Raw genomic sequence first — 93,542 nt, forward strand, 5'->3', positions numbered from 1 at the left:
CGCCGCCGGCCGCGCGCTGGCCGAGGCGGAGGCGACCCATGCCGCCGCCGCGCGGGCACTCGCCGCGGCCGAGCAGGAACTGCGCGAGGCGACGGCGCATCGGCGCGAGGCCGATGCCCGCTTCGCCGCCGCGCGCGAGGCGCAGGTCCGCACCGATGCCGCGCGGGAGACGGCGGAAGCCGCTGCGCTGTCGGTCGAGGAACGCATCCTGGAACGCCTCGGCGAAGGCCACCCGCCGCTGCCGGAGGAGGTCGCCGACCTCTCCGAGCAGGCGGAGGAGAAGGCGCGGCGCCGGATGGAGCGCCTGACGCGCGAGCGGGAGGAGATGGGCCCGGTCAACCTGCGCGCCGAGCAGGAGCTGGACGACCTCGAAGCCCGCCGCGCCCAGATCGACCGGGAGCGGGAGGAGGTGGCGACCGCCATCGCCAAGCTCCGCGGCTCCATCGGCCACCTGAACCGGGAGGGACGGGAACGGCTGCGGGTGGTCTTCGACAAGGTGGATGTGGAGTTCCGCGGCCTGTTCACGCGCCTGTTCGGCGGCGGCCGCGCGCATCTGGCCCTTGTCGGGTCCGACGACCCGCTGGAGGCGGGGCTCGAGATCTATGCCGAGCCGCCGGGCAAGAAGCTGTCCGCCCTGTCGCTGCTGTCGGGCGGCGAGCAGGCGCTGACGGCGCTGTCGCTCGTCTTCGCCGTGTTCCGCTGCAACCCCGCGCCGGTCTGCGTGCTGGACGAGGTGGACGCGCCGCTCGACGACGCCAATGTGGAACGGCTCTGCGACCTGCTGGAGATCATGGCGGCGGCCGACGAGCAGGGCCGGGGGGGCACGCGCTTCCTCATCGTCACCCACCACCCGCTGACGATGGGGCGGATGCACCGGCTCTATGGCGTGACGATGCAGGAACGCGGCGTGTCGCGGCTGCTCAGCGTGGACCTGCAGCGTGCGGTGGAACTTGCCGAGGGGCCGGTCGCGGGCTGACGCGTCCTGTCCCGGATGGCGAGACGGGAGGCGAAGTTTCCATCGCCCCGTCCCATCGGGAAAGAATCTTCACGGCATGTTCAACGATCCTTCCCCTTTTGGGGGGGAGGCCGGGACTTCGGTTCGCTCTAGATACCTCCGCGTGAACAGGTGCCGAGAGTTTGACCCTGGGCGTTCGCCGGTCGGCCGGTCCGTGTCGACCGGGCGCGAGCCGCCATGAGCGCCGCTGCCTGGCGTGCCGGGACGGTTCCGCCCCTGCCGCCGGAACCCCGTTCCGCGGACCCCGCCGGCGCGGCGCGCGGCTGGCGCCATGGCCTGCAGCTGCTGCTGGCCGGCTGCGTGCTGGTGCCGCTGCTGCTCCTGCTGCTGTGGGGCGAGAGGTCGTGGCGCGCCGAATGGGCGCGCGCCGCGGAGGTCGCGCTGCGCAATGCGGAGATGGTGCGCGAACAGGCGATCGGCGTGGTGAACACGCAGATGGCGGTGCTCGACCACGTCTCCACCCTCGCCGCGATGGCGGAGCGCGACGGCACCGGGCCGGAAGGGCTGCACCGTCAGTTGGCCGCGCTCGATGCGCGGCTCGATACCGTCCTGCGGCTTGGCGTCATCGACCGCTCGGGCCGCCTGCTGGCCGCGAGTACCGGCTACCCGGCCCAGCTGGACGTGTCGGACCGCCCCTATTTCCTCGCGGTGCGCGAAGGCGAGCCGCGGATCCAGATGGAGAGGGTGACGCTGCGGCAGGGCGGGCAGGACGTGGTGCTCATGGCGCTGCGCCGGCCCGGCGAGGGCTTCGCCGGCGCCGTCGCCTCAATCGTGCCGGTGGAGGCCTTCACCGATGCCTTCGGCCGCATCGCCGCCGACCCGCGGGCCTCCGCCTCGCTGCTCGGCGCCGACGGGACGCTGCTGGTGCGCCACCGCCCGGATGCGCAGCCGATGCTGCTGCCGCCCGATGCGCCGGCGCGGCAGGCAATCTCCCGCGCGCCGTCGGGCGTGTACGAGGCGCTGGCGCTCAGCGACGGCATCACCCGGATCTACGGCTACTCGCAGGTCGCGGACCTGCCGCTCTATGCCAATTTCGGCCTGCCGCGCAGCGCGGTGGTGGAATCCTGGCTCGGCGGCATGATGCTCGTCGGCGCGCTGCTGCTGCTGACCTCTCTCGGCGGCTGCACCGCCGTGCTCTACGCCGCGCGCCGGATGGAGGCGGAGGCCGACCGGCGGCAACTGGCCGAGGCGGAGCGCCGCGCCGACATCCAGGCGACGCTGCTGCGCGAGCTGCACCACCGCGTGAAGAACAGCCTGATGACGGTGCAGTCGCTGATCCGCATGCAGGCCGGCGTCGGCGCGCGGGCGGCGGAGACGCTGCAGCGCCGGGTCCTCGCGCTCGCGCAGGTGCATGACCTGCTGCATGTGTCGGAAATGGTGTCGCGGCTGGAGCTGTCGGGCTTCCTCCGCGCGCTCTGCGCCAACCCCGCCATCGTCCCGCCCGGCCTGCAGGTCGCGGTGGACTGCGAGGTGGAGCCGGTGGAGGTGGAGGTCGAGCAGGCCGGCCCGCTGGCGCTGGTGGTGGCGGAGCTGGTGGGCAACGCCATTGCCCATGCCTTTCCCGAAGGCCGGCCCGGCCGGGTGGTGATCGCCCTCGGCCGGCAGGGGGACCAGGGGCGGCTGTCGGTGCGGGACGACGGCGTCGGCATGCCGGACGCGCCGGAACTGCGGCGCCATTCCGGGCTCGCCCTCGCCGAACGCCTGGCCGCGCAGCTGCGCGGCAGGCTGGAGGTGCGGCGCGGCGGCGGCACCGAAGTGGTGCTGACCTTCCCGCTGAACCGCTGAACCGCTGAACCGCTGACCGCGGCGCGGGGTCAGCCGAACGGGTCGTCGAGCGTGAAGGCGAAGGCGACCGGCGCGGCGGCGTTGCCGGCCGCGTCCCAGGCGGTCACCACCACCTCATGCGCACCGTCGGCCAGCGGGCCGAACAGCCCGGCCAGGTCCAGCGCGAAGCGGCCGAGGCCGTCCACCGCCACGTCCCGCGCCGCCCCGCCATTCAGCCGGACCTGCACCGCATCCAGCCCCGCGCGGTTGTCGAAGGCGAGGCCGGACAGCACCGGCGGCGCCGCCAGCGCCCCGCCGGGCGCCCCCGCCAGCAGCAGCACGGGGTCGAAGCTGTCCGTTTCCGCCGTCAGCCGGGCATAGCCGTATTCCGCCACCTTCTCGCCGGTGGCGATGCCGTCGCGGTTGGCGAAGTCGAAATGAATGCCGGCATAGATCCGGCTTTTCCCGGCTTCGAGCGCGGCATCGACGAAGTTGTCGAAGCTGCGCGTCACGCCGGGCAGGCCGACGCTCTCGTTCTCGAAGGCGACCTCGCCCAGCATGTAGGTCAGCACGAAGGCTGACGCTGCGCTGCAGGTGGCGTGGCCCGAGAGGTAGTCCGGGTGGTTCGGCGTGGTCAGCAGCGGCCGCCAGCCCGGATCCGCCACCGTCAACGGGTTGCCGTCCGTGTCGGCCAACTGGATGGCGGTGATCGGCCGCCAGGAGCCGAAGGTGTATTTCGCGTCCCAGGCGGCGATGGCGCCATCGGCCTGGATCATGTTCAGCACGCCCATCACCCAGGCATTGGTTGCGGTGGAGGTGCCGAGATCGGCCAGCACCTCCTCCGCGATCTGCGCCCAGCGGCCGGCGGGGGTGTAGCTGCCGGCCTGGTCGCGCCAGTAGCGCGCGATCTCGGTCTGGTCCGCCGTGCGTTCGGTGGAGTCGATGGCGCCGAGGCGCTTCACCTCCTCGAAATCCGCCGCGTATTGCGCGCTGTCGAGCGCGGGCGGGCCAGCGGGGCGGAACTGGTCGCCGCTGTCGATCGCCCAGGTCTGCACGCCGCCCCAATGCGGCAGGTGGGCGGGCTGGAAGGCGGGCGGCGTCGGCCGCCACTCGCCGGGGTCGGTGCCGCCGGGGAAGGCCGCCGTCGCGTCCCAGCCATCGCCCGCTCGCATCGCCAGGATGGCGTCCGCCACGCTGCGGCCGAACTCCACCGCCGCGTCGCGCGCGCCGCCGGCCTCGTAGCGGGCGAGGTCGAGGGCGAGCCGCGCGTCGAAAGTGGCGGATTGCGCGCCATAGACCGTGGCGAGGATGCGGTGCGCGGCCGCCGCCGCGGCGGCGCCGGCCGGCGCGCCCTCCGGCGCGTCGAGCGCGACCATCAGCGTGCGCGTGCCCTCGATCGCGGCGATCGCGTCCTGCACGGCCGCGCTTTCCAGCGCGAGCACGCGGGTGGCGTAGGCGGTGACGGAGCCTGCGGTGCGGATCGCCTCCAGCGCCATGTGGTTCCAGGCCAGCACCGGGTCGTCCACCGCCACCGCGTCGCGCACCACCTCGAAGGTGCCGGTGGCGAGGTTGCCCGCCGCGTCCGTGACGAGCAGCGTCACCGCATTCGCCCCGGGAGCGAGCGCGACATCCTTCAGCAGGAAGGTGCCGTCCGCGCCGACGACGAGGCTGGTGTCGCTGCCCGCCACCCGCAGCGTCGCACCGGCTTCCGCCGTGCCGGCCAGGTCCACGAAGCCGAGCGCGGTGACGCCATCCCCGGCCGCCCCGGTGTCGGAGGAGGAGACGAGGCGCAGCGTCGGCGCCGCCGGCGCGGTGGCATCGATCGCGACCTGCAGCGGCGCCGCGCCCTCTGCCACCTGGCCGAAGCGGCCGGTGACGCGGGCGGTGTAGGTGTAGGCCCCGTCGGCCAGGCCGGCGCCACCGGCCGCATCGGTGACCGCCCAGCCGCCATCGGCGCCGGCCTGCGCCTGGCCGATGGCCACGCCGTCGCGGAACAGCTCCACCCGCGCGCCGGGCGTCGCGGTGCCGGTGATGGTGGGGGTGCGGTCGGCGGTCAGGCCATCGCCGGGGGTGCCGGTGTCCTCGACCAGGCCGAGGATCGCGACCGCGGGCGGCGTCGTGTCGGCCGAGAGGGTGGCATCGGCGAAGCGCAGCCACTCCACCCCCTCCACCGTGTCGGAGCCGTCCTGCCGGGCGGACCCGCGCAGCCCTTCGACGCGCAGCACCCCTTCGCCCAGCACGGTGATCGCGTAGTCGGCGCTGCGGCCGCGGAACAGCGCCGCATCCTCACCCGCGCCGCCCGAGAGGCGGTCATGGCCCGCCCCGCCGGCCAGCAGGTCGTCGCCCGCATCGCCGGCCAGCAGGTCGTCGCCATCGCCGCCGCGCAGGCTGTCCTCCTCCTCCCCGCCGGTCAGCGTGTCGTCGCCGTCCCCGCCGTCCAGCGTGTCCCGCCCGGAATCGCCGGCCAGCAGGTCCTCGCCGTCCTGCCCGTCGAGCCGGTCGCCATCGGCACCGCCCGAGAGGCTGTCCTGCCCGTCGCCGCCGCCGAGGGTGTCGCGCCCGGCCCCGCCGAGGAGGAGGTCCCGCCCGCTGCCACCTGCGAGGGTGTCGTCATCGGCGCCGCCGTCGATCGTGTCGTCGCCGCTGCCGCCATCGAGGTCGTCCCGCCCATCGCCGCCCGACAGGCTGTCCCGCCCCGCCCCGCCGCGCAGCCGGTCGTCGCCCTCATCGCCCGAGAGCAGGTCCGCCCCGTCGCCGCCGATGAGCGTGTCGTCCCCGCCGAAGCCCCTGATCTCGAAGGGCGATCCCGCATCCCATGGCCGCACGACGAGGCGGTCGGCCCGGGAGGAGCCGGGCAGCAGCAGTCGTGTCACGGTCGCCTCCATCGCGGCTGCGCGCAGGGGTGGCGCAGGCCGGCGGGATGCCGGACGCCCCTGGACGAGGGTGGCGAGGGTCGCCGCGGAACCCGTCCGATCTGTTAACGATACGCGGGAAAGCTGTAAAGGCGCGACACCCCTGGATTGTGCAGGCAGGGGGAATTTCCACGCAGGGGGGCGGGCGTGGGTGCCCTGGATGCGCGGTGGGGGATCACCCCCCCGGCAGCGACCGCCGTGCGGCGGTGGCGAGGGCATCGGCGCGTTCGTTCATCGGGTCGCCGGCATGGCCGCGCACCCAGCGCCAGTCGATGTCGTGCGGCTTGGCCGCCGCCAGCAGGCGCTGCCACAGCTCGTAATTCGCCACCGGCTCCCGCGCGCTGTTGCGCCAGTTGTTGCGGACCCAGCCCTTCACCCAGCGTTCCATGCCGTTGCGGACGTATTCGCTGTCGGTGTGCAGCACCACCTTGCAGGGGCGCTTCAGCGCCTCCAGCGCCGAACAGGCGGCGGTCAGCTCCATGCGGTTGTTGGTGGTGGCGGGGTCGGAGCCGGACAGCTCCTTCTCCGTCGTGCCGAAGCGCAGGATCGCGCCCCAGCCGCCGGGGCCGGGATTCGGCCGGCAGCCGCCATCGGTCCAGATCTCGACGATCGGTTCGGCCAGCTCCACCACCTTAACCCCCGATATCCCCGGGCGTCTCGGCGCGGGCGAAGAAGCGCAGCTTGCGCAGGTATTCCAGCGGGTCCTTGCGGGTGACCAGCGCGCCGGGCGGCGTGTGCGTCCAGTCGTAGAGCCGCGTCAGCAGGAAGCGGATCGCAGCCCCCCGGCACAGCACCGGCAGCGCCGCGCGTTCCGCCCCCGACAGCGGCCGCACCGCGGCATAGGCGCCGAGCAGCGCGCGCCCCTTGGTCACGTTGAAGGACCCGTCCGGCTCGAAGCACCAGGCGTTCAGGCAGACGGCGACGTCATAGGCCAGCAGGTCGGTGCAGGCGAAGTAGAAATCGATCAGGCCGGACACGCGCGGCCGCCCCGCCGCATCGGGCAGGAAGAAGACGTTGTCCGGGAACAGGTCGGCATGGATCTGCCCGACCGGAAGCGCCCCCGGCGCCGGCCAGCCGGCCAGGATGGCGCCGAGCCGCGCCTCCAGCTCCGCCACCAGGCCGGGCATCACCTCGTCCCCGCGGGCGCGGCAGCCTTCCAGCAGCGGCGTCCAGCCCGCGGGGCCGAGCGCGTTCGGCCGCAGCGTCGCGAAACCACTGCCCGCCGCGTGCAGCCGCGCCAGCGCCTCCCCCAGCGGGGCCAGGTGCTCGGGGCGGACCTTCCGCGGCCAGACGCCTTCGAGGAAGGTGCAGATCGCCGCCGGACGGCCGCAGAGATGGCGCAGCGCCGCCCCGTCGCGGCCATGCACCGGCGTCGGGCAGGGCAGGCCGCGCGCGGCCAGGTGTTCCATCAGGCCCAGGAAATAGGGCAGCTCCGCCGGCTCCACGCGCTTCTCGTAGAGCGTCAGGATGAAGTCGCCCGCCTCGGTCCGCAGCGCGTAGTTGGAATTCTCCACACCTTCCGCGATGCCGCGGAAGGCGAGCAGCCCGCCAAGGTCGTAGTCGGCGAGGAAGGCGCGCAGCGCCTCGTCCGTCACCTCGGTGTAGACCGCCATCAGCGGGCGCCGCGCCCGGCAGGCGCCGCGTCGGTGCCGGCCCTCATTCGGCCGCCAGCGCCGGCGGCAGCCGGAAGGCGATTCGTTCCTCGGCCACCACCACATCCTCGACCGTCACCTCGAAGGATTCGCGCAGCCGGTCCAGCACTTCCCGGACGAGGGATTCGGGCGCGCTCGCCCCCGCGGTCAGGCCCAGCGTCGCGCAGCCCGCCAGCGCCTCGGGGTCGAGTTCGGCACCGCGCTGCACCAGCACCGCGTCGCGCGCGCCGGCCCGGCGCGCCACCTCGGCAAGGCGGACGGAATTGCTGGAATTCGGCGCGCCGACGACGATGACGACCTCCGCGCCCCGCGCCACGATCCCCTTCACCGCGGCCTGGCGGTTGGAGGTGGCATAGCAGATGTCCTCCTTGGCGGGGCCGGCGATGCCTGGGAACCGCGCGGCGAGGATCGCCACCACCTCCGCCGTGTCGTCCACCGACAGCGTGGTCTGGCTGGTCCAGGCGAGCGGCAGGCCGGCGGGGGGCGCGACGGTCCGCGCCTCCTCCGCGTCCTGCACCAGCGTCGCCGCGCCGGGGGGAAGCTGGCCCATCGTGCCGACCACCTCCGGATGGCCGGCATGGCCGATCAGCAGGATGTGGCGGCCGCGCGCGTGGTGGCGTTCGGCCTCGCGGTGGACCTTGGTGACCAGCGGGCAGGTGGCGTCGAGGGTGAACATCCGCCGGCGCATCGCCTCGTCGGGGACGGATCGCGGCACGCCATGGGCGCTGAACACCACCGGGCGGCCATCGTCGGGGATCTCGTCCAGTTCCTCCACGAAGACGGCGCCCTGGGCGGCGAGGCCTTCCACCACGAAGCGGTTGTGCACGATCTCGTGCCGCACATAGACCGGCGCGCCGTGGCGCTTCAGCGCCTCCTCGACGATGCGGATGGCGCGGTCCACCCCCGCGCAGAAGCCGCGCGGGGCCGCGAGCAGGACGGTCAGGGCGGGCCTGGGGCCGGGCCGGCGCCGGGGTTCGGGCAACATCATGCGCTCGGGTGCGGGGGCGGGACGGGGCGGGCTTTCGGGGATGTTCGCGCGTGGCGCAGGGTGCGATAGACGCCTATGGCAGGGGGGCGCAAGCCCATCGGCCGCGGGGGCGGCTTTGCACGGGGGGCAGGGGTGATGGGACGGCATGGATGGCTGGGGGCGCTGGCCCTGCCGCTGGCGCTGGCAGGCTGCGGCGTGGGCGACCTGCTGACGGCGCGGCCCACGGGCCCGTCCACCGCGCCCTGTCCGCGCATCGCCATCCTCGGCGAAGGCGCCGACCTCACCCGCTTCCGCGACGGCGCGGGCCGCGACCTGACGGCGATGGAGGTCGATGCCGTGATCGCCGGCTTCGATGCGCGCTGCGACCATGCGGGGCGCGACCGGCGGGTGCTGGATGTCCGCGTCGCGCCGCGCTTCCGCGCCGAACGCGGCCCCGCCTTCGGGGGCCGGGCGGTGGACCTGCCCTGGTTCGTGGCCCTGTCGGATGCGAATGACAGCGCGGTGCTGGAACGCATCCCCGCCACCACGCGCATCACCTTCCCCCCCGACATCCCCGGCGCCGCCGCGACCGGCCAGGCGGTGCGGCTGGCCATCCCGGTGGCGGAAGGCCTGCGCGCGAGCGACTACGTCGTCCGCCTCTCCTTCCAGCTGACGCCGGAGGAGCTGGCCCACAACCGCCAGCGCGGGCCGCGCTGAGCCGCCTCCTCCTCGTCACCCACCCGGAGGTCGCGGTCGATCCCGCGCTGCCGGTGCCGCGCTGGCACCTGGCGCCCGCGGGGGTGGCGCGCGCGCGGCGCTTCGCGGCCTCCGGCATCCTCGACGGCGTGGGCGCGGTGTGGTCCAGCACCGAATGCAAGGCGATCGAGACGGCGGGCATCCTCGCCGGCCGTCTCGGCCTCGGCATCCGGGTGCGGGAGGACCTGGGCGAGAACGACCGCAGCGCCACCGGCTTCCTGCCGCCGGCGGAGTTCGAGGCGATGGCGGACGCCTTCTTCGCCCGCCCGGCGGAGAGCATCCGCGGCTGGGAACGCGCGGCGGACGCGCAGGCGCGCATCCTGGCGGCGGTGCGGGCGGTGGCGGCAGCGGCGGATGGCGCGGGCGACGTGCTGGTGGTCTCGCACGGGGCGGTCGGGTCGCTGCTGCGCGGGCATCTGCTGGGCCTGCCCATCTCCCGCGCGCTGGACCAGCCGCGGCAGGGCTGCTGGTTCGCGGTGGACCTGCCGGCATGGCGCCTTCCCGTGCCCGGCTGGCAGGCGATGCCGGACGCCTGACCGGCACCGAAGGTTGCGCGGGCGGCGGCGAAGGGGCATATCCGGCTTTCCCGCCACACCGCGCGGGAGAGAGGCGGCCCGCCGCGGTTCCCCCGCCGGCAGGCCGCCCGCCGAAGGCGCAACCGGCCCCCGGAAACGCTCAGGCAAAAGGGCCGCGCGGACGCCACGGGACTCTGGAAAGCCCGCGCCCCGAACGGGGTTCGGCACCGACGGAGTAAGGCCCGCCGCGGTTTCGCCACCGCGCCGCCGCCGAATCTCTCAGGTCACGGGACAGAGGGGGGCCACGGAGTGCCCGGTGCCGATCCTGGCGCCGGGATGCCTGTGGGGGCACCGTGGCCGATTCCGCCGCAGCCGAAGTGCTGCATGAGACACCGCTCGCCTCGCTCCACCGCGAACTGGGCGGGCGCATGGTGCCCTTCGCGGGCTATTCGATGCCCGTGCAGTATCCCGCCGGCATCATGCAGGAACACCTGCATTGCCGCGCCGCCGCGTCGCTGTTCGACGTGTCCCACATGGGCCAGGCGGAACTGCGGGGAGAGGGCGCGGCGGCCGCGCTGGAACGCCTGACGCCTGCCGATGTGCAGGGCCTGAAGCCCGGCCGGCAGCGTTACGGCCTGCTGATGACCGAATCGGGTGGCATCCTCGACGACTTCATGGTGGCCAACCTGGGCGACCGGCTGTTCCTGGTGGTGAATGCCAGCCGCAAGCACCTGGACCTGCCGGCCATCGCCGCGGTGCTGCCGGCCGGCGTCACGCTGGCGCCGCTGGCCGACCGCGCGCTGGTGGCGCTGCAGGGGCCGGGCGCCGTCGCCGCGCTTGCCACCCTCGCGCCCGGCATCGCCGGCCTGTCCTTCATGGGGGTGGGCGCCTTCGACATCGCGGGCGTGCCCTGCCTGGTCAGCCGCAGCGGCTACACCGGGGAGGACGGGGTGGAGATCTCCGCCCCCGCGGAGGCGGCCGAACGCCTGGCCCGCGCGCTGCTGGCGCTGCCGGGCGTGCAGCCCGCCGGGCTCGGCGCGCGCGATTCGCTGCGGCTGGAAGCCGGGCTCTGCCTCTACGGCAACGACATCGACGAGACGACGAGCCCGGTGGAGGCCAACCTCACCTGGACCATCGGCAAGCGCCGCCGCACGGCCTGGGACTTCCGCGGCGCCGACCGCGTGCGCGCCGAGCTCGATGGCGGCGCGGCGCGGCTGCGCGTCGGCATCCGGCCCGAGGGGCGGCAGCCCGCGCGCGGCCACACGCCGATCCATGCGCCGGGCGGCGAGCCGGTGGGGGAGGTCACCTCCGGCGGCTTCGGCCCCTCGCTCGGCGGCCCGATGGCCATGGGCTACGTCGCGCGCGGCCATGCCGCCGACGGCGCGCCCCTCGAACTCATGGTGCGCGGCCGGCCGCTCGCGGCCCGCGTCGCGCCGATGCCCTTCACCCCCCACCGCTACGCCCGCTGAGGAAACCGACCCAATGGCTGATCTCCGCTTCACCAAGGACCATGAGTGGATCCGGCTGGAGGGCGACGTCGCGACCGTCGGCATCACCGACCACGCGCAGACCGCGCTGGGCGACGTGGTCTTCGTGGACCTGCCCGAGGCGGGGCGCGAGGTCGCGGCCGGCGAGGCCTGCGCGGTGGTGGAGAGCGTGAAGGCCGCCTCCGACGTCTATGCCCCGATCGCCGGGCGCATCGTGGAGAGCAACGCCGCGCTGGCCGAGAACCCGGCCCTGGTGAACAGCGCACCCACCGGGGAGGGCTGGTTCTTCCGCATCGAGGGCGTGGACGCCGCCGCGGTGGCCGCGCTGATGGACGAGGCCGCCTACGCCGCCTTCGTGGAGACGCTGTCGTGAGCCACCTTGCCGAACTGACCGCGCTCGAGGACCGGGGCGAGTTCATCCGCCGCCACATCGGCCCGTCCGAGGCCGAGATCGCGGCGATGCTGCGCGAGGTGGGCGCCGATAGCCTCGATGCGCTGGCCGCCCGCACCGTCCCCGCCGCCATCCGCAGCGCCGATGCGCTGCCCCTGCCGCCCGCGGTGACCGAGGCGGAGGCGATCGCGGAGTTGCGCGCTCTGGCCGGCAGGAACCGCGCCGACATCAAGTCCCTCATCGGCATGGGCTACCACGGCACGCTGACCCCGCCCGTGGTGCTGCGGAACGTGTTGGAGAATCCGGGCTGGTACACCGCCTACACCCCCTACCAGGCGGAACTCGCCCAGGGCCGGCTTGAGGCGCTGCTGAACTTCCAGACGATGGTGACGGACCTCACCGGCCTGCCGGTTGCCAATGCCTCCCTGCTGGACGAGGCGACGGCGGCGGCGGAAGCCATGGCGCTGGCGCACAGCGCGTCGAAGGGCAGGTCGGACACGCTGGTCATGGCAGCGGACCTCCACCCGCAGACCATCGCGGTGGTGAAGGGCCGGGCGGAGCCGCTGGGTTTCGCCGTGGTGGTCGCGGCGCCGGCCGAGATCGCGGCGAAGGTCGCGGAAGCCCGGCCCTTCGCGCTGCTGCTGCAGTATCCCGGCACGACGGGGGAGGTGCGGGACCTGCGGGCGGAGATCGCGGCGGTGCAGGCGGTGGGCGGGCTCGCCATCGTGAGCGCCGATCCGCTCTCGCTCGTGCTGCTGACGCCGCCGGGGGAGATGGGGGCGGATGTCGTCGTCGGCTCCACCCAGCGCTTCGGCGTGCCGATGGGCTATGGCGGGCCGCATGCCGCCTACATGGCGGTGAAGGACGCCTACAAGCGGCTGATGCCGGGGCGGCTGGTCGGCGTCTCGGTCGACGCGGCGGGCCAGCCCGCCATGCGCCTCGCGCTCCAGACGCGCGAGCAGCACATCCGGCGCGAGAAGGCGACGTCGAACATCTGCACCGCGCAGGTGCTGCTGGCGGTGATGGCCGGCATGTATGCCGTGTGGCACGGGCCGGAGGGGCTGACGCGCATCGCGCGGCGCGTGGCGCTGCAGGCGCGCATCGTCGCGGGCGCGGCGAAGGCGGCGGGCTTCGCGCTGCGCCACGACGCCTTCCTCGACACCGTCTGCGTCGAGGCCGGCGCGCGGCAGGGCGCGCTGATCGCCGCCGCGCTGGCGCGCGGCATCAACCTGGCGCGGCACGCCGATGGCGGCGTCGGCATCGCGCTCGACGAGACGGTGACGCAGGGCGACCTCGCCGCGCTCGCCGCCGCCTTCGCCGAGGCGGGCGGCACCGCCGCCCCGGCGCTCGACGCCATCGGGCCGGCGGGCGGCGCGCCGGCGGCGCTGGCGCGGCGCAGCGCCTTCCTGACGGCGGCGGTGTTCAACAGCCACCATGCGGAGCACGCGATGCTCCGCTACATGAAGTCGCTGGAGGACAAGGACGTCGCGCTGAACCGCAGCATGATCCCGCTGGGGTCCTGCACGATGAAGCTGAACGCGACGGCGGAGATGATCCCGGTGACCTTCCCGGGCTTCGGCGCGATGCACCCCTTCGCGCCGGTGGACCAGGCGGGGGGCTACATCGAGATGATCGGGCGGCTGGCCGACTGGCTCTGCGCCGTCACCGGCTTCGCCGCCGTCTCGCTCCAGCCCAATGCGGGCAGCGCGGGCGAATATGCGGGGCTGCTGGCCATCCGGGCGTATCACCATGCGCGGGGCGAGGCGCATCGCGATGTCTGCCTCATCCCCTCCTCGGCGCATGGCACCAACCCGGCTTCCGCCGTGATGGCGGGGATGAAGGTGGTGGTGGTCGGCTGCGACCGCGACGGCAACGTGGACCTCGACGACCTCCGGGCGAAGGCCGACCAGCACGCGGACAGGCTGGCCGCGCTGATGGTGACCTATCCCAGCACGCATGGCGTCTTCGAGGAGGCGATCCGCGAGATCTGCGCCCTGGTCCATGCGAAGGGCGGGCAGGTCTACATGGACGGAGCCAACATGAACGCGCAGGTGGGCCTGACCTCGCCGGCCGCGATCGGCGCCGACGTGTGCCACCTGAACCTGCACAAGACCTTCTGCATCCCGCATGGCGGCGGCGGCCCGGGCGTCGGCCCGATCGGCGTCGCGGCGCATCTCGCGCCCTACCTGCCGGCGCACCCGATGCTGGCCGAAGCCGGGCCGGCGGCGACGTCGCACGGGCCGGTCAGCGCCGCGCCCTTCGGCAGCGCGTCCATCCTGCCGATCTCCTACGCCTATATCCGCATGATGGGGCCGGAAGGGCTGAAGCGCGCGACGGAGGTGGCGATCCTCAACGCCAACTATGTCGCGGCGAAGCTCGCGCCGCACTATCCCATCCTGTACCGCGGCACCAACGGGATGGTGGCGCATGAATGCATCCTGGACTGTCGCGGCTTCCAGCAGAATGGCGGCGCGACGGTGGAGGACATCGCCAAGCGCCTGCAGGATTTCGGCTTCCACGCCCCCACCATGTCCTGGCCGGTCGCCGGGACGCTGATGGTGGAGCCCACGGAATCCGAGACGAAGGCCGAGCTCGACCGCTTCGTGGATGCCATGGTCGCGATCCGCGGGGAGATCCGCGCGATCGAGCAGGGGCGGATGGACAAGGCCGACAACCCGCTGAAGAACGCCCCCCACACCGCGGCCGAGGTGACGGCCGAGGCCTGGGCGCATCCCTACAGCCGCCAGCAGGCCGCCTTCCCGCTGCCCTGGGTGGCGCGGCACAAATACTGGCCGCCGGTGAAGCGCGTGGACAACGTTCATGGCGACCGCAACCTGGTCTGCACCTGCGCGCCGCTCGAGGCCTATGCGCAGGCGGCGGAGTAGGGCGGGGCGCCGGGGCGGCGCATGACCGACGCGCCGCCCTGGACCGTGCTCGACAGCCGCAAGCTGGTCGAGGACCGCTGGATCAGCCTGCGGGCCGAACGGCTCCGCACGGCCGAGGGTGTGGAGATCGCGCCCTGGTACGTGCTCGACTATCCCGATTGGGTGGCGGCGGTGGTGCTGACCGCGGATGACCGCCTGGTGCTGGTGCGGCAATGGCGGCACGGCGCGCAGGCCTGGTCGCTGGAACTGCCCGGCGGCGTGATCGACCGCGAGGATGCCGACCCCGTCGCCGCCGCCATCCGCGAGACGCGGGAGGAGACCGGATACGCCGCGACCGGCTGGCGCTACCTCCAGGCCGGCTACGCCAACCCGGCGATCCAGACCAACCGCATCCACGCCGTGCTCGGCACCGGCGCGCATCCCGCGGGCGATGCGGCGCCGGAGCCGGGCGAGGCGATCCGGGTGGAGCTGGTGCCGGTGGCCGATGTGCTGGCCGGCATCGGCGCGGGGATGATCGGGCAGTCCATGCATGTCGGCGCCATCCTGGTCGGGTTGGCGGCCGCGGGGAGGATCAGGCTTTGAGCGTGAGGATCGTGGAGCCGGCCGAGCGCCATCGCGCCGACTGGGAACGGCTCTATGCCGGCTATGCCGCCTTCTACCGCGTGGAGCAGATGCCGGAGATGCGCGCCAGGGTCTGGGCCTGGATCACCGACCCCGCGCATGAGGTGAAGGCCTTCGTGGCGGAGGACGCGGCGGGGCGGGCCGTGGGCCTCGCCCATTGGCGGCCCTTCGCGCGGCCGCTCTCGGCCAGCACGGGCATCTTCCTCGACGACCTTTTCGTGGACCCCGCGATGCGCGGCCAGCGGGTGGCCGATGCGCTGATCGAGGCGGTCACCGCGCGGGCGCGGGAGAGGGGGTGGAGCGTCGTGCGCTGGATCACGGCCGACGACAACTACCGCGGCCGCGCCGTCTATGACCGGCTGGCGACGCGGACCATGTGGATCACCTACGACCGCAAGCCGGGATAGCTCCGAAGGGCGCGACGGGACGGAGGGCGTTCCCGGGCCGCCGGGAACGCGGGCCGGTCACGGGCCGGCCGTCAGGCGTCGCCGACGATCTGGCGGACCAGCCCGGTGCCCTGGCAGTCGCGGCAGTCGGCCGCGCCCTGCCGCCCGCTGCCGCCGCAGGCGGGGCAGGGGACCTCTCCGGTCTGGGTGGGGCCGGGCTCGTCGCCCGGGCGCTTCGGATCCTCGGCCATGCCGGCGCAACGCGCCGGCATGGCCCGCGGTTCGGCTACTGCCCGACGCGCACGAAGCGCAGCGGGAACCAGTTGTCCGCCAGCTGCTGCAGCTGGATGTTGTTGCGCGCCGCCCAGACCACTGTCTGCTGGTGCAGCGGGATGTGGCCGACCTCCTCGGCGTGGATGCGCTGCGCCTCCTCGATCATCGCCCGGCGGCGCTCCCGGTCGGTCTCCACCGCCATCTGGCCCACCAGCTCGTCGAAGCGGGCGTTGGACCAGCCGCCGACATTGAACATGCCACGATCGCCCTGGCGCGATGCCATCAGGTTGAAGAAGGCGTTGTGCGCGTCGTAGGTGTTGGGGGTCCAGCCGAGCATGTAGAAGCTGGTGTTGTAGCGCGGCCCCAGGATCTCGGCGAAGTAGCGCGCACGGGTCTGGGCGGCCAGGCTGACGCGGATGCCGATGCGCGCCAGCATGGACACCACCGCGGTGCAGGTCGCCTCGTCGTTCACGTAGCGGTCGTTCGGGCAGTCCATCGTCACCCCGAAGCCGTTCGGGTAGCCGGCTTCCGCCAGCAGGCGGCGCGCCATGTCGGGGTTGTAGGCCGGCACCTGGTCGAGCGCCTCGGTGTGGCCGTTGATCCCCGGGCCGATCATCAGCCCGGTGGGGCGCGCCTGGCCGCGCATGACGGTGCGCACGATGGCGGCGCGGTCGATCGCGTGGTTCACCGCGCGGCGGACGCGGACGTCCTGGAAGGGGTTGCGGCCGCGCACGTCGGACTTCAGCAGTTCCGGCCGGAGCTGGTCGAAGCCGAGATAGATGGTCCGCATCTCCGCCTGCTGGTGGATGCGGATGTTGGGCGTGCGCGACAGGCGGTCGGTGTCCTGCGGCGGCACGGTGTAGACCATGTCCACCTCGCCGCTGATCAGGGCGGCGATGCGCGTCGCGTCGTTGGAGATGACGTTGAACTCGACGCGGGTCAGGTTGTGCTCCGGCCGGTCCCACCAGCCGGCGTTGGGCGCCAGCACGGTGCGGCGGTCGGGCTCGCGGCTGACCAGGCGGAAGGGGCCGGTGCCCATGGCGTTGCGGGTGGCGAAGTTCTCCTCCCGCGTGGTCAGGTCGGCGCTGCGGGTGGCGTTGTTCGCCTCCGCCCAGCGGCGCGACATGATGCCGACGCCGGTGATCTCCTCGACGAAGATCGGGTTGGGCTGCGTCGTCTCGACATCGACGGTCAGCGGGTCCACCACCCGCGCTTCCTTCACGCTGGCGAAGTTGCCGGCGATGTTGGAGCCGGGGCCGCGCGCGCGGGCGATGGAGAAGACGACGTCATCGGCGGTCAGCGGCGTGCCGTCGGTGAAGCGCACGTCGGGGCGCAGGTGGAAGCGCCAGACGGTCGGGCTCGGCTGTTCCCAGCGCGCGGCGAGGCCGGGCTCGACCTGGAGCTGGCGGTTCCGGCGCACCAGGGGCTCGTAGATGTTGCCCATGAAGCTGAGCAGGAAGGTTTCCTGCCGGGCATAAGGGTCCATCGAGTTGACGTCGCCGTCATTGGCCCAGCGGAAGGTGTTGGCCCCGGCGGAGGAAGCTGCCGCCACGAGGGCGGTGCCGGCGAGCAAGGCCACGGCGAGGGTGCTGCGTCGCATGATGCGTCCCATGAAGTCGAGGGCGCGCAAGATGGCGCGGCGGCGCCGAAAAGGAAACGGGGACCCCTGCGGGTCGCAGGGGTGGAAAAGAAAACGCGGACCCTTTCGGGTCGCAAGGGGGCAAAAGAAAACGGGGACCCTTTCGGGTCCCCGTCCGGTGCCCGGCGCCCTGGGGCCGGCTGTCTCAGGCGGCGCGGAGCGCCCGCGGCAGGTCGGCCACCGCGCGGTCGATCAGCGCGGCGTCGGCTTCGGCGGTGACGGTCTGCGCCAGCACCTCGCGCGCGGCCGTGGCGGCGATCTCGGCCGCCGCGTGGCGGACCTCGTTCACCGCCCCGGCTTCCGCCGCGGCGATGCGGTCGAGCGCCATGCGCTCGCGCCGCTGGGCCGCGGCCTCGGCCTCGGCCGTGGCGGCGGCGGCGACGCGCGCGGCTTCGGCGCGGGCGCGGGTCAGAAGCTCCTCCGCCTCGCGCAGGGCCGCGGCGCGGTCGGCTTCGGCCTGGCGCAGCATCTGCTCCGCCTCGGCGCGCAGCCGCGCGGCCTCGTCCAGTTCCGCCCGCACGCGCGCGGCGCGCGCATCGAGCAGGGAGGCGATGACCGCCCAGCCCTTCCGCGCCGCGAAGGCGATGAAGATGACGAAGGAGACCGCGACCCAGAACTTCGGGTCGAGCCAGAAATGCGCGTATCCGTGGTGTTCGCCCATTTCCCTCTCCTCAGCCCTGCGCCGCCGCGCCGCGGGTGCGGAGCGCGTTGGCGACCGCGGCCTCCACCGCTTCCGGCCGCGCCGTCACGCCGAGCCGCGCGACGAGAGCGCCGGTGGTGTCGGCCGCCACCTGGCGGATGGCGCCCATCGCGGCGTCGCGGGCGGCGGCGATGCGGGCATCGGCCTCCTCGACCTGCCGCGCCAGGCGTGCGGCGAGTTCGTCGCTGCGGGCCTGCGCCTCGCCCTGGCTCTGCTGCAGGGCCGAAGCGATGGCCGCCTGCGCCTCGGCGCGGGCGCGGGCGGTCGCCTCGCGATGCGCCGCCATCGCCGCGTCGGCCTCCGCCTTGGCGGCGCGCGCGGCGTCGAGGTCGCCCTCGATGCGGCGGCGGCGCTCGTCGAGCACGCCTTCGACGCGCGGCAGCGCGTAGGCGGCCAGCACGTAGTACAGCAGGCCGAAGATGATCAGCAGCCAGATGATCTGGGAGATGATCAGCGGGTTGCTGAAATCGAGCTGCGGCATGGCTCTCCTCTCCTTGCTCACGCCAAGGCGCGCCGCGGTGTCCCGCGGCGCGCCTGCTCAACCCTGGGCCGACGGAACCGTCGGCGCCGGATCAGGCGAAGAGGATGAGGAAGGCGATCAGCAGCGCGAAGAGCGCAACGGCCTCGGTCAGCGCGAAGCCCAGGATGCCGATCGGGAAGACCGCGTCACGGGCCGCCGGGTTGCGCGCCACGCTGTTGATCAGCGAGGAGAAGATGTTGCCAATGCCGAGACCGACGCCGAACAGCGCGATCACGGCAATGCCGGCCCCGAGGGCCTTCGCGGCAGCGACTTCCATGGTGGTATCCTTCCGTCAGACTACTGGTGGTTGATCTGTCCGAGCCCTTGCCCGCACCCAGGTCACGTGGCTGGTCAGTGCAGGTGCACGGCGTCGTGCAGGTAGATGCTGGTCAGGATGGCAAACACGTAGGCTTGCAGCAGCGCGACCAGGATCTCGAAGCCCACGATCGCCACGTTGGTGGCGAGCGGCAGGACCGCGATGAAGGGCCCGACGGCGCCGAGGCCGCCGAGCAGCACGATGAAGGTCGCGAAGACCTTCAGCAGCACGTGCCCCGCCGTCATGTTCGCGAACAGACGGATGGAGAGGCTGACGGGCCGCGAGAGGTAGGAGATGACCTCGACCGGGATGATGATCGGCGCGAGCCAGAGCGGCGCGCCCTCGGGGAAGAAGTAGCCGAGGAACTTCCGGCCGTGCAGCGCGAAGGCGACCACCGTGATCAGCACGAAGACGATGAAGGCGAGCGCGAAGGTCACCGCGATGTGGCTGGTGAAGGTGAAGGCGTAGGGCAGCAGCCCCAGCAGGTTGCCCACCAGGATGAAGCTGAACAGCGCGAAGACGAAGGGCACGAACCGCTTGCCCTCGTGCCGGCCGACCTGGTTGCCAACCAGGTCGTCGATGAACTCGTAGATCATCTCGGCGAGCGACTGCAGGCGGCCCGGCACCACGGCGCGGCGCGCCATGCCGTACATCATCAGCGCGGTGATGATGCCCACCGCCAGCAGCATGTGCGCGTTGGACTGCGTGAAGCCGACGGATGCGCCGACCCTGCCCAGCACCGGCACCAGCTCGAACTGCCCGAGCGCGTCGATCGTCTTGCCTTCGGCGGCCACTGTGCAATCCCCCGGGCCGCGTCAGCGCGGCGGTGTTGATCCCGGCGCTTCCGGTGGCTCGCTTCGCCGCGGGCTGAACAGACGATAGACGTTCATCACCCCGGCCGCGCTGCCCAGCACGAAGAACACCAGGAAGAGCCACGGCCAGGTGCCGAGCCAGCGGTCCAGGAACCAGCCGACCCCGATACCGACGACGAGCGCCGAGACGACCTCGGTCCCCGCCCGGAACCCCAGGCCCCAGCCGCCCTGCGGCAATTGCCCGGAACCGCCCGGCTTGGGATCCATCCCTTGCCGCGCCCGAGCCTGCCGCAACCGCTTCTCGAAGCCGTCCTGTTCCGCCACGCGCCCCTCCCCGCGGTTCTCCGCCCGGAAGGCGGCCCGCTCCTACGGCGCGGGGGGGCCGGTGTCAAGGCGAGGACGGCGGTGCAGCATGCGCCGCGCAGCCCCTTTCCCGCCCGCACCGGCGCCCGCGCGCTCAACCACCCACGAAACCGCCCGACTGCATTCGCCACAGCCGGGCATAGGCGCCGTCCGCCGCCAGCAATTGGGCATGGGTGCCGGATTCCGCCACCCGCCCGTCCTCCAGCACCACCAGCCGGTCCATCCTTTGCAGGGTGGACAGGCGATGCGCCACCGCGATCACCGTCTTGCCGGCCATCAGGCGTTCCAGGCTTTCCTGGATCGCCGCCTCCACCTCCGAATCGAGCGCGCTCGTCGCCTCGTCCAGCACCAGGATGGGTGCGTCCTTCAGCAGCACGCGGGCGATGGCGATGCGCTGGCGCTGGCCGCCGGACAGCTTCACCCCGCGTTCGCCCACATGCGCGTCGTAGCCGCCGCGGCCGCGCCAGTCCGACAGCGCCGTGATGAAGCCATGCGCTTCCGCCCGGCGGGCGGCGTCCTCCACCTCGGCCTCGGTCGCGTCGGGGCGGCCGTAGCGGATGTTGTCGCGGATCGACCGGTGCAGCAGGGCGGTGTCCTGCGTCACCACCCCGATCGCGCCGCGCAGGCTCTCGGCCGTCGCGGCCGCGATGTCCTGGCCGTCGATCAGGATGCGCCCGGCCTCGGGGTCGAAGAAGCGCAGCAGCAGGTTGATGGCGGTGGTCTTGCCCGCGCCGGAATGGCCGACCAGCCCCACCCTCTCGCCCGGCGCGACGGACAGGTCGAAGCCGTCCAGCACGCCGGCCTTGCGGCCATAGGCGAAGCGGACATGCTCGAAGCGTATCGCGCCGCGGGTGACGGCCAGGGGCTTCGCCCCCGGCGGGTCGGGCGCGGTCGGGGGCACGGCGATGCTGCCCATCGCCTCCTGCACCACGCCGATGTTCTCGAAGATGCCGGCGACGTTGAAGGCGACCCAGCCCGCGATGTTCACGATCTGCCAGGCCATCGGCAGGGCGGCCGCCACCATCGCCAGCGGGATCTCGCCCCGCGACCACAGCCAGATCGCAAGCGCGGCGTTGGCCACCAGCAGGCAGGCGTTCAGCGTGGACAGCAGCAGTCCGTTCAGCGTCACCAGCCGGGTCTGGGCGGCGAAGTCCCTCGTCAGCCGCTCCATCCCCTCGCGCACATGCGCGTCCTCCTGCTCGGCGCGGGCGAAGAGCTTGACGGTGACGATGTTGGTGTAGCTGTCCACCACGCGGCCGGTGAGCTGGCTGCGCGCCTCGCTCGCCTTGCGCGCGCGGTCGCGCATGCGCGGCACCATGACGCGCAGCAGCGTCGCGTAAAGCACGAACCAGACCAGCATCGGCACCGCTAGGCGCAGGTCGGTCGAGGCCAGCAGCACCACCGCCCCGGTGCCGTAGACCAGGATGTACCAGACGGCGTTGACGGACTGCACCACGCTCTCGCGCAGCGCCGGGCCGGCCTGCATCACGCGGGTGGCGATGCGGCCGGCGAAGTCCTCCTGGAAGAAGGACCAGCCCTGGCGGATGACGTGCCAGTGGCTCTGCCAGCGGATCATCGCGGTGACGGCGGGGATGATCGCCTGCTGCGTCACCAGGTTCTGGCACAGGATCGCCAGCGGCCGGCCCAGCAGCAGCACGGCGGCCATCGCCGCCAGCGCGCCGCCGGCTTCCGCCCAGACCGCCGCCGGCCCGTGCGCCTCCAGCAGCCCGACCACGCGGCCGATGAAGACGGGGATGGTGAGGTCGAGCAGCGCGACCGCCAGCCCGGCCAGGAACAGCAGCGCGAAGACCGCGCGCGACTGCCGCGCGAAGTGCCAGTAGAAGCCCAGCAGGCCGGCCGGCGGCGGCGCCTCCGGCACCGGCACGCCAAGCCAGCGCGCCGCGGGGGTGCCGGGCGGCGCGACCGGGTCGATCGCGGTCTCGAACAGGCGGAAGGGCGACATGCGGCGCAGGACGCGCCGCGCGGCGCCCGGCGTCAACCGCGGGACGTCGCGGCGGCCGGCGCCGCGACGTCCCGCGGGGCGACGCGCAGCACCGCGTATCCGGCCAGCCCCGCCAGCAGCGAGCCCACCAGGATGCCGATCTTCGCCTGGTCCTGCAGCGCCTCGGCCCCCGGGAAGGCCAGCAGGGCGATGAACAGGCTCATCGTGAAGCCGATCCCGCAGAGCAGCGACACGCCCAGCAGCTGCCCCCACCCCGCCCCCATCGGCAGGTCCGCGAGGCCCGCGCGGATGGTCAGCGCCGCCGCCCCGAACACGCCCACCAGCTTGCCGAGGAACAGCCCCGCCGCGACGCCGATCGTGACCGGCTGCGCCAGCGCCGCGGCGCCGAGGCCGAGCACGGAGACGCCGGCATTGGCGAAGCCGAAGACCGGCACGACGAGGAAGGCGACCGGCCGGTGCAGCGCATGTTCCAGGATGTGCAGCGGCGAGGTCGCGTCGTCCGGCCGCCCCGGCGCGGGCCGCAGCGGGATGGTCAGCGCCAGCACCACGCCCGCGATGGTCGCGTGCACGCCCGACCGCAGCACCAGCACCCACAGCACGAGCCCGAGCAGCAGGTAGGACGCGAGCCGCATCACCCCGAGCCGGTTCATCGCCGCCAGCACCGCCGCCACCGCCGCCGCGCCGGCCAGGTCCGGGCCCGAGATCCCGGCCGTGTAGAACACCGCGATGATCACCACCGCGCCGAGGTCGTCGAGGATGGCGAGCGCGGTCAGGAACACCTTGAGCGAGACCGGCACCCGCGGCCCGAGCAGCGACAGCACGCCGAGCGCGAAGGCGATGTCCGTCGCGCTCGGGATCGCCCAGCCCGCCGCCGCCCGCGGGTCGCCGAGGTTGAAGGCGAGGTAGATCGCCGCCGGCACCGCCATGCCGCCGGCCGCCGCGATGCCCGGCAGCGCCCGGCGCGACCAGGTGGAGAGCTGCCCGTCCAGCACCTCGCGCTTGATCTCGAGACCGACGAGCAGGAAGAAGACCGCCATCAGCCCGTCATTGATCCAGTGGCCGAGGCTGAGCGGGCCGATATAGGCCTTGAGCGCGCCGAAATAGGCGGGCGCGAGCGGCGAGTTCGCCACCGCCAGCGCCAGCGCGGCCGCCCCCATCAGCACCAGCCCGCCGGAGGCCTCGTTGTCCAGGAAGGCGCGCATCGCCGAGGTCGGGCGGCGGGTCGCAAGCGGCTCGGCCATGTCGGGGTCCCGGTGCGGAGAGGGGGTGCCGTGTCGGCGCCGGACAGATGGCGGCCTGCCGGCCCGCCTGCAACGGCCGCGGCGCCGGCGGGATGCGAGTTCCCGAAGGTGTCGTCCGGCCCCGCCGGGCGGCTCAGCGCGCCCGCTTCGCGCCCTTGCCGAGCGCACGCATGTTGGCGGCCACCCGCCGCTGCGCCGGGCGCAGCGCGGCAGCCGCCACCAGGTCCGGCCGGGCGCCCTGCATCGCGGCGAGGCCGGCCGCGACGGCGCCCTGCGCGAAGGCCTTCTGCTTCTCCGCCGCCATCTCGGCCAGCGTGGCGGCGGCGGTGGCGGGTTCCGCCCAGAGCTGCGCGCTGCGCAGGGTGAAGACCCAGCCGGCCTGCCAGGCGAACAGGGCGTAGGCGGCGGGGTTCTTCACGATGCGGCTGCTCCGGTCATGCGCCGGTGCCGCCGGCGCTCGCTCGGGGCGCAAGCGCGCGAGGCGCGCGCCCGCCCCCCGGACGCGGCATCACAGCGCGGCGAGCACGGCCTCGGCCTTCGAGACCTCGAAGGCGCCCGGCGCCTCGACCGCCACATGCGTCACCACGCCGTCCTTCGCGACCAGCGCGAAACGCTGGCAACGCAGGCCGAGGCCGCGCGCCGTCAGGTCGAGCTCGAGCCCGAGGGCCTTCGTCAGCGCGGCGGAGCCGTCGCCCAGCAGCGCCACCTGGTCGGTGATGCCCTGGTCCTTGCCCCAGGCGCCCATGACGAAGGCGTCGTTCACCGCCATGCAGGCGACCAGGTCGACGCCCTTGGCCTTCAGCGCCGCGGCATGGGTGACGAAGCCCGGCAGGTGCTTGGCGGAGCAGGTGGGCGTGAAGGCGCCGGGGACGCCGAACAGCACGGCGGTGCGGCCGGCAAACAGCTCGTCCAGCGCGACCTCCTTCGGGCCCTCGGCGGTGGCCTGCATGACCTTCACGGACGGGATGCGGTCGCCAACCTTGATCGTCACGATGGTCTTCCCCCTGGTTTCCTGGAAGGGTCGCGTCTAACGCGGAACGGCCGCCGGCGTCCATGCGTCCCGAGGGGTTGTTTTCGCCGCGCGCAACCGCGGCGCGCTTGCGGCGTCTCCCCACCGCCTCCATCTTGCAGGGCGCCATGGGTCGTCACGCCTCGCCATCCTTCGCCGCATCGGGCCCCGCCGGGGAAGGCTACCTGGCGGGCCAGCTGCTGGTGGCCATGCCGGCCATGCAGGACCCGCGCTTCGCGCGCAGCGTGATCTGCCTCTGCGCCCATTCGGCGGACGGGGCGATGGGCATCGTGCTCAACAAGCCGCTGTCGGGGCTGAGCTTCGACGAGCTGCTGAAGCAGCTCAACCTCGACCCCGTACCGCCGCAGCGCCGCATCCGGCTGCTGGCCGGCGGCCCGGTGGAGGGCGGGCGCGGCTTCGTGCTGCACACCGCCGACTGGGAGACGGAAGGCAGCCTGCGCGTGAACCCCGACATCGCGCTGACCGCCAGCATCGACATCCTGAAGGCGATTGCCGGCGGCGGCGGCCCGCGGGAAGGGCTGCTCGCGCTCGGCTATGCCGGATGGGGGCCGGGGCAGCTGGAGAGCGAGATCCAGCAGAATGCCTGGCTGAACGTCACGCCCGACGAATCGCTGCTGTTCGCGCGCCAGCCGGACCAGCTGTGGCGCCAGGCGCTGGCCAAGCTGCATGTGGACCCGGCACTGCTGAGCGACACCGCCGGCCACGCCTGACCCGCCCGGGCTGGACGGGCGCGCGCCGGCTGCCATGCTGGGCGGCATGTCCCGCGTGCTGCAGGGCGTGCTGCTGCAACTCGCGGCGCTCGCCTTCTTCGTCACCATGGATGCGCTGCTGAAGGTGCTGGTGGCGTCCCACCCGGTGCCGCAGCTGATGTTCGTCCGCTTCTGCTTCCACGTCCTGCTGGTGGCGGTGGCGGTGCGGCTGATCACCGGGGGGCTGCCCTTCCGGTCCCGCGCGCCGGTGCTCCAGACGCTGCGCAGCCTGTCGCTGGCGGCGGCGAATGCGGCGCTGAGCGTGGCGCTGATCCACATCCCGCTGGCGGATGCCACGGCGGTGTCCTTCGCCGCGCCGGTGCTGACCGTCGCGCTGGCCGCGCTCTGGCTGGGGGAGAGCGTGTCGCCGCGGCGCTGGGTGGGGGTGGCGCTGGGGCTGGCCGGGGTGATGGTGGCGCTGCGCCCCCCCTTCCTGACCGGGGAGCCGCTGCACTGGGCCATGCTGCTGCCACTGGTCACCGCCGCGATGAACACGGTCTACCAGCTGCTGACGCGCCGGCTTTCGGCGATCGACGACCCGCGCACCACCTTCCTGCACACCGGCATCGCCGCGGCGGCGGTGACGGGGCTGGCCCAGCCCTTCGTCTGGCAGCCGGTCGCCGCCTGGGACTGGCCGCTCTTCGCCGCGCTCGGCCTGCTGGGCGGGCTCGGCCACTGCCTGCTTGTTCTGGCCTTCGCCCGGGCCCCGGCCTCGGTGCTGGCGCCGATGTCGTATACGCAGCTGGTCTGGGCGGGGCTGGCGGGGGTGCTGGTCTTCGGCGACTGGCCGGATGGCTGGACCCTGCTCGGCGCGGCGATCATCGCGGCGGGCGGGATCCTGGTGGCGGTCCCGGGGCGGCGGTCCGGGGCGGGGCAGGCGGGGGACCCGGCATCGTGAAACCCGCGGCGCAACGCCATTGTCAGGAACCGGCTTGCGCGGCAACCCCATAAGGGACTAGCCCTGCCCCCGACCCCGGGCCGCAGGCATGAACATCCGAACCAACACCCCCGACCGCGACCACCCCCGCGCCGTGCTCGACGCCGACAGCGTCCGCGATGCATACCGGCGCTGGGCGGGAGTCTATGACGCGGTGTTCGGCGGCGTCTCCGCCTTCGGCCGCCGCCGCGCCGTGGCGGAGGTGAACCGCCTGCCCGGCACCCGCGTGCTGGAAGTGGGGGTGGGCACCGGCCTCGCCCTGCCGCGCTACCGCGGCGACAAGCGCGTGGTCGGCATCGACCTCTCGCGCGAGATGCTGGAGAAGGCGGCCGAACGCGTGCGGGAGGAAAGGCTGGGCCATGTCGTCGGCCTGGCCGAGATGGACGCGGAGAAGATGGCCTTCGCCGACGGCGCCTTCGACATCGCGGTGGCGATGTTCACCGCCTCCGTCGTGCCGAATGCCCGGACGCTCTACGCCGAGATGTCGCGGGTGGTGCGCCCTGGCGGGCACCTGCTGTTCGTGAACCACTTCGCGGCCGAGGACGGGCCCCGCTGGTGGGTGGAACGCGCCATGGCGCCGCTGTCGCGCCTGCTGGGCTGGCACCCGGATTTCGCGATGCGCGACCTGCTCGACCCCGCGGTGGAGCAGGTGGAGGCGATCGAGCCCTGCCAGCCGGCCGGGCTGTTCACCCTGGTGCGGGTGCGGAACCAGCCGCTGGGCGCCCTCGCGGCAGCTGCCTGAACAGGGCCGCCGCCGCCACCACCAGCCCGCCCAGCGTGCCGATCACCCCTGCCGCGTTCAGCGACAGGTCGAGCCCGAGTGCGGCCGGCACCGGCCCGGCCAGCGCGTAGCCCACCGCGCCGATCGCCGCGCCCAGCGCCGCGCCGCCCAGCACCTGCGTGCCGTAGCGGTCCGTCATCAGCCGCAGCGCCGCCGCCGGGCAGACCAGCATCGCCACCACCAGGATCGAGCCCACCGCCTCGAACGCCGCCACCGCCGCGGCGGCGACCAGCAGCGCCAGCGCCAGTTCCAGCGCGCGGGACGGCAGGCCGAGCGCCGCGGCATAGCCGGGGTCGAAGCAGATCAGCTTCAGCGGCCGCCACAGCGCGGCGACAGTTGCCGCCACCACCGCCCCCACCCCCGCCAGCAAGCCGAGCTGGCGCGGCAGTTCCGCCAGCGCCGCCGGGTCGGCCAGCGCGGCGGGGGATGTGCCGGCGGTCCAGACCAGCGTTTCCAGCTGGCCGAACAGCACGCAGTCGAGGTCGAGATCGACGCTGCGCGCGCCCGTCACCTCCAGCAGCACCAGGCCGACCGCGAAGAAGGTGGTGAAGACCGCGCCGATCGCGGCGCCGGGGTCGAGCCGGGCAGCACGCTGCACCAGCACGATCAGCACCACCGCCAGCAGCCCCGCCGCCAGCGCGCCCGCCAGCATCGGCAACCCGCTGCGCGCGCCCGTCACCGCGAAACCCAGCACGATGCCCGGCAGCACCGCATGGGACAGCGCATCCCCGATCAGCGATTCGCGCCGCAGCACGAGGAAGGAGCCGAGCAGCCCGCAGGTCGCCCCGGCCATCAGCGCGGCCAGCAGGGGCGGCAGGTCGAGGGTGAGGAAATCCTGGACGGTCATGGCCCCTTCCTTCCCACCGCATGCGGGCTGGCCGGCAGGGCGGAGGGTTCCGGCAGCAGCCGCGCCGCCATCTCGGGCGGCAGCCCGTGCTCCACCAGGTCCGCCATCCGGTCGGCCGAGGCGATGTCGGCCGCGCCGGCCGCCAGCAGGTGGTGCTCCACCGCGCGATGGGCGCGAACCGCGCGGCGGGCGGCGCCGGCGCCGCGGGGGGTGAGGTGGACATGCCCCTCGGCCCGCGCCACCAGGCCGCGCCGCGCCAGCCAGAAGGCCAGCCGCCGCGCCTTGGCCGGGCGCCAGCCGCGCGCCGCGGCCACCGCCTCGATGCTCGCCCAGCGGTCGCCCGCGGTGCCCGGGCCGGCGCCCGCGGCTTCCTGCGCTTCCCAGGCGGCGCGGAGGAAATGCTCGGTGTCGGCCGAAAGCCGTCGGCGGAGATGCAGCCAGGCCCGCGCCAGAAGCCCACGTTCCGGCGCCAGCAGCAGCGCCAGCGTGAAGGCCGCGGCGCCGGCCAGCACCACCGCCGCCCCGGTCGGCACCTCGGGCCGGATCGCGGAAACCCAGGCGCCGCCCGCCCCGCAGGCCGCGCCGATCGCCGCCGAGAGCAGCAGCATCCGCGGCAGCCGGTGCGTCAGCAGCCGCGCGGTGGCCGCCGGCAGCACCAGCAGCGCCACCACCAGGATCAGGCCCACCGCCTGCAGCCCCGCGACGCAGACGGTCACCATCAGCCCGAGCAGCAGCAGGTCCACCCGCTGCACGGCCAGGCCCTGGACGCGGGCGAAGTCGGCATCGAAGCAGGCGGCGCGCAGGCGCTGGAAGGCGGCCAGCACCACCACGAGGCAGGCGCCCGCCACCGCCGCCGCGATCAGCGCATCCTCCGCGCGCATGGCCGCGGCCTGGCCCAGGATGAACTTCGACAGCCCCGCCTGCGCCGCCCCCGGCATCGTCTGCAGCCAGGACAGCAGCGCGACCCCGAGCGCGTAGAAGGACGACAGCACGATGGCGATCGCCGCATCCTCCCGGATGCGGCGCGTGCGGGCCAGCGCCTGCACCGCCAGCACGCCCGCGACCCCCGCCGCGGCGGCGCCCGCCAGCAGCGGCGGCAGCGCGCGCGGGTCGCCGCCCACCGCCGCGACCAGCAGCGCCGCCAGCGCAACCCCCGGCAGCGCCGCATGCCCCACCGCATCCGCCACCAGCGCCCGCCCCCGCAGCAGGGAGAAGGCGCCGACCGTGCCGGCCGCGATGCCGAGCATGGCGCAGCCCAGCAGGACGACGGCGGTGTTGTAGGGGATCATGTGCCCCCCGCCGCGGCCCCGATGCTCGCCTGTTCCAGCAGGGCGAGCCGCGCGCCGTAGGTCGCGCCGATGGCGGCGGGCGTGAAGGCCTCGGCCACCCGGCCCGCGGCGAAGACCCGCGCGTTCAGCAGCAGCACGCTCTCGAAATACTCGGGCACGGTGCCGAGGTCGTGATGCACCGCCACGACATGCCGCCCCCGCTGCGCCAGGTCGCGCAGCACCGCGACGATCGCCTGTTCGGTCGCGGCATCCACCGCGGCGAAGGGTTCGTCCATCAGCACCAGGTCGGCATCCTGCGCCAGGGCGCGGGCGAGAAAGACGCGCTGCTGCTGCCCGCCCGAAAGGCGGCCGATCTGCCGCCCCGCGAACTCCGCCATCCCCACCTGGTCGAGCGTGGCGCGCGCCGCATCCCGGTGGCGCCGCGGCACCGGGCCCCACCACCGCATCCGGGGGTAGCGGGCCATGCAGACCACGTCGAGCGCGGTGGCCGGGAAGTCCCAGTCCACGCTGGCGCGCTGCGGCAGGTAGCCGACGCGGTCGCGCACCTCGTCGAGCGGGCGGCCGAAGAAGCGCACCTCGCCCGACAGCGCGGGCACCAGGCCGAGCGCCGCCTTCAGGAGCGTGGACTTGCCCGCGCCGTTCGGCCCGACGATGGCCGTCAGCCCCGGCGGCGCCGCCCAGGTGACGTCCCAGACCGCCGGCCTCTCCCCGTAAGCAACGGTGAGGTGGGAGACCGAGAGCGGCGCCGGCCGGCTCATGCCCCGAGCCGCCCGTTCAGGCCCCGCGGCGGCACGCGGCCGCCGAGCGCGCGGGCGATGGTGGTGACGTTGTGGTCGATCATCCCCTCGTAGCTGCCCTCATAGGTGCCGGGACGGCCCATCGCGTCGGAGAAGAGGTTGCCGCCGAGCGCGACGCGGTGGCCGCGCGCGCCCGCGCCCTCGATCAGGGCGCGCACGGCGCGGTCGGGGACGGAGCTTTCGGCGAAGACGGCCGGCACGCGGCGCTCGGCCAGCTTGCGGACCAGCGATTCGATCGCGGCGAGGTTGGCTTCCGATTCGGTGGAGATGCCCTGGATGCTCTCGATCTCGAGCCCGTAGCGGGCGCCGAAATAGCTGAAGGCGTCATGCGCGGTGACCAGGACGCGGGCGGTCGCGGGGATGCTGCCGATGGCGTCGCGGGCATAGGCGTCGAGGCGCGCGCAGCGGGCGCGGAAGCGGGCGAGGTTGTCGGCGAAGGCCTCCCGCGCGTCGGGCGCCATGCGCGAGAGCGCCTGCTCGACCGCGCCCGCCGCCTCGGCCCAGAGCGTCGGGTCCATCCAGACATGCGGGTCGGCGGCATCGGGGTAGTCCGGGTTGGCGCGCAGCCTGTCCCGCGGGAGGGATTCGGCCATCAGCACCACCGGGCGGCCGGCGGCGCGGACGCGCTCCAGCACGTCGCCCATGCGGCCTTCCAGGCGGTGGCCGTTGCCGAAGACGGCGTCGGCGCCGAGCAGCCGGGCGATGTCGGAGCGCGTCGGGCGGAACAGGTGGGGGTCCACGCCTTCGCCGATCAGCGTCTCGGCGCGGATGCGGCCTCCCGAGACCTCGCGCACCACGTCGCCCACCATGGCGACGGTGGCCAGGACGTTGCGCGGCACGCGCGCGGCGGGGGGGGGCTGCGCGGCGGCGGCGGCCGGCAGGACGGGGGCGAGCGCGGCGGCGAGGATCGCGCGGCGCGTCGGCTGGATGCATGAACGCCTGTTCACATGTACTCCTGTCGAAGCGTGTGGACTGTTCAGCTGTTCATCTGTGCGTGTATTCAGATGTTCATGGAAAATCAGATACTTGGCTTTCCGGCCATCTGTGGTCGGGCCTGCCCGCGCGTCAAGGCCGCTGGACGCGGCGGCGCGGCGGCGTGATCCTGCGCGGCGGGGCTGGCAGGGCAGGGCGATGGGCGCGCGGGAGAGGATCGGCGAGGACCAGGTGGTGGAACTCGCCGAGATGTTCCGGCTGATGAGCGACCCGACGCGGCTGCGGATCATCCTCTCCTGCCTCGACGCGCCGGTTTCGGTGGGGGACATGGCGGAGGGGTTGGGCATCTCCGCGTCGCTGGTGTCGCACCACCTGCGCCTGCTGCGCGCCGCACGGTTGTTGCAGGCGGACCGGCGCGGGCGGCAGGTTTTCTACGTGGTCGGCGACAGCCACATCCGGTCCATGCTGACGGACATGGTGGACCATGTCGCGGAGGGCGAGGCGGAGTCGGAGCAGGCCCCCGGCGGATGAGGCCTTCCTGCGCTGTCAGGGAAGCATCCTCAGGGGGTTAACCCGTGTTAAGTCCCTCGGCCTGACTTGCATCAATGCCGCCCTGCATCACTTGTGCAGCGCAGGGGCGGCTTCTATAGGTCGCCGGGCGACGCGCCCGGCCGCTGCGGCGGGAAGGGCGCGCGTGCGGCCCGCCGGCCTGCCGCGGGTTGGGGAGCGTATTTCGGGGCGCGGCGACGCGCCGGACGGGACGACAGGATGCTGCAAGTGATCGCTGCGCTACGGCGAATGACGGCTCGGCTCTCCGGTGCGGCGGGCCTCGGGCTTCTCGGGCTCGTGCTCGCCTCGGGCGCCGCCCTGGCGCAGGGCGCGCCGATGCTCGGCGCGCCGCAGGAATGGGGGATGGGGCTGCAGGCCTCGGGCGGGCCCATCAAGGACGCCATCTCCTCCTTCAACACGCTGGTCTTCTGGATCATCGTGGCGATCACGATCTTCGTGTTCATCCTGCTGGTCTATGTGGTGTGGAAGTACCGGGCCGAGGCGCATCCGACCCCGTCGCGCACCAGCCACAACACGGTGCTGGAGATCGCCTGGACGGTTGTGCCGGTGCTGATCCTGGTGGTGATCGCGATCCCGTCCTTCCGCCTGATCTACTACCAGGACCGCGCGGTGGACGCGGACATGACCATCAATGTGCAGGGCCGGCAGTGGTACTGGCACTATGCCTATCCCGACCACGGCGCCTTCACCTTCGACAGCTACCCGGTCCAGACGGCCGAGCTGCAGGCCGGCCAGATCCGCAACCTGTCGGTGGACAACCCCCTGGTGATCCCGGTGGGCGCGAGCATCCGCATCCTGACCACCGGGCAGGACGTGATCCACAGCTTCTTCGTCCCCTCGCTCGGCGTGCAGAAATACACGATCCCCGGCCGCACGCTGGAGACCTGGATCCGCGCCGACCGGCCGGGCGTCTATTACGGCCAGTGCAACCAGATCTGCGGGGTGAACCACTGGTTCATGCCGATCGAGGTTCGCGCCGTCCCGCGCGAGGAGTTCGAGGCCTGGACCGCGCAGGCGCGCACGCGCTTCGCCGAGGGGCTGCCCCCGGGCCCGCCGCCTTCCGCGCTCGCCGCGCAGCCGGCGCCCCTGAACGTCGCCGAGGCGCGCCGGTAAGGCGCGCCCGGAAGCTCAACCGAGAAGCGGACACATCCCGATGGCGACCTCCGCCCACGCTCACGACGACCATCACGACCACAAGCCCGGCTTCGTGGCGCGCTGGCTGTTCAGCACCAACCACAAGGACATCGGCACGCTCTACATCGGCCTGGCGCTGCTGGCCGCGCTGGTGGGCATCGGCATCTCGCTGCTGATGCGCATCGAACTGCAGCAGCCGGGGATGCAGATCTTCGCCGACGGCCAGATGTGGAACGCCTATGTGTCGGCCCACGGCCTGATCATGGTGTTCTTCGTGATCATGCCCGCGCTGATCGGCGGCTTCGGCAACTGGTTCGTGCCGATCATGATCGGTGCGCCGGACATGGCCTTCCCGCGCATGAACAACATCAGCTTCTGGCTGCTGGTGCCGGCGCTGCTGATGCTGTCCGCGTCGCTCTTCGTGGGCGAGGGGCCGGGCGGCGGCTGGACCATCTACCCGCCGCTGACCGACAACACCTACCACCCCTCCATGGCGCTCGACCTCGCGCTGTTCGCGCTGCACCTGGCCGGCGCGAGCTCGATCCTCGGCGCGGCCAACTTCATCACCACCATCTTCAACATGCGCGCGCCCGGCATGACGCTGCACAAGATGCCGCTCTTCGTGTGGTCGATGCTGGTCACCGCCTTCCTGCTGCTGCTGTCTGTCCCGGTGCTGGCCGGCGCGATCACCATGCTGATCACCGACCGCAACTTCGGCACGGCCTTCTTCGACCCCGCCGGCGGCGGCGACCCGGTGCTGTTCCAGCACCTGTTCTGGTTCTTCGGCCACCCTGAAGTCTACATCATGATCCTGCCGGCCTTCGGCATCGTCAGCCACGTCGTCTCGACCTTCTCGAAGAAGCCGGTCTTCGGCTATCTCGGCATGGCCTATGCGATGGTGGCGATCGGCTTCGTCGGCTTCATCGTGTGGGCGCACCACATGTTCACCTCCGGCATGGATGTGGACACGCGCGCCTACTTCATGGCGGCGACGATGGTCATCGCGGTGCCGACGGGGGTGAAGATCTTCTCCTGGATCGCCACCATGTGGGGCGGTTCGCTGAAGCTCGACACGCCGATGCTCTTCGCGATCGGCTTCATCTTCCTGTTCACGGTCGGCGGCGTCACGGGCGTGGTGCTGGCGAATGCGGGCATCACGCAGATCCTGCACAACACCTACTACGTGGTGGCGCATTTCCACTACGTGCTGTCGCTCGGCGCGGTGTTCGGGATCTACTGCGGGATCTACTACTGGCTCGGCAAGATGTCCGGCCGCCAGTATCCGGAGAAGCTCGGCCGCATCCACTTCTGGCTGACCTTCGTCGGCGTGAACCTGACCTTCTTCCCGATGCACTTCCTGGGCAACCAGGGCATGCCGCGGCGCTACCCGGACTATCCGGATGCCTTCTCCGGCTGGAACCTGATCGCGTCCTTCGGGTCCTACATCTCCGTCGCGTCCTTCCTGATGTTCTTCTACGTCCTCTGGGTGACCTTCACGAAGGGCGAGAAGGCGGCGGCGAACCCGTGGGGCGAGGGTGCGACCACGCTCGAATGGCAGGTCAGCTCCCCCCCGCCCTTCCACACCTTCGACGAGCTCCCGCGCGTCCGCTGACGCGCGGCGGGTGACGGGCCGCGCGGACCCCGCAAGGGGGCCGCCGGCCAGCCTCCAGACGAGGACGCCACCATGTCCGGTGCGACGATCGACAACGGGGGGGCGCAAGCCCCCCTTTCCACGTCCCAGGCCGCGGACCTGTCCGAGGTGCGCGACTGGATCGCCCTGCTGAAGCCGCGCGTGATGACGCTGGTGGTGTTCACCGGCATCGTGGGCATGGTGGTGGCGCCCGATGCCATCCACCCCGTGCTCGGCGTCGCCGCCATCCTCTGCATCGCGATCGCGGCGGGCGCGGCGGGCGCGATCAACATGTGGTACGACCGCGACATCGACGCGCTGATGCGCCGCACGGCGCGCCGTCCCATCCCCTCCGGCCGCATCGCGCCGTCCTCGGCGCTGGGCTTCGGGCTGACGCTGTCGGTCGCCTCCGTCACCGTGATGGGGCTGGCGACGAACTGGGTGGCGGCCGCCTGGCTCGCCTTCTCCATCGCCTTCTACGTCGTGGTCTACACGATGTGGCTGAAGCGCCGCACGCCGCAGAACATCGTCATCGGCGGCGCCGCGGGCGCCTTCCCGCCGGTGATCGGCTGGGCGGCCGCGACGGGCGAGGTGACGCTGCTGCCGCTGATCCTCTTCGCCATCATCTTCATGTGGACGCCGCCGCATTTCTGGGCGCTCAGCCTCTGGGCGCATGGCGACTACGCGCGCGCCAAGGTCCCGATGCTGCCCGTCACCGCGGGGGCGAGGGAGACGCGGCGCCAGATCCTGTTCTACACCGCGGCCCTGCTGCCGGTGACGCTGGCGCCCTGGTTCGTTGGCTTCAGCGGCCTGCCCTATGCCGCGGTCGCGGCGACACTCGGCGCGGTGTTCCTGTTCCACGCCATCCGCATCCTGCGCGAGCCGCAGGACGAGGCGGGGCGGAGCCTGGCGAACGACGCCGCGGCGCGCGCCACATTCCGCTACTCGCTGTGGTACCTCTTCGCGCTGTTCCTCGCGCTCGCGATCGACAGGCTGGCTCTCTGATGACCCCCGAGGAGAAGGCCACCTTCGAGAAGCGGCGCCGCGCGCGCAACTGGGCCATCATGCTGACGCTGCTCGGCCTCGTCGTGCTGTTCTACCTGGTCGCGATGGCGAAGTTCCCGCGCAGCCTTCTCGGCTGACCGCCGCCATCCTACATCCCGGCCATGGACACGACCCGACAGCAGCAGATCAGCCGGCGCAACCGTCGCACCGCCGCCGCCGCCTTCACGGTGGTGGCGGGCATGGTCGGCCTCTCCTTTGCCGCCGTGCCGCTCTACGACCTGTTCTGCCGCGTCACCGGCTACAACGGCACGCCGATGGTCGGCACGCAGCGCCCCGACCAGGCGGGCGACTTCGTGGTGACGGTGCGCTTCAACGCCAACACCCAGCCCAACCTTCCCTGGCGGTTCGAGCCGGCGCAGCCTTCCGTCCAGCTCCGCGTGGGCGAGGAGGGGATGGGCTTCTACCACGCGCGCAACCTCTCCGCCGCGCCGGCCACCGGCATCTCCACCTACAACGTCACGCCCGAGGTGGTGGGCAAGTATTTCCACAAGACCGCCTGCTTCTGCTTCGAGGAACAGACCCTCGCGCCCGGGCAGGAGGTGGACATGCCGCTGGCCTTCTGGGTCGACCCGCGCATCGCGACCGATCCGAACACGCGCGGCATCCGCACCATCACCGTGAGCTACACCTTCCACCGCAGCCTGCACGATGCCGAACGGTCCGGCGCGCTGGCCAGCGCCGGGCCGCATGTCGGCCGGCAGGGCGCCGCGGCGCCCGCCGCGACGCGCTGAGCCGCGCCGGGCGGCACCCGGCCGCGCCGGCCTGCCCGCACCCACCTGCCTGCGCCGGGGCTTTTCGGTGCGCCGCGCACTTGAAGAACGCGGCCTTTTCGGGGATTGATGCGTTGGAACCGTAAGGCGGGCAAAGTCCCGCCGCGATGACACGCACCGACCAGGATCAGCGATGGCAAGCCACGGCGAGACGGGCGCAAGCCCCTACAAGCATCCCTACCACCTCGTGGAGCCCTCGCCCTGGCCCCTGCTGGGTGCCTTCTCCGGTGGCGCGCTCGTGCTCGGGATCATCCTGCTGGCGCATAACGGCACCTGGTGGATGCTGGCGCTCGGCCTGGTGGCGACGCTGGCGACGATGTTCTTCTGGTGGCGCGACATCATCCGGGAAAGCCGCACCCCGGGCCTGCATTCCTCCGTCGTGCGGCTCGGCCTGCGCTACGGCATGGTGCTGTTCATCGCGTCCGAGGTGATGTTCTTCGTCGCCTTCTTCTGGGCCTTCTTCCACTTCGCGCTGTTCCCCGAACATGTCTCGGGCGCGACGACGCCTGCCTGGCCGCCGAAGGGCATCCTGACCTTCGACCCCTGGCACCTGCCCTTCCTGAACACGATGATCCTGCTGCTGTCCGGCTGCACGGTCACCTGGGCGCACCATTCGCTGCTGAACAACGACCGCAAGGGGCTGATCCAGGGCCTTGCGCTGACGGTGTTCCTCGGCGCCTGCTTCACCGCGCTGCAGGCGAAGGAGTACATGATCGCGCCCTTCGGCTTCACGGGCGGCATCTACCCCTCCACCTTCTACCTCGCGACCGGGTTCCACGGCTTCCACGTCCTGGTGGGGACCATCTTCCTGGCGGTCTGCCTTTTCCGTGCCATCCGCGGCCACTTCACGCCGGAACGCCATTTCGGCTTCGAGGCCGCGGCCTGGTACTGGCACTTCGTGGACGTGGTGTGGCTGTTCCTGTTCATCTGCATCTACTGGTGGGGCGCGGGCGAGATCGCGCATCACTGACCGCCCCGGCGTGACCGACAGGACAACCCCGCCTGCGCAAGCCGGCGGGGTTGTTGCGTTCCGGGGGCACCGTCTGGATGGGAGCGGGGGGATGAGACGGGTGCTGATTGCCGCGGGCGTGGGGACGCTGGCGCTGCTGGTCGCCGCGGGCAGCGGGCTCGGCGCAACCTGGGTGCTGGCCGCGGCGGCGATGGGAGGGGGCCTTGGCTGGTACCTGGCAACGCCGCAGCGCGGGCGGGCGGGCTTCACCGGCGATGCCGGCCCGGGCGACCCCGGGGATGGCGGCGGGGACGGTGGCGGAGACGGCTGAGGCTTGATACTCGGGCAGGGATGAAACGCCCCCTGCTGGTCGCCACGCTCGCATCCCTGCCCGTGCTGGCAATCCTGGTGTTCCTCGGCACCTGGCAGGTGCAGCGCCTCGCCTGGAAGAACGACCTCATCGCGCGCATCGCGGCGAGCGAGGCAGCACCCGCCGCGCCGCTGCGCGACCCGCCGGAAATGCTGGCCAAGGTCCGCGTCGCCGGCCGGTTCGACCATGGGCGGGAGGCGCTGGTCGGGCTCGAGGTGCGCGGCCCCGTGCTCGGCGCCCGCCTCGTCGTGCCGCTGCTGCGCGAAGGGGCGCCGCCGGTCCTGGTCGACCGCGGCTGGGTCCCGCTGGAGCGCAGCCAGCCCATCGCCCGGCCCGAAGGGGAGGTGACGGTCGAGGGCTGGGTGCATCCCGGCGACAGGCCGAACCCCTTCTCCGCCCGCGACGACACGGCCGGCCGCCGCTTCTTCACCTTCGACCCGCCCGCCATCGGCGCCGCGCTCGGCCTGCCGGGGGTGGCGCCCCATGCTGTCGTCGCGCTCGGCCCCGGGACTGGGGGGCTGCCGGATCCCGCGCGCACGCTGCCGCGACCGACGAACAATCACCTCGGCTATGCGATCACCTGGTACGGCCTGGCGCTGTCGCTGCTGGGCGTGCTGGCCGCCTTCGCCCTGCGACGCCGGAAGGATGCATGATGCCCGACAATGCCGCCTATGCCCGCCTGAAGGCCCGCTTCGCCCGGATCGGCGCGCTGGGGGAGGCCGCGGGCATCCTGCACTGGGATGCCAGCGCGATGATGCCGCCGGGCGGCGGCAATGCCCGCGGCGAGCAGCTCGCCGCCCTGGCCGGCGTGCGGCACGAATTGCTGACCGCCCCGCAGGTCGCGGACGACCTTGCGGCGGCGGAGGCGGGGGACGAGTGGGACGCCGCCAACCTCGCCCTGATGCGCCGCGCCCATGCCCGCGCCACCGCCCTGCCGGTGGACCTGGTCGAGGCCTGCGAGCGCGCCAATTCCGCCTGCGAGAAGGTCTGGCGCCAGGCGAAGCAGGATGCCGACTTCGCCAAGGTCGAGAAGCTGCTGGCCGAGGTGCTGCGCCTCCAGCGGGAGGTGGCGGGCGCGCTCGGCGCGCGGCTCGGGCTCGATCCTTATGACGCGCTGATGGACGGCTACCAGCCCGGCGTGACGGCCGCCGATGTCGCGCCGGTCTTCGCCGCCTATGAATCCTGGCTGCGCGAGGCGCTGCCGCGGGCCGAGGAGATCCAGGCCCGCCGCGGCCCGCCCCTCCCGCTCGACGGACATTTTCCGGTGGAGGCGCAGCGCGCGCTCTGCCGGGAGATGGCGGAACGCGTGGGGCTGGAATTCAAGCATGCGCGGCTCGACGAATCGCTGCATCCGTTCTGCGGCGGCAACCCGTCCGATGTGCGGATCACCACCTTCTACGACGAGGCGAACCCGGCGAAGGCGCTGCTCGGCGTGCTGCACGAGACGGGGCATGCGATGTACGAACGCGGCCTGCCGGCCGGCTTCGCGCGCCAGCCGGTGGGCGAGGCGGCGGGGATGGCGGCGCATGAGTCGCAGTCGCTCATCGTGGAGATGCAGGCCTGCCGGTCCGACGCCTTCCTGGGCTTCCTCGGCGGCCGGCTGCGGGCGGCCTTCGGCCTCGGCGCGAAGGTCGCGGCGCCGGCGAATCTGGCGAAGCTCTGGCGCCGGGTGGAGCGCGGCTTCATCCGCGTGGATGCCGACGAGATGACCTACCCCGCCCATGTCATCCTGCGCTTCCGCCTGGAACGCGCGATGATCTCGGGCGAGCTGGAGGTGCGGGACCTGCCGGGCGCCTGGGCCGAGGGGCTGCGCGCGCTGCTCGGCATCGTGCCGCCGGACGACGCGCAGGGCTGCCTGCAGGACATCCACTGGCATGACGGCGCCTTCGGCTACTTCCCCGCCTATACGCTGGGTGCGATGGCGGCGGCGCAGCTGATGGAGGCGATCAAGGCCGACGTGCCCGAACTCGACGACATGCTGGCCGAGGGCGACCTGTCCGCGATGATGCGCTGGTTGAACCTGAACCTGCACGGGCAGGGCGCGCGGCTCGGCTTCCAGGACCTGCTGCGGCACGCGACGGGCCGGGCGCTCGACCCCGGCTGCTTCACCGTGCATCTGGCGCGGCGCTACCTGGACGGGTAGGGCGAAGGGGACCCGCGCAAACGGAGAACCGGCGCCGCGCGGTCGCGCGGCGCCGGGGTTGTCGGGGCGGATCAGGCGAAGGCGAAGTCGTCGGCGCGGAAGTCCTCGCGCCGGGTGTTGTCGAACCAGACCTCGCCGTCGTCGAGCGCCAGCACCGTGCTGCCGCCCACCTGCCAGAGCCGGTCCATCACGCCCTGGAAGGAGGTGATGCCGGTGCCGACCAGCCAGACCAGGTCGTCGCCATGGGTGAAGTCGAGGATCGCCTCCTCACCCGTCGCGCCGCTGACCACGAACTGGTCCCGCCCGCTGCCGCCGACCAGCACGTCCATGCCGCCGCCGCCGATCAGCGTGTCGTCGCCGCCGGCACCGTCCAGCCAGTTGGACCCGCTGCCGCCGAAGAGCTGGTTCGCGCCGTCATTGCCCTGCGCGCCTGCATTGGCGTCGCCGAGCCAGATCGTCTCGACATGGTCGGCCATCCAGATGAAGTCGGTGCCGGTGGCGACCATGGCGTCCCAGCCCTGGCCGGCCTCCTCCTCCACCCAGTCGCCCATGTCGTCCACGAAGTAGACGTCGTCGCCCGCGCCGCCGATCATGGCGTCCAGCCCCTCGCCGCCGTCGAGGACGTCGTTCCCCGCATCGCCGTAGAGGATGTCGGTCGCCATCCCCTCGCCGCCGTCGAGCCAGTCATCGCCCGCATTGCCGACCAGCTCGTCCGACCCGTCGCCGCCGAGCACCACGTCATCGCCGGCCCCACCGATGACGAGGTCGTCGCCGCCCTCGCCGTAGAGCGTGTCCTCGCCCGCGGCCCCGTCCAGCGTGGTGTCGCCGTCATGCCCGACCAGGACGTTCGCCAGGGTGTTGCCGGTGCCGGTGGCCGCGCCGCCCGCATCCATGTCGAGCACCAGCGTCTCGACATGGTCGGAGAGGGTGAAGCTGACGGTGGCGAAGACGATGTCGTCGCCGCCGCCCGACAGTTCCAGCACCGTATCGCCGGCGCCGACGACGTAGCTGTCATCGCCCGTGCCGCCCGCCAGGCTGTCCGCGCCTGCGCCGCCATCGAGGCTGTCCGCCCCGCCGCCGCCCGAGAGCGTGTCGTCGCCCGCCGCGCCGTCCAGCGTGTCATCCGCGGTGGAACCGGTGAGGAGGTTGGCCAGCGCGTTGCCCGTGCCCTCGTCGGCGCCGCTGCCTTCCACCAGCGTCAGGTTCTCGACGTTGGCGGCAAGCACGAGATCGACAGAGGCGAGGACGAGGTCGGTGCCCTCATCCGCGATCTCCTCCACCAGGTCGTCGGCATCGTCCACCGCATAGGTGTCGTTGCCCTCCCCGCCGACGAGGCTGTCCGCGCCCGCGCCGCCGATCAGGCGATCCGCGCCCGCGCCACCCACCAGCGTGTCGTCGCCTTCCGCGCCGTCCAGCGTGTCGTCCGCGGTGGTGCCGGTGATGACATTGGCCAGGGCGTTGCCGGTGCCCTGATCGGCGCCGCTGCCCTCCACCAGCGTCAGGTTCTCGACATGATCGGCGAGCACGAGGTTGACCGAGGCCAGCACCAGGTCGGTGCCCTCATCCTCGATCTCGACGGCCTGGTCGCCAGCGCTGTCGATGACATAGATGTCGTCGCCGGTGCCGCCGCCCATCTCGTCATTGCCGGTGCCGCCGTCCAGGCTGTCCGCCCCGCCGCCACCCTGGAGCAGGTCGTCGCCGTCGAGCCCGACCAGCGTGTCGTCGGTGCTGCTGCCGGAGAGGGTGTTGTCCAGCGCATTGCCCGTGCCCTCGTCGGCGCCGCTGCCTTCCAGCAGCTGCAGCCGCTCCAGGCCGGCGCCGAGGGTGAGGTCGATGGAGGCGAGGACGAGGTCATCGCCTTCCTCGTCCAGCTCCTCCACCAGGTCATCGGCATCGTCCACCGCGTAGGTGTCGTTGCCCTCACCGCCGGCCATGCTGTCCGCACCCGCGCCGCCCACTAGGCTGTCCGCCCCCGCGCCACCGGCCAGCGTGTCGTCGCCCGCCGCGCCGTCCAGCGTGTCATCCGCGCTGGAACCGGTGATGAGGTTGGCGAGCGCGTTGCCGGTCGCCTCGTCAGCGCCGCTGCCCTCCACCAGCGTCAGGTTCTCGACATGCGCGCCGAGGGTGAGGTCGACCGAGGCCAGCACCAGGTCGGTGCCTTCCCCGTCCAACTCCTCCACGAGGTCGTCGGCATCGTCCACCGCATAGGTGTCGTTGCCCTCCCCGCCCATGAGGCTGTCCGCGCCCGCGCCGCCGACGAGGCTGTCCGCCCCGCTGCCGCCCGCCAGCGTGTCGTCGCCCGCCGCGCCGTCCAGCGTGTCATCCGCGGTGGTGCCGGTGAACAGGTTCGCGGAGGCGTTGCCGATCACCAGCTCCGCGCCGCTGCCCTCTACCAGCTCGACCTGCTCGATGCCCTCGGCCAGGGCCGCGATGTCGGCCGAGGCGATCACCAGATCCAGCCCGTCGCCCCCGGCTTCGCTCAGCATGTCGTCGGCATCGTCCACCACATAGGTGTCGTTGCCCGCGCCGCCGGCCATGCTGTCGGCGCCCGTGCCGCCCATCAGGCTATCCGCCCCGCCGCCGCCTGCCAGCGTGTCGTCTCCCGCCGCGCCGTCCAGCGTATCGTCCGCGCTGGAACCGGTGAGGAGGTTGGCGAGCGCGTTGCCGGTGCCCTGGTCCGCGCCGCTGCCCTCGACCAGCGTCAGGTTCTCGACATGCGCGCCGAGGGTGAGGTCGATGCTCGCCAGCACCAGGTCGGTGCCCTCGGCCGCGTTCTCCTCCACCAGGTCATCGGCATCGTCCACCTCATAGGTGTCGTTGCCCTCCCCGCCGACCAGGCTGTCCGCGCCCGAGCCACCGGCCAGCGTGTCATCGCCCGACGCGCCATCCAGCGTGTCGTCCGCGGTGGAACCGGTGATGAGGTTGGCGAGCGCATTGCCGGTGCCCTGGTCCGCGCCGCTGCCCTCGACCAGCGTCAGGTTCTCGACATGCGCGCCGAGGGTGAGGTCGACCGAGGCCAGCACCAGGTCGGTGCCTTCTCCATCGAGTTCCTCCATCAGGTCGTCGGCATCGTCGACCGCATAGGTGTCGTTGCCCGCGCCGCCGGCCATGCTGTCCGCACCCGCGCCGCCCACCAGGCTGTCCGCCCCGCCGGCGCCCGCCAGCGTGTCGTCGCCAGCCGCGCCGTCCAGCGTGTCGTCCGCAGTGGAACCGGTGATGAGGTTGGCGAGCGCGTTGCCGGTGCCCTGGTCCGCGCCGCTGCCCTCCACCAGCGTCAGGTTCTCGACATGCGCGCCGAGGGTGAGGTCGACCGAGGCCAGCACCAGGTCGGTGCCCTCGGCCGCGTTCTCCTCCACCAGGTCATCGGCATCGTCCACCGCATAGGTGTCGTTGCCCTCCCCGCCTACGAGGCTGTCGGCGCCCGTGCCGCCGACGAGGCTGTCCGCCCCGTCACCGCCCGCCAGCGTGTCGTCGCCTGCCGCGCCGTCCAGCGTATCATCGCCGGTGGTGCCGGTGATGAGGTTGACCAGGGCGTTGCCGGTGCCCTGGTCGGCGCCGCTTCCCTCCACCAGGGTCAGGTTCTCGACCTCATCGGCCAGGGCCGCGATGTCCACGCTGGCCAGCACAAGGTCGGTGCCTTCCCCGTCCAGCTCCTCCATCAGGTCGGCGGCATCGTCGACCGCATAGGTGTCGTTGCCCGCGCCGCCGGCCATGCTGTCGGCGCCCGCGCCGCCCACCAGGCTGTCCGCGCCCGAGCCACCGGCCAGCGTGTCGTCTCCCGCCGCGCCGTCCAGCGTGTCATCCGCGGTGGAACCGGTGAGGAGGTTGGCGAGCGCGTTGCCCGTGCCCTGGTCCGCGCCGCTGCCCTCCACCAGCGTCAGGTTCTCGACATGCGCGCCGAGCACGAGATCGACCGAGGCGAGGACGAGGTCGGTGCCCTCATCCGCGATCTCCGCCACCGCATCGCCGGCATCGTCCACCTCATAGGTGTCGTTGCCCGCGCCACCCGCCATGCTGTCCGCGCCCGTGCCGCCGACGAGGCTGTCCGCCCCGCCGCCGCCCACCAGCGTGTCCGCGCCCGCCGCGCCGTCCAGCGTGTCATCCGCGCTGCTGCCGGTCAGGATGTTGGCCACCGCATTGCCCGTCGCCTCATCGGCGCCGCTGCCTTCCACCAGCGTCAGGTTCTCGATATGGGTGGCGAGCGTCAGGTCGACCTCGGAGAGGATGAGGTCGGTTCCCGCGCCCGCACCCTCCAGCACCATGTCCCCTTCGCCGAAGCCGTAGGTGTCGTCGCCGGCGCCGCCCGCCATGCTGTCCGCGCCCGCGCCGCCCACCAGGCTGTCCGCGCCCGCGCCACCGGCCAGCGTGTCGTCGCCCGCCGCGCCGTCCAGCGTGTCATCCGCAGTGGAACCGGTGATGACATTGGCAAGCGCGTTACCGGTGGCCGCATCCGCGCCGCTGCCCTCCACCAGCGTCAGGTTCTCGACCTCGTCGGCCAGGGCGGCGATGTCCACGCTGGCCAGCACCAGGTCGGTGCCCTCGCCCGCATTCTCCGCCACCGCGTCGCCGGCATCGTCCACCCCGTAGGTGTCGTCGCCCGCGCCGCCCGCCATGCTGTCATTGGCCGCGCCGCCGACGAGGCTGTCCGCGCCCGCGCCGCCCAGCAGCGTGTCCGCGGCCGCCGCGCCGTCCAGCGTGTCGTCCGCGCTGCTGCCGGTCAGGACATTGGCGAGCGCGTTGCCCGTCGCCGCATCCGCGCCGCTGCCCTCGACCAGCGTGGCGTCGTCCAGGCCGGCGCCGAGGATGATGTCGATCTCCGCCATGACGAGGTCCACTCCCTCGCCCGCCTGCTCCAGGATCGCGTCGCCGGCCGCGAAGGCGTAGGTGTCGTTGCCCGCGCCGCCGACGAGGCTGTCGGCCCCGTCGCCGCCGATCAGGCTGTCATCCCCCGCGCCGCCCACCAGCGTGTCGAGGCCCGCGAGGCCCGAGAGGATGTCATTGGCCGAACTGCCGGTGACGACGTTGTCGAGGGCGTTGCCGGTGCCGATGCTGGCCTCGCCGCCCTCCACCAGGGTCAGGTTCTCGACATTCGCGGCGAGCGCGAGGACGTCGATCCAGGACGCGACGACATCCGTGCCTTCCTGCGGGTTCTCGAACACGACGTCGCCGGCGTCGAGCAGCAGGTAGATGTCGTCGCCATCCCCGCCGGCCAGGCTGTCGCCGCCGCCGCCGACCAGGCTGTCATCGCCCTCGCCGCCATCCAGCGTATCCGCGCCCGTCGCGCCGTTCAGCGTGTCGGCCGCGGTGGACCCGGCGATGATGTTGTCGAGGCTGTTCCCGACGCCGAGATCCGCGCCGCTGCCCTCCACCAGGGTCAGGTTCTCGACATGCGCGGCCAGGGATTCGACATCCACCGAGGCGAGGACGAGGTCGGTGCCCCCGCCCGCAAGCTCCGTCACCGTGTCGAGGCTGTTATCCACGGCATAGGTGTCGTTCCCGGTGCCGCCGGCCATGCTGTCGGCGCCCGCCCCGCCCACCAGGCTGTCATGCCCGGCGCCGCCCGCCAGCGTGTCCGACCCGCCCGCGCCGTCCAGCGTGTCGGCCGCTGTGGTGCCGGTGATGACGTTGGCGCCGGCATTGCCGGTCGCCGCGTCGGCGCCGCTGCCCTCGACCAGGGTCAGGTTCTCGACATTCGCGGCGAGGGCGGCGATGTCGACGGTGGCCAGCACGAGGTCCGTGCCGCCGCCGCCCTCCAGGATCGCATCGCCGGCATTGTCGACCGAGAAGGTGTCGTTGCCCGCGCCGCCCGCCATGCTGTCGGCGCCCGCGCCGCCCACCAGGCTGTCGGCGCCCGCGCCGCCAGACAGCGTGTCGGCACCCGCCGCGCCGTCCAGCGTGTCATCGGCGCTGCTGCCGGTGATGATGTTGGCCAGCGCGTTGCCGGTGCCGCGCACGGCGCCGCTGCCCTCGACCAGCGTCAGGTTCTCGACCTGCGCGTGGAGCGCGGCGATGTCCACCATCGAGAGGATGTGGTCCGTGCCCTCGTCCGCATTCTCCAGCACCATGTCGGCCGCGGAGTTGACCGAATAGGTGTCGTCGCCGGCGCCGCCCGCCATGCTGTCCGCGGCGCCGCCGCCCACCAGGCTGTCCGCGCCCGCGCCGCCGTCCAGCGTGTCGGCGCCCGTGCCGCCGTCCAGCGTGTCGTCGTCGGCCCCGCCGAGCAGCACGTCCCGCCCGCCGCCGCCCGAGAGCAGGTCGTCGCCCGCCAGACCGTCCAGCGTCTCGTTCCCGGCGCCCGGCGTCCCGCCGGTCACGCCGCCGGAGACCGTCTCCGGCGAGATGGTGTCGTCGCCGCTGGTGCCGGTGATGAGGGTCATGGAGGCTGCTCCGCGTTCTGCCTGTGGTCGGGCGGTTGTCGCGGAGAAATCTCTAATGAATGGTTACGATGGCGACTGAATTGACCCCGGCCCAGCTATTCGCGCGCCGAAGGGGAAATCAAATGCCCATAAATTGAAACAAAATGCGTAAATGGCGCCGCGGCCGCTCTCAGCGCCCGAGATCGGGCGAGGGCCAGGTCCAGGGCGCCAGCCGCGTCACCGGGATGCGCGCCACCGCCAGGGTCCGGTCCTCCAGCGTGAACGGCACCTCCACCTCCGGCCCCGTGCCGTCGGCGGCGGGGCGGGAGAGCAGCGGCAGCACCGCCCGCGCGGTGCCGGCCGCGCGGCGGCCGACCAGCCCGGCCTCGGCCAGCGCATCCAGCGCCTCCGCCGCGCCGGCCAGCCGCAGCGTGCCCGCGCCCATCGGCTGCAGCGCGTCGTCGAGCGCGAGCGTCGCCGCCGCCTGCGCGCCGACCGGCCCCCACCGCAGGGCGAAGGAGCGCAACTCCAGCGTGCCGCCGCCGTCGCGCCACGCCTCCGCCCGCGTCACCGGCTGCCGCCCCGGCGGCACCGGGCCGGTGAGCGCGAGATCGGCGCCGAGCGAGGCGACCCGCCGCCCGAAGGCGAGTCCCGCCTGGCCGGCCGGCGCCGCGGGCAGGTCCACCCCCTCCAGCGCCACGCCGAGCGCGAGGGCGGGCTCGGCCTCGGTGGCGGAGCTTGAGCCCTCCACCGTCAGCCGCCCCGTCCGCACTTCCAGCGCGCCGCCGGGCGTGCCGACGCGCAGGCGTTCGGCCAGCACCTCCGCCTCCCGCGGAGGGGTGTCCTGCTCGAGCGGGAGGATCGCCACCAGGCTGTCGGCGACGAAGGGGAATTCCGCCTCGCCGAGGCGCAGCCGCTGCGGCCCGTGCAGTTCCACCCGCAGCCGGTCGAGCCGGGGCAGGGTGACGCGCAGCACCACTCCCTCCGACGTGTAGACGAGGCCCCCCGGCAGCGTCGCGCCGCCGCCCTGGATCCGCAGCGTGGCGAGGCTGAGCGTGGCCGAGAAGGGCCAGCCCCCGCGCAGGGGCGGGGCGTGCTCCACCCGCCAGCCCTGCGCCCGGCGCACCTGCGTCCAGGTGGCCAGCCCCTGTTCCAGCTGGGACGCCATGTAGCGCCACAGCGCCGCATGGGCCGCCGCCAGCACCACGACGGCCAGCAGCGCCCCGAGGGCGAGCCGGGGCCCGAGCGGGCGGCGCCGGCCTGGGGGCGTCTTCATGTCCATGCTGGGGGCCTGTATAACCCGCCTCCTCATCGCCGTGCAGACGCCCTTCCCACATCGCGCCGCCCAGGACATCCCGCTCGCCCCGGACGGGAACATGTGGGTGTTCGGCTACGGCTCCCTCATCTGGCGGCCGGGCTTCGCCCATGCCGGCAGCCACGAGGCGCTGCTGCGCGGCTACCACCGCCGCTTCTGCCTGTGGTCCCACCGCTACCGCGGCACGCCGGAGGCGCCGGGCCTGGTGCTGGGGCTGGACCGCGGGGGCGCGTGCCGCGGCGTCGCCTTCCGCGTCCCCGGCAGCCATGCGGCGGAGGTGCTGCGCTACCTCGACGACCGCGAACTGCCGGATGGGGCGGAGCAGGTCTATCACCGCCGCCTGCTGCCGGTGCGGCTGCTGGGCGCGGGCACCGCGCGGATGGTGCCGGCGGTGGCCTATGTGGCCAATCGCGGCTGCCGGCTCTACGCCCCCGCCCTCGCGCCCGAACAGGCGGCGGCGGCCATAGCACGCGGCGTCGGCCAGATGGGCGCGAACCGCGACTACCTGCTGAACACCGTCCGCCACCTGCGCGAGATGGGCGTGCGCGACGCGGGGCTGGACCGCATCGCGGCGCTGCTGCCGGCCGAATAGCCGGCCGGCCCGCGGCGCCTGTCCCCGCCGCTGTCCACAGATGTCCCCCGCGCCGCCCCGCCACCCGCGGCGCCGTGCCGCGCCGGCCTGCCCGTGCAGGCGCCGCAGCGGGCGGTTTCGCGAATTCGCGGAAAATCAAGGGGTTGGTGGCAGGATGGCCTGTGGATATTGGTCCCCCGTCAACCATCGGGGCGGATGAATCGCGCCTTCTCAGGGGGTTGGCCGGCATCCCTTGCGTGGAGCGCGAAGCATCAGCCCACAGACTTGTCCACAGGCGCCGAGCGGCCCGCCGGCTCGTCCAGCAGCGCCGCCGTCTCCGTCTCGATCGCCGTCTCCAGTGCGGTCAGCAGCGCGTCGCGCCGCAGCCCCGGCGGCAGCGGGGGCAGGGCGGAGATGCGGATGATGCCGGGATGCTTGTGGAAGCTGCGCCGGCCCCAGATGCGCCCGCTGTCGGTTGCCACCGGCACCACCGGCGCCGAGGTGCCGGCCGCGATGGCGACCACGCCGGGCTGGTAGGGCACGCGTTCCCCCGGCGCGGTGCGCGTGCCCTCGGGGAAGATCACCACCTGCCGCCCCGCTGCCACCGCGGCGACGGCCTGGCGCAACATGGCGCGCAGCGCCGGCCCGCCACCCTCGCGGTCCACCGGGATCATCCCCGCCTTGCGGACATGCCAGCCATAGAGCGGGATGCGGAGCAGTTCCTTCTTCATCACATAGGCCGGGTCGGGCAGCAGGCCGAGCCAGACGATGGTGTCGAAGGCCGACTGGTGCTTGGCCGCCACCACGCAGCCGCCGGCCGGGATGTGGTGCATCCCGCGCAGTTCCACCCGCACGCCGCAGACCACCCGCAGCAACACGACCACCAGCCGCGACCAGAGCCGCACGGTCGCCAGCATCGCGCCCCGCGGCGCGGCGAGCAGCGGCACCGCCAGCACCGCGACCGCGGCGGTGAGGGCGAAGAACAGCAGGTTGAAGATGAGGGAGCGGAGCGTGGTCATCGGCGGGCGGGGTCCCTTGCCGGGACCAGGGCGCTGAGCCCGGCCGCGGCGGCCAGATACTTGAGGTATTCCATCGGCAGCAGCGTCCAGGCGCGCCGCGGCGGGATGCTGCCGTCGCGCAGCGCGGCGGGCTGCACGGGATGCGGCACCAGCACCAGCCCCGGCGCCGCGCGCCCGATCTCGAGCAGCGCGCGCGGCATGTGGTAGCCCGCCGTCACCACCCGCAGCGAGGCGGTGCCATGCGCGCGGGCGAAGGCCGCGGCTTCCGCCGCGTTGCCGGTGGTGGTCGCCGCGGCATGGCCGAGCGCGACGCGGCCGCCGAGCGCCACCGGGTCGCGCCCATGCGCGCGCGCCAGTTCGGCGGGGGTCAGCCCGCGCGCCGCGCCGGAGACGAGCAGCCGCGGCGCGAGGCCGGCCTCCAGCAGGCGCAGCCCGGTCTCGACCCGCTCCGCCCCGCCGGTCAGCACCACGATGGCATCGGTGCGCCGCGCCGGCTCGGCCGGCGTGCCGGCTGCTTCATCCAGGAACCAGGCGAAGCCGCCACCGAGGGCGAGCAGCAGCGCCAGCGGCAGCGCCGCCAGGCGCAGGGCGCGGCGGGGCGTCACGGAAGCCGGTGCAGCCAGCGCCGGACGGTGGCCTGCGCCGTCGCCCAGCCCACCAGGAAGGCCGTCGGCGGCAGCGCCACCAGCCCCGGCCAGGGCAGGCGGGAGAGGCTGTCCATCGTGCCGGTGGCCGCCGCGGCGCCAAGCCACGGCCCCGCTAGGTCGGCCAGCAACGCCAGCGCCGGCACCGCGGCGAGGGTGCCGAGCAGTGCGCCCCCGGCCGCCAGCAGGCCGAGCCGCGTGGCGAAGCGCCCGGCGATGTCGCCATCCCGCGCGCCGAGGCCGTGCAGCACCTCGATCGCGTCGCGCCGCGCGGCAAGCCCGGCGCGCGTCGCCACCGCGACCACGGCTGCGGCGACCAGCGCCACCAGCAGCAGCACCGCCAGCGCCAGGCCCTGCAGGCTGCGCGCCAGCGCGGCCAGCCGCTGCACCCAGAGGCCATGCGCCTCCACCAGCGCGCCGGGGATGGCGGTCGCCAGCCGGTCGCCGATCAGCACGGGGTCGGCCCGCGCATCGCGCAGCCGCACCTCCACCACGCCGGGGACGGGCAGGGCGGGGTTGCCGCCGAGCCAGGGGCGCAGCAGTTCCTCCAGCCGGTCCGCATCCATGGCGCGGGCCTCCGCCACCTCGGGCATGGCGCGCAGCGCGGCGACGGCGCGGTCCAGCCGCGCCGCATCGGCATTCGGCACCTGCACCGTCACCGCGGCCGCCGCGCCGCGCTGCCAGCGTTCCGCCAGCGCCGCCGCCCCCTGCGCGCCGGCCAGCGCCAGCGCGGCCAGCAGCGCCATGGCGGCGACCAGCCCCGGCAGCAGCCAGCCCGACAGCGCGCGGCGAAGGCCGAGCGGATCGCGCGAGTAGCGTCGCCGGGCCATCAGCCCGGCCCGCCCGCCGCGACGCGGCGGCGCGCATCGCGGACCGGCGCCGGCTCAGGCAAGGTCGTCCTCCAGCCCGGCATGCAGGCCCCGCGCATCGTCGGGGTCGTGCAGCCGGCCGTCCTGCAGCATCAGCGCGGGCGCGGGGAAACGCGCCACCAGGTCCTCGTCATGGGTGGCCACCACCACCGTCGCGCCCAGCCGGTTCATCTCCTTCAGCAGCGCCAGCAGCCGGCGCGCCTGGCGGCTGTCGAGGTTGCCGGTCGGCTCGTCGGCCACCACCAGGGCGGGGCGGTGCACCACCGCGCGCGCGATCGCCACGCGCTGCTGCTCGCCGCCCGAGAGTTCGGGCGGCAGCGACGCCGCCTTCCCGTCGAGCCCGACCCATTTCAGGATCTCCGTCACGTCGGCGCGCAGCTGCGCCTCCGGCCGGCCAGCCAGGCGCAGGGGAAGCGCCACGTTGTCGAAGGCGGAGAGGTAGGGCAGCAGCCGAAAGTCCTGGAACACCACGCCGACCCGCCGCCGGATGGGCGCGAGCGCGGCGCGCGGCGCGCGGGAGGAGCGGAGGCCCAGCACCTCCACCTCGCCGCGCGTCGGCCGCAGCGCCAGGTGCATCAGGCGCAGCACCGAGGATTTGCCCGCCCCGGAGGGGCCGAGCAGCCAGGTGAAGGACCCCGGGGGCAGGGCGAAGGTCACGTCGACGAGCGCTTCCGGCCCCCAGCTTCCGGTATGCGGCCCGCCGCCGGGATAGCGGAGGCCGACCGCCTCGAAACGCACCATGGGCGCTGTCTGCCACGGCGGGCGGCGCCGCGCCATCGGGGGGCGCTGCGGCGCCCGGCCGCTGTCGCGGCTGTGCGCGGGCTGCGCCCTGGACGGGGCGGGGCCGGCGCGGCCACATTGGCGGTGCAATGAGAATCGCCTGCCCCGGCTGCGCCGCCGAATACGAGGTGCCGGACACCCTGCTGGCCTCCGGCCCGCGGATGCTGCGCTGCGCGCGCTGCGGCCAGTCCTTCGAGGCCGGGCTGCCCCGCGCACCGGACGCCGCCCCCGCCCCGCCCGCCGGCGCGGCACCTGCCGCCGAAACCCCGCCATCCGGGCCGGCGCCGCCCGAGCCGGCGCCCACCCCGCCCGCGACCGTGGAGGCCGAGGCGGCGCGGCCGCCGCCCTCGCGCGGGTTGCGCGAACACCATCCCATCCACCCGCCCCTGCCGCAGCGGGAGGAGCGGGCGGAGCCGAGCCCGAAGGTCGCGCTGGTCGGCTGGGCCGTCTCGCTCGCCGTGCTGGCGGCGGCGATCTGGGGGGCGGTCGCCTTCCGCGCCGAGATCGCGACCGCCTGGCCGCCGGCGGCGCGGCTGTTCCTGGCGCTGGGCCTGGGCTGAGCGCCGCCGTCCCGCCCGCGCCACGGCGCGTCAGGGCCGCGGCGGCATCCCCGCCAGGGCCCGCCGCGCCTCCGCCGCATCGGCGGCGATCGCGGCCTTCAGCGCGTCCAGCCCGTCGAACCGCGCATCCGGCCGCAGGAAGGCGTGCAGCCGCACCGCGATCTGCTGGCCGTAGAGGTCGCCCGACCAGTCGAACAGATGCACTTCCAGCCGCGTCACCGGGTCGCCGCCCAGCGTCGGCCGGCGGCCGACATTGGCAACCCCCGGCACCACGGACCCGTCCGCCAGCCGCACCGTGACGGCGTAGACCCCGCGCGCCGGCTCCAGCTGGCGGCCGAGCAGGATGTTGGCCGTCGGCCAGCCGAGCTCGCGGCCCAGCCGGTCGCCGTGGAAGACCTCGCCATGCAGGTCCCAGTCGCGGCCGAGCTTGGCGGCGGCGCGCCCAGGGTAGCCGTCCTGCAGCACGCGGCGGATGCTGGTGGAGGAGATCGGCCCCTCCTCGTCCACCACGGGCGGCACGATGGTCAGGCCGATGCCGCGCGCCTCCGCCTCACGCGTCAGGAAGGGGACATCGCCGCCGCGGCGGTGGCCGAAGGCGAAATCCGCCCCGCAGGCCAGGTGGCGCGCGCCGATGCCCCGGTGCAGCACCTCCTCCACGAAGGTCTCGGCCGGCATCGCGGCGAGCGCGGCGTCGAAGGGGATGGCGTAGACCACCGCCACGTTCAGCGCGCCGAGCGCGGCGGCCTTGGCGGGCAGCAGGGTCAGGCGGAAGGGCGGGTCCTCGGGGCGGAAATGCTCCCTCGGATGCGGCTCGAAGGTCAGGGCGGCGAGCGTCAGGTCGGGCCGCGCCGCATGCGCCGCGCGCAGCACCGCGGCGTGGCCGAGATGCACGCCGTCGAAATTGCCGAGCGCGACGGTGGCGCCGCGCAGCGCCGGCGCCAGGTCGCGCCAGTCCTGGACGATGGCCGGCGTCATCACACCTGCTCGGGGCGCAGCCAGACCTGGGTGCCGGGCGGGGGCGCGAAGGCGGCGAGCAGGTCGATCGCCTCCGCCACCGTCGCCGCGCGCATCGCCAGCGGGCGCTGCGCGGGGCGGATGAAGCCTTCCTCCACCATCCGGTCGAGCGCGCCGAGGAAGGGGCCCCAGTAGCCCTCGACATCCACGAAGACGACGCCCTTCGCCTGGATGCCGAGCTGCGCCCAGGTCAGCGCCTCCACCGCCTCCTCCAGCGTGCCGAAGCCGCCGGGCAGGACGATGAAGCCGTCCGACAGGTTGGCCATCATCGCCTTGCGCTCATGCATCGTGTCGACGACATGCATCTCCACGCCGCCGCCATGCCCGACTTCCCGCTTCAGCAGGCCGTGGGGGATCACGCCGATCACCTCCGCCCCGGCTTCGAGCGCCGTGTCGGCGGCGATGCCCATCAGCCCGACCGCGCCGCCGCCATAGACCAGTCCGATGCCGCGCCGCGCCACTTCCCGCCCGAGCTCGCGCGCGGCCTCGGCATAGGCAGGGCGGGCGCCGGGGGCGGAGCCGCAGAAGACGCAGACGCGGCCGAGCGTCCTCACTCCGCCGCCTCCGCCGGGACGGTGCGGGCGGCGAGCGCCGCGCGGGAGGGGACGGCGACCAGCGCCTCGCCCTCCAGCACCGGCTCGCCCTTCACGCAGCAGACGGTGCGCAGCGTCGCGCGGTGCTTCTCCGCGTTCAGCGCGGTGATCTCGACCGTCGCGGTCACCGTGTCGCCGATGCGGACCGGCTTCCGGAAGCGCAGCGACTGCGACATGTAGATGGTGCCCGGCCCGGGCAGCTGCGTGCCCATCACCTTGGTGATCAGCCCCGCGGCCAGCATCCCGTGGGCGATGCGTTCCCCGAAAATGGAGCCCTTGGCGTATTCCTCGTTCAGGTGCATCGGGTTGGTGTCGCCGGTCACCGCGGCGAACAGCACGATGTCGGCTTCCGTGATGGTCTTGCCGAAGGAGGCCTTCTGGCCGACGGACAGGTCCTCGAAGAAGCAGCCCTCGGACATGCGGGAACCCCTGCTGCGATGCGGCAAACCCTTCCGTTAGCCGCGCGGCGCCGGGCGGGCAAGGGGCGGCATGGACAAGGCCCCGCGGGCTTGCGAGAAGGCCGGCCTTCGCAGCCCCGGACCCCTGCCGCATGCCCGTCACCGAACTCGGCTCCTCCGACCGCATCCTCGCGGAGCTCCGCAGCTGGGTGGAGGCCGAGACGCCGACCACCGACGCGGGCGCCGTGAACCGCCTGGTGGATCGCTGCGAGGCGGAGCTGCGCGCGGTGGGCGGCTGCGTCACGCGCCTGCCGGGCCGGGACGGCTTCGGCGACACGCTGATGTGCCACACGCCGGGGGAAGGCGCGCCGGTCGTCGTGGCGGGCCACCTCGACACCGTGTGGGACCACGGGACGCTCGCGACCTCGATGCCCTGGCGGGTGGATGGCGCGAAGGCGCATGGCCCGGGCATCTACGACATGAAGGCGGGCAGCTTCTTCGCCTTCCATTCGGTGCGGGAGATCCTGCGCCAGAAGGTCCGCACCAGGCGCCCCGTCACGCTGCTGCTGACGCCTGACGAGGAGGTCGGCAGCCCGACCAGCCGCGGGCCGATCGAGCAGGCCGCCCGCGGCGCGCGCGCCGTGCTGATCCCCGAGCCCGCCGGCGCGGGCGGCGCCTGCGTCACCGCCCGCAAGGGCGTGGGCCGCTTCGACATCCAGGTCCATGGCGTCTCGGCCCATGCCGGCGGCAACTGGCAGGACGGGCGCAGCGCGGTGGTGGAGCTTGCGCGGGTCATCCTGGCCATCCACGGCATGACGGACCTGGCCGCGGGCATCACCACCAATGTCGCGCCGATCCGCGGCGGCACGCGGCCGAACGTGGTCCCGCCGGAAGCGGGCTGCGAGGTGGACCTGCGGGTGCCCACCATCGCGCTGGGCGAGGAGCTGGAGGCCCGGATCCTCGGCCTCGCGCATGAGACGGACGGCATCCGGGTGGTGGTGACCGGCGGCATGAACCGCCCGCCCTTCGCCCAGACGCCGGAGATCGTCGCGCTCTACGACCAGGCGAAGGCGCTGGCCGCGCGCCATGGCTACGACCTGCCGACGCAGCACCGCGGCGGCGGTTCGGACGGCAACTTCACCGCGGCGCTCGGCGTGCCCACCCTGGACGGCCTGGGCTGCACCGGCGCGGGCGCGCATGCGCCGCATGAGCACATCCTGTGGAACGACCTGGCACCGCGCTGCGCCACGCTGTGTGCGCTGCTGGAGGAGATCGGGTAGCGGCCGATGCGCGGCGCCGCCTTCTACGGGCTGGCGGCGCTGGCCGAGATCGCGGGCTGCTACGCGGTCTGGGCGGTGGTGAAGCTGGGCAAGCCGGCCTGGTGGCTGCTGCCGGGGATGCTGTCGCTGGCGGCCTTCGCCTGGGCGCTGGCGCAGGTGGAGGCGGCCTTCGCCGGGCGCGCCTTCGCGGCCTATGGCGGCGTCTACATCGCCGCTTCCCTCGGCTGGATGTGGGCGGTGGAGGGCGCGCGGCCCGACCGCTTCGACCTGCTGGGCACGGCGCTCTGCCTCGGCGGGACAGCGGTGGTCCTGTTCGCGCCGCGGGGCGGATGACCCGCCCGCATTGAGGTGCGGCGCCCGACGGGCTAGACCCCGCGCCCATGACATCCCCTCCCGCCACGGTGGCCGTCGGTCCGGTCCGGATCGCCAACCACCTGCCCATCGCGCTGATCGCCGGCCCCTGCCAGATGGAATCCCGCGCCCATGCGCTGGAGACGGCGCAGGCGCTGAAGGAGATCGCGCTGCGGCGGCGGATCGGCCTGATCTACAAGACGAGCTTCGACAAGGCGAACCGCACCAGCGGCAAGGCGGCGCGCGGCATGGGCATGGCCGCCGCCCTGCCGGTCTTCGCCGAGATCCGCGACAGCCTCGGCCTGCCCGTGCTGACCGACGTCCATGAATCCGCCCAGTGCGCCCCGGTGGCGGAGGTGGTAGACGTGCTCCAGATCCCCGCCTTCCTCTGCCGCCAGACCGATCTCCTGCTGGCCGCCGCCGCCACGGGCCGCGCGGTGAACGTCAAGAAGGGCCAGTTCCTCGCGCCGTGGGACATGAAGAACGTCGCCGCGAAGATCACGGAGGCCGGCAACCCGAATGTCCTGCTGACCGAGCGGGGCGCGAGCTTCGGCTACAACACGCTCGTCTCCGACATGCGCGCCCTGCCGATCATGGCGCGCGACACCGGGCTGCCGGTGATCTTCGACGCCACCCATTCCGTGCAGCAGCCGGGCGGGCAGGGCGCCTCCTCCGGCGGGCAGCGCGAATTCGTCGAGACGCTGGCGCGCGCCGCGGTCGCGGTCGGCGTCGCGGGCCTGTTCATCGAGACGCACCAGGACCCGGACCGCGCGCCTTCCGACGGGCCGAACATGGTGCCGCTCGCGCAGTTCGAGGCGCTGGTCGCGCGGCTGCAGGCGATCGACGCGCTGGTGAAGTCCTTCTGAGGGCGCGGCGGTGAACCCGATCGTCCTGATCCCCGCCCGCATGGCGGCGACGCGCCTGCCGAACAAGCCGATGGCCGATATCGGCGGCGACCCGATGATCGTCCATGTCTGGCGCCGCGCCGTGGAAGCCGCGATCGGCGAGGTGGTGGTCGCCACCGACAGCGACGCGATCGCCGCGGCGGTGGCGAAGGCCGGCGGCCGCGTGCAGATGACGCGCGCCGACCACCCCTCCGGCTCCGACCGCATCCACGAGGCGGTTTCGATCCTCGACCCCACCGGGCTGCACGACGCGGTGGTGAACGTGCAGGGCGACCTGCCGACGATCGCGCCGGCCACCATCCGCGCGGCGCTGGTGCCGCTGATGGACCCGGCCGTCGACCTCGCCACCCTGGTCGCGGAGATCACGCGGGAGGAGGAGAGGACGGCGCCGCAGGTGGTGAAGATGGTGGGCAGCGAACACGCGCCCGGCCGCTTCCGCTGCCTGTATTTCACCCGCGCCACCGCGCCGGCGGGGGAAGGGCCGCTGTGGCACCATATCGGGCTCTATGCCTGGCGCCGCGCGGCGCTGGCGCGTTTCGTGGCGCTGCCGCCCTCCGGCCTCGAACGGCGGGAGAAGCTGGAACAGCTGCGCGCGCTGGAAGCGGGGATGCGGATCGACGCCATCGCGGTGGATGCCGTCCCCCTCGGCGTCGACACGCCCGAGGACCTGGCCCGCGCGCGGGAGATGCTGGCGTGACGGAGGCGCAGCGCCGCGCCATCCTGCTGCGCACCGTCGCGCTGGAAGCCGATGGGCTGGCCGCGCTGCGGACCGCGCTGGAGGGCGAGCTCGGCGCGCGGGTGCTGGCGGCGGTCGATGTCATCCTGTCCCGCAGCGGGCGCGTCGTCGTCACCGGGATGGGCAAGTCGGGCCACATCGCGCGCAAGCTGGCGGCGACCATGGCCTCCACCGGCACCGCCGCGCTGTTCGTCCACCCGGCGGAGGCGAGCCACGGCGACCTCGGCATGATCACGCGGGAGGATGCGGTGCTCGCGCTGTCCTGGTCGGGGGAGGCGCCGGAACTCGCCGACATCATCGCCTATGCCCGCCGCTTCGACGTGCCGCTGGTGGCGCTGACCTCGCGCGCCGACAGCGCGCTGGGATCGGCCGCCGACATCTGCCTGGCGCTGCCGCGGATGCCGGAAGCCTGCCCGAACGGGCTCGCGCCCACCACCAGCACGACCATGCAGCTCGCGCTCGGCGATGCGCTGGCGATGTGCCTGCTGGAGGCGCGCGGCTTCTCGCCGCAGGATTTCCGGGACTTCCACCCGGGCGGCAAGCTCGGCGCCCGGCTGAAGCGCGCGCGGGACCTGATGCACGGTGCGGAGGAGCTGCCGCTGGTGCCGCGGGACGCGACGCTGCAGCAGGCGGTGGTCGAGATGACGTCGCGCCGCTTCGGCGTGACCGGCGTGGTGGACGCCGCGGGGGGGCTGGCTGGCGTGCTGACCGATGGCGACCTGCGCCGCGCCTTTCAGAAGGGCCTGGCGCTGTCCGCCCCGGTGGCGGAGGCGATGACCCGCAACCCCCGCACCGCGACGCCGGAGGCGCTGGCCGCCGACCTGCTCGGCATCATGAACGAGGCGCGGATCACCAGCCTGTTCGTCGTGGCGGGCGAGCGGCCGGTGGGCATCCTCCACCTGCACGACCTGCTGCGCGCAGGTGTGGTGTAGCGGGGCTATTCCGACCGCAGCGCCTGGATCGGGTCGAGCCGCGCCGCGCGCCGCGCCGGCCAGAAGCCGAAGAACAGGCCAGTGAAGCCGGAGACGGCGACCGCCAGCGCCACCGCGTCCCACTGCACCAGCACCGGCCAGCCCGCGGCGCCCGCCATCAGGTGCGACACGCCGATGCCGCCCGCCACCCCCGCCGCGCCGCCGAGCAGCGCGAGCATCACCGCCTCCAGCAGGAACTGCCACAGGATGTCGCGCCGCCGCGCGCCGATCGCGAGCCGCAGCCCGATCTCCCGCGTGCGCTCCGTCACGCTCACCAGCATGATGTTCATCACGCCGATGCCGCCCACCAGCAGCGACACGGCGGCCACCGCGGCCAGCAGGGTGGAAAGCGTGCGCGCCGAGGCGTCGCGCGTCGCCGCGATCTCGGCGAGGTTGCGGATCTGCACGCTGTCGGCCTCGTTCGCCGCCACGCGGTGACGCTGGCGGAACAGGGCGCGCAGCGCGTCCTCCACCTCCTTCAGGTCCTCGCCCTCATGCACCTTGACGCTGATGACGTTGACCGCGCGGAACCAGGCCCGCGACGCGCCCATCACCGATCGCCGCGCGGTCCAGAAGGGCATCATCACCGCGTCGTCCTGGTCGGTGCCGACCGGGCTCTGCCCCTTGCGGGCCAGCACGCCGATCACCTCGAAGGGGGTGGCGCGGACGCGGATCTCGCGCCCCACCGGGTTCTCCTCGCCGAACAGGTTCTCGGCCACGGTGGCGCCGAGCAGGATGACCTTGCGCCCGCCATTCGCCTCCTCCGGCGTGAAGAAGCGGCCCTCGGCCACCGTCCAGTCATGCGCGGCGAAGTATTCGGGATCGACCCCCTGGACGAGGGTGGACCAGTTCTGGTTGCCCGCCACCACCTGCTGCGTGGCGCGGATCGAACCAGCCGCGACCTCCACCGCCGGGATGTCGCGCTCGATCGCGCGGACATCGTCCCAGGTGAGGTTCTGCCGCCCGCCCGCGCCCAGACGCACGCCGCCCACATTGGCGCTGCCGGGCACCACCAGCAGCAGGTTCGACCCGAGCGACTGGATCTGCCGCATCACGGCTTCCCGCGCGCCCGCGCCGACGGCGACCGTGGCGATGACGGCCGCGACGCCGATGAAGATGCCGAGCGCGGTGAGGATGGCGCGCATCTTGTTTGCCGCCAGCGCCGCGACCGCGCTCCGCAGCGCCTCCGCCGGGTCCATGCCGACGCGCGTCGGCGGCAGCGGCGGCAGCACGCCCGCCCGTGCGGCCGGCGTCGCCGGGGGGTCCGCGACCGTCGTCCTGACCGGCGCGTTCATGCGGCGCCCCCCGCGCGCCGGTCCGCGCGCGCCTTCACGCGAACTTCTCCCCGCGCGTCGTCATGCGACCCTCTCCCCGCGCGTCGTCACGCGACCCTCTCCCCGCGCGTCGTCACGCGACCCTCTCCCGCGGGGCGTCGGACCGGAGGTCCAGCAGCGCCTGGCCCGCATCCCGCGGCACCTGCCCCGCATCGCCCACCAGCCGCCCGTCGCGGAAGCGCAGCGTGCGGGCGGCGAAGCGCGCCACGTCGGCGTCATGCGTCACCATCAGCACCGCGACGCCGGCGCGGTTCAGCCCCTGGAACAGCGCCATGATCTCGAGCCCGGTCCAGGAATCCAGCGCCCCCGTCGGCTCATCCGCAAGCAGCAGGTCGGGGGAGTTCACCAGCGCGCGCGCGATCGCCACCCGCTGCTGCTGCCCGCCCGAGAGCTGCGTCGGCCGGTGGCCCATCCGGTCGCCGAGGCCGACGAGGTTCAGCGCCGCCGCCGCACGGTCGCGGCGCAGCCGGCGCGGCACGCCGCGATAGATCATCGGCAGCTCCACATTGCCCAGCGCATCGACGCGCGGCAGCAGGTGGAAGGACTGGAACACGAAGCCGAGCCGGCGCGACCGCAGCTCCGCCAGCCGGTCGGCCGACAGCGTCGCCGTGTCCTCTCCCGCCAGCAGGTAGCGGCCGGAACTCGGCCGGTCGAGGCAGCCGACCAGGTTGAGGAAGGTGGACTTGCCCGAGCCGGACGGGCCCATCGCCGCCACGAAGCTGCCCGGCGCGATGTCGACCGTCACGTCCTGCAACGCGGCGACCACCTCGTCCCCCGCCGGGTACAGGCGGGTCAGCGCCTCCGTGCGGATCAGCGGCGCGCCCATCAGAAGGGCCGGATGCCGCCGGGCGGCGGGGCGGCGGCGCTGCGCTGGGCGGTGCCGCGCTCCGTCCCGACCACCACCCGCATCCCCTCCTCGAGGCCGGAGAGCACCTCCGTCACCGTCCCGTCGGTCAGGCCGGTCCGCACCGCGACCGCGCGCGGCGCGGCGCCGTCCTCGTCCACCACATGGACCGTGCCGGCGGTGCCGCGGCTGCCCGCGCCGGCCCGCAGCTCCGCCAGCCGCGCCCGCTGCTCGGCGGTCAGCACGGCGTTGAAGCGCGCGATCAGGCGCTGGCGGGCCGCCTGCTGCTGCTGGCGCCGCGCCTCGGCATCCTGGGGCAGGGCGGCCATGCGGTCCCGCAGTTCCTGCTGGGCGGCCGCGATCTCCTGCCGCTGCGAGGGGGTGAGGTCCGGCAGCTCGCGCAGCGCCTGCTCCACCGGGCCGCCGGTCGCGGGCGCCGCGCTCTCGGCGGCCGCCGCGCCGGGCGGGCGCCAGCGCAGCGCGGCGTTCGGCACGCGCACCGCGTCGCGCCGCTGGTCGGTGACGATGCGCATCGTGGCCGTCATGCCCGGCAGCATCCGCCCGCCGACATTGGCGGCGCTGACCACCACCGTGTAGGTCACGACGTTCTGCACCGTGGTGGGCGACAGCCGGATCTCCTTCACCGCGCCGCGCAGGTTCACGCCGGGATGGGCGGCCACCGTGAAGGTCACCTCCTGCCCGGCGCGGATGCGGCCGATGTCGCTTTCGTCCACCGTCGCCCAGACCTCCATCTCGTCGAGGCTGGCGGCCACCATGAACAGGATCGGCGCCTGCAGGCTGGCCGCGACAGTCTGGCCGAGATCGACGTTGCGGGACACCACCACGCCGTCGATCGGCGCGCGGATCGTCGCATTCGCCAGGTCCACCTCCACCTGCTGGAGCTGCGCGGCGCGCTGCGCCTGCGCCGCCTCGGCCGCCGCGACCTGCGCCGCGGCGGTGCGGGTCGCGGCCTCGGCGCCGAGGATCGTCGCCTCCTGCTGGGCGACATTCGCGCGCGCCGTCGCGGCTTCCGCCCGCAGGCGCTCGGCGGCGAACTGCGCGCGCGACAGGTCGCGTTCGGCGTTCACGCCGCGGGCCCGCAGCTCCGCCGCGCGGCGGAGCTCGGCCTCGGCGTCGCGGGCCTGGGCGTCGGCGGCGTCGACGCGGGCGCGGGCGGCCAGCAGCTGCGCGCGGGCGGAGACGAGGTCCGTCTCCGCCTTCTCGCCCTGGGCGCGGGCGACGAGCACGGCGGCGGTGGCCGATTGCAGGTCGGCCGCCGCCGCGGCCTGGCGCGCCAGGATGGTGCGGGTGTCGAGCCGGGCCATCTGTTCGCCGGCGCGGACGCGGCTGTTGAAATCGGCGTTCAGCTCCCGGATCTGGCCGGAGAGCTGGCTGCCGACCTGCACCGAGACCACCGGGTTCACCGTGCCGGTCGCCGCCACCACCGCGGTGACGGCGCCGCGATCCGTCTCCGCCAGGCGCAGCCGCGGGCCATCGGCGGTAGCGCCCCCGGCCCAGCCCGGCAGCCAGGACCGGTCGGGCGCCCAGCCGGCCGGGATCCACCCCTGCGCCTGGGGCGTGGTCGCCCACCAGCCGGTCGCGACCAGCAGGGCGAGGGGAAGCAGCAGAAGCGGGCGGCGGGGCATCGGGCGGTATCCTGTCCGCACAGATGTAACGCGCGTATGTCGGCCGCGCATCGGGGATTTCCGCCCGCGCCCGCGCCCCCTAGAAGGCAGTCCTTGGGGGAGTGACCTGCGGATGCGGATGCTGGTGCTGGGGGCGGGGGCGCTCGGCGGCTATTTCGGCGGCCGGGCGCTGGAGCGGGGGATGGAGGTCGCCTTCCTCGTCCGGCCGCGCCGGGCCGCGCAGCTGGCGGCCGACGGGCTGGTGGTGGAAAGCCCGCTCGGCGACATCCGCCGCCCCGTCGCGACGCTGGCCGAGGCCGGGCCCGGCTTCGATGTCGTGCTGCTGTCCTGCAAGGCCTATGACCTGGACGGCGCGATCGCCGCCATCCGCCCGGCGGTGGAGGCCGGCGCGCGCGTGCTGCCGGTGCTGAACGGCCTGGCCCACATGGAGGCGCTGAACGCCGCCTTCGGGCCCGACCGCGTCTGGGGCGGGCTTGCGAAATGCGCCGCCACGCTGACGCCGGCAGGCGTGGTGCGGCACCTGGGCGACTGGCGCTGGCTGACCTTCGGCGAGCAGGACGGGCGGATGGACGGGCGCGCCGCCGCCTTCGCCGCCGCGCTCGGCGCCTCGCCCGGGCTGGTGGCGGAAGCGGTGCCCGACATCGCGCGCCGCATGTGGGAGAAGCTGGTGCATCTGGGCACCGTCGCGGCCGGCACGGTGCTGCTGCGCGCGAGCGTGGGCGAGATCGTCCGCGCCGGCGGGCAGGGCTTCCTGCTGGCGCTGCTGGACCGCAACGCGGCGATCGCCGCGGCGCATGGGCACCCGATGACGGACGGGTTCATGGCGCAGTACCGCGCCCTGTTCTCGGATGCCTCCAGCACCTACACCGCATCCATGCTGCGGGACCTGGAAGGCGGCGGGCGGACCGAGGCCGACCACATCCTGGGCTGGCTTGCCGATGCCGCGCGGCGGGCGGGCGTGGACCCGGCGCTGCACGACCTCGCGCATCTGCACGCCCGCGCGCATGACCAGCGCCGCGCCGCCGGAAGGCTGCCGTCGTGACGGAACGCGTCACCCTCTCGGCCCGCGGCGTGACCGCGCAGGTGAAGGCGCTGGGGGCGGAGCTGTGCAGCCTGAAGGATGCGGGCGGGCGCGAATTCCTGTGGCAGGCGGGCCAGGCCTGGCCGCGCCACGCGCCGATCCTGTTCCCGGTGGTCGGGCGGCTGCACGACGACGCGCTGGACTTCGGCGGGCAGCACTACCCGATGGGCCAGCACGGCTTCGCGCGCGACCTGCCCTTCCGCCTGGTGGAGCAGCGGGCCGACAGCGCCCGCTTCCTGCTGGCCGACAGCGAGGCGACCTGGGGCGCCTATCCCTTCCCCTTCCGGCTGGAGGTCGCCTATGCGCTGCGGCGCAACACGGTCAGCATCGGCTGGAGGATCGACAACCCCGGCGAGACGCTGCTGCCCTGTTCGATCGGCGCGCATCCCGCCTTCCGCTGGCCGCTGCCCGGCGCCGGCAGCAAGCCCGCCCACCGCATCGAGTTCGAACAGGACGAGACGCGGCCGGTCTATCGCCCCGGCGCGGACGGGCTGCTCGACCCCACCCCGCGCGAACTGCCGCTGAACGGCCGCAACCTCGGCCTGCGGGAGGAGCTGTTCGCCGAGGGCGCGCTGGTCCTCCTCGACCCCGCCAGCCGTCACCTGCGCTACTGCGCGCCGGGCGCGCCGGCGGTGGAGCTGGCCTGGCAGGGGATGGGGCAGCTCGGGCTCTGGATGAAGCCGGGCGGAGACTTCCTCTGCATCGAGCCCTGGGCGGGACATGCCGACATCCAGGGCTACCGGGTGGAGGCCTGGCACAAGCCGGGGATGCTGATGATCGGCCCGGGCGAGAGCCGGCATTTCGCGCACCGCATCACGCTGGACTGAACGGCGGCGGCCGTGGCGGGGCGGACGGCGGGCCGTGGAACATCGCTTGTGCGGGGGGCGCGGGGCGGCCATGTTGACGGCCGTTTGATCGCATCTCTCCGGGATTCGCGCCGATGCGCCGCCTTCTGAGCCTTGCCCTGCCGGCCGTCCTGCTCGCCGCGCCGGCCTCCGCCCAGCACTGGAACGACTCCGGCCCCGGGCGGGACCTGCTGAGCTCCACCATCACCGAGTTCGACAGCTTCCGCCAGCGCGCGCCGCAGCAGCCCGGCTTCGCCGCGCCCGGTGCCGCGCCGCAGCAGCAGGCGCGCGCGCCGATCCCGATCCTGGACTGGGTGCCGCCGCCGCCCGCGGCCGCAGCCCCCGCGCCGCGCCGCAGCGCCCCGCGGCGGGTCAGCCGCCCGCGCGCGCCGGACCCGGTGATGCGCGACCCCGCGCCGCTTCCGGCCGCGGCGCCCGTGTCCTCCGGCGGTGGCGACTGGGAAAGGTCGCTGTCCGAGCGCGAGCGGGAGCTGGACCGGCTGCGCCGCATCCTCGAGGAGGACCGGCTGCGCTACCAGCAGGCACGCCAGCCGCAGCTGCGCTGAGCGGGGCGCGGCGGGGGGGGCGCCGTCCCTCCCGGACCCTCCCTGCCAAGGGGCAGCGGCCCCTTGGAACCCATGAGTATCCAACGCCGAAGGGGGAGGGGGCTTCGGCCCCCTCCCCCTTCGGCGTTTAGGTCCCGAGGTCCAGGAGGCCGCTGCCTCCTGGCGGGTGGGGTCCGGGGAGGGCAGCGCCCTCCCCGCACGCGCCCCGAGCCCCGGTCAGGCCGCCACGGCGACCTTGTACTCGGCCTCGGTCTTCGCGCGGATCTCCGCCTCCGTCACGCCCGGCGCGCATTCCACCAGCCGCATCCCGCCCTCGCCCCGCTTGTCGATCGCGAAGACGCCGAGGTCGGTCACCACCATGTCCACCACGCGCCGTCCCGTCAGCGGCAGGTTGCACGCCTTCAGCAGCTTCGCGCTGCCGCCGGCGGTGTGCTCCATCAGCACGATCACCTTCTTCACGCCGGCCACCAGGTCCATCGCGCCGCCCATCCCCTTCACCATCTTGCCGGGGATCATCCAGTTGGCCAGGTCGCCGTCCTGCGAGACCTGGAGCGCGCCGAGGATGGACAGGTCGATATGCCCGCCGCGGATCATCCCGAAGGACTGGGCGCTGTCGAAGAAGCTGCTGGTCGGCAGCGCGGTGATGGTCTGCTTGCCGGCATTGATGAGGTCCGGGTCCTCCTCACCCTCATAGGGGAAGGGGCCGAGGCCGAGCATCCCGTTCTCGGACTGCAGCTGCACCGTCATCCCGGCGGGGACGTGGTTGGCCACCAGCGTCGGGATGCCGATGCCGAGGTTGACGTAGTAGCCGTCCTGCAGCTCTCGCGCCGCGCGGGCGGCCATCTGGTCGCGGGTCCAGGGCATGTCGCGTCTCCTCCTTACCGCGGCAGGTGGTCGGGGCCGGCGGCGGGTGCGGGGTGCTTCTGCACCGTCCGCTGCTCGATCCGCTTCTCGAAGCCGGCGGGCAGGGCGATCATCCGCTTCACGAAGATGCCCGGCGTGTGGATGTCGTCGGCGTCGATCTCGCCGGGGCGGACCAGGTGCTCCACCTGCGCCACGGTCACGCGCGCGGCGGTGGCCATGATGGGGTTGAAGTTCCGCGCCGTCTTCCGGTAGCGCAGGTTCCCCTCGTGGTCGCCCATATAGGCGTGGATGACGGCGAGGTCCGCGAAAAGCCCGCGTTCCATCACGTAGTGCTCGCCGTCGAATTCCCGCGTCTCCTTCCCCTCCGCCACCGCGGTGCCGTAGCCGGTCTTGGTGAAGAAGGCGGGTACGCCCGCGCCGCCCGCGCGGATGCGCTCGGCCAGCGTGCCCTGCGGGTTGAACTCGATCTCCAGCTCCCCGGCGAGGAATTGCTTCGCGAAGGTCGCGTTCTCGCCCACGTAGGAGCTGATCATCTTCCGGATCTGCCGCGTCTCCAGCAGCATCCCGAGGCCCACGCCGTCGATCCCCGCATTGTTGGAGATGACGGTGAGGTCCTTCACGCCGCTCTCGCGGATCGCCTCGATCAGCACGGAGGGAATGCCGCAGAGGCCGAAGCCGCCGGACATGACCGTCATGCCGTCCTTGAGCAGGCCGGCGAGTGCGGCCTTCGCATCCGGGTGGATCTTGCGCATGGCGCGCCGCCGCTCCTGTGGATCGAGGGGGTGGGATCGGGCGGCAAACTACTGGCGCGGAGAAGCATGCGAAAGAGGGGCGGGGCGGTCTTGCGCGTCCCGCGCGCGGGGGTTATACGGCCGGCCTCCCAAGACTGCGGGGCCATAGCTCAGTTGGGAGAGCGCTTGAATGGCATTCAAGAGGTCGTCGGTTCGATTCCGATTGGCTCCACCAGTTCGAAGGGCGTCCGCCGCAAGGCGGGCGCCCTTTTCGCTTGCGGGCTTTCTTCGCCCGGCATCGCCTGAAGGGGCGCCGGGCGGGCGGCGCCGCGGGGTCAGGTGACGCCCACCACCCGCCAGGCGGATTCGCGCCCGTCCGGGCCGCGCAGCGTCAGCACCTCGCCGGGGCGGAGCCCGCCGCCGAGATGGCAGAGCCGATGCGACGGGACGTCCGGATCGGCCGAGAAGCGCAGCATCCAGCCATCCTCGTCATGCAGCACCTCGCCCGCCTGGGGCGGCGCATCGGACAGGTGCAGCGCCGTCGGCCAGGGGGCGGGGTCGTCCTGCCAGGCCTGGGCATCGGGCATGTTCCCGGGATCGAGCGCGACCGAGAACTCGATCCTCTCGCCCTGCGCGCCGGGCGCGCCGGGTTCCCAGGCCCTCGCCAGGGTCACCTGCCTGAGCTGCGCCGCCGTCACGCCCGCACACCCTCCTCCTGTCATCCCGCCGGGGCGCAACGCGACCCCCGCCCGGCGGTTCAGGCAGCATAGGTGCGTCCGGCCGCGCGGCGCAAAGCCGGGTTGGGCACGGCGGGTCAGATCGCGACGCGGACGCCCAGCTCGACCACGCGGTCGGACGGGATACGGAAGAATTCGGTGGCGGAGAGCGAGTTGCGGCTGAGCAGCGTGAACACCCATTGCCGCCAGCGCGACATCTTCGGCACGGCGGCCGCCACCACCGTCTCCCGCCCCAGGAAGTAGCTCGCCTGCATCGGCTCGAACGGGATGCCGAGGTCGCGGAGCGATTCCAGCTCGCGCGGGATGTGGGGGCTTTCCTGGAAACCGTAGCGCAGGATGATGCGGTGGATGTCGGGGGCGAGTTCCGTCACCTCGCGCCGCTGCTCCCTCGCCACGCGGGGGATGTCCTCGTTGACGACGGTGACGAACATGACGCGCTGGTGCAGCACCTTGTTGTGCTTCAGGTTGTGCAGCAGCGCGCCGGGCACGAAATCCGCCTGGCCGGTCATGAAGACCGCGATGCCGGGCACCCGCGTCGTGCGGCTCTGCGGCAGGCGGGCGAGGAAGGACTTCAGCGGCAGGCTGTCCTGCCGGAAGCGGGCGAACAGCAGTTCCCGCCCCTGCTTCCAGGTCAGCATCAGCATGAAGGTGAGGATGCCGAGCAGCAGCGGCACGTAGCCGCCTTCGGGGATCTTGAGCGCGGTCGAGGCGAAATAGGCGATGTCGAGCAGCAGCAGCGGCACGAAGACGCCGAGCGCGAGCGGCAGCGACCAGCCGAACTGCCGGTGGAAGACGACGAGCGCGAGGACGGAAGTGCAGAGAAAGGTGCCCGTCACCGCCAGCCCGTAGGCGCCCGCCAGGCTGTCGCTGTTCTTGAATTCCAGCACCAGGATCACGACGCCGATCAGCAGCATCATGTTGACCTGCGGCATGTAGATCTGGCCCTGCTCCGTCTCGCTCGTGTGGACCACCTGCAGCCGCGGCAGGAAGCCGAGCTGGACGCATTGCCGCGCGATGGAGAAGGCGCCGGAGATCATCGCCTGGCTCGCGATGATGGTGGCCGCCGTCGCCAGCACCACCAGCGGCAGGCGGAACCATTCGGGCGCGAGGAAGAAGAAGGGATTCTCCAGCGCCGCCGGGTCGGCCAGCAGCAGCGCCCCCTGGCCGAAATAGTTGAGCGCGAGCGCCGGCAGCACGAAGCTGACCCAGGCCAGCTGGATCGGCCGGCGGCCGAAATGCCCCATATCGGCATAGAGCGCCTCCGCCCCCGTCACCGCGAGCACGACGGAGCCGAAGGCGATGAAGGCGGCGAGCCTGTAATGCGCGCAGAAGGCGATGGCGTGGTGGGGGGAGAGCGCGACCAGCACGCCGGGCTCCCGCACCACCTCGATCAGGCCGAGCAGGCCGATGGTGGCGAACCACAGCGCGCAGATCGGCCCGAAGACGCGCCCCATGCTCTCCGTGCCCTTCCACTGCACGAGGAACAGCGCGAGCAGGATGCCGAGCGCGATGGGGATCACCGCCTCCTCGAAATGCGGGGAGATGACCTTGAGGCCCTCCACCGCCGAGAGGACGGAGATGGCCGGGGTGATGATGCCGTCGCCGAAGAACAGGCTGGCGCCCGCGATGCCGACCAGCGCCACCACCCAGCGCCCCCGCGCCGAGCGCACGTTGCGTTGGGCCAGTGCCATCAGCGCCAGGATGCCGCCTTCGCCGCGGTTGTCGGCACGCAGCACGAAGGTGACGTATTTCACCGTGACGGTGAGGACGAGGGACCAGAAGATCAGGCTCAGCAGGCCCAGGATCTCCCAGCGTTCGACGCCGTCGGCCGAGAAATGCAGCAGCGCCGCCCGCATGGCGTAGAGCGGGCTGGTGCCGATGTCGCCGTAGACGACGCCGAGCACGGCGAGGAGGGCGGCCGCGGTGATCGGGCGGTCGGCCGCAGGGGGGTGGCTCAAGGATGCGCTCCGGCAGCGGAACGCCGATACGCATAGGGCGGCAGGCGGTTGCAGCGCAAGCGGAGGCCTGCGTGCGTGAGGGCCGCCTCCGGCGCCCGTCCGCGGGCGCCGGGGCGGGGCGGGGCCGTCAGTGCCCGCGGAGGATCTGCGACAGGAACAGCTTCAGGCGGTCGGTCCGCGGGTTGCTGAACAGCGACTCCGGCTCCCCGCTCTCCACGATCTCGCCCTGGTCCATGAAGACCACGCGGTCGGCGACCTGGCGGGCGAAGCCCATTTCGTGCGTCACGCAGATCATCGTCATGCCGGTGCCGGCCAGCATCACCATGGTGTCCAGCACTTCCTTGATCATCTCGGGGTCGAGCGCGCTGGTCGGCTCGTCGAACAGCATGATCTTCGGCTTCATGCAGAGCGCGCGGGCGATGGCGACACGCTGCTGCTGCCCGCCCGAGAGCTGGCCCGGATACTTCTTCGCCTGTTCCGGGATGCGCACCCGGGTCAGGTACTCCATCGCCAGCTCCTCCGCCTCGCGCTTCGGCATGCGGCGCACCCAGATGGGCGCGAGCGTGCAGTTCTCGAGGATGGTGAGGTGGGGGAACAGGTTGAAGCTCTGGAACACCATGCCGACCTCGCGGCGGATGGCGTCGAGCGAGCGGAGGTCGTCCGACAGCTCGATCCCGTCGACCGAGATGCGGCCCTCCTGGTGCTGTTCCAGGCGGTTGATGCAGCGGATCAGCGTGGACTTGCCGGAGCCCGAGGGGCCGCAGACCACCACCCGTTCGCCGGTGGCGACCTGGAGGTTCACGTCGCGCAGGACGTGCAGCGCGCCGAACCACTTGTTGACGTTCTCCAGCACGATGGCCGGCGGCGCGTCGGTCCGCACCGCGGAGGCGACATGCGCCGTCATGGTCTCACTCATTCGAAGTCCCCCTGTCTCCCGGCGAGCGCGCGAACGATCCCACGGCGGTTACCTCCGCCTGTGCCTGTTCAGGTCGCGCTCCAGATCCTGGCTGTACTTGCTCATGGCGAAGCAGAACACGAGGTAGATGACGCCGACGGTGACGTAGACCTCGACGCCGAAGCCCTGCCATGCGGGCTCCACGATCGCGGTCTTGCCGGCCGTCAGCAGGTCGAAGATGCCGATGATCAGCACCAGCGACGTGTCCTTGAAGAAGCCGATGAAGGTGTTGACCAGCGGCGGGATCACCAGCCGCAGCGCCTGCGGCAGGATGATGAGCCCGGTCTTCTGCCAGTAGGACAGGCCGAGCGCCTCGGCCGCCTCGTACTGGCCGCGCGGCAGCGCCTGCAGGCCGGCGCGCACCACCTCCGCCAGGTAGGCGGCGGCGAACAGCGTGATGGCCACCTGCGCGCGCAGCAGCTTGTCGATGTTCATGCCTTCCGGCAGGAACAGGGGGAACATCACGCTGGCCATGAACAGCAGGCTGATCAGCGGCACGCCGCGGATCAGTTCCACGTAGAGCACGCAGAGCACCTTGATCGCCGGCAGCCGCGACCGGCGGCCGAGCGCGACGAGGATGGCCAGCGGGAAGGCGAAGGCGAGGCCGAAGGTGGACAGGATCAGCGTGATGGGCAGCCCGCCCCAGCGTTCCTGCGGCACGAAGGAAAGGCCGAACACCCCGCCCCACATCAGCACGCCGATCAGCGTCAGCGTCGCCGCCCAGATCGGGATGAGCCGCCAGTTCCAGAAGCGCCGCATGGCCGAGATGACGTAGAGCGCGACGAACAGCAGGCAGACCAGCGCCGGGCGCCAGTGTTCCTCGTACGGGTAGGTGCCGAACAGGATGAAGCGGTGCTTTTCCGTGATCACCGCCCAGCAGGCGCCGACGCCCTTGATGTCGCGGCAGGCCTGGGTCTGCGGCTGGTTGCCCTGGAAGGGGACCGACCAGATGGCGTTGACGAAGGCCCAGTCGATGAAGCCCAGCGTCCAGCGCACGATCAGGTAGCCCAGCGCCAGCGTCACGGCCGTCGACAGCCAGGAGGAGAACAGGTTCTGCCTCGCCCAGGCGACCGCCCCGGTGGTGGCCACCGGGGCCTTGCGGGGCGCCGCCTCCGGCGATCCGGCGGCGGCGTTCAGCGTGATCTCGCTCATCGTCTCAGCGCTCCACCAAGGCGATACGCGCGTTGTACCAGTTCATGAACAGCGAGATCGACAGGCTGATCGTCAGGTAGACCAGCATGATGATTGCGATGCCCTCGATCGCCTGGCCGGTCTGGTTCAGCGTCGTGTTGGCGATGCTGACGATGTCCTGGTAGCCGATCGCGACCGCGAGCGAGCTGTTCTTGGTCAGGTTCAGGTACTGCGAGGTCATCGGCGGCACGATCACGCGCAGCGCCTGGGGCAGCACGATCTTGCGCAGGATCTCGCCGCGCTTGAGGCCGAGCGCCTGCGCCGCCTCCCACTGGCCCTGGTTCACCGCCAGGATGCCGGCGCGCACGATCTCCGCGATGAAGCCCGCGGTGTAGGTGACGAGGCCGATCAGCAGCGCGAAGTATTCCGGGCTGACGGTGACGCCGCCGCGGAAGTTGAAGCCGCGCAGCGCCGGGATGTCCGGCGTGAAGGGCGCGCCGAAGGCCGCCCAGACCGCAAGCGGAAGGCCGATGATGAGCGCGATCGCCGCCGGCCAGACCTTGCGCGGCTGGCCGTCGGCATACTGCCTCGCCCGCATGACGCGCGCATAGAGAAAGGTCAGCACGATCCCGGCCACCATCGCGGCCAGCGACCACCAATGCGCCTCGGTCCATTCGATCCAGGGGAGCTTCATGCCGCGGTTGGAGAGGAACACGCCCTCCACCGGGTTGATCGCCTGGCGCGGCCCGGGCAGGCCCTGCAGGATCGTGTACCAGAACAGCAGTTGCAGCAGCAGCGGCAGGTCGCGGATGACCTCGACATAGACGCCCGCGATCTTCGACAGCAGCCAGTTGCCCGACAGCCGCGCGATGCCGACGGCGGTGCCCAGCAGCGTCGCCAGGATCACGCCCACCACCGCCACCTTCAGCGTGTTCAGCACGCCGACGATCAGGGCGCGCAGGTAGGTGTCGGTCGGCTCGTAGGGGACCAGCGCCTCGCCGATCGGCAGCCCGGCTTCCCGCGTCAGGAAGCCGAAGCCCGTGGCGATGCGGCGGACTTCCAGGTTGTGGACGGTGTTGGACCAGAGCCACCACACCACCGTGCCGATCAGCCCGACGACGATGACCTGCCAGACGATGCCGCGCAGCCTCTCATCCGACCAGGACAGGCGGATGGGGCGCTTCGGCGGGCCTGCGCTGGCCAGGCGCGGATCGGCGGTCGAACTGGACATCGGCTTCCCTGTCTTTCAGCACGCGGCCGGGACGGTTGGTTCCCCCCGGGATGCGGCAGGGCCCACCGGGCCCCGCCAGCCACGCCCCCGCCAGCGGCGAGCCTGCCGGGGCGGTCATGGCAAGGACGGGGCCGCACGGGGCGGCCCCGCCCGGTCTCACCGGAAGGGAGGGCCGTACTGCAGGCCGCCCGGCTGCGTCCACAGCCCGTTCGGGCCGCGCTGCAGGCCGATCGGGCCGAGGTTGCGGTCGAAGATCTCGGCGTAGTTGCCGAGGGCGCGGATGATGTTGCCCATGAAGGCGTTGTCCACGCTCAGCATCCGGCCGAGGTCGCCGCTGCGGCCGAGCAGGCGCTGCACGTCGGGGCGCGCGTCGTTGGCGGTGGCCTGTGCCACGTTCTGCGACGTGATGCCCAGTTCCTCGGCATTGATCAGGCCGAAATGGATCCAGCGCAGCAGGTCGGCGAAGCGCTGGTCGCCATGGCGCACCAGCGGGCCGAGCGGCTCCTTCGAGATCACGTCGGGCAGGATCGTGTGCTCCGCCGGGCGCGGCTGCGCCGAACGCGTGGCGGCCAAGCCGGACACGTCGGTGGTGTAGGCGTCGCAGCGGCCGGCGACATAGGCCTGCACCACTTCCTCCAGCCGCTCGATCACGACCGGGGTGAAGCGGATGCGGTTGGCGCGGGCCCAGTCGGTCAGGTTCTGCTCGGTCGTCGTGCCGGGCTGGACGCAGATGGTGGCGCCTTCCAGTTCCCGCGCGGTGCGCACGCCGGTCGAGGCCTTCACCATGAAGCCCTGGCCGTCATAGAAGTTGATGCCGGTGAAGTCGAAGCCCAGCGAGGTGTCGCGCGACAGCGTCCAGGTGGTGTTGCGCGCCAGCATGTCCACTTCGCCCGACTGCAGCGCGGTGAAGCGGTTCTGCGCGGTGGTCGGCACGTAGCGGACGCGGTTGGCGTCGTTCCACAGCGCCACCGCGACGGCGCGGCAGTAGTCCACGTCGAAGCCGCGCCACACGCCCTGGCTGTCCGGCTGGGCGAAGCCGGCAAGGCCGGTGTTGACGCCGCAGATGAGGTTGCCGCGTGCGCGGATCGCATCGAGCGTCGGCGAACCGCCGCCCGCGGGTGCCTGGGCCGGGGCCTGCGCGAAGACGGGGGCGGTCAGCGTGGCGGCCAGCGCAACGGCGCCGGCGGCACGGGTGAAGGCAAGGCGCAAGGCCTGCATCCGGAAATCTCCCTTTCGTTCCCTTGTCGGGCCCCGGCAGTCCGCCGGCACCCTTCCCTGTCTCCGGCGGCCATGCTGCGCCAGCCCTGCCGCCGGATCAACGCGATAAAGTTTCGCGGCGTCTCCCCTACTGTCAAACCGGTTGCGTGACCAGTCGGCCTCTTTGCCGGGCCCGCTCCAGGTGCGACAGGATGGCGGGGCGGAGCGGGACGGGGGGTCGGATGCGCATCATCGGGGCGGAGGAACTGCGCGGGCTGCTGCCCTGGCCGGCGCTGGAGGCGGCGCTGGAGCGGATGTTCCGCGACGGCTGCTCGGCGCCGCTGCGCCACCGCCACGCCCTGCCGCAGCCGGCCGCGCCGGAGGGGATGCTGCTGCTGATGCCGGCCTGGACCGCCGCCCATACCGGCGTGAAGCTCGTGCATGTCCTGCCCGGCAACGGCGCGCGCGGCCTGCCGGCGGTGCAGGCGGTCTATATGCTGTCAGATGGCGCGACCGGCGTGCCGCTCGCCCTGCTCGACGGCGGGGAGTTGACGGATCGGCGCACCGCGGCCGCAAGCACGCTGGCCGGCCGCTTCCTGGCGCGCCCGGACAGCAGCCGCCTGCTCGTGCTCGGCGCCGGCCGGGTGGCCGCGGCGCTGGCCGAGGCCTGGTGCGCGCGCTTCCCGATCCGCCGCGCCGCGATCTGGGCGCGCAACCCCGCGCAGGCGGAGGCGCTCGCGCAGCGCCTGCGCGCGCACGGCCTGCCGGCCGAGGCGGCCGCCACCCCCGACCCGCGCGGCTTCGACATCGTGTCCTGCGCGACGCTGTCCGAATCGCCGCTGCTGCGCGGGGCGGAGGTCGGGGCCGGCACGCATGTCGACCTCGTCGGCGCCTTCCGCCCCGCCATGCGGGAGAGCGACGGCGCGCTGCTGGCGCGCGCGACGCTGGTGGTGGACACCCGCGCGGGCGGCCTGGCGGAAGCGGGCGACGTCGTGCAGGCCATCGCGGAAGGCGCGATCGAGGCGTCGCATGTCGCGGCGGACATGGCGGAGCTGTGCCGCGGCGCCCATCCCGGCCGGCGCCGCGAGGAGGAGGTCACGGTCTTCAAGTCCGTCGGCTGGGCCGGCGAGGACCTGGCCGCGGCCGTGCTGGCCTTCGCCGGGACGCCCTGACGCGGGGGCAGGGGACCCCGGCGCGGAGGTCCTACGCCTTCGGCCAGACGAGCGCGGGCCCCGCTTCCAGCCGCCCCCCGGTCGCCCGTGCCGCATCGGACAGCAGCGCCGTCACCTCCGCCGTCGGCTCCCCGCCCGGCGGCATCGCCAGCACCAGCGCGACCTCCCCGCTCTCCGTGCGGTTCTCGAGCTTGGCGGCGATCCGCGCGCCGGGCGACATGCGCGGGCAGGCGTCCCGCACCAGCGACAGCAGCGCGAGGTCGAGTCGCGCGCGGTCCAGCCGCGCGTCCCAGATCCCCTCATGGGGCGCGACGTCGATGCCGTGCCGGGCGCCGAGCGCCACGCGCAGCAGGGGCAGCGCCTGCTTCAGCGCGGCGGCGGGGGAGACCACCTGTTCGTCCACGGGCGGCCGCCGCGCGGCGTCTAGGAAGCCGCGCATCGTCTCCTCCAGCCGCCGCGACGCCTCGATCGAGCGGTCGAGCTGCCGGCGCGGCGCGCCTTCCGCCACGGCCCGGCCCAGCAGTTCGAGATTCGAGGCCAGGACCATCATGGCGTTGTTGATCTCGTGCTGCACCGCGGGTGCGGTCAGGCGCAGCCGCTCATGCCGCAGGGCGGCCATCTGCTCGTGCCCCTGCGCGGCGGAATCCGTGTCCAACTCGATCGCTCCCAAGAACCTCGCTCCCTCAACCGGCAGCGGCGCGCGGCTCGGCGCCGATGCCTTCCAGTATCTCGCGGAACAGGCGGGCGGGCAGGCTGCCGCCGCGCACCTCCAACATCGCGCCGCCGTCATCGTTGCCCAGCCAGACGCCGATGACGAGCGGCCCCGCGATGCCGACGAACCAGGCATCGCGGAAATCCTGCGTCGTGCCGGTCTTGCCCGCCACCGCGCGGCCGCCCGGCGGCTGCGCGGCGCGGCCGGTGCCGCGCGCCACGGCCGCCTCCAGCATCCGGCGCATCTGGGCGGCGTGGTCGGCGCCCGTCGCCCGCGTCGCGGCGGGCGGCGCGACCGGCACCGCCCGCCCGCCCGCGCGGGCGGCGGCCAGGCCGCGGGGGCTGGGCAGCAGCCCGCCATTGGCGAAGGGGGCGAAGCCGGCGGTGAGTTCCAGCAGCGTCACCTCTCCGGTGCCGAGGGCGGTGGTGGCATCCCGCGGGAAGGGACCGGCCAGGCCGAAGCGGGCGGCCACCGCCGCCGCCTCCCGCGCGCCGCCGGCCCGCGCCAGCACGCGCACCGCGCTGGTGTTGACGCTGTGCGCCAGCGCGTCCTCCAGGCTGATCTCGCCGCGCGCCCGCCATTCGCCATTGCCCGGCGACCAGCCGCCGAGGTTGATCGGCGTGTCCCCCACCATGTCCGACGGCGCCGCCCCGCGTTCCAGGGCGGCGAGGAAGACGAAGGGCTTGAAGGCGGAACCCGGCTGCCGCCGCGCCTGGGTGGCGCGGTTGAACTGGCTCGCGCGGTAGTCCCGCCCGCCGGCCATGGCGCGGATGTTGCCGGTCGCGGCCTCCATCACCACCACCGCGCCCTGGCCGACGCGCAGCCGCGCGGCGGGGCCGGCCAGCAGCGCCTCCAGCCGCGCCTCCACCACCGCCTGCATCCGGAGGTCGAGCGTGGTGCGCAGCACCAGGTCCGCATTGCCGGGGAACCGGGTGCCGAGGTCGTCCATCACCCAGTCCGCGAACCAGCCCGAATCGCGCGACGGGCGCGGCGGGATGCGGATCTGCTCGGCCGCCAGCGCGGCTTCCCGCGGGGTGATGGCGCCGGTCTCGGCCATGGCGGCCAGCACCTCGGCCGCGCGGCCGGCCGCGGCCTCGGGGGCGGAGCGGGGGTTGAGGCGGGAGGGCGCCTTGGGCAGCCCCGCCAGGATGGCCGCCTGCCACAGGTTCACCCGCGCCGCCGGGACGCCGAAATAGAGCCGCGCCGCCGCATCCACCCCATAGGCGCCGGCGCCGAGATAGACGCGGTTCAGGTAGATCTCCAGCAATTCGTCCTTGCTGAACTTCCATTCCAGCCAGAGCGCGAGCAGCGCCTCCTGCGCCTTGCGGTGCAGGCTGCGCTCCGGCGTCAGGAACAGGTTCTTGGCCAGCTGCTGCGTCAGCGTCGACCCGCCCTGCGCGACGCGCCCCGTGCTCCAGTTCACCCAGGCGGCGCGGGCGATGCCCACCGGGTCGATGCCGGGATGGTCGCGGAAGCGCCGGTCCTCGATGGCGATGACGGCGGCGGGCAGGTGGGCGGGCAGGTCGCGCAGCCGCACGATCTCGCCATGCACGTCGCCCGAGGTGGCGATGATGCGCCCGTCCGCGGCTTCCAGCGTCACCCCGGGGCGGCGGGTCTGGGACAGGGCGATGTCCGCCCGCGGCAGGTCCCAGGTGAGCGCCAGCACCAGCGCCGCCAGCGCCAGCCCGCCCCAGATGGCCAGCAGCACCAGCCGGCGCAGCCAGCGCCAGGCGGCGCGCGGCGGCGCCGGGCGCGGGGGGGCGGGCGGGCTGGCGGGGGGGGCGGGCGCGGGCTTGCGGCCGATGCGGGACATCGGCGCCCGTCCTAGCACGTCCGCGCCGTCCGGCCCGCCCGTCCCGCGCGCTACTTCCGTCGGCGCATCATCCGCAGCGCCTCGCGCAGGTCGAGCCCGCCGAGCAGCTGCGCCGCGCCGAAATAGGCGACCAGCCCCGCCCCCACCAGCAAGGCCAGCGCCGCCAGCCGCGCCGCGCCGCCGGCCAGCGGGAAGATCGCCGCCTGCAGCACCAGCAGCACCGCCGCCATCACCGCCGCCGCGCCGAACAGCCGCGGCACCGCGCGGCGCAGCCGCCGGTCCGGCACCAGCCGCCCCCGCCGCATCAGCAGCCAGGCCAGCGCCGCCACGTTGCACCACGACGCCACCGAGGTCGCGAGCGCGATGCCGACATGCGACAGGTGGCGGGTCAGCACCAGGTTCAGCGCCAGGTTCAGCGCCACGACGCCGAGCCCGACCTTCACCGGCGTCGCCGTGTCGCCGCGGGCGAAGAAGCCGGGCGTCAGCGCCTTCACCAGCACGAAGGCCGGCAGCCCGAAGGCATAGGCGACGAGCGCGGCCGAGGTCGCGGCCGCCGCCGCCTCGTCGAAGGCGCCGCGCTGGAACAGCGCGCGGATGATCGGCTGCGGCACGGTGGCCATGGCGAAGGCCGCCGGCAGGGCGAAGGCGATCGTCAGCTCGATGGCGCGGTTCTGGCTGCGATGCGCCGACAGCGCCTGCCCGGTCCGCAGCTGGCGCGACAGCAGCGGCAGCAGCGCCGTGCCCACCGCCGCCCCGATGACGCCGAGCGGCAGCTGCGAGATGCGGTCCGCATAGTACAGATAGCTGACCGCCCCCGCCGGCAGGAGTGAGCCGATGACGATGCCGATCGCAAGGTTGAGCTGCGTCACCCCCGCGCCCACCAGCCCGGGCACCATCCGCCGCAGCACGCCCCGCACTTCCGGCGTCAGCCGCGGGCGCGACAGCGGGTTGATCGCCATCCCCGCCATCCGCGCCGCGGCGACCAGCATGGCCAGCTGCAGCACGCCCGAGGCCACGACCCCCCAGGCCAGCGCATGCGCCGGCGTCGCCACATGGGGCGTGAGGCCGAGCAGCGCCGCCATGGTCACCAGGTTGAACAGCACCGGCGCGGCCGCCGCGGCGCCGAAGCGGTCCATGCCGTTCAGCACGCCGGAGACGAGGGCGGCGAGGCAGATGAACAGCAGGTAGGGGAAGGTGATCCGCGTCAGCTCCACCGCCAGCGGGAAGCGCAGCGCCTCCCCCACGAAGCCGGGCGCCAGCACGAACAGCAGCTGCGGCATGAAGACGATGCCGAGCAGGACGAGCCCGCTGAGGCAGATGGTCATCAGCCCCGCCAGCGAATTGGCCAGCGCCCGGGCCCGGCCGGGGCCTTCCAGCGCGTAGCTGCCGGCGAAGGCGGGCACGAAGGCGGCGTTGAAGGCGCCTTCGCCGAACAGCTGGCGGAACAGGTTCGGCAGGCGCAGCGCCACGAAGAAGGCATCCGCCACCGGCCCGGCGCCGAGCTTCGCCGCGATCAGCATGTCGCGGGCGAAGCCCAGGATTCGGCTGGCCATGGTCCAGCCGCCGACGGTCGCGATGCTGCGGAGCATGGGCGGGGTGTAGCCCGCGGCCACGCCGGTTGGAATTGCCCCTTCCTGCCGCCGGGCAGGTTCAGGTGCCTGCCGGCCACCCGGCCGGTTCATGTGGAGGAAACGCCGCGCTGGCAGGTTCGGCAGGATGGACGCCGCACCCGAAGGCCATGCCGCGCCGCGCCGCCGCATGGACATGCGTGACCTGGCGGCGGCCACGCCTTTCGGTCTGCTGGCCGGGGCGACGCTGCTGCTGCTCGCCCTCCAGGCCGCCCCGCGCGCGGGGGAACCGGTAGGCTTCCTCTTCGCGCCCGGCCTCGGGCCGGAGGAGGCGCTGCCCCGCCTCCTGGCCACGCCGGACTGGGCGCCGCTCGCGCTCCGCCGGATCGGTCCGCTGACGATGCTGGTGGCCGCGCCGCTGGCGCCGCCCGCCGGCGCCGCGGCCCCGGCGCGCCCGGCCGGGGCCTGGCTGGCACTGGCCGCGGGCAGGCGCTTCGGCTGCGCGCCCGCCCCGAACCCTTCCCGCAACCCCGCCCCCCAACCGGAATAGGCCCATGGACCTCGACCTGATCCGCCGCGACGTCACGCGCGTGCTGCTGCCGCTGCTCGGCCTCCTGGCGGTGGGGACGGTGCCGCTGGCCTGGCTGTCCGGGGGCGGAACGGCAGAGATCTGGGGCGGCGCCGGCCTGTCGGGGCTGGTCGCGCTGGCCGCATTCGCCGCCGCGCGGCTCGGCCCGTTGCATCCTGCGACGCGGCAGGTGGTCGCGGTGGCGCTGATGGTGCAGGTCTCGGTGCTGGTCTGGGTCGCGCCGGAGGAACTGCGGATCGACCTGCACATGGCCTATTTCGCCGGCCTTGCGGTGCTGGCCGGCCTGGTCGACCGCCGCGCCATCCTGCTCGGCACCGTCACGGTGGCGCTGCATCACCTCGCGCTCGGCCAGGTCGCGCCGATGGCGGTCTTCGCGGGTGAGGGGACGTTCGGCCGCGTCGGCCTGCATGCGGCGATCCTGCTGCTGGAGGCGGCGGCGCTGCTGGCGCTGGTCGGCGGCCTCGAACGCGCCGCCGCCGCCGCCGCGGCCGCCGCGGCCGAGACCGAGGCCGCCCGCGCGCGGGAAGCCGCGCAGGCGGCGCTGCATGCACGGGAGGATGCGGCGGCGGCCGAGGCCGCGCGGCAGGGCCGCCGGCAGCTCGCGACCGATGTGGAAGGCCAGCTCGGCAGCATCGCCGCGGGCGTGGTGGACGCGGCCGCGGGGATCGGCACCGCGACCGCGGACCTGTCCCGTTCCGCCCAGGGCGGCGCGGCCGGTGCGGGCCAGGCGGCGCTTGCGACCGCGGAGGCGGCGGCGGGGGTGCAGACGGTGGCGGCGGCGGCCGAGGAGCTGGCGGCCTCGGTCAGCGAGGTGACGCGCCAGGTCTCGACCGCCGCCGATGTCGCGCGCACGGCCGCGGGCAAGGCGCGCGACACCGACCGGATCGTGGCCGGCCTGTCCGAGGCGGCGGCCCGCATCGGGGAGGTGGTGCGCCTGATCTCCGGCATCGCGGGGCAGACCAACCTCCTCGCGCTCAACGCCACGATCGAGGCGGCGCGGGCGGGGGAAGCCGGGAAGGGCTTCGCGGTGGTGGCGGGGGAGGTGAAGGCGCTGGCGGCGCAGACCGCCAAGGCCACCGACGACATCAGCCAGCAGGTCGGCGGCATCCAGGGCGCGACCGACCTGGCGGTGGCGGCGATCCGCGACATCGTCGCGGTGGTGGCGCGGCTGGACGAGGTCTCGGGCGCCATCGCCGCGGCGGTGGAGGAACAGGGCGCCGCCACGCGGGAGATCGCCGGCAGCGCCGCGAAGGTCGCGAACAGCACCGAACGCGCCTCCGACGCGGTCGGCCAGGCCGAGCGCGCGATCCGGGAGACCGCCGGTGCGGTCGGTTCGCTGGAGGCGACGGCGCGGCGGCTGGACGGGGAGGCGGCGGCGCTGCGGACCACGCTGCGCGCCACGGTGGAGGGGCTGCGCGCGGCCTGACCGGCGCCGGGCGGCCATGCCGGACGGGCGCGGCAGGGGTGCTTGCCCCGGCGCCCCTTGGCGCCTAGGTGGGAAGGCAGCGCCCCGGCGCGCCCTTTCGCCCCACAGGCAGAGTCCAAGTCCCGCACATCATGAGCGACAACCAGGATACCCCGCCCCCGGCCGCCGCCTCGGCGCCGGAGACCACCGGCGCGGCCGATGCCGCGCCCCGGACCGACGCCGAACGCCTCGCCGCGCTCGAGGCCGAGGCCGCGCAGCTGCGCGACAAGTGGCTGCGCGCCGAGGCGGAGCTGCAGAACATCCGCGCCCGCGCCCGGCGCGAGGCGGAGGAGGCGCGGCTCTACGCCGTGCAGAAATTCGCCCGCGACGTGGTCGAGACGGCCGAGAACCTGCGCCGCGGCCTCGACAGCCTGCCGCCCGCGGCGGAGGGCGAGCCCGAGCTGCTGGGCAAGCTGCGCGGCGGCTTCGAGGGGGTGGAGCGCGGCTTCGTGGCCGTGCTGGAACGCCACGGCGTGCAGCGTGTGGAAGCCCAGGGCAAGCCCTTCGACCCCGAGCTTCACCAGGCGATGGCCGAGCAGCCGGCGCCGGAGGGGACCGAGCCCGGCACGGTCATCCAGGCCTGGACCCCGGCCTGGACGCTGAACGGCAGGTTGCTGAAGCCCGCCATGGTCGTCGTCGCCGGCAAGGGCTGATCGCGGGCCGCCGGCGGCGGGGGTTCAGCCCCGCCGCCGGCGGCGCCGCATCTGCACCCAGACCAGCCCCGCCACCACCGGCACCAGCGCCGCCAGCACCGCCTCGGCCTTCAGCCAGCCGCCCCAGGGCAGCGGCTTCAGCGCATAGCCCGCCAGCGACAGCACGTAGTAGCTGATGCCGGCGACGGAGAGGCCCTCCACCGTCTCCTGCAGGCGAAGCTGGGCGCGGCCGGTTTCCGCCATCGCACCCAGCAGCTTCTGGGTCTGCGCCTCCTGCGCGACCGCCACACGCGCGCGCAGCAGGTCCACCGCGCGGGCGCAGCGGGTGGACAGGGTCGCGATGCGCGCGCCCGTCGCCTCCACCGTCGCGATGGCGGGGTCGAGCCGCCGCTCCAGGTAGTCCGCCAGCGTCGGCAGGCCGTGCAACCGTTCCTCCCGCAGGGATTGCAGGCGCCGCCCGACCAGGACGTGGTAGGCGCGCGACGCGCTGAAGCGGTCCGCCGTCCCGGCGGCCAGGCGCTCGATGGTGGTGGCGAGGCCGGTGAGCTGTTCCAGCGCGTCGCGCTCCGCCTCCAGCGCCTGCAGGCCGGGCAGCTTCGCGGCCAGCGCGGCGAGGCTGGCGGAGGCGCGGGCCAGTTCCGGCCCGCAGGCGCGGGCCTGTGGCAGCGCGAGCAGCGCCAGCAGGCGGTAGGTCTCGACCTCCCACAGGGCCTGCGCCAGCCGGCCGGCCAGCGCCGCCGTCATGCCGTGGTCCTGCAGCAGGATGCGGGTGAAGCCGTCGGGGCCGGGGCGGAAATCCGTCCAGGCGGTGGCGGCGCCGGCCGACAGGCTCGACCCCGCCAGGTTGTCCGGCGCGAAGCAGCCGGGGGGAGGGGGCGCGTCCTCCCCCTCGCTGCGGAGGATGGCGACATGGGCGGCGACGAGGGTGCGGCCGGGCAGCTCCGCCAGCCAGTCGGTCGGCACCGCCCCGATGGCCGGGCCCTCGAAGGGGTCCGGGGCGGCGCCGTCGGGGCCGGGGCGGAGGAAGGTCCAGCCGTCGAATTCCGTGTGACGTTCGTAGCGCAGCGTGAAGCGGCCGAAATCCGCCATCACGAAATCCGCGCCCGCATCCGGCGGCGTCACGCCGTAGCGGCGGCAGAGCGTCGCGAGATGCGCGACCGCCGCGCCGCGGTCCGCCCCCGCGTCGCGCAACTGCGCCAGGCGGCTGATCGCGACGGGGGTGGCCAGCGGCAGGGGCGGGCGGGCGTGCAGCTCCCCGGCCAGCAGGTCGCGGTCGGGATGCAGGGGGAGGGAGGAGATCATGTCGCGGCCCGCAGGATAGCCATGACTGGCGCCGCGGCGGTAGCAGCGATGCGCGCGGCGCGCGGCAGGCCGGCCCCGTCGGCCCGCCGCCCCCCTTGCCGTGCCGCATGGCGGTGAATATGTCACGGCCATCACCACCCACCCCATCCGGCAGGGGCCGGGCGCGGTGCCTTCGGGGCCGCACCCACGCCGCCGAACAAGGAGCACACGGATGAGCAAGGTCATCGGCATCGACCTCGGCACGACCAATTCCTGCGTCGCCATCATGGAAGGCAAGGACGTCAGGGTCATCGAGAACGCCGAGGGTGCCCGCACCACCCCCTCCATGGTCGCCTTCGCCAAGAACGGCGAACGCCTGGTCGGCCAGTCCGCCAAGCGGCAGGCGGTGACCAACCCGACCAACACGCTCTACGCGGTGAAGCGCCTGATCGGCCGCCGCTTCGACGACCCGATGGTGACGAAGGACAAGGGCCTGGTGCCCTACGCCATCGCGCGCGCCGACAACGGCGATGCCTGGGTCGAGGTGGATGGCAAGAAATACGCGCCGCAGCAGATCAGCGCCAACATCCTCACCAAGATGAAGGAGACGGCCGAGGCCTATCTTGGCGAGAAGGTGACGCAGGCCGTCATCACCGTCCCCGCCTACTTCAACGACGCCCAGCGCCAGGCGACCAAGGAAGCCGGCGCGATCGCCGGCCTCGAGGTGCTGCGCATCATCAACGAGCCGACGGCCGCCGCGCTCGCCTACGGCATGGACCAGAAGAAGGGCGGCACCATCGCGGTCTACGACCTCGGCGGCGGCACCTTCGACATCTCCGTGCTCGAGATCGGCGACGGCGTGTTCGAGGTGAAGTCGACCAACGGCGACACCTTCCTGGGCGGCGAGGATTTCGACGCGCGCGTCATCGACTACCTGGCCGACGAGTTCCGCAAGGAACAGAGCATCGACCTGCGCGGCGACAAGCTGGCGCTGCAGCGGCTGAAGGAAGCGGCCGAGAAGGCGAAGATCGAGCTGTCGAGCTCGAAGCAGACCGAGGTGAACCTGCCCTTCATCACCGCCGACGCCTCCGGGCCGAAGCACCTGGTGATGCAGCTGACGCGCGCCAAGCTCGAGGCGCTGGTCGACGACCTGATCCAGAAGACGCTCGAGCCCTGCAAGCAGGCGCTGAAGGATGCCGGCATCGCGGCGGGCGAGATCGACGAGGTGATCCTGGTCGGCGGCATGACCCGCATGCCGAGGGTGATCGAGGTGGTGAAGGGCTTCTTCGGCAAGGAGCCCGCGCGCAACGTCAACCCCGACGAGGTGGTGGCGATCGGCGCGGCCATCCAGGGCGGCGTGCTGAAGGGCGACGTCAAGGACGTCCTGCTGCTCGACGTCACGCCGCTGAGCCTCGGCATCGAGACGCTGGGCGGCGTCTTCACCCGACTGATCGACCGCAACACGACGATCCCCACCAAGAAGTCCCAGGTGTTCTCGACCGCGGACGACAACCAGTCCGCCGTGACCATCAAGGTCTTCCAGGGCGAGCGCGAGATGGCGGCCGACAACAAGCTGCTCGGCCAGTTCGACCTCACCGGCATCCCGCCCGCCCCTCGCGGCGTGCCGCAGGTGGAGGTGACCTTCGACATCGACGCCAACGGCATCGTGTCCGTCAGCGCGAAGGACAAGGCCACCAACAAGGAACAGCAGATCCGCATCCAGGCGAAGTCGGGCCTGTCCGACAACGACATCGAGCGGATGGTGCGCGAGGCCGAGGCGAACGCGGAAGCCGACAAGAAGCGGCGCGAGGCGGTGGAGGCGCGCAACGGCCTCGACGCCCTGGTGCACGCGACCGAGAAGACCATCCGCGAGAACGCCGACAAGATCCCGGCGGCCGAGAAGGACGCCGCCGAGAAGGCGGTGGCCGATGCGCGGAGCGCGATGGAAGGCCAGGACATCGACGCCATCCGCAGCGCCAACGACACGCTGCAGCAGGCGGCGATGAAGATGGGCGAGGCGCTCTACAAGGCGCAGCAGGCGGCGGGCGAGCAGGGCGCGGCCGGCGCGGGCGGGCAGCAGGGGGGCGGCCCCGGCGCGAACCCCAACGAGAAGGTGGTGGACGCCGAGTTCGAGGAAGTCGACCCGAAGAAGAAGAAGCCCTCCTGACCGGGGCTTCGCTTCCGGATCGAAGGAATCGGCGCGCCCGGCTTCCGAAAGGGGGTCGGGCGCTGCCCTGTTGAAGCCTCTGCGCATCGAGGACCAACGGCCCCATGGCCAAGCGCGACTTCTACGAGGTCCTGGGCGTCGCCCGGGACGCGAGCGAGGAGGACCTGAAGAAGGCCTACCGCAAGCTCGCCATGCAGTTCCACCCCGACCGCAACCAGGGCGACAAGGCGGCGGAAGGCAAGTTCAAGGAACTGAACGAGGCGTATGACGTCCTGAAGGACGCCGAGAAGCGCGCCGCCTATGATCGCTTCGGCCATGCCGCCTTCGAAGGGGGCGGCGGCGGCCCGGGCGGCTTCGGCGGCGGCGCCGGCGGCAACCCCTTCGGCGGCGCCTTCGAGGACATCTTCGAGGAGATGTTCGGCGGCCTGCGCGGCGGCGGGGCGCGCGGCCGCGGCCCGGTCGGGCGCGGCGCCGACCTCCGCCAGCAGGTCGAGGTGACGCTGGAGGAAGCCTTCGCCGGCGCGAAGAAGACCATCCGCGTGCCTTCCTCCGTCGCCTGCGAGGCCTGCAAGGGCAGCGGCGCGGAAGGCAGCACCGCCCAGGCGGCCAGCACCTGCGGCACCTGCGGCGGCGCGGGCAAGGTGCGCGCCCAGCAGGGCTTCTTCCTGATCGAGCGCACCTGCCCCACCTGCTCGGGCAGCGGCCGCGTCATCAAGAACCCCTGCAAGGTCTGCGCCGGCCAGGGCCGGGTCCAGCGCGACCGCACTCTCGCCGTCTCCATCCCGGCGGGCGTCGAGGACGGCACGCGCATCCGCCTCTCGGGCGAGGGCGAGGCCGGTCTGCGCGGCGCGCCGGCTGGCGACCTCTACGTGGATGTCGGCGTGAAGTCGCACCCGATCTTCCAGCGCGACGGCGCCAACATCTTCGTCCGCGTGCCGCTGCGGATGACGCAGGCCGCGCTCGGCGGCGCGGTCGAGGTGCCGACCATCGACGGCGGGCGGGCGCGCGTCACCGTCCCGGCCGGCACCCAGACGGGCGACCAGTTCCGGCTGCGCGGCAAGGGATTCTCGGTCCTGCGCAGTGCGGCGCGGGGGGACATGTATGTCCAGGTCGCGGTGGAGACGCCGCAGAACCTCACCAAGCGCCAGCAGGAATTGCTGGCGGAGTTCGAGCGCGAGGCCGAGACCTCCGGCCGGAGCAGCCCGGAATCCGAAGGCTTCTTCGCCAAGGTGAAGGAATTCTGGGACGGGCTCGGCCGCTAGGCTCCGGCCCGGGCGGGCCCGCGCGACTGTGATGGGGGGCAGGGCGCGGTCCCGCTTGCCCCGGCATGCAACCCGCGGCAGGCGGCCACGTTGTTCCCATGACCGTCGCATCCCCCCAGCGACGGCCCAGGCAGGCGGCGGCGCGGTTTCGGTCCCACCCGCGTCGCCGCCCGCCCCCCATCCCCGCTGCTTCTGCCCTTGTCCCTAGCCCGCGATCGTCCTGAGTGTGCGCGCCGCAGGCGGACATACGCAGGGCGTGAATCGCCGGGCCAAAGGGGGCTGGACCGGCATTGACCTGACGACAGTCAGGGCAACGCCGGTCTAGCGCAGCGCGCGCAGGCTGACCGCCAGCGGCAGCCAGGGCTGGTCAGGCCAGGTCCAGAGACCATCGGCGTCGCGCACCAGGCAGCGGAAAAGCTGCCAGGTCAGGCGCGGATGCTCCCGCAGCCAGTCGAGCCGCAGTCCCGCCGCGCGCAGCGCGCCCAGGATGTCGGACAGCGGATGCAACCAGGTCATGGTGCGGCTGTTGGCCAGGCGCGCGGCGGGGTCGGCATAGTCGGAAGGCTCGTCCCAGATGCGGCCGGCGCGTTCGAAATAGGGTGCGACCCAGCCCGGCCGTCCGGCCGCATCGGCCGCCATGTCGTCGAAGACCAGGGCTGCGGGGTGCGAATCCGCGAAATGGAGAGCCCCGCCGGGGCGCAGGAAATGCGCGATCACGCGCGCCCAGCCGGCAAGGTCGGGATACCAGCCGATCGTGCCCCAGCTCGTGAAGACCAGGTCGAAGCTCCCGCCTTCCCCGGGCAGCGCCGCCGGCGCGCCATGCACCTCCGACAGCACGAAGCGGGCATTCGCCAGCTGCAATTCGGCGGCCAGCGCGCGGGCGGCCCCGATCGCGGCGGGGCTGAAATCCACGCCCACCACCTCCGCCGCGCCGCGCTGCGCGAGGGCGACGCTGTCGTCGCCGATGTGGCATTGCAGGTGCAGCACGCGCAGCCCCGCCACGGGACCGAGCTCCGCCTCCACGATGGCATCCAGCGTCCCGCGGCCTGCACGGTGCGACGACCGGTCATAGCCGCCCGGGCCGAGATGGACCGCCGTCCGCTCCTCCCAGTTGGCACGGTTCAGCGCGCGCCAGTCCTCCGCCATCGCCGTTCCCCTGTCCCACGCGGCACCCGCGCCGCTTGACCCCGTGCCGCCCGCGGGCGAAGCGTCAGGGTGGCGCCGGGCGCGGCGCGGTGGCAAGCGGAGGGCCAGACATGCGCATCGGGATCGCCGGCATAGCGGGCCGCATGGGCCGGCTGCTGGCCGAGGAGGCGCTGGCCGCCGGCGCCACGCTGGTGGGCGGCACGCTGCGTCCGGGCTCGGCCAAGGCCCCGCCGCCCGGCGCCGCGGTGTTGGCCGATGCCGCGGCCCTGTTCGCCGCAAGCGACGTGGTGATCGACTTCACCCATGCCGAGGAGGCCGCGCCGCACGCCGCGCTGGCCGCGCGCAGCGGCAAGGGGCTGGTGCTCGGATCGTCCGGGCTGAACGCGGCGCAGGAACGCGCGGTGGCGGAAGCGGCGGCGGCGGTGCCCATCGTCTACGCCGCCAATTTCGCGCCGGGCGTCAACCTGGTGCTCGCCCTCGCCGAACGCATGGCCGCCGCGCTGCCCGCCGCGCAGTACGACGCGGAGATCGTGGAGATGCACCACCGGCAGAAGGTGGACGCACCCTCGGGCACCGCGGTCGCGATGGGGCGCGCCGTGGCGAAGGGCCGCGGCACGACGCTGGAGGCGGCGGGGATCGAGAGCGGGCGGGACGGCCATGGCGGCCCGCGCGCGACCGGCGCCATCGGCTTCGCCGCGCTGCGCGGCGGGCAGGTGGTGGGGGAGCACACGCTGGTCTTCGCCGGCGCGACCGAACACATCGCGCTGACCCATCGCAGCTTCGACCGCCGCGCCTATGCCACCGGCGCGGTGCGCGCGGCGGGGTGGCTGCGCGGAAGGCCGGCCGGGCTGTATTCGATGATGGACGTCCTCGGAATGACGTGACACGCGGGGGCGGGCGCCTGCCTTGACCCCGCCCCACCGCGCTGCGATACGCCCCCGTCCCGGATCCGCCGGGGCCTTGCATCTGGCTGGCCCCCGCCGGCCACACGCGACAAGAGGCCGAACCACGCCATGCGCGACAAGGGCGAATACCTGTTCACGTCGGAGAGCGTCTCCGAAGGCCACCCGGACAAGGTGGCGGACCGCATCTCCGACACGGTGCTGGACGCCTATCTCTCGGCCGATCCCTATTCCCGCGTCGCCTGCGAGACGCTGGTGACCACCAACCGCGTGGTGCTGGCCGGCGAGACGCGCGGCCCCGGCAGCGTGACGCCCGAACTGCTGGTCCACCTCGCCCGCATGGCGATCCACGACATCGGCTACGAGCAGGACGGCTTCCACTGGCAGAACGCGCATGTGGAATGCCACCTGCACGCCCAGTCCGCCCACATCGCGCAGGGCGTCGACGCCGCCGGCAACAAGGACGAAGGCGCCGGCGACCAGGGCATCATGTTCGGCTACGCCTGCACCGAGACGCCGGACCTGATGCCGGCGCCGCTGTACTACGCACACACCATCCTGCGCCGCGTCAGCGAACTGCGCCGCATCAAGGACAAGGCGGTCGAGGGCCTGCTGCCCGACGCCAAGTCCCAGGTCACGCTGCGCTACGTGGACGGCAAGCCGGTGGGCGCGACCTCCGTCGTCGTCTCGACCCAGCATGTGGACGGGCTGGAGCAGGCCGAGATCAAGGCGATGCTCCGCCCGCTGGTCGAGAGCACGCTGCCCAAGGGCTGGATGTGCCCGGACAACGAGTTCTACGTGAACCCGACCGGCAAGTTCGTCATCGGCGGGCCGGACGGCGACTGCGGCCTGACCGGGCGCAAGATCATCGTCGACACCTATGGCGGCGCGGCCCCGCATGGCGGCGGCGCCTTCAGCGGCAAGGACCCGACGAAGGTGGACCGCTCGGCCGCCTATGCCGCGCGCTACGTGGCGAAGAACGTCGTCGCCGCCGGCCTCGCGGACCGCTGCACCATCCAGGTCAGCTACGCGATCGGCGTGTCGAAGCCGCTGTCGGTCTATTTCGACCTGCACGGCACCGGCAAGGACGTGGACGAGGCGAAGCTGGCGAAGGTGGTGGACGGGCTCGTCAACCTCTCCCCCCGCGGCATCCGGGAGCATCTGCACCTGAATCGCCCGATCTACGTCCCCACCAGCTCCTACGGCCATTTCGGCCGCACGCCGGACGCCGAGAAGGGGACCTTCACCTGGGAGAAGACCGACTTGGCCGACGAGCTGCGGCGCGCCTTCGGCCGCTGAGGCCGCGGCCCTTGCAGGATGGCGGGGCGGCGGGCGAAAGCCTGCCGCCCTTTTCCTTTCCATGATGGTCCCGCACCGCGCATGACCGCCGACCGACCGCCCCTCGCCGAGGGGATCCCGGACCGCCTCTATGGCCGCCGCCGCGGGCATCCGCTGCGGCCGCGCCAGCAGAAGCTGCTCGACGTCACCCTGCCGCGGCTTCGCTTGGCCGATGCCGAGGCGGCCGACCCGCTGGCCGCCTTCGGCATGCCGGGCGCGCCGCTCTGGCTCGAGGTCGGGTTCGGCGGGGGGGAACACGCGCTGGCGCAGGTCGAGGCGCATCCCGGCGTCGCCTACATCGCCTCCGAGGTGTTCGAGAACGGGCTCTGTTCCCTGCTGACGCGCCTCGTCCCGGAAGGCGAGGAGGCGGACGCGCCGCTGCCGCGCAACCTCCGGCTATGGCCGCGGGATGCGCGGCACCTGGTTTCCGCCCTGCCCGAGGGCGCGCTCGACCGGCTTTTCCTGATGTTCCCCGACCCTTGGCCCAAGGCGCGCCACGCCAAGCGGCGCTTCGTCAACCCGGCGCTGCTGCCCGCGGTCGCCCGCGCCATCCGCCCGGGCGGCGAATGGCGCATCGCCTCCGACGACCCGACCTACCAGGGCTGGGTGGAGGAGGTGATGGCCGGCGCCGATGGTTTCGAGCGCCTGTCCCGCGACGAAACGCGGCCCGAGGGCTGGCCCGGCACGCGGTACGAAGCCAAGGCGTTGCGGGAAGGACGCACTCCCTTCTACTGGGTGTTTCGTCGCCGCTGATCGCGATTGTGTGATTGTATAAATCACGGTATCGTGAGGCTCGGTTGATTGCACCGGGTCACTCGCGCCATGTCCGTTCCGCTGCCCGCCAATGACGACTACCGCCGCCGCCTGCGGCACCCGGCCGAGTTCACCGGCGAGCGCGGCGGATATGCCCCCTGGTGCGGCCCGGCGGCGGTGGCGACCGCGGCGGGCCTGTCCTATGGCAGCGCCTGCGACCTGCTGGCCCGCGTCGCCCCGGACCGCTACCCGCCGGGGCGGGAGATCATGACCGCCTGGTGGCGCGACCTTGTGGCGGCGCTGGACCTGGCCGGCGTGCCGGCCGAACCCCGCCCCGTCGAAGGCCGCCCGACCCTCTGTCAGACGGTCAGGGGGGGGCTGCCGGAGGGCTGGTGGCTGGCCCGTGTCACAGGGCATTTCTGCCTGCTGGAGGTGGCGCGCCGCGGCACCGCGCGCGTCTTCGACAACCGTCTGCACGCCGAACCGCTTTCGGTGCGCGCGCATGGCCGGCGGCGGGTGACGCATCTCGCCGCCCTGCCGGCGCCGCCGGGGGCCGAGTAGTCGGTCCTTGCCGCCGCCCTGCGCCAGGGCTATATGGGTGGTCGAGATCGCTTTCCGAGTTGACGGGAGGTGGCCCCAAAAGGGCCGCCTTTTTTGTTGGCCGCGGCCGGACGCGCAGAAGACAGCCCGATGGACCAGCCCGAAACCACCCCCGCCCCGCCCGACCCCGACCTGCCCCGCCACGAGGGGCTGGAGGCGCGCATCGCCGACGCCATCCTGCCGAGCCTGGGGCAGATGGGCTACGAACTCGTGCGCGTGCAGGTCAGCGGCAAGGAACGGCCGGTGGTGCAGATCATGGCCGACCGCGCCGATGGCGACGCCTTCCGGGTCGAGGATTGCGAGGCGATCAGCCATGCGGTCGGCGCCATCCTCGACGTGGCCGACCCGATCCGCGGCGAATGGATGCTGGAGGTGTCCTCCGCCGGCATCGACCGCCCGCTGACCCGCGCCAAGGACTGGAACCGCTTTGCCGGCCATCTCGCGCAGGTCGAGCTCGTCGTGCCGGTGGAGGGCCGCAAGCGCTTCAAGGGCATCGCCCTCGGCGCCGATGCCGAGGTGGCGCGGCTGAAGGCCGAGGACGGGACGGAGCACGCCTTCCCGCGCGGCAACATCCGCAGGGCCAAGCTGGTGCTGACCGACGAACTGATCGCCGCCACGGCGGCGCCGCCCACGCAGAACTAAGGAGAGGCTTTCATGGCCATCGACGTCGCCATCGCACGCCCCGAACTCCTCCAGGTCGCCGACGCCGTCGCGCGGGAGAAGATGATCGAGCGCGACGAGGTGCTGGAGGCGATGGAGCAGGCCATCCAGAAGGCCGGCCGCGCCAAGTACGGGCACGAGAAGGACATCCGCGCCGTCATCGACCGCAAGTCGGGCGAGGTGAAGCTCTCCCGCTGGACCGAGGTGGTGGAGCAGGAGCCGGTCGAGAACGAGGCGACGCAGATCCCGCTGCGGATCGCGCTGAAGGTGAAGCCCGGCATCGCGGTGGGCGAGTTCATCGTGGACCCGCTGCCGCCGATCGACTTCGGCCGCATCGCCGCGCAGACCGCCAAGCAGGTCATCGTGCAGCGCGTGCGCGAGGTGGAGCGCAGCAAGCAGTTCCACGAGTACAAGGACCGCGTGGGCGAGATCATCAACGGCGTCGTCAAGCGCACCGAATACGGCAACCTCATGGTCGATCTCGGCCGCGCGGAAGCCCTGCTGCGACGCGACGAGACCATCCCGCGCGAGGCCTTCCGCAACGGCGACCGCGTGCGCGCCTACATCTACGACGTGCGGGAGGAGCCGCGCGGCCCGCAGATCTTCCTCAGCCGCACCCATCCCGGCTTCCTCGCGAAGCTGTTCGCGCAGGAGGTGCCGGAGATCTACGACGGCATCATCGAGATCAAGGCGGTCGCGCGCGACCCCGGGTCGCGCGCCAAGATGGCGGTGATCTCCCGCGACAGCTCCATCGACCCCGTCGGCGCCTGCGTCGGCATGCGCGGGTCGCGCGTGCAGGCGGTGGTGCAGGAGCTGCAGGGCGAGAAGATCGACATCATCCCCTGGTCGCCCGACACCGCGACCTTCATCGTCAACGCCCTCGCGCCCGCCGAGGTGACGAAGGTGGTCCTCGACGACGACGCGCGGCGCGTCGAGGTGGTGGTGCCCGACGACCAGCTCAGCCTCGCCATCGGCCGCCGCGGGCAGAATGTGCGGCTCGCCAGCCAGCTCACCCGCTTCGACGTGGACATCCTGACCGAGGCGGAGGAGAGCGAGCGCCGGCAGGAGGACTTCCGCAAGCGCAGCGGCCTGTTCGTCGAGGGGCTCGACGTCGACGACGTGATCGCCGGCCTGCTGGTGACCGAGGGCTTCGGCTCGATCGAGGACATCATCAATGTCGACGACGAGGAGCTCGCCGGGATCGAGGGCTTCGACGAGAACGTGGCGGCGGAGCTGAAGCGCCGCGCGCAGGCCTTCCTCGACAAGCGCGACCTGGAGCTGGACGGCAAGCGCCGCGAGCTCGGCGTCGAGGATGCGGTGGCGGAGGTGGGCGGCTTCTCGCCCGCCATGCTCGTCGCGCTCGGCGAGAAGGGGGTCAAGAGCCTCGAGGACCTGGCGGACCTGGCCGGCGACGAGCTGGTGGAGATCCTGGGGAGCGAGGCGGTGGACGAGGAGACGGCGAATGCCGTGATCCTGGCCGCCCGCCAGTCGGCCGGCTGGTTCGGCGACGAGGACGTGGTGGGCGCCGCCGCGGCGGCCGAGGACGCCGGGGGCGGGCAGGACGACGCGGCCGGGGACGACGCCGCGCCGCAGGATGGCGGGGAGACGGACGACGAACGCGCCGGCTGACATCGCGGACGCGGCGGACGCGCCGGGCGACCCGGAGGAGGAGGCCGAGCGCGGCCCCCTCCGCCGCTGCATCGTCACGCGCGAGAGGCAGGCGAAGGAGCTGATGCTGCGTTTCGTGCTCTCGCCCGAGCGCGCCGTGGTTCCCGATCTCGGCGAGAGGCTGCCGGGGCGGGGAATGTGGTTGAGCGCGAAGGCCGATGTGATAGAACGGGCCGTCACCCGTGGGGCCTTCGCCAAGGCCTCGCGTGGTGTCGCGCATGTGCCCCCCGACCTTCGCGCCCGGATCGAGGACGGCCTTCGGGGGCGCGTCCGCGACCTTGTCGGTTTCGCAAGGCGGGCGGGGCAGGCGGTGAGTGGCTGGCAGGCGGCCCGGGAATGGCTCCAGGCCGGCCGGGTCGGCCTGGTGGTGCAGGCGGCCGATGGCAGCCCGGCCGAACGGGCGCGGCTCGTCGGCCTCCGCCAGGTGCCGGTGGTCGCGCCGATGGGCGCGGCGGAACTGGGCGCGCTGTTCGGCCGGGACCGGGCGGTGCATGTCGCCGTCGCCCCCGGGCGGCTGGCGGAGAGGATCGCGGCGGAAGCCGCAAGGCTCGCGGGCGTCGCCGCCGCGGGTCTGGAGACGGGCGGCGCGCCCCCGCGCGCGGCCCATGGCGACCCGGCTGCGGGCGGGACTCCCGCCGGATGAGGAGCGATCGCCGCGCCCTGCGGGACGCGGACCGACATGCGCCGCGCTCCGCGGCAACAGGCTACCGCGTTCGCGCGGACAAACGAGGGTGCCGCGCTTCGCGCGGCGGGACATGACGGACGATAAATCGGGTTCGGATCGGCGGATGAGCGACCAGAACGACCAGGATGCGGGCAAGGGCCGGCTTTCTCTCCGGCCGGGTGGCCGCCTGGAACTGGGGAAGACGGTGGACGCGGGCAGCGTCCGCCAGTCCTTCAGCCATGGCCGCAGCAAGGTCGTGCAGGTCGAAGTGCTGAAGAAGCGCACGCCGGCGCCGGCGCCGGCGGCCGCGGCGAAGCCGGGCACCCCCGCTGCGCCGGCGGCGGGCGCCGGCGGCGCAAGGCCGTCCGCGCAGCCCGGCCGGTCGGGCCCGCAGGGCGCCGGCCAGGCCTCCCGCGGCGCCCCCTCCGTGGGGCGGCCGCTGACGCAGGCCGAACAGGCGAACCGGCAGCGCGTG

Annotated in this window: 89 protein-coding genes, 1 tRNA gene, 1 pseudogene and 2 riboswitches; of the genes and pseudogenes, 47 read left to right on the forward strand and 44 right to left on the reverse strand. The window is 73.3% G+C overall.

The window, feature by feature from the left end; translation table 11 throughout:
• Both ACK8OX_RS15515 and ACK8OX_RS15520 read left to right on the forward strand, forming a co-directional pair.
• Positions 1–976 (forward strand): annotated as a pseudogene (locus ACK8OX_RS15515) (chromosome segregation protein SMC); the annotation flags it as partial.
• 216 nt (positions 977–1,192) lie between these two features.
• Entirely contained in the window at positions 1,193–2,800 is a 1,608-nt protein-coding gene (locus ACK8OX_RS15520; protein ID WP_430665095.1) for a sensor histidine kinase, read from the forward strand.
• A gap of 29 nt (positions 2,801–2,829) precedes the next feature.
• Here ACK8OX_RS15520 and ACK8OX_RS15525 read toward each other — a convergent pair whose 3' ends face one another.
• From ACK8OX_RS15525 to ispH, 4 genes are all read right to left on the reverse strand, one after another.
• Positions 2,830–5,652 (reverse strand): Ig-like domain-containing protein, encoded by a 2,823-nt coding sequence (locus ACK8OX_RS15525; RefSeq protein ID WP_430665097.1) that lies wholly within the window; start codon positions 5,650–5,652, stop codon positions 2,830–2,832.
• A gap of 214 nt (positions 5,653–5,866) precedes the next feature.
• On the reverse strand, positions 5,867–6,319 hold the full coding sequence (rnhA, locus tag ACK8OX_RS15530) for a ribonuclease HI (protein ID WP_430665098.1): 453 nt from the start codon (positions 6,317–6,319) through the stop codon (positions 5,867–5,869).
• A gap of 4 nt (positions 6,320–6,323) precedes the next feature.
• Entirely contained in the window at positions 6,324–7,304 is a 981-nt protein-coding gene (locus ACK8OX_RS15535) for a homoserine kinase (RefSeq protein WP_430665099.1), read from the reverse strand.
• Between the two features lie 43 nt (positions 7,305–7,347).
• Positions 7,348–8,331, reverse strand: coding sequence for a 4-hydroxy-3-methylbut-2-enyl diphosphate reductase (gene ispH / locus ACK8OX_RS15540; RefSeq protein ID WP_430665101.1), 984 nt, complete (start codon positions 8,329–8,331; stop codon positions 7,348–7,350).
• A 135-nt stretch (positions 8,332–8,466) separates the two neighbouring features.
• On the opposite strand from ispH, the gene ACK8OX_RS15545 reads away from it, so the two are divergent.
• The 7 genes from ACK8OX_RS15545 to ACK8OX_RS15575 all read left to right on the forward strand — a co-directional run bounded on the left by ACK8OX_RS15545 (position 8,467) and on the right by ACK8OX_RS15575 (position 15,372).
• On the forward strand, positions 8,467–9,027 hold the full coding sequence (locus tag ACK8OX_RS15545) for a hypothetical protein (protein WP_430665102.1): 561 nt from the start codon (positions 8,467–8,469) through the stop codon (positions 9,025–9,027).
• A gap of 53 nt (positions 9,028–9,080) precedes the next feature.
• Positions 9,081–9,602, forward strand: a complete 522-nt coding sequence (locus tag ACK8OX_RS15550; protein WP_430665103.1) for a histidine phosphatase family protein — start codon at positions 9,081–9,083, stop codon at positions 9,600–9,602.
• A gap of 53 nt (positions 9,603–9,655) precedes the next feature.
• Positions 9,656–9,763, forward strand: a riboswitch (glycine riboswitch).
• A 2-nt stretch (positions 9,764–9,765) separates the two neighbouring features.
• A riboswitch (glycine riboswitch) is annotated at positions 9,766–9,886 on the forward strand.
• Between the two features lie 48 nt (positions 9,887–9,934).
• A complete protein-coding gene (gene gcvT / locus ACK8OX_RS15555) occupies positions 9,935–11,050 on the forward strand; it encodes a glycine cleavage system aminomethyltransferase GcvT (protein ID WP_430665104.1) in 1,116 nt (371 codons plus the stop codon).
• Positions 11,051–11,063: 13 nt separating this feature from the next.
• The gene (gene gcvH / locus ACK8OX_RS15560) at positions 11,064–11,441 is read left to right on the forward strand and encodes a glycine cleavage system protein GcvH (RefSeq protein WP_430665106.1); all 378 of its coding nucleotides are present in this window, start codon (positions 11,064–11,066) and stop codon (positions 11,439–11,441) included.
• Positions 11,438–14,344 (forward strand): aminomethyl-transferring glycine dehydrogenase, encoded by a 2,907-nt coding sequence (gene gcvP / locus ACK8OX_RS15565; RefSeq protein ID WP_430665107.1) that lies wholly within the window; start codon positions 11,438–11,440, stop codon positions 14,342–14,344. Before gcvH ends, gcvP begins: the two co-directional genes overlap by 4 nt.
• A gap of 21 nt (positions 14,345–14,365) precedes the next feature.
• Positions 14,366–14,926, forward strand: a complete 561-nt coding sequence (locus ACK8OX_RS15570; RefSeq protein WP_430665108.1) for an NUDIX hydrolase — start codon at positions 14,366–14,368, stop codon at positions 14,924–14,926.
• Between the two features lie 2 nt (positions 14,927–14,928).
• The gene (locus tag ACK8OX_RS15575; protein WP_430665193.1) at positions 14,929–15,372 is read left to right on the forward strand and encodes an N-acetyltransferase family protein; all 444 of its coding nucleotides are present in this window, start codon (positions 14,929–14,931) and stop codon (positions 15,370–15,372) included.
• A 71-nt stretch (positions 15,373–15,443) separates the two neighbouring features.
• On the opposite strand, the gene ACK8OX_RS15580 is transcribed toward ACK8OX_RS15575, so the two are convergent.
• From ACK8OX_RS15580 to ACK8OX_RS15630, 11 genes are all read right to left on the reverse strand, one after another.
• Positions 15,444–15,623, reverse strand: a complete 180-nt coding sequence (locus ACK8OX_RS15580; protein ID WP_430665109.1) for a hypothetical protein — start codon at positions 15,621–15,623, stop codon at positions 15,444–15,446.
• Between the two features lie 14 nt (positions 15,624–15,637).
• Entirely contained in the window at positions 15,638–17,224 is a 1,587-nt protein-coding gene (locus tag ACK8OX_RS15585) for an ABC transporter substrate-binding protein (protein ID WP_430665110.1), read from the reverse strand.
• Positions 17,225–17,408: 184 nt separating this feature from the next.
• Positions 17,409–17,924 carry a F0F1 ATP synthase subunit B gene (locus ACK8OX_RS15590; protein WP_430665111.1) on the reverse strand — a complete coding sequence of 172 codons (516 nt, stop codon included), beginning with the start codon at positions 17,922–17,924 and terminating at the stop codon, positions 17,409–17,411.
• Between the two features lie 10 nt (positions 17,925–17,934).
• Positions 17,935–18,444, reverse strand: coding sequence for a F0F1 ATP synthase subunit B' (locus ACK8OX_RS15595; protein ID WP_430665112.1), 510 nt, complete (start codon positions 18,442–18,444; stop codon positions 17,935–17,937).
• Between the two features lie 91 nt (positions 18,445–18,535).
• The gene (locus ACK8OX_RS15600) at positions 18,536–18,760 is read right to left on the reverse strand and encodes an ATP synthase subunit C family protein (protein WP_027284881.1); all 225 of its coding nucleotides are present in this window, start codon (positions 18,758–18,760) and stop codon (positions 18,536–18,538) included.
• A gap of 74 nt (positions 18,761–18,834) precedes the next feature.
• A complete protein-coding gene (locus ACK8OX_RS15605; RefSeq protein WP_430665113.1) occupies positions 18,835–19,593 on the reverse strand; it encodes a F0F1 ATP synthase subunit A in 759 nt (252 codons plus the stop codon).
• A 21-nt stretch (positions 19,594–19,614) separates the two neighbouring features.
• On the reverse strand, positions 19,615–19,935 hold the full coding sequence (locus ACK8OX_RS15610; protein ID WP_430665114.1) for an AtpZ/AtpI family protein: 321 nt from the start codon (positions 19,933–19,935) through the stop codon (positions 19,615–19,617).
• Between the two features lie 133 nt (positions 19,936–20,068).
• On the reverse strand, positions 20,069–21,973 hold the full coding sequence (locus ACK8OX_RS15615) for an ABC transporter ATP-binding protein (protein WP_430665115.1): 1,905 nt from the start codon (positions 21,971–21,973) through the stop codon (positions 20,069–20,071).
• Positions 21,970–23,178 (reverse strand): Na+/H+ antiporter NhaA, encoded by a 1,209-nt coding sequence (gene nhaA, locus ACK8OX_RS15620; RefSeq protein ID WP_430665116.1) that lies wholly within the window; start codon positions 23,176–23,178, stop codon positions 21,970–21,972. The genes ACK8OX_RS15615 and nhaA overlap by 4 nt, the downstream gene beginning before the upstream one ends.
• Before the next feature lie 133 nt (positions 23,179–23,311).
• The gene (locus ACK8OX_RS15625; RefSeq protein ID WP_430665117.1) at positions 23,312–23,596 is read right to left on the reverse strand and encodes a hypothetical protein; all 285 of its coding nucleotides are present in this window, start codon (positions 23,594–23,596) and stop codon (positions 23,312–23,314) included.
• Positions 23,597–23,686: 90 nt separating this feature from the next.
• Positions 23,687–24,169, reverse strand: coding sequence for a peroxiredoxin (locus ACK8OX_RS15630; RefSeq protein ID WP_430665118.1), 483 nt, complete (start codon positions 24,167–24,169; stop codon positions 23,687–23,689).
• 146 nt (positions 24,170–24,315) lie between these two features.
• On the opposite strand from ACK8OX_RS15630, the gene ACK8OX_RS15635 reads away from it, so the two are divergent.
• From ACK8OX_RS15635 to ACK8OX_RS15645, 3 genes are all read left to right on the forward strand, one after another.
• The gene (locus ACK8OX_RS15635) at positions 24,316–24,918 is read left to right on the forward strand and encodes a YqgE/AlgH family protein (protein WP_430665119.1); all 603 of its coding nucleotides are present in this window, start codon (positions 24,316–24,318) and stop codon (positions 24,916–24,918) included.
• A gap of 46 nt (positions 24,919–24,964) precedes the next feature.
• The gene (locus ACK8OX_RS15640) at positions 24,965–25,855 is read left to right on the forward strand and encodes a DMT family transporter (protein ID WP_430665120.1); all 891 of its coding nucleotides are present in this window, start codon (positions 24,965–24,967) and stop codon (positions 25,853–25,855) included.
• A gap of 88 nt (positions 25,856–25,943) precedes the next feature.
• Positions 25,944–26,636 (forward strand): class I SAM-dependent methyltransferase, encoded by a 693-nt coding sequence (locus ACK8OX_RS15645; protein WP_430665122.1) that lies wholly within the window; start codon positions 25,944–25,946, stop codon positions 26,634–26,636.
• On the opposite strand, the gene ACK8OX_RS15650 is transcribed toward ACK8OX_RS15645, so the two are convergent.
• The 4 genes from ACK8OX_RS15650 to ACK8OX_RS15665 are packed head-to-tail and all read right to left on the reverse strand — an operon-like array spanning position 26,581 to position 30,555.
• Positions 26,581–27,522: a metal ABC transporter permease gene (locus ACK8OX_RS15650; protein WP_430665123.1), complete on the reverse strand. Its 942-nt coding sequence runs from the start codon at positions 27,520–27,522 to the stop codon at positions 26,581–26,583. The genes ACK8OX_RS15645 and ACK8OX_RS15650 overlap by 56 nt on opposite strands.
• Entirely contained in the window at positions 27,519–28,811 is a 1,293-nt protein-coding gene (locus ACK8OX_RS15655; protein WP_430665124.1) for a metal ABC transporter permease, read from the reverse strand. The genes ACK8OX_RS15650 and ACK8OX_RS15655 overlap by 4 nt, the downstream gene beginning before the upstream one ends.
• On the reverse strand, positions 28,808–29,569 hold the full coding sequence (locus ACK8OX_RS15660) for a metal ABC transporter ATP-binding protein (RefSeq protein ID WP_430665125.1): 762 nt from the start codon (positions 29,567–29,569) through the stop codon (positions 28,808–28,810). Before ACK8OX_RS15660 ends, ACK8OX_RS15655 begins: the two co-directional genes overlap by 4 nt.
• Positions 29,566–30,555 carry a metal ABC transporter solute-binding protein, Zn/Mn family gene (locus ACK8OX_RS15665; protein ID WP_430665127.1) on the reverse strand — a complete coding sequence of 330 codons (990 nt, stop codon included), beginning with the start codon at positions 30,553–30,555 and terminating at the stop codon, positions 29,566–29,568. Before ACK8OX_RS15665 ends, ACK8OX_RS15660 begins: the two co-directional genes overlap by 4 nt.
• 184 nt (positions 30,556–30,739) lie before the next feature.
• Here ACK8OX_RS15665 and ACK8OX_RS15670 point away from each other — a divergent pair, with 184 nt between their 5' ends.
• The 10 genes from ACK8OX_RS15670 to ACK8OX_RS15715 all read left to right on the forward strand — a co-directional run bounded on the left by ACK8OX_RS15670 (position 30,740) and on the right by ACK8OX_RS15715 (position 39,172).
• On the forward strand, positions 30,740–31,072 hold the full coding sequence (locus tag ACK8OX_RS15670; RefSeq protein ID WP_430665128.1) for an ArsR/SmtB family transcription factor: 333 nt from the start codon (positions 30,740–30,742) through the stop codon (positions 31,070–31,072).
• Positions 31,073–31,339: 267 nt separating this feature from the next.
• A complete protein-coding gene (gene coxB / locus ACK8OX_RS15675; protein WP_430665129.1) occupies positions 31,340–32,224 on the forward strand; it encodes a cytochrome c oxidase subunit II in 885 nt (294 codons plus the stop codon).
• 40 nt (positions 32,225–32,264) lie between these two features.
• Positions 32,265–33,857, forward strand: coding sequence for a cytochrome c oxidase subunit I (gene ctaD / locus ACK8OX_RS15680; protein ID WP_430665130.1), 1,593 nt, complete (start codon positions 32,265–32,267; stop codon positions 33,855–33,857).
• 72 nt (positions 33,858–33,929) lie between these two features.
• Positions 33,930–34,880, forward strand: a complete 951-nt coding sequence (locus ACK8OX_RS15685) for a heme o synthase (protein ID WP_430665131.1) — start codon at positions 33,930–33,932, stop codon at positions 34,878–34,880.
• Positions 34,880–35,017 (forward strand): hypothetical protein, encoded by a 138-nt coding sequence (locus ACK8OX_RS15690; protein ID WP_430665132.1) that lies wholly within the window; start codon positions 34,880–34,882, stop codon positions 35,015–35,017. Before ACK8OX_RS15685 ends, ACK8OX_RS15690 begins: the two co-directional genes overlap by 1 nt.
• Positions 35,018–35,041: 24 nt before the next feature.
• Positions 35,042–35,671: a cytochrome c oxidase assembly protein gene (locus ACK8OX_RS15695; RefSeq protein ID WP_430665133.1), complete on the forward strand. Its 630-nt coding sequence runs from the start codon at positions 35,042–35,044 to the stop codon at positions 35,669–35,671.
• Between the two features lie 172 nt (positions 35,672–35,843).
• A complete protein-coding gene (locus tag ACK8OX_RS15700) occupies positions 35,844–36,680 on the forward strand; it encodes a cytochrome c oxidase subunit 3 (protein ID WP_430665134.1) in 837 nt (278 codons plus the stop codon).
• A gap of 91 nt (positions 36,681–36,771) precedes the next feature.
• Entirely contained in the window at positions 36,772–36,990 is a 219-nt protein-coding gene (locus ACK8OX_RS15705; RefSeq protein ID WP_430665135.1) for a hypothetical protein, read from the forward strand.
• 20 nt (positions 36,991–37,010) lie between these two features.
• On the forward strand, positions 37,011–37,682 hold the full coding sequence (locus ACK8OX_RS15710; protein ID WP_430665137.1) for an SURF1 family protein: 672 nt from the start codon (positions 37,011–37,013) through the stop codon (positions 37,680–37,682).
• Positions 37,679–39,172, forward strand: a complete 1,494-nt coding sequence (locus ACK8OX_RS15715) for a carboxypeptidase M32 (protein ID WP_430665138.1) — start codon at positions 37,679–37,681, stop codon at positions 39,170–39,172. The genes ACK8OX_RS15710 and ACK8OX_RS15715 overlap by 4 nt, the downstream gene beginning before the upstream one ends.
• Before the next feature lie 71 nt (positions 39,173–39,243).
• Here the strand turns inward: ACK8OX_RS15715 and ACK8OX_RS15720 are convergent, their stop codons facing one another.
• The gene (locus ACK8OX_RS15720) at positions 39,244–45,549 is read right to left on the reverse strand and encodes a hypothetical protein (RefSeq protein ID WP_430665139.1); all 6,306 of its coding nucleotides are present in this window, start codon (positions 45,547–45,549) and stop codon (positions 39,244–39,246) included.
• 169 nt (positions 45,550–45,718) lie between these two features.
• Positions 45,719–46,804 (reverse strand): DUF2125 domain-containing protein, encoded by a 1,086-nt coding sequence (locus ACK8OX_RS15725; protein WP_430665140.1) that lies wholly within the window; start codon positions 46,802–46,804, stop codon positions 45,719–45,721.
• Here ACK8OX_RS15725 and ACK8OX_RS15730 point away from each other — a divergent pair.
• Positions 46,803–47,435 carry a gamma-glutamylcyclotransferase gene (locus ACK8OX_RS15730; RefSeq protein WP_430665141.1) on the forward strand — a complete coding sequence of 211 codons (633 nt, stop codon included), beginning with the start codon at positions 46,803–46,805 and terminating at the stop codon, positions 47,433–47,435. The two genes, ACK8OX_RS15725 and ACK8OX_RS15730, sit on opposite strands and share 2 nt — an antisense overlap.
• Before the next feature lie 251 nt (positions 47,436–47,686).
• On the opposite strand, the gene ACK8OX_RS15735 is transcribed toward ACK8OX_RS15730, so the two are convergent.
• The 4 genes from ACK8OX_RS15735 to ACK8OX_RS15750 are packed head-to-tail and all read right to left on the reverse strand — an operon-like array spanning position 47,687 to position 50,687.
• A complete protein-coding gene (locus tag ACK8OX_RS15735) occupies positions 47,687–48,433 on the reverse strand; it encodes a lysophospholipid acyltransferase family protein (RefSeq protein ID WP_430665142.1) in 747 nt (248 codons plus the stop codon).
• On the reverse strand, positions 48,430–49,038 hold the full coding sequence (locus tag ACK8OX_RS15740; RefSeq protein ID WP_430665143.1) for a YdcF family protein: 609 nt from the start codon (positions 49,036–49,038) through the stop codon (positions 48,430–48,432). Before ACK8OX_RS15740 ends, ACK8OX_RS15735 begins: the two co-directional genes overlap by 4 nt.
• Entirely contained in the window at positions 49,035–49,907 is an 873-nt protein-coding gene (locus ACK8OX_RS15745; protein WP_430665144.1) for a cell division protein FtsX, read from the reverse strand. Before ACK8OX_RS15745 ends, ACK8OX_RS15740 begins: the two co-directional genes overlap by 4 nt.
• Positions 49,908–49,961: 54 nt before the next feature.
• Positions 49,962–50,687, reverse strand: coding sequence for a cell division ATP-binding protein FtsE (locus ACK8OX_RS15750; RefSeq protein WP_430665145.1), 726 nt, complete (start codon positions 50,685–50,687; stop codon positions 49,962–49,964).
• Positions 50,688–50,815: 128 nt separating this feature from the next.
• Between ACK8OX_RS15750 and ACK8OX_RS15755 the strand changes: the two genes are divergently transcribed.
• On the forward strand, positions 50,816–51,286 hold the full coding sequence (locus tag ACK8OX_RS15755) for a zinc-ribbon domain-containing protein (RefSeq protein WP_430665146.1): 471 nt from the start codon (positions 50,816–50,818) through the stop codon (positions 51,284–51,286).
• A 30-nt stretch (positions 51,287–51,316) separates the two neighbouring features.
• Here the strand turns inward: ACK8OX_RS15755 and ACK8OX_RS15760 are convergent, their stop codons facing one another.
• From ACK8OX_RS15760 to ACK8OX_RS15770, 3 genes are read right to left on the reverse strand one after another with little or no spacing between them, the layout of a single operon-like run.
• Positions 51,317–52,261, reverse strand: a complete 945-nt coding sequence (locus ACK8OX_RS15760) for a bifunctional riboflavin kinase/FAD synthetase (RefSeq protein ID WP_430665147.1) — start codon at positions 52,259–52,261, stop codon at positions 51,317–51,319.
• The gene (locus ACK8OX_RS15765) at positions 52,261–52,854 is read right to left on the reverse strand and encodes a TIGR00730 family Rossman fold protein (RefSeq protein WP_430665148.1); all 594 of its coding nucleotides are present in this window, start codon (positions 52,852–52,854) and stop codon (positions 52,261–52,263) included. Before ACK8OX_RS15765 ends, ACK8OX_RS15760 begins: the two co-directional genes overlap by 1 nt.
• Entirely contained in the window at positions 52,851–53,312 is a 462-nt protein-coding gene (locus ACK8OX_RS15770) for a MaoC family dehydratase (protein ID WP_430665149.1), read from the reverse strand. Before ACK8OX_RS15770 ends, ACK8OX_RS15765 begins: the two co-directional genes overlap by 4 nt.
• 131 nt (positions 53,313–53,443) lie before the next feature.
• Between ACK8OX_RS15770 and ACK8OX_RS15775 the strand changes: the two genes are divergently transcribed.
• The 5 genes from ACK8OX_RS15775 to ACK8OX_RS15795 are packed head-to-tail and all read left to right on the forward strand — an operon-like array spanning position 53,444 to position 57,495.
• On the forward strand, positions 53,444–54,571 hold the full coding sequence (locus tag ACK8OX_RS15775; RefSeq protein WP_430665150.1) for a M20 family metallopeptidase: 1,128 nt from the start codon (positions 53,444–53,446) through the stop codon (positions 54,569–54,571).
• A 6-nt stretch (positions 54,572–54,577) separates the two neighbouring features.
• Positions 54,578–54,904, forward strand: a complete 327-nt coding sequence (locus ACK8OX_RS15780) for a YnfA family protein (RefSeq protein WP_430665151.1) — start codon at positions 54,578–54,580, stop codon at positions 54,902–54,904.
• 47 nt (positions 54,905–54,951) lie between these two features.
• Complete coding sequence (kdsA, locus tag ACK8OX_RS15785) at positions 54,952–55,788, forward strand: 3-deoxy-8-phosphooctulonate synthase (protein ID WP_430665152.1); 837 nt, start codon at positions 54,952–54,954, stop codon at positions 55,786–55,788.
• A gap of 10 nt (positions 55,789–55,798) precedes the next feature.
• Positions 55,799–56,524 (forward strand): 3-deoxy-manno-octulosonate cytidylyltransferase, encoded by a 726-nt coding sequence (locus ACK8OX_RS15790; protein ID WP_430665153.1) that lies wholly within the window; start codon positions 55,799–55,801, stop codon positions 56,522–56,524.
• Positions 56,521–57,495, forward strand: a complete 975-nt coding sequence (locus ACK8OX_RS15795; protein ID WP_430665154.1) for a KpsF/GutQ family sugar-phosphate isomerase — start codon at positions 56,521–56,523, stop codon at positions 57,493–57,495. Before ACK8OX_RS15790 ends, ACK8OX_RS15795 begins: the two co-directional genes overlap by 4 nt.
• A 5-nt stretch (positions 57,496–57,500) precedes the next feature.
• Here ACK8OX_RS15795 and ACK8OX_RS15800 read toward each other — a convergent pair whose 3' ends face one another.
• The 3 genes from ACK8OX_RS15800 to ACK8OX_RS15810 form a co-directional block, all read right to left on the reverse strand.
• Complete coding sequence (locus ACK8OX_RS15800) at positions 57,501–58,829, reverse strand: ABC transporter permease (protein ID WP_430665155.1); 1,329 nt, start codon at positions 58,827–58,829, stop codon at positions 57,501–57,503.
• A gap of 112 nt (positions 58,830–58,941) precedes the next feature.
• Complete coding sequence (locus ACK8OX_RS15805; RefSeq protein ID WP_430665156.1) at positions 58,942–59,694, reverse strand: ABC transporter ATP-binding protein; 753 nt, start codon at positions 59,692–59,694, stop codon at positions 58,942–58,944.
• Positions 59,694–61,358, reverse strand: a complete 1,665-nt coding sequence (locus ACK8OX_RS15810) for an efflux RND transporter periplasmic adaptor subunit (RefSeq protein WP_430665157.1) — start codon at positions 61,356–61,358, stop codon at positions 59,694–59,696. The genes ACK8OX_RS15805 and ACK8OX_RS15810 overlap by 1 nt, the downstream gene beginning before the upstream one ends.
• Before the next feature lie 112 nt (positions 61,359–61,470).
• On the opposite strand from ACK8OX_RS15810, the gene ACK8OX_RS15815 reads away from it, so the two are divergent.
• The 3 genes from ACK8OX_RS15815 (at position 61,471) to ACK8OX_RS15825 (ending at position 63,850) form a co-directional block, all read left to right on the forward strand.
• Entirely contained in the window at positions 61,471–62,400 is a 930-nt protein-coding gene (locus ACK8OX_RS15815) for a 2-dehydropantoate 2-reductase (RefSeq protein ID WP_430665158.1), read from the forward strand.
• Positions 62,397–63,266: an aldose 1-epimerase family protein gene (locus ACK8OX_RS15820; protein ID WP_430665160.1), complete on the forward strand. Its 870-nt coding sequence runs from the start codon at positions 62,397–62,399 to the stop codon at positions 63,264–63,266. The genes ACK8OX_RS15815 and ACK8OX_RS15820 overlap by 4 nt, the downstream gene beginning before the upstream one ends.
• 113 nt (positions 63,267–63,379) lie before the next feature.
• Positions 63,380–63,850: a hypothetical protein gene (locus ACK8OX_RS15825; RefSeq protein WP_430665162.1), complete on the forward strand. Its 471-nt coding sequence runs from the start codon at positions 63,380–63,382 to the stop codon at positions 63,848–63,850.
• Between the two features lie 216 nt (positions 63,851–64,066).
• Here the strand turns inward: ACK8OX_RS15825 and ACK8OX_RS15830 are convergent, their stop codons facing one another.
• On the reverse strand, positions 64,067–64,714 hold the full coding sequence (locus ACK8OX_RS15830) for a CoA transferase subunit B (RefSeq protein ID WP_430665163.1): 648 nt from the start codon (positions 64,712–64,714) through the stop codon (positions 64,067–64,069).
• A gap of 14 nt (positions 64,715–64,728) precedes the next feature.
• On the reverse strand, positions 64,729–65,466 hold the full coding sequence (locus tag ACK8OX_RS15835; RefSeq protein ID WP_430665164.1) for a CoA transferase subunit A: 738 nt from the start codon (positions 65,464–65,466) through the stop codon (positions 64,729–64,731).
• A 138-nt stretch (positions 65,467–65,604) separates the two neighbouring features.
• Here ACK8OX_RS15835 and ACK8OX_RS15840 point away from each other — a divergent pair.
• Positions 65,605–65,680 (forward strand) — tRNA-Ala (locus tag ACK8OX_RS15840).
• Between the two features lie 100 nt (positions 65,681–65,780).
• Here ACK8OX_RS15840 and ACK8OX_RS15845 read toward each other — a convergent pair.
• From ACK8OX_RS15845 to ACK8OX_RS15870, 6 genes are all read right to left on the reverse strand, one after another.
• Positions 65,781–66,143, reverse strand: a complete 363-nt coding sequence (locus ACK8OX_RS15845) for a hypothetical protein (RefSeq protein WP_430665165.1) — start codon at positions 66,141–66,143, stop codon at positions 65,781–65,783.
• A 116-nt stretch (positions 66,144–66,259) separates the two neighbouring features.
• Positions 66,260–68,140, reverse strand: a complete 1,881-nt coding sequence (locus tag ACK8OX_RS15850) for a potassium transporter Kup (protein WP_430665166.1) — start codon at positions 68,138–68,140, stop codon at positions 66,260–66,262.
• Positions 68,141–68,267: 127 nt separating this feature from the next.
• Positions 68,268–69,056 (reverse strand): amino acid ABC transporter ATP-binding protein, encoded by a 789-nt coding sequence (locus ACK8OX_RS15855; RefSeq protein WP_430665167.1) that lies wholly within the window; start codon positions 69,054–69,056, stop codon positions 68,268–68,270.
• A gap of 48 nt (positions 69,057–69,104) precedes the next feature.
• Positions 69,105–70,247 (reverse strand): amino acid ABC transporter permease, encoded by a 1,143-nt coding sequence (locus ACK8OX_RS15860; protein ID WP_430665168.1) that lies wholly within the window; start codon positions 70,245–70,247, stop codon positions 69,105–69,107.
• A 4-nt stretch (positions 70,248–70,251) separates the two neighbouring features.
• Positions 70,252–71,457, reverse strand: coding sequence for an amino acid ABC transporter permease (locus ACK8OX_RS15865; RefSeq protein ID WP_430665169.1), 1,206 nt, complete (start codon positions 71,455–71,457; stop codon positions 70,252–70,254).
• Positions 71,458–71,613: 156 nt separating this feature from the next.
• Positions 71,614–72,675 (reverse strand): amino acid ABC transporter substrate-binding protein, encoded by a 1,062-nt coding sequence (locus ACK8OX_RS15870; RefSeq protein WP_430665170.1) that lies wholly within the window; start codon positions 72,673–72,675, stop codon positions 71,614–71,616.
• Positions 72,676–72,896: 221 nt separating this feature from the next.
• Between ACK8OX_RS15870 and ACK8OX_RS15875 the strand changes: the two genes are divergently transcribed.
• Positions 72,897–73,826: an ornithine cyclodeaminase family protein gene (locus ACK8OX_RS15875; protein WP_430665171.1), complete on the forward strand. Its 930-nt coding sequence runs from the start codon at positions 72,897–72,899 to the stop codon at positions 73,824–73,826.
• A 31-nt stretch (positions 73,827–73,857) separates the two neighbouring features.
• On the opposite strand, the gene ACK8OX_RS15880 is transcribed toward ACK8OX_RS15875, so the two are convergent.
• The 3 genes from ACK8OX_RS15880 to murJ are packed head-to-tail and all read right to left on the reverse strand — an operon-like array spanning position 73,858 to position 77,940.
• Positions 73,858–74,481, reverse strand: coding sequence for a hypothetical protein (locus tag ACK8OX_RS15880; protein WP_430665172.1), 624 nt, complete (start codon positions 74,479–74,481; stop codon positions 73,858–73,860).
• Positions 74,482–74,509: 28 nt separating this feature from the next.
• Entirely contained in the window at positions 74,510–76,351 is a 1,842-nt protein-coding gene (locus ACK8OX_RS15885; protein WP_430665173.1) for a transglycosylase domain-containing protein, read from the reverse strand.
• Between the two features lie 50 nt (positions 76,352–76,401).
• Positions 76,402–77,940, reverse strand: a complete 1,539-nt coding sequence (murJ, locus tag ACK8OX_RS15890) for a murein biosynthesis integral membrane protein MurJ (RefSeq protein ID WP_430665174.1) — start codon at positions 77,938–77,940, stop codon at positions 76,402–76,404.
• 127 nt (positions 77,941–78,067) lie between these two features.
• Between murJ and ACK8OX_RS15895 the strand changes: the two genes are divergently transcribed.
• The 3 genes from ACK8OX_RS15895 to ACK8OX_RS15905 all read left to right on the forward strand — a co-directional run bounded on the left by ACK8OX_RS15895 (position 78,068) and on the right by ACK8OX_RS15905 (position 80,626).
• Positions 78,068–78,469, forward strand: coding sequence for a hypothetical protein (locus tag ACK8OX_RS15895; protein ID WP_430665176.1), 402 nt, complete (start codon positions 78,068–78,070; stop codon positions 78,467–78,469).
• 4 nt (positions 78,470–78,473) lie between these two features.
• Positions 78,474–79,934 carry a methyl-accepting chemotaxis protein gene (locus ACK8OX_RS15900; RefSeq protein ID WP_430665177.1) on the forward strand — a complete coding sequence of 487 codons (1,461 nt, stop codon included), beginning with the start codon at positions 78,474–78,476 and terminating at the stop codon, positions 79,932–79,934.
• Positions 79,935–80,065: 131 nt separating this feature from the next.
• A complete protein-coding gene (locus tag ACK8OX_RS15905; protein ID WP_430665178.1) occupies positions 80,066–80,626 on the forward strand; it encodes a nucleotide exchange factor GrpE in 561 nt (186 codons plus the stop codon).
• A 24-nt stretch (positions 80,627–80,650) separates the two neighbouring features.
• Here the strand turns inward: ACK8OX_RS15905 and ACK8OX_RS15910 are convergent, their stop codons facing one another.
• Positions 80,651–81,928, reverse strand: a complete 1,278-nt coding sequence (locus ACK8OX_RS15910; RefSeq protein ID WP_430665179.1) for a DUF3422 family protein — start codon at positions 81,926–81,928, stop codon at positions 80,651–80,653.
• 211 nt (positions 81,929–82,139) lie between these two features.
• Between ACK8OX_RS15910 and dnaK the strand changes: the two genes are divergently transcribed.
• Entirely contained in the window at positions 82,140–84,074 is a 1,935-nt protein-coding gene (gene dnaK, locus ACK8OX_RS15915; protein WP_430665180.1) for a molecular chaperone DnaK, read from the forward strand.
• A gap of 104 nt (positions 84,075–84,178) precedes the next feature.
• Positions 84,179–85,336: a molecular chaperone DnaJ gene (gene dnaJ / locus ACK8OX_RS15920; RefSeq protein WP_430665181.1), complete on the forward strand. Its 1,158-nt coding sequence runs from the start codon at positions 84,179–84,181 to the stop codon at positions 85,334–85,336.
• A 321-nt stretch (positions 85,337–85,657) separates the two neighbouring features.
• Here dnaJ and ACK8OX_RS15925 read toward each other — a convergent pair whose 3' ends face one another.
• Complete coding sequence (locus ACK8OX_RS15925) at positions 85,658–86,482, reverse strand: class I SAM-dependent methyltransferase (protein ID WP_430665182.1); 825 nt, start codon at positions 86,480–86,482, stop codon at positions 85,658–85,660.
• 110 nt (positions 86,483–86,592) lie between these two features.
• Here ACK8OX_RS15925 and dapB point away from each other — a divergent pair, with 110 nt between their 5' ends.
• From dapB to ACK8OX_RS15965, 8 genes are all read left to right on the forward strand, one after another.
• On the forward strand, positions 86,593–87,366 hold the full coding sequence (gene dapB, locus ACK8OX_RS15930) for a 4-hydroxy-tetrahydrodipicolinate reductase (protein WP_430665184.1): 774 nt from the start codon (positions 86,593–86,595) through the stop codon (positions 87,364–87,366).
• Positions 87,367–87,495: 129 nt separating this feature from the next.
• Entirely contained in the window at positions 87,496–88,683 is a 1,188-nt protein-coding gene (gene metK, locus ACK8OX_RS15935) for a methionine adenosyltransferase (protein ID WP_430665186.1), read from the forward strand.
• Between the two features lie 81 nt (positions 88,684–88,764).
• A complete protein-coding gene (trmB, locus tag ACK8OX_RS15940) occupies positions 88,765–89,475 on the forward strand; it encodes a tRNA (guanine(46)-N(7))-methyltransferase TrmB (protein WP_430665187.1) in 711 nt (236 codons plus the stop codon).
• A gap of 69 nt (positions 89,476–89,544) precedes the next feature.
• The gene (locus tag ACK8OX_RS15945) at positions 89,545–90,036 is read left to right on the forward strand and encodes a hypothetical protein (protein WP_430665188.1); all 492 of its coding nucleotides are present in this window, start codon (positions 89,545–89,547) and stop codon (positions 90,034–90,036) included.
• A gap of 129 nt (positions 90,037–90,165) precedes the next feature.
• Positions 90,166–90,717 carry a ribosome maturation factor RimP gene (gene rimP, locus ACK8OX_RS15950; RefSeq protein WP_430665189.1) on the forward strand — a complete coding sequence of 184 codons (552 nt, stop codon included), beginning with the start codon at positions 90,166–90,168 and terminating at the stop codon, positions 90,715–90,717.
• Between the two features lie 12 nt (positions 90,718–90,729).
• Entirely contained in the window at positions 90,730–92,364 is a 1,635-nt protein-coding gene (nusA, locus tag ACK8OX_RS15955; RefSeq protein WP_430665190.1) for a transcription termination factor NusA, read from the forward strand.
• Positions 92,330–93,046: an RNA-binding protein gene (locus ACK8OX_RS15960; RefSeq protein ID WP_430665191.1), complete on the forward strand. Its 717-nt coding sequence runs from the start codon at positions 92,330–92,332 to the stop codon at positions 93,044–93,046. The genes nusA and ACK8OX_RS15960 overlap by 35 nt, the downstream gene beginning before the upstream one ends.
• Before the next feature lie 145 nt (positions 93,047–93,191).
• On the forward strand, positions 93,192–93,542 hold a 351-nt coding region (locus ACK8OX_RS15965; RefSeq protein WP_430665192.1), incomplete at its 3' end, for a translation initiation factor IF-2 associated domain-containing protein.

Origin of the sequence: Falsiroseomonas sp. CW058 (assembly GCF_050563535.1) — a bacterium.
Classification (GTDB): domain Bacteria; phylum Pseudomonadota; class Alphaproteobacteria; order Acetobacterales; family Acetobacteraceae; genus Falsiroseomonas.

Coding starts and splice junctions, on each gene's coding strand:
- ispH (WP_430665101.1), bottom strand. CDS start 8,331: ATGATGTTGCCCGAACCCCGGCGCCGGCCCGGCCCCAGGCCCGCCCTG.
- coxB (WP_430665129.1), top strand. CDS start 31,340: ATGACGGCTCGGCTCTCCGGTGCGGCGGGCCTCGGGCTTCTCGGGCTC.
- ACK8OX_RS15730 (WP_430665141.1), top strand. CDS start 46,803: ATGTCCATGCTGGGGGCCTGTATAACCCGCCTCCTCATCGCCGTGCAG.
- ACK8OX_RS15860 (WP_430665168.1), bottom strand. CDS start 70,247: ATGAGCGAGATCACGCTGAACGCCGCCGCCGGATCGCCGGAGGCGGCG.
- ACK8OX_RS15855 (WP_430665167.1), bottom strand. CDS start 69,056: ATGAGTGAGACCATGACGGCGCATGTCGCCTCCGCGGTGCGGACCGAC.
- ACK8OX_RS15885 (WP_430665173.1), bottom strand. CDS start 76,351: ATGTCCCGCATCGGCCGCAAGCCCGCGCCCGCCCCCCCCGCCAGCCCG.
- ACK8OX_RS15770 (WP_430665149.1), bottom strand. CDS start 53,312: ATGTCCGAGGGCTGCTTCTTCGAGGACCTGTCCGTCGGCCAGAAGGCC.
- ACK8OX_RS15835 (WP_430665164.1), bottom strand. CDS start 65,466: ATGCGCAAGATCCACCCGGATGCGAAGGCCGCACTCGCCGGCCTGCTC.
- ACK8OX_RS15640 (WP_430665120.1), top strand. CDS start 24,965: ATGTCCCGCGTGCTGCAGGGCGTGCTGCTGCAACTCGCGGCGCTCGCC.
- ACK8OX_RS15805 (WP_430665156.1), bottom strand. CDS start 59,694: ATGGGCGCGCCGCTGATCCGCACGGAGGCGCTGACCCGCCTGTACCCG.
- ACK8OX_RS15570 (WP_430665108.1), top strand. CDS start 14,366: ATGACCGACGCGCCGCCCTGGACCGTGCTCGACAGCCGCAAGCTGGTC.
- ACK8OX_RS15810 (WP_430665157.1), bottom strand. CDS start 61,358: ATGCCCCGCCGCCCGCTTCTGCTGCTTCCCCTCGCCCTGCTGGTCGCG.
- ACK8OX_RS15895 (WP_430665176.1), top strand. CDS start 78,068: ATGGACGCCGCACCCGAAGGCCATGCCGCGCCGCGCCGCCGCATGGAC.
- dapB (WP_430665184.1), top strand. CDS start 86,593: ATGCGCATCGGGATCGCCGGCATAGCGGGCCGCATGGGCCGGCTGCTG.
- ACK8OX_RS15690 (WP_430665132.1), top strand. CDS start 34,880: ATGACCCCCGAGGAGAAGGCCACCTTCGAGAAGCGGCGCCGCGCGCGC.
- ACK8OX_RS15715 (WP_430665138.1), top strand. CDS start 37,679: ATGATGCCCGACAATGCCGCCTATGCCCGCCTGAAGGCCCGCTTCGCC.
- ACK8OX_RS15925 (WP_430665182.1), bottom strand. CDS start 86,482: ATGGCGGAGGACTGGCGCGCGCTGAACCGTGCCAACTGGGAGGAGCGG.
- ACK8OX_RS15660 (WP_430665125.1), bottom strand. CDS start 29,569: ATGAGCCGGCCGGCGCCGCTCTCGGTCTCCCACCTCACCGTTGCTTAC.
- ACK8OX_RS15865 (WP_430665169.1), bottom strand. CDS start 71,457: ATGTCCAGTTCGACCGCCGATCCGCGCCTGGCCAGCGCAGGCCCGCCG.
- ACK8OX_RS15650 (WP_430665123.1), bottom strand. CDS start 27,522: ATGACCGTCCAGGATTTCCTCACCCTCGACCTGCCGCCCCTGCTGGCC.
- ACK8OX_RS15580 (WP_430665109.1), bottom strand. CDS start 15,623: ATGCCGGCGCGTTGCGCCGGCATGGCCGAGGATCCGAAGCGCCCGGGC.
- rimP (WP_430665189.1), top strand. CDS start 90,166: ATGGACCAGCCCGAAACCACCCCCGCCCCGCCCGACCCCGACCTGCCC.
- ACK8OX_RS15700 (WP_430665134.1), top strand. CDS start 35,844: ATGGCAAGCCACGGCGAGACGGGCGCAAGCCCCTACAAGCATCCCTAC.
- ACK8OX_RS15910 (WP_430665179.1), bottom strand. CDS start 81,928: ATGATCTCCTCCCTCCCCCTGCATCCCGACCGCGACCTGCTGGCCGGG.
- ACK8OX_RS15645 (WP_430665122.1), top strand. CDS start 25,944: ATGAACATCCGAACCAACACCCCCGACCGCGACCACCCCCGCGCCGTG.
- murJ (WP_430665174.1), bottom strand. CDS start 77,940: ATGCTCCGCAGCATCGCGACCGTCGGCGGCTGGACCATGGCCAGCCGA.
- ACK8OX_RS15830 (WP_430665163.1), bottom strand. CDS start 64,714: ATGCCCTGGACCCGCGACCAGATGGCCGCCCGCGCGGCGCGAGAGCTG.
- ACK8OX_RS15800 (WP_430665155.1), bottom strand. CDS start 58,829: ATGAACGCGCCGGTCAGGACGACGGTCGCGGACCCCCCGGCGACGCCG.
- metK (WP_430665186.1), top strand. CDS start 87,496: ATGCGCGACAAGGGCGAATACCTGTTCACGTCGGAGAGCGTCTCCGAA.
- ACK8OX_RS15635 (WP_430665119.1), top strand. CDS start 24,316: ATGGGTCGTCACGCCTCGCCATCCTTCGCCGCATCGGGCCCCGCCGGG.
- ACK8OX_RS15670 (WP_430665128.1), top strand. CDS start 30,740: ATGGGCGCGCGGGAGAGGATCGGCGAGGACCAGGTGGTGGAACTCGCC.
- ACK8OX_RS15710 (WP_430665137.1), top strand. CDS start 37,011: ATGAAACGCCCCCTGCTGGTCGCCACGCTCGCATCCCTGCCCGTGCTG.
- kdsA (WP_430665152.1), top strand. CDS start 54,952: ATGACATCCCCTCCCGCCACGGTGGCCGTCGGTCCGGTCCGGATCGCC.
- ACK8OX_RS15745 (WP_430665144.1), bottom strand. CDS start 49,907: ATGGCCCGGCGACGCTACTCGCGCGATCCGCTCGGCCTTCGCCGCGCG.
- ACK8OX_RS15875 (WP_430665171.1), top strand. CDS start 72,897: ATGCGCATCATCGGGGCGGAGGAACTGCGCGGGCTGCTGCCCTGGCCG.
- ACK8OX_RS15780 (WP_430665151.1), top strand. CDS start 54,578: ATGCGCGGCGCCGCCTTCTACGGGCTGGCGGCGCTGGCCGAGATCGCG.
- ACK8OX_RS15905 (WP_430665178.1), top strand. CDS start 80,066: ATGAGCGACAACCAGGATACCCCGCCCCCGGCCGCCGCCTCGGCGCCG.
- ACK8OX_RS15870 (WP_430665170.1), bottom strand. CDS start 72,675: ATGCAGGCCTTGCGCCTTGCCTTCACCCGTGCCGCCGGCGCCGTTGCG.
- ACK8OX_RS15735 (WP_430665142.1), bottom strand. CDS start 48,433: ATGACCACGCTCCGCTCCCTCATCTTCAACCTGCTGTTCTTCGCCCTC.
- dnaK (WP_430665180.1), top strand. CDS start 82,140: ATGAGCAAGGTCATCGGCATCGACCTCGGCACGACCAATTCCTGCGTC.
- ACK8OX_RS15655 (WP_430665124.1), bottom strand. CDS start 28,811: ATGATCCCCTACAACACCGCCGTCGTCCTGCTGGGCTGCGCCATGCTC.
- ACK8OX_RS15685 (WP_430665131.1), top strand. CDS start 33,930: ATGTCCGGTGCGACGATCGACAACGGGGGGGCGCAAGCCCCCCTTTCC.
- ACK8OX_RS15520 (WP_430665095.1), top strand. CDS start 1,193: ATGAGCGCCGCTGCCTGGCGTGCCGGGACGGTTCCGCCCCTGCCGCCG.
- ACK8OX_RS15750 (WP_430665145.1), bottom strand. CDS start 50,687: ATGGTGCGTTTCGAGGCGGTCGGCCTCCGCTATCCCGGCGGCGGGCCG.
- gcvH (WP_430665106.1), top strand. CDS start 11,064: ATGGCTGATCTCCGCTTCACCAAGGACCATGAGTGGATCCGGCTGGAG.
- ACK8OX_RS15600 (WP_027284881.1), bottom strand. CDS start 18,760: ATGGAAGTCGCTGCCGCGAAGGCCCTCGGGGCCGGCATTGCCGTGATC.
- ACK8OX_RS15760 (WP_430665147.1), bottom strand. CDS start 52,261: ATGACGCCGGCCATCGTCCAGGACTGGCGCGACCTGGCGCCGGCGCTG.
- ACK8OX_RS15775 (WP_430665150.1), top strand. CDS start 53,444: ATGCCCGTCACCGAACTCGGCTCCTCCGACCGCATCCTCGCGGAGCTC.
- dnaJ (WP_430665181.1), top strand. CDS start 84,179: ATGGCCAAGCGCGACTTCTACGAGGTCCTGGGCGTCGCCCGGGACGCG.
- ACK8OX_RS15695 (WP_430665133.1), top strand. CDS start 35,042: ATGGACACGACCCGACAGCAGCAGATCAGCCGGCGCAACCGTCGCACC.
- ACK8OX_RS15945 (WP_430665188.1), top strand. CDS start 89,545: ATGTCCGTTCCGCTGCCCGCCAATGACGACTACCGCCGCCGCCTGCGG.
- ACK8OX_RS15590 (WP_430665111.1), bottom strand. CDS start 17,924: ATGGGCGAACACCACGGATACGCGCATTTCTGGCTCGACCCGAAGTTC.
- ACK8OX_RS15815 (WP_430665158.1), top strand. CDS start 61,471: ATGCGGATGCTGGTGCTGGGGGCGGGGGCGCTCGGCGGCTATTTCGGC.
- ACK8OX_RS15960 (WP_430665191.1), top strand. CDS start 92,330: ATGGCGGGGAGACGGACGACGAACGCGCCGGCTGACATCGCGGACGCG.
- nhaA (WP_430665116.1), bottom strand. CDS start 23,178: ATGGCCGAGCCGCTTGCGACCCGCCGCCCGACCTCGGCGATGCGCGCC.
- ACK8OX_RS15725 (WP_430665140.1), bottom strand. CDS start 46,804: ATGAAGACGCCCCCAGGCCGGCGCCGCCCGCTCGGGCCCCGGCTCGCC.
- nusA (WP_430665190.1), top strand. CDS start 90,730: ATGGCCATCGACGTCGCCATCGCACGCCCCGAACTCCTCCAGGTCGCC.
- ACK8OX_RS15595 (WP_430665112.1), bottom strand. CDS start 18,444: ATGCCGCAGCTCGATTTCAGCAACCCGCTGATCATCTCCCAGATCATC.
- ACK8OX_RS15585 (WP_430665110.1), bottom strand. CDS start 17,224: ATGCGACGCAGCACCCTCGCCGTGGCCTTGCTCGCCGGCACCGCCCTC.
- trmB (WP_430665187.1), top strand. CDS start 88,765: ATGACCGCCGACCGACCGCCCCTCGCCGAGGGGATCCCGGACCGCCTC.
- ACK8OX_RS15705 (WP_430665135.1), top strand. CDS start 36,772: ATGAGACGGGTGCTGATTGCCGCGGGCGTGGGGACGCTGGCGCTGCTG.
- ctaD (WP_430665130.1), top strand. CDS start 32,265: ATGGCGACCTCCGCCCACGCTCACGACGACCATCACGACCACAAGCCC.
- ACK8OX_RS15535 (WP_430665099.1), bottom strand. CDS start 7,304: ATGGCGGTCTACACCGAGGTGACGGACGAGGCGCTGCGCGCCTTCCTC.
- ACK8OX_RS15900 (WP_430665177.1), top strand. CDS start 78,474: ATGGACCTCGACCTGATCCGCCGCGACGTCACGCGCGTGCTGCTGCCG.
- ACK8OX_RS15545 (WP_430665102.1), top strand. CDS start 8,467: ATGGGACGGCATGGATGGCTGGGGGCGCTGGCCCTGCCGCTGGCGCTG.
- ACK8OX_RS15755 (WP_430665146.1), top strand. CDS start 50,816: ATGAGAATCGCCTGCCCCGGCTGCGCCGCCGAATACGAGGTGCCGGAC.
- ACK8OX_RS15825 (WP_430665162.1), top strand. CDS start 63,380: ATGCGCCGCCTTCTGAGCCTTGCCCTGCCGGCCGTCCTGCTCGCCGCG.
- ACK8OX_RS15720 (WP_430665139.1), bottom strand. CDS start 45,549: ATGACCCTCATCACCGGCACCAGCGGCGACGACACCATCTCGCCGGAG.